Origin of the sequence: Paraburkholderia sp., assembly GCF_050742655.1 — a bacterium.
Classification (GTDB): Bacteria; Pseudomonadota; Gammaproteobacteria; order Burkholderiales; family Burkholderiaceae; genus Paraburkholderia.
Genome location: NZ_JBOIGG010000002.1, coordinates 1 through 113,102 on the forward strand (window position 1 = coordinate 1; position 113,102 = coordinate 113,102).

At 63.5% G+C, this 113,102-nt stretch carries 105 protein-coding genes and 3 pseudogenes; 59 read left to right on the plus strand and 49 right to left on the minus strand.

Annotated elements, in window-relative coordinates; translation table 11 throughout:
• The first annotated feature begins 129 nt into the window (after positions 1-129).
• The 4 genes from ACREXZ_RS02645 to ACREXZ_RS02660 all read left to right on the plus strand — a co-directional run bounded on the left by ACREXZ_RS02645 (position 130) and on the right by ACREXZ_RS02660 (position 5,902).
• Positions 130-1,074: a 3-hydroxyacyl-CoA dehydrogenase NAD-binding domain-containing protein gene (locus ACREXZ_RS02645; protein WP_431762480.1), complete on the plus strand. Its 945-nt coding sequence runs from the start codon at positions 130-132 to the stop codon at positions 1,072-1,074.
• A 72-nt stretch (positions 1,075-1,146) separates the two neighbouring features.
• Complete coding sequence (locus tag ACREXZ_RS02650; RefSeq protein ID WP_431762481.1) at positions 1,147-2,064, plus strand: 3-keto-5-aminohexanoate cleavage protein; 918 nt, start codon at positions 1,147-1,149, stop codon at positions 2,062-2,064.
• A 152-nt stretch (positions 2,065-2,216) separates the two neighbouring features.
• Entirely contained in the window at positions 2,217-4,070 is a 1,854-nt protein-coding gene (locus ACREXZ_RS02655) for a feruloyl-CoA synthase (protein ID WP_431762482.1), read from the plus strand.
• Between the two features lie 110 nt (positions 4,071-4,180).
• A complete protein-coding gene (locus tag ACREXZ_RS02660) occupies positions 4,181-5,902 on the plus strand; it encodes a tannase/feruloyl esterase family alpha/beta hydrolase (RefSeq protein WP_431762483.1) in 1,722 nt (573 codons plus the stop codon).
• 51 nt (positions 5,903-5,953) lie between these two features.
• On the opposite strand, the gene ACREXZ_RS02665 is transcribed toward ACREXZ_RS02660, so the two are convergent.
• Positions 5,954-6,883, minus strand: coding sequence for a helix-turn-helix transcriptional regulator (locus ACREXZ_RS02665; RefSeq protein ID WP_431762484.1), 930 nt, complete (start codon positions 6,881-6,883; stop codon positions 5,954-5,956).
• Between the two features lie 414 nt (positions 6,884-7,297).
• On the opposite strand from ACREXZ_RS02665, the gene ACREXZ_RS02670 reads away from it, so the two are divergent.
• The 4 genes from ACREXZ_RS02670 (at position 7,298) to ACREXZ_RS02685 (ending at position 12,647) form a co-directional block, all read left to right on the plus strand.
• Positions 7,298-8,431: a porin gene (locus ACREXZ_RS02670; protein ID WP_431762485.1), complete on the plus strand. Its 1,134-nt coding sequence runs from the start codon at positions 7,298-7,300 to the stop codon at positions 8,429-8,431.
• A 201-nt stretch (positions 8,432-8,632) separates the two neighbouring features.
• Entirely contained in the window at positions 8,633-10,510 is a 1,878-nt protein-coding gene (locus tag ACREXZ_RS02675; RefSeq protein ID WP_431762486.1) for a tannase/feruloyl esterase family alpha/beta hydrolase, read from the plus strand.
• A gap of 565 nt (positions 10,511-11,075) precedes the next feature.
• Positions 11,076-11,684, plus strand: coding sequence for a TetR/AcrR family transcriptional regulator (locus ACREXZ_RS02680; protein WP_431762487.1), 609 nt, complete (start codon positions 11,076-11,078; stop codon positions 11,682-11,684).
• 39 nt (positions 11,685-11,723) lie between these two features.
• Positions 11,724-12,647, plus strand: coding sequence for an SDR family NAD(P)-dependent oxidoreductase (locus ACREXZ_RS02685; RefSeq protein WP_431762488.1), 924 nt, complete (start codon positions 11,724-11,726; stop codon positions 12,645-12,647).
• Positions 12,648-12,953: 306 nt separating this feature from the next.
• Here ACREXZ_RS02685 and ACREXZ_RS02690 read toward each other — a convergent pair whose 3' ends face one another.
• The 4 genes from ACREXZ_RS02690 to ACREXZ_RS02705 all read right to left on the minus strand — a co-directional run bounded on the left by ACREXZ_RS02690 (position 12,954) and on the right by ACREXZ_RS02705 (position 18,082).
• Entirely contained in the window at positions 12,954-14,081 is a 1,128-nt protein-coding gene (locus ACREXZ_RS02690; protein WP_431762489.1) for a branched-chain amino acid ABC transporter substrate-binding protein, read from the minus strand.
• Between the two features lie 78 nt (positions 14,082-14,159).
• Positions 14,160-15,143 (minus strand): aminotransferase class IV, encoded by a 984-nt coding sequence (locus tag ACREXZ_RS02695; RefSeq protein ID WP_431762490.1) that lies wholly within the window; start codon positions 15,141-15,143, stop codon positions 14,160-14,162.
• Positions 15,144-15,377: 234 nt separating this feature from the next.
• On the minus strand, positions 15,378-15,893 hold the full coding sequence (locus tag ACREXZ_RS02700; RefSeq protein ID WP_431762491.1) for an Lrp/AsnC ligand binding domain-containing protein: 516 nt from the start codon (positions 15,891-15,893) through the stop codon (positions 15,378-15,380).
• A 797-nt stretch (positions 15,894-16,690) separates the two neighbouring features.
• Positions 16,691-18,082, minus strand: a complete 1,392-nt coding sequence (locus tag ACREXZ_RS02705) for an amidohydrolase family protein (protein WP_431762492.1) — start codon at positions 18,080-18,082, stop codon at positions 16,691-16,693.
• Positions 18,083-18,241: 159 nt separating this feature from the next.
• On the opposite strand from ACREXZ_RS02705, the gene ACREXZ_RS02710 reads away from it, so the two are divergent.
• The 3 genes from ACREXZ_RS02710 to ACREXZ_RS02720 are packed head-to-tail and all read left to right on the plus strand — an operon-like array spanning position 18,242 to position 19,986.
• The gene (locus ACREXZ_RS02710; RefSeq protein ID WP_431762493.1) at positions 18,242-19,141 is read left to right on the plus strand and encodes a LysR substrate-binding domain-containing protein; all 900 of its coding nucleotides are present in this window, start codon (positions 18,242-18,244) and stop codon (positions 19,139-19,141) included.
• Positions 19,142-19,540: an epoxide hydrolase N-terminal domain-containing protein gene (locus tag ACREXZ_RS02715; RefSeq protein ID WP_431762494.1), complete on the plus strand. Its 399-nt coding sequence runs from the start codon at positions 19,142-19,144 to the stop codon at positions 19,538-19,540.
• Between the two features lie 38 nt (positions 19,541-19,578).
• Entirely contained in the window at positions 19,579-19,986 is a 408-nt protein-coding gene (locus ACREXZ_RS02720) for a nuclear transport factor 2 family protein (RefSeq protein WP_431762495.1), read from the plus strand.
• 254 nt (positions 19,987-20,240) lie between these two features.
• Here the strand turns inward: ACREXZ_RS02720 and ACREXZ_RS02725 are convergent, their stop codons facing one another.
• On the minus strand, positions 20,241-21,119 hold the full coding sequence (locus ACREXZ_RS02725) for an AraC family transcriptional regulator N-terminal domain-containing protein (protein WP_431762496.1): 879 nt from the start codon (positions 21,117-21,119) through the stop codon (positions 20,241-20,243).
• Between the two features lie 225 nt (positions 21,120-21,344).
• Here ACREXZ_RS02725 and ACREXZ_RS02730 point away from each other — a divergent pair, with 225 nt between their 5' ends.
• Both ACREXZ_RS02730 and ACREXZ_RS02735 read left to right on the plus strand, forming a co-directional pair.
• A complete protein-coding gene (locus ACREXZ_RS02730) occupies positions 21,345-22,091 on the plus strand; it encodes an SDR family oxidoreductase (protein ID WP_431762497.1) in 747 nt (248 codons plus the stop codon).
• Positions 22,088-22,423 carry a hypothetical protein gene (locus ACREXZ_RS02735; RefSeq protein ID WP_431762498.1) on the plus strand — a complete coding sequence of 112 codons (336 nt, stop codon included), beginning with the start codon at positions 22,088-22,090 and terminating at the stop codon, positions 22,421-22,423. Before ACREXZ_RS02730 ends, ACREXZ_RS02735 begins: the two co-directional genes overlap by 4 nt.
• Positions 22,424-22,541: 118 nt before the next feature.
• Here ACREXZ_RS02735 and ACREXZ_RS02740 read toward each other — a convergent pair whose 3' ends face one another.
• On the minus strand, positions 22,542-23,843 hold the full coding sequence (locus ACREXZ_RS02740; RefSeq protein ID WP_431762499.1) for an epoxide hydrolase family protein: 1,302 nt from the start codon (positions 23,841-23,843) through the stop codon (positions 22,542-22,544).
• A 136-nt stretch (positions 23,844-23,979) separates the two neighbouring features.
• Between ACREXZ_RS02740 and ACREXZ_RS02745 the strand changes: the two genes are divergently transcribed.
• The 7 genes and pseudogenes from ACREXZ_RS02745 to ACREXZ_RS02775 all read left to right on the plus strand — a co-directional run bounded on the left by ACREXZ_RS02745 (position 23,980) and on the right by ACREXZ_RS02775 (position 28,085).
• Entirely contained in the window at positions 23,980-24,264 is a 285-nt protein-coding gene (locus tag ACREXZ_RS02745) for a LysR family transcriptional regulator (protein ID WP_431762500.1), read from the plus strand.
• Positions 24,265-24,599: 335 nt separating this feature from the next.
• Positions 24,600-24,731, plus strand: a pseudogene (locus tag ACREXZ_RS02750) (helix-turn-helix domain-containing protein); the annotation flags it as partial.
• 12 nt (positions 24,732-24,743) lie between these two features.
• Positions 24,744-25,475 (plus strand): annotated as a pseudogene (locus ACREXZ_RS02755) (ISNCY family transposase); the annotation flags it as partial.
• Between the two features lie 279 nt (positions 25,476-25,754).
• The gene (locus tag ACREXZ_RS02760; protein ID WP_431762501.1) at positions 25,755-26,114 is read left to right on the plus strand and encodes a hypothetical protein; all 360 of its coding nucleotides are present in this window, start codon (positions 25,755-25,757) and stop codon (positions 26,112-26,114) included.
• Positions 26,115-26,166: 52 nt separating this feature from the next.
• Entirely contained in the window at positions 26,167-26,436 is a 270-nt protein-coding gene (locus ACREXZ_RS02765; protein WP_431762502.1) for a BrnT family toxin, read from the plus strand.
• Positions 26,420-26,707: a BrnA antitoxin family protein gene (locus ACREXZ_RS02770; protein ID WP_431762503.1), complete on the plus strand. Its 288-nt coding sequence runs from the start codon at positions 26,420-26,422 to the stop codon at positions 26,705-26,707. Before ACREXZ_RS02765 ends, ACREXZ_RS02770 begins: the two co-directional genes overlap by 17 nt.
• Positions 26,708-27,242: 535 nt before the next feature.
• Positions 27,243-28,085 carry a hypothetical protein gene (locus tag ACREXZ_RS02775; protein ID WP_431762504.1) on the plus strand — a complete coding sequence of 281 codons (843 nt, stop codon included), beginning with the start codon at positions 27,243-27,245 and terminating at the stop codon, positions 28,083-28,085.
• Positions 28,086-28,130: 45 nt separating this feature from the next.
• Here the strand turns inward: ACREXZ_RS02775 and ACREXZ_RS02780 are convergent, their stop codons facing one another.
• The 15 genes from ACREXZ_RS02780 to ACREXZ_RS02850 all read right to left on the minus strand — a co-directional run bounded on the left by ACREXZ_RS02780 (position 28,131) and on the right by ACREXZ_RS02850 (position 42,294).
• Positions 28,131-29,399: a hypothetical protein gene (locus ACREXZ_RS02780; protein WP_431762505.1), complete on the minus strand. Its 1,269-nt coding sequence runs from the start codon at positions 29,397-29,399 to the stop codon at positions 28,131-28,133.
• Between the two features lie 125 nt (positions 29,400-29,524).
• Positions 29,525-30,184 (minus strand): rolling circle replication-associated protein, encoded by a 660-nt coding sequence (locus ACREXZ_RS02785; protein WP_431762506.1) that lies wholly within the window; start codon positions 30,182-30,184, stop codon positions 29,525-29,527.
• Positions 30,185-30,229: 45 nt separating this feature from the next.
• Complete coding sequence (locus tag ACREXZ_RS02790) at positions 30,230-31,165, minus strand: MxaL protein (RefSeq protein WP_431762507.1); 936 nt, start codon at positions 31,163-31,165, stop codon at positions 30,230-30,232.
• Positions 31,162-31,710, minus strand: a complete 549-nt coding sequence (locus ACREXZ_RS02795) for a tetratricopeptide repeat protein (RefSeq protein WP_431762508.1) — start codon at positions 31,708-31,710, stop codon at positions 31,162-31,164. Before ACREXZ_RS02795 ends, ACREXZ_RS02790 begins: the two co-directional genes overlap by 4 nt.
• The gene (locus tag ACREXZ_RS02800) at positions 31,707-32,690 is read right to left on the minus strand and encodes a vWA domain-containing protein (protein ID WP_431762509.1); all 984 of its coding nucleotides are present in this window, start codon (positions 32,688-32,690) and stop codon (positions 31,707-31,709) included. Before ACREXZ_RS02800 ends, ACREXZ_RS02795 begins: the two co-directional genes overlap by 4 nt.
• A complete protein-coding gene (locus ACREXZ_RS02805) occupies positions 32,687-33,580 on the minus strand; it encodes a calcium incorporation protein MxaA (RefSeq protein ID WP_431762510.1) in 894 nt (297 codons plus the stop codon). Before ACREXZ_RS02805 ends, ACREXZ_RS02800 begins: the two co-directional genes overlap by 4 nt.
• Positions 33,577-34,443: a DUF58 domain-containing protein gene (locus tag ACREXZ_RS02810; protein WP_431762511.1), complete on the minus strand. Its 867-nt coding sequence runs from the start codon at positions 34,441-34,443 to the stop codon at positions 33,577-33,579. The genes ACREXZ_RS02805 and ACREXZ_RS02810 overlap by 4 nt, the downstream gene beginning before the upstream one ends.
• A 3-nt stretch (positions 34,444-34,446) precedes the next feature.
• Positions 34,447-35,466, minus strand: a complete 1,020-nt coding sequence (locus tag ACREXZ_RS02815; protein ID WP_431762512.1) for an AAA family ATPase — start codon at positions 35,464-35,466, stop codon at positions 34,447-34,449.
• Positions 35,467-35,709: 243 nt separating this feature from the next.
• The gene (locus ACREXZ_RS02820) at positions 35,710-36,744 is read right to left on the minus strand and encodes a porin (protein WP_431762513.1); all 1,035 of its coding nucleotides are present in this window, start codon (positions 36,742-36,744) and stop codon (positions 35,710-35,712) included.
• Positions 36,741-37,703: a LysR substrate-binding domain-containing protein gene (locus ACREXZ_RS02825; RefSeq protein ID WP_431762514.1), complete on the minus strand. Its 963-nt coding sequence runs from the start codon at positions 37,701-37,703 to the stop codon at positions 36,741-36,743. Before ACREXZ_RS02825 ends, ACREXZ_RS02820 begins: the two co-directional genes overlap by 4 nt.
• Positions 37,704-37,766: 63 nt before the next feature.
• Complete coding sequence (locus ACREXZ_RS02830) at positions 37,767-38,072, minus strand: carboxymuconolactone decarboxylase family protein (protein ID WP_431762955.1); 306 nt, start codon at positions 38,070-38,072, stop codon at positions 37,767-37,769.
• A gap of 118 nt (positions 38,073-38,190) precedes the next feature.
• Positions 38,191-38,967: a hypothetical protein gene (locus ACREXZ_RS02835; RefSeq protein WP_431762515.1), complete on the minus strand. Its 777-nt coding sequence runs from the start codon at positions 38,965-38,967 to the stop codon at positions 38,191-38,193.
• Positions 38,964-39,866, minus strand: coding sequence for a substrate-binding domain-containing protein (locus ACREXZ_RS02840; protein WP_431762956.1), 903 nt, complete (start codon positions 39,864-39,866; stop codon positions 38,964-38,966). Before ACREXZ_RS02840 ends, ACREXZ_RS02835 begins: the two co-directional genes overlap by 4 nt.
• Positions 39,867-39,924: 58 nt before the next feature.
• Complete coding sequence (locus ACREXZ_RS02845; protein ID WP_431762516.1) at positions 39,925-40,356, minus strand: c-type cytochrome; 432 nt, start codon at positions 40,354-40,356, stop codon at positions 39,925-39,927.
• 120 nt (positions 40,357-40,476) lie between these two features.
• Positions 40,477-42,294 carry a methanol/ethanol family PQQ-dependent dehydrogenase gene (locus ACREXZ_RS02850; protein WP_431762517.1) on the minus strand — a complete coding sequence of 606 codons (1,818 nt, stop codon included), beginning with the start codon at positions 42,292-42,294 and terminating at the stop codon, positions 40,477-40,479.
• 455 nt (positions 42,295-42,749) lie between these two features.
• Here ACREXZ_RS02850 and ACREXZ_RS02855 point away from each other — a divergent pair, with 455 nt between their 5' ends.
• From ACREXZ_RS02855 to ACREXZ_RS02895, 9 genes are all read left to right on the plus strand, one after another.
• Positions 42,750-43,139: a 4a-hydroxytetrahydrobiopterin dehydratase gene (locus ACREXZ_RS02855; RefSeq protein ID WP_431762518.1), complete on the plus strand. Its 390-nt coding sequence runs from the start codon at positions 42,750-42,752 to the stop codon at positions 43,137-43,139.
• 354 nt (positions 43,140-43,493) lie between these two features.
• Positions 43,494-44,519 carry a beta-ribofuranosylaminobenzene 5'-phosphate synthase family protein gene (locus ACREXZ_RS02860; RefSeq protein WP_431762519.1) on the plus strand — a complete coding sequence of 342 codons (1,026 nt, stop codon included), beginning with the start codon at positions 43,494-43,496 and terminating at the stop codon, positions 44,517-44,519.
• Positions 44,520-44,608: 89 nt separating this feature from the next.
• Complete coding sequence (locus tag ACREXZ_RS02865; protein WP_431762520.1) at positions 44,609-45,535, plus strand: NAD(P)-dependent methylenetetrahydromethanopterin dehydrogenase; 927 nt, start codon at positions 44,609-44,611, stop codon at positions 45,533-45,535.
• A 15-nt stretch (positions 45,536-45,550) separates the two neighbouring features.
• Positions 45,551-46,759: an ATP-grasp domain-containing protein gene (locus tag ACREXZ_RS02870; RefSeq protein WP_431762521.1), complete on the plus strand. Its 1,209-nt coding sequence runs from the start codon at positions 45,551-45,553 to the stop codon at positions 46,757-46,759.
• On the plus strand, positions 46,734-47,771 hold the full coding sequence (gene mch, locus ACREXZ_RS02875; protein WP_431762522.1) for a methenyltetrahydromethanopterin cyclohydrolase: 1,038 nt from the start codon (positions 46,734-46,736) through the stop codon (positions 47,769-47,771). The genes ACREXZ_RS02870 and mch overlap by 26 nt, the downstream gene beginning before the upstream one ends.
• A gap of 2 nt (positions 47,772-47,773) precedes the next feature.
• Complete coding sequence (locus tag ACREXZ_RS02880; RefSeq protein ID WP_431762523.1) at positions 47,774-48,769, plus strand: ATP-grasp domain-containing protein; 996 nt, start codon at positions 47,774-47,776, stop codon at positions 48,767-48,769.
• Positions 48,762-49,697, plus strand: coding sequence for a triphosphoribosyl-dephospho-CoA synthase (locus tag ACREXZ_RS02885; RefSeq protein WP_431762524.1), 936 nt, complete (start codon positions 48,762-48,764; stop codon positions 49,695-49,697). The genes ACREXZ_RS02880 and ACREXZ_RS02885 overlap by 8 nt, the downstream gene beginning before the upstream one ends.
• A 109-nt stretch (positions 49,698-49,806) precedes the next feature.
• On the plus strand, positions 49,807-50,316 hold the full coding sequence (fae, locus tag ACREXZ_RS02890) for a formaldehyde-activating enzyme (RefSeq protein WP_431762525.1): 510 nt from the start codon (positions 49,807-49,809) through the stop codon (positions 50,314-50,316).
• 128 nt (positions 50,317-50,444) lie between these two features.
• Complete coding sequence (locus tag ACREXZ_RS02895; RefSeq protein WP_431762526.1) at positions 50,445-50,864, plus strand: hypothetical protein; 420 nt, start codon at positions 50,445-50,447, stop codon at positions 50,862-50,864.
• A gap of 54 nt (positions 50,865-50,918) precedes the next feature.
• Here the strand turns inward: ACREXZ_RS02895 and ACREXZ_RS02900 are convergent, their stop codons facing one another.
• On the minus strand, positions 50,919-51,431 hold the full coding sequence (locus tag ACREXZ_RS02900) for a dihydroneopterin aldolase (protein WP_431762527.1): 513 nt from the start codon (positions 51,429-51,431) through the stop codon (positions 50,919-50,921).
• Between the two features lie 416 nt (positions 51,432-51,847).
• On the opposite strand from ACREXZ_RS02900, the gene ACREXZ_RS02905 reads away from it, so the two are divergent.
• The 3 genes from ACREXZ_RS02905 to ACREXZ_RS02915 are packed head-to-tail and all read left to right on the plus strand — an operon-like array spanning position 51,848 to position 55,858.
• Positions 51,848-53,884, plus strand: a complete 2,037-nt coding sequence (locus tag ACREXZ_RS02905; RefSeq protein ID WP_431762528.1) for a sigma-54-dependent Fis family transcriptional regulator — start codon at positions 51,848-51,850, stop codon at positions 53,882-53,884.
• Positions 53,885-53,900: 16 nt separating this feature from the next.
• Complete coding sequence (locus ACREXZ_RS02910; protein WP_431762529.1) at positions 53,901-54,497, plus strand: flavoprotein; 597 nt, start codon at positions 53,901-53,903, stop codon at positions 54,495-54,497.
• Positions 54,476-55,858: a DUF6513 domain-containing protein gene (locus tag ACREXZ_RS02915; RefSeq protein WP_431762530.1), complete on the plus strand. Its 1,383-nt coding sequence runs from the start codon at positions 54,476-54,478 to the stop codon at positions 55,856-55,858. Before ACREXZ_RS02910 ends, ACREXZ_RS02915 begins: the two co-directional genes overlap by 22 nt.
• A gap of 34 nt (positions 55,859-55,892) precedes the next feature.
• On the opposite strand, the pseudogene rpe reads toward ACREXZ_RS02915, so the two are convergent.
• From rpe to ACREXZ_RS02955, 8 genes and pseudogenes are all read right to left on the minus strand, one after another.
• Positions 55,893-56,585 (minus strand): annotated as a pseudogene (gene rpe, locus ACREXZ_RS02920) (ribulose-phosphate 3-epimerase); the annotation flags it as partial.
• 40 nt (positions 56,586-56,625) lie between these two features.
• Positions 56,626-57,663: a class II fructose-bisphosphate aldolase gene (gene fba, locus ACREXZ_RS02925; RefSeq protein WP_431762531.1), complete on the minus strand. Its 1,038-nt coding sequence runs from the start codon at positions 57,661-57,663 to the stop codon at positions 56,626-56,628.
• A 31-nt stretch (positions 57,664-57,694) separates the two neighbouring features.
• On the minus strand, positions 57,695-59,785 hold the full coding sequence (gene tkt, locus ACREXZ_RS02930; protein ID WP_431762532.1) for a transketolase: 2,091 nt from the start codon (positions 59,783-59,785) through the stop codon (positions 57,695-57,697).
• A gap of 36 nt (positions 59,786-59,821) precedes the next feature.
• Positions 59,822-60,694, minus strand: a complete 873-nt coding sequence (locus ACREXZ_RS02935) for a phosphoribulokinase (protein ID WP_431762533.1) — start codon at positions 60,692-60,694, stop codon at positions 59,822-59,824.
• Between the two features lie 60 nt (positions 60,695-60,754).
• Positions 60,755-61,870, minus strand: a complete 1,116-nt coding sequence (locus ACREXZ_RS02940) for a class 1 fructose-bisphosphatase (RefSeq protein ID WP_431762957.1) — start codon at positions 61,868-61,870, stop codon at positions 60,755-60,757.
• A 27-nt stretch (positions 61,871-61,897) separates the two neighbouring features.
• A complete protein-coding gene (cbbX, locus tag ACREXZ_RS02945; RefSeq protein ID WP_431762534.1) occupies positions 61,898-62,833 on the minus strand; it encodes a CbbX protein in 936 nt (311 codons plus the stop codon).
• Between the two features lie 64 nt (positions 62,834-62,897).
• Positions 62,898-63,326, minus strand: coding sequence for a ribulose bisphosphate carboxylase small subunit (locus ACREXZ_RS02950; RefSeq protein WP_431762535.1), 429 nt, complete (start codon positions 63,324-63,326; stop codon positions 62,898-62,900).
• A gap of 67 nt (positions 63,327-63,393) precedes the next feature.
• Positions 63,394-64,875: a form I ribulose bisphosphate carboxylase large subunit gene (locus tag ACREXZ_RS02955; RefSeq protein WP_431762536.1), complete on the minus strand. Its 1,482-nt coding sequence runs from the start codon at positions 64,873-64,875 to the stop codon at positions 63,394-63,396.
• 368 nt (positions 64,876-65,243) lie between these two features.
• On the opposite strand from ACREXZ_RS02955, the gene pqqA reads away from it, so the two are divergent.
• The 3 genes from pqqA to ACREXZ_RS02970 all read left to right on the plus strand — a co-directional run bounded on the left by pqqA (position 65,244) and on the right by ACREXZ_RS02970 (position 66,829).
• Positions 65,244-65,318 carry a pyrroloquinoline quinone precursor peptide PqqA gene (gene pqqA / locus ACREXZ_RS02960; RefSeq protein WP_133649438.1) on the plus strand — a complete coding sequence of 25 codons (75 nt, stop codon included), beginning with the start codon at positions 65,244-65,246 and terminating at the stop codon, positions 65,316-65,318.
• Positions 65,319-65,415: 97 nt separating this feature from the next.
• A complete protein-coding gene (locus tag ACREXZ_RS02965; protein WP_431762537.1) occupies positions 65,416-66,021 on the plus strand; it encodes a DUF447 domain-containing protein in 606 nt (201 codons plus the stop codon).
• A gap of 34 nt (positions 66,022-66,055) precedes the next feature.
• Positions 66,056-66,829, plus strand: a complete 774-nt coding sequence (locus ACREXZ_RS02970) for a (5-formylfuran-3-yl)methyl phosphate synthase (RefSeq protein ID WP_431762538.1) — start codon at positions 66,056-66,058, stop codon at positions 66,827-66,829.
• Between the two features lie 21 nt (positions 66,830-66,850).
• Here the strand turns inward: ACREXZ_RS02970 and ACREXZ_RS02975 are convergent, their stop codons facing one another.
• The 3 genes from ACREXZ_RS02975 to ACREXZ_RS02985 are packed head-to-tail and all read right to left on the minus strand — an operon-like array spanning position 66,851 to position 69,695.
• A complete protein-coding gene (locus tag ACREXZ_RS02975; protein WP_431762539.1) occupies positions 66,851-67,441 on the minus strand; it encodes an aspartate kinase in 591 nt (196 codons plus the stop codon).
• Positions 67,442-67,497: 56 nt separating this feature from the next.
• Positions 67,498-68,637, minus strand: coding sequence for a hydantoinase/oxoprolinase family protein (locus tag ACREXZ_RS02980; protein ID WP_431762540.1), 1,140 nt, complete (start codon positions 68,635-68,637; stop codon positions 67,498-67,500).
• Positions 68,634-69,695, minus strand: coding sequence for an ATP-grasp domain-containing protein (locus ACREXZ_RS02985; RefSeq protein ID WP_431762541.1), 1,062 nt, complete (start codon positions 69,693-69,695; stop codon positions 68,634-68,636). The genes ACREXZ_RS02980 and ACREXZ_RS02985 overlap by 4 nt, the downstream gene beginning before the upstream one ends.
• 14 nt (positions 69,696-69,709) lie before the next feature.
• Here ACREXZ_RS02985 and ACREXZ_RS02990 point away from each other — a divergent pair, with 14 nt between their 5' ends.
• From ACREXZ_RS02990 to ACREXZ_RS03040, 11 genes are all read left to right on the plus strand, one after another.
• Positions 69,710-70,465: a HisA/HisF-related TIM barrel protein gene (locus ACREXZ_RS02990; protein WP_431762542.1), complete on the plus strand. Its 756-nt coding sequence runs from the start codon at positions 69,710-69,712 to the stop codon at positions 70,463-70,465.
• A 274-nt stretch (positions 70,466-70,739) separates the two neighbouring features.
• Entirely contained in the window at positions 70,740-72,146 is a 1,407-nt protein-coding gene (locus ACREXZ_RS02995; protein ID WP_431762543.1) for a formylmethanofuran dehydrogenase, read from the plus strand.
• The gene (locus ACREXZ_RS03000) at positions 72,143-73,843 is read left to right on the plus strand and encodes a formylmethanofuran dehydrogenase subunit A (RefSeq protein ID WP_431762544.1); all 1,701 of its coding nucleotides are present in this window, start codon (positions 72,143-72,145) and stop codon (positions 73,841-73,843) included. Before ACREXZ_RS02995 ends, ACREXZ_RS03000 begins: the two co-directional genes overlap by 4 nt.
• Before the next feature lie 23 nt (positions 73,844-73,866).
• Positions 73,867-74,826 (plus strand): formylmethanofuran--tetrahydromethanopterin N-formyltransferase, encoded by a 960-nt coding sequence (gene fhcD / locus ACREXZ_RS03005; protein WP_431762545.1) that lies wholly within the window; start codon positions 73,867-73,869, stop codon positions 74,824-74,826.
• Positions 74,823-75,647: a formylmethanofuran dehydrogenase subunit C gene (locus ACREXZ_RS03010; protein ID WP_431762546.1), complete on the plus strand. Its 825-nt coding sequence runs from the start codon at positions 74,823-74,825 to the stop codon at positions 75,645-75,647. The genes fhcD and ACREXZ_RS03010 overlap by 4 nt, the downstream gene beginning before the upstream one ends.
• Before the next feature lie 89 nt (positions 75,648-75,736).
• Positions 75,737-76,303 (plus strand): cytochrome b, encoded by a 567-nt coding sequence (locus ACREXZ_RS03015; RefSeq protein WP_431762547.1) that lies wholly within the window; start codon positions 75,737-75,739, stop codon positions 76,301-76,303.
• A gap of 106 nt (positions 76,304-76,409) precedes the next feature.
• Positions 76,410-77,363, plus strand: coding sequence for a pyrroloquinoline quinone biosynthesis protein PqqB (pqqB, locus tag ACREXZ_RS03020; RefSeq protein ID WP_431762548.1), 954 nt, complete (start codon positions 76,410-76,412; stop codon positions 77,361-77,363).
• Between the two features lie 69 nt (positions 77,364-77,432).
• A complete protein-coding gene (gene pqqC, locus ACREXZ_RS03025) occupies positions 77,433-78,185 on the plus strand; it encodes a pyrroloquinoline-quinone synthase PqqC (protein WP_431762549.1) in 753 nt (250 codons plus the stop codon).
• On the plus strand, positions 78,182-78,475 hold the full coding sequence (gene pqqD / locus ACREXZ_RS03030) for a pyrroloquinoline quinone biosynthesis peptide chaperone PqqD (protein WP_431762550.1): 294 nt from the start codon (positions 78,182-78,184) through the stop codon (positions 78,473-78,475). The genes pqqC and pqqD overlap by 4 nt, the downstream gene beginning before the upstream one ends.
• 4 nt (positions 78,476-78,479) lie before the next feature.
• Complete coding sequence (pqqE, locus tag ACREXZ_RS03035) at positions 78,480-79,706, plus strand: pyrroloquinoline quinone biosynthesis protein PqqE (protein ID WP_431762551.1); 1,227 nt, start codon at positions 78,480-78,482, stop codon at positions 79,704-79,706.
• Positions 79,703-80,365: a response regulator gene (locus ACREXZ_RS03040; protein ID WP_431762552.1), complete on the plus strand. Its 663-nt coding sequence runs from the start codon at positions 79,703-79,705 to the stop codon at positions 80,363-80,365. Before pqqE ends, ACREXZ_RS03040 begins: the two co-directional genes overlap by 4 nt.
• Here the strand turns inward: ACREXZ_RS03040 and ACREXZ_RS03045 are convergent.
• Positions 80,335-81,348 (minus strand): ATP-binding protein, encoded by a 1,014-nt coding sequence (locus tag ACREXZ_RS03045; RefSeq protein WP_431762553.1) that lies wholly within the window; start codon positions 81,346-81,348, stop codon positions 80,335-80,337. The two genes, ACREXZ_RS03040 and ACREXZ_RS03045, sit on opposite strands and share 31 nt — an antisense overlap.
• A 184-nt stretch (positions 81,349-81,532) precedes the next feature.
• On the opposite strand from ACREXZ_RS03045, the gene ACREXZ_RS03050 reads away from it, so the two are divergent.
• Entirely contained in the window at positions 81,533-83,869 is a 2,337-nt protein-coding gene (locus tag ACREXZ_RS03050; protein ID WP_431762554.1) for a TonB-dependent receptor, read from the plus strand.
• Positions 83,870-83,948: 79 nt separating this feature from the next.
• Here ACREXZ_RS03050 and ACREXZ_RS03055 read toward each other — a convergent pair whose 3' ends face one another.
• A complete protein-coding gene (locus ACREXZ_RS03055; RefSeq protein ID WP_431762555.1) occupies positions 83,949-85,043 on the minus strand; it encodes a beta-propeller fold lactonase family protein in 1,095 nt (364 codons plus the stop codon).
• A 310-nt stretch (positions 85,044-85,353) separates the two neighbouring features.
• Between ACREXZ_RS03055 and ACREXZ_RS03060 the strand changes: the two genes are divergently transcribed.
• Positions 85,354-86,118 (plus strand): HAD family hydrolase, encoded by a 765-nt coding sequence (locus ACREXZ_RS03060; RefSeq protein WP_431762556.1) that lies wholly within the window; start codon positions 85,354-85,356, stop codon positions 86,116-86,118.
• Positions 86,119-86,130: 12 nt separating this feature from the next.
• A complete protein-coding gene (gene gph / locus ACREXZ_RS03065; RefSeq protein ID WP_431762557.1) occupies positions 86,131-86,853 on the plus strand; it encodes a phosphoglycolate phosphatase in 723 nt (240 codons plus the stop codon).
• Between the two features lie 185 nt (positions 86,854-87,038).
• Here the strand turns inward: gph and ACREXZ_RS03070 are convergent, their stop codons facing one another.
• The gene (locus tag ACREXZ_RS03070) at positions 87,039-88,127 is read right to left on the minus strand and encodes a hypothetical protein (protein ID WP_431762558.1); all 1,089 of its coding nucleotides are present in this window, start codon (positions 88,125-88,127) and stop codon (positions 87,039-87,041) included.
• Positions 88,128-88,589: 462 nt separating this feature from the next.
• Here ACREXZ_RS03070 and ACREXZ_RS03075 point away from each other — a divergent pair, with 462 nt between their 5' ends.
• Positions 88,590-88,877: a hypothetical protein gene (locus tag ACREXZ_RS03075; protein WP_431762559.1), complete on the plus strand. Its 288-nt coding sequence runs from the start codon at positions 88,590-88,592 to the stop codon at positions 88,875-88,877.
• 101 nt (positions 88,878-88,978) lie between these two features.
• Here the strand turns inward: ACREXZ_RS03075 and ACREXZ_RS03080 are convergent, their stop codons facing one another.
• Both ACREXZ_RS03080 and ACREXZ_RS03085 read right to left on the minus strand, forming a co-directional pair.
• Positions 88,979-90,355, minus strand: coding sequence for a sensor histidine kinase (locus tag ACREXZ_RS03080; protein WP_431762560.1), 1,377 nt, complete (start codon positions 90,353-90,355; stop codon positions 88,979-88,981).
• Positions 90,342-91,025, minus strand: a complete 684-nt coding sequence (locus ACREXZ_RS03085; RefSeq protein ID WP_431762561.1) for a response regulator transcription factor — start codon at positions 91,023-91,025, stop codon at positions 90,342-90,344. The genes ACREXZ_RS03080 and ACREXZ_RS03085 overlap by 14 nt, the downstream gene beginning before the upstream one ends.
• Before the next feature lie 169 nt (positions 91,026-91,194).
• Here ACREXZ_RS03085 and ACREXZ_RS03090 point away from each other — a divergent pair, with 169 nt between their 5' ends.
• From ACREXZ_RS03090 to ACREXZ_RS03105, 4 genes are all read left to right on the plus strand, one after another.
• On the plus strand, positions 91,195-91,893 hold the full coding sequence (locus tag ACREXZ_RS03090) for a response regulator transcription factor (protein ID WP_431762562.1): 699 nt from the start codon (positions 91,195-91,197) through the stop codon (positions 91,891-91,893).
• Positions 91,894-92,019: 126 nt separating this feature from the next.
• Positions 92,020-93,489 carry an efflux transporter outer membrane subunit gene (locus ACREXZ_RS03095; protein ID WP_431762563.1) on the plus strand — a complete coding sequence of 490 codons (1,470 nt, stop codon included), beginning with the start codon at positions 92,020-92,022 and terminating at the stop codon, positions 93,487-93,489.
• A 47-nt stretch (positions 93,490-93,536) separates the two neighbouring features.
• A complete protein-coding gene (locus ACREXZ_RS03100) occupies positions 93,537-94,697 on the plus strand; it encodes an efflux RND transporter periplasmic adaptor subunit (protein WP_431762564.1) in 1,161 nt (386 codons plus the stop codon).
• Positions 94,694-97,807: an efflux RND transporter permease subunit gene (locus ACREXZ_RS03105; protein WP_431762565.1), complete on the plus strand. Its 3,114-nt coding sequence runs from the start codon at positions 94,694-94,696 to the stop codon at positions 97,805-97,807. Before ACREXZ_RS03100 ends, ACREXZ_RS03105 begins: the two co-directional genes overlap by 4 nt.
• A 38-nt stretch (positions 97,808-97,845) precedes the next feature.
• On the opposite strand, the gene ACREXZ_RS03110 is transcribed toward ACREXZ_RS03105, so the two are convergent.
• The 4 genes from ACREXZ_RS03110 to ACREXZ_RS03125 are packed head-to-tail and all read right to left on the minus strand — an operon-like array spanning position 97,846 to position 101,642.
• The gene (locus ACREXZ_RS03110; protein WP_431762566.1) at positions 97,846-99,255 is read right to left on the minus strand and encodes a sensor histidine kinase; all 1,410 of its coding nucleotides are present in this window, start codon (positions 99,253-99,255) and stop codon (positions 97,846-97,848) included.
• Positions 99,256-99,302: 47 nt separating this feature from the next.
• Positions 99,303-100,091 (minus strand): response regulator transcription factor, encoded by a 789-nt coding sequence (locus ACREXZ_RS03115; protein ID WP_431762567.1) that lies wholly within the window; start codon positions 100,089-100,091, stop codon positions 99,303-99,305.
• Positions 100,088-100,813, minus strand: a complete 726-nt coding sequence (locus ACREXZ_RS03120; protein WP_431762568.1) for a response regulator transcription factor — start codon at positions 100,811-100,813, stop codon at positions 100,088-100,090. Before ACREXZ_RS03120 ends, ACREXZ_RS03115 begins: the two co-directional genes overlap by 4 nt.
• A gap of 10 nt (positions 100,814-100,823) precedes the next feature.
• The gene (locus tag ACREXZ_RS03125; RefSeq protein WP_431762569.1) at positions 100,824-101,642 is read right to left on the minus strand and encodes a MipA/OmpV family protein; all 819 of its coding nucleotides are present in this window, start codon (positions 101,640-101,642) and stop codon (positions 100,824-100,826) included.
• A 314-nt stretch (positions 101,643-101,956) separates the two neighbouring features.
• On the opposite strand from ACREXZ_RS03125, the gene ACREXZ_RS03130 reads away from it, so the two are divergent.
• From ACREXZ_RS03130 to ACREXZ_RS03145, 4 genes are all read left to right on the plus strand, one after another.
• On the plus strand, positions 101,957-102,700 hold the full coding sequence (locus ACREXZ_RS03130; protein ID WP_431762570.1) for a hypothetical protein: 744 nt from the start codon (positions 101,957-101,959) through the stop codon (positions 102,698-102,700).
• A 107-nt stretch (positions 102,701-102,807) separates the two neighbouring features.
• Positions 102,808-103,149 (plus strand): hypothetical protein, encoded by a 342-nt coding sequence (locus tag ACREXZ_RS03135; RefSeq protein WP_431762571.1) that lies wholly within the window; start codon positions 102,808-102,810, stop codon positions 103,147-103,149.
• A 101-nt stretch (positions 103,150-103,250) separates the two neighbouring features.
• Entirely contained in the window at positions 103,251-104,126 is an 876-nt protein-coding gene (locus ACREXZ_RS03140; protein WP_431762572.1) for a lipid A biosynthesis lauroyl acyltransferase, read from the plus strand.
• A gap of 140 nt (positions 104,127-104,266) precedes the next feature.
• A complete protein-coding gene (locus ACREXZ_RS03145) occupies positions 104,267-105,388 on the plus strand; it encodes a glycosyltransferase family 9 protein (protein WP_431762573.1) in 1,122 nt (373 codons plus the stop codon).
• Between the two features lie 33 nt (positions 105,389-105,421).
• On the opposite strand, the gene ACREXZ_RS03150 is transcribed toward ACREXZ_RS03145, so the two are convergent.
• Complete coding sequence (locus ACREXZ_RS03150) at positions 105,422-106,366, minus strand: AEC family transporter (RefSeq protein ID WP_431762574.1); 945 nt, start codon at positions 106,364-106,366, stop codon at positions 105,422-105,424.
• Positions 106,367-106,393: 27 nt separating this feature from the next.
• Positions 106,394-108,112, minus strand: coding sequence for an NAD-dependent malic enzyme (locus ACREXZ_RS03155; RefSeq protein ID WP_431762575.1), 1,719 nt, complete (start codon positions 108,110-108,112; stop codon positions 106,394-106,396).
• Positions 108,113-108,368: 256 nt separating this feature from the next.
• Here ACREXZ_RS03155 and ACREXZ_RS03160 point away from each other — a divergent pair, with 256 nt between their 5' ends.
• Complete coding sequence (locus ACREXZ_RS03160; RefSeq protein ID WP_431762576.1) at positions 108,369-109,478, plus strand: agmatine deiminase family protein; 1,110 nt, start codon at positions 108,369-108,371, stop codon at positions 109,476-109,478.
• A gap of 8 nt (positions 109,479-109,486) precedes the next feature.
• Here the strand turns inward: ACREXZ_RS03160 and kduD are convergent, their stop codons facing one another.
• From kduD to kdgT, 4 genes are all read right to left on the minus strand, one after another.
• Complete coding sequence (kduD, locus tag ACREXZ_RS03165; RefSeq protein WP_431762577.1) at positions 109,487-110,266, minus strand: 2-dehydro-3-deoxy-D-gluconate 5-dehydrogenase KduD; 780 nt, start codon at positions 110,264-110,266, stop codon at positions 109,487-109,489.
• A gap of 7 nt (positions 110,267-110,273) precedes the next feature.
• Entirely contained in the window at positions 110,274-111,110 is an 837-nt protein-coding gene (gene kduI, locus ACREXZ_RS03170; protein WP_431762578.1) for a 5-dehydro-4-deoxy-D-glucuronate isomerase, read from the minus strand.
• A 48-nt stretch (positions 111,111-111,158) separates the two neighbouring features.
• Positions 111,159-111,584 (minus strand): nuclear transport factor 2 family protein, encoded by a 426-nt coding sequence (locus ACREXZ_RS03175; protein WP_431762579.1) that lies wholly within the window; start codon positions 111,582-111,584, stop codon positions 111,159-111,161.
• Between the two features lie 320 nt (positions 111,585-111,904).
• A complete protein-coding gene (kdgT, locus tag ACREXZ_RS03180) occupies positions 111,905-112,927 on the minus strand; it encodes a 2-keto-3-deoxygluconate transporter (protein ID WP_431762580.1) in 1,023 nt (340 codons plus the stop codon).
• Positions 112,928-113,102 lie beyond the last annotated feature (175 nt).

Here is a 113,102-nt window from a genome sequence, read left to right on the forward strand (position 1 = left end):
TCGACGGAGCTTGAAACTCGCAGGAGACACAAGCTGCGCCACGGCTGCCAACCGGCTTGGTGGCAAACCATTAATGGCTTGCTACCCACTGAATTCTGAATCAAAAGCAAGATATAAGGAGACAGCTGTATGCCAATGTCCCATATTCGTCGCGTCGCCGTGGTCGGAACCGGCGTGATCGGCGCAAGCTGGGCCGCGTATTTTCTTGCGCAGGGCCTCACGGTCCGCGCGACGGACCCCGATCCCGGCGCCCGCGACCGGCTCACTGCAGCGGTCGAACAGCACTGGCCGACGCTCGTCAGGTGCGGCCTCGCCGAGAACGCATCGCCCGACAACCTGAGCTTCCACGATGCACTCGAAGCTGCACTGGTCGGCGCACAGTTCGTGCAGGAGAGCGGCCCGGAGCGGCTCGACCTGAAGCAGGCGCTGTTCGCGCGCATCGATGCTGCGCTTGCGCCGGACGTCATCATTGCGTCGAGCTCGTCGGGCCTGTTGATGAGCGACGTGCAGGCCGCGTGTGTGCATCCGCAACGCGTCGTGCTCGGGCATCCATTTAACCCGCCACATCTGGTCCCGCTGGTCGAAGTAATCGGCGGTCGACTCACATCACCCGATACGATTCGTCGCGCGCTCGATTTCTATCGCACGATCGGCAAGCGTCCGATCAATCCGCATAAGGAAATCAAAGGTCATATCGCGAACCGCCTGCAGGCGGCGTTATGGCGCGAGGCATTTCATCTCGTGTCGACAGGTACGGCGAGCGTGCGCGATATCGATGACGCGATTGCTTACGGGCCCGGCCTGCGGTGGGCAGTGATGGGGCCGTTCGCGAACCTGCATCTGTCGGGTGGCGCGGGTGGCATGCGGCATCTGCTGGAGCACCTGGGCGGCCCGATCGAAAGCTGGTGGGCGGACCTTGGCACGCCGGTGCTCACCGCCGAGCTCAAGCAGGTAGTGATCGAAGGCACCGATGCTGCCCTGGCCGGTCGCAGCGCGAACGATCTCGCCGCGCAGCGCGACGAACTGATTCTCGCGATGCTGCGCGATAAGGCGGGGGCACCGGCGATCCCCTGACGAATCGCAGCGGTCGCCGGCACATCGACGGACAGCGGAACAAACAGAACAACGCAATCTACGGAGACACGCATGAGCAAGCCGAGAATCATCGTAACCATCGCGCCGACCGGCGGCATGGCGAGCAAGCACCAGAATCCGAACCTGCCGACGCAGCCTGACGAAATCGCCCGCGACGTGTACGACTGCTACAACGCCGGCGCGAGTGTCGTCGCCGTACACGCGCGTTTGCCGGACGATGGGGCAACCTGTAACCCCGTCATCTACCGCGACATCAACACGCGCATCCGTGCGAAGTGCGACATCGTGATCAACAACTCGACGGGCGGTGGCGTGCACGGCGAGATGATCGCGCAGGCGCCGAACGGTTACTGGGAAATTCTCTGGGAAGAGCGGTTAAAGGGCATGGAGGCGGGTGCCGAAATGTGCACGCTGGATGCCACGACGATCATCGCGAGCTTCGGTGACCGCGAACTGCTGATGCATACGTCGCCGCAGCGCTCGATGCATCTCGCGCAGGAGATGAAAAAGCGCGGCATCAAGCCCGAGTGGGAAGTGTTCAGCCCAACCCATATCGTGCAGGACGTCGCGACCCTCACAGCGGCCGGGTTCGACGAGGAACCGTTCTTCATCAACCTCGTGCTCGGCGCGCATCGCGGCTTCCAGAACGCGATGCCATACACACCGCGCGTGCTGCAGTCGATGGTCGATCTGTTGCCGAAAGGCAGCATCTTCTGCGTGAGCGGCATCGGTCCCGCGCAACTGCCGTCGGCGATGAATTCGCTGTTGCTGGGTGGCCACGTGCGCGTCGGTCTCGAAGACAACCTGTACTACGGCCCTGGCGAACTCGCGACCAATGTGCAACTGGTCGAACGGATGGTGCGCCTCGTGCGGGAGATGGGCTACGAACCGGCGACGCCTTCGGAAGCTCGCCAGATCATGGGGCTGCCGAGGGGCAACGGTCCGCGTCCGGATTTCGCGGCGCACTGACGCGAGTGTCGAACCTCGCATAAAAACAACCAGGAGGCACACGATGTTCGAGTCACGTCGATGGCTGCGCACGGCGTCATCAATACCCGCGCGAACGACCATTGCGCGTACGGCACGGCGGGACGAGTCGTGGTCATGGTCGGGGGTGGCCAATGGGTTCTGAATTGAACGCGTCCGCCGGCGAGCTGTTGCTCGCACAGCCCGACATCGAGCGCGAGTGCCGCGCGGACGGCAGCTTCGTGCTGCGCTCGCGCACGCCGCTCGGGCCTTACGGTCGCAGCATGATCGACTGGCTTGCGCATTGGGTCGCGCTCACCCCGCATACGCCGTTTCTGGCGGAACGGGTGCGCGGAGGCGGGACGGCATGCTGGCGCGCTATCACCTACGCCGACACATTGCGTATGGTGCGCGCCATCGGCCAGACCCTGCTCGATCTCGATGCGGCGCCAGCGCAGCCGGTTGCGATTCTTTCCGACAACAGCGTGAATCACGCGTTGATGGCACTCGCATCGATGTATATCGGACGGCCCGTGGCAACCGTATCGTCGGCGTATGCGCGGGTCGCGAAAGACATGTCGAGGTTGCACGGCATTCTGCACCAGCTCGACCCCGCACTGGTCTATGTCGAAGACGGCAACGCGTACGGACCGGCGCTCGAGGCCGCGCCGTTGCGCTGCCCGGTCGTCTCGACTCATGCGCCACACTCCGGCTGGCTGCACTTCGATGCGCTCGCCGCATGTGTGCCAGGCGATGCTGTAGATGCCGCGCATGCCCGTATCGCGCCGGGCGATATTGCGAAGCTGCTGCTGACCTCCGGCTCGACCGGCCGCCCGAAACTCGTCGTCAACACGCACGCGATGCTGGCTGCGAACCAGCAGATGATTGCCCAGTGCTGGCCCTTTCTCTACCGTACGGCGCCCGTCGTTGTGGACTGGCTTCCCTGGAGTCACACGTTCGGCGCGAATCACAACTTCAATCTGGTGTTGCGCCACGGCGGTACGCTGTATATCGACGACGGCCGCCCGACGCCGGAACTGATCGGGCGCACGGTCGAGAACCTGCGCGACGTGATGCCGACACTGCACTTCAACGTGCCGCGGGGCTTCGACGCGCTTGCGCCGTTTCTCGACGATGCAGCGTTCGCCGGGCGCTTCTTCTCGCGGCTCCAGCTGCTGTTCTACGCGGCGGCGAGCTTGCCGCCGCAACTGCGTGAGCGCTTCAGGCAGGCCTCGACCCGGCATCGCGCGTCAGATGCGAGCCCACTTCTATTCACGTGTGCGTGGGGTTCGACCGAGACTGCGCCGCTCGTCACAAGCATGCATTTTCAAAATGGCGTCGCGTGCAATATCGGTGTGCCGGTGCCGGGCAACGAGCTTAAGTTCGTACCGGGCGGTGGCAAGCTTGAAATGCGCGTACGCGGACCCTCAGTGTTTCCCGGTTATCTGAACGACCCCGACGCGACTGCTGCCGTCTTCGATGAGGAAGGGTTCTACCGGATCGGCGATGCTGGCCGGCTGTGCGATCCCGCTGACCCGAATGCAGGCGTGCTGTTCGATGGGCGTGTCGCGGAAGACTTCAAGCTGTCGAGCGGCACGTGGGTGTCGGTCGGTACGCTGCGACTCAAGGCCGTTGGCGCGCTTGCGCCATACGCATCGGACATCGTTGTTGCCGGGCACGATCGCGACGAGATCGGCGTGCTGATCTTTGCGACTGCGGCCTTGCATGCACTCGCTCCCGAACTCGACGCAGTTTCGAACGACGGTGAACAACTGGGACGCCACCCCGTGGTGCGTGCTGCGGTGCTCGCCGGATTGCGCGAACTCGCCCGCGACGCTGGCACCTCACAACGCGCGGCGCGCGCAGCGATTCTCTCCGGTGCGCCATCGCTCGAAGCAGGCGAAATCACCGACAAGGGCTACGTCAATCAGCGCGCCGTGCTCAGCCGGCGTGCCACCGACGTGCAACGGCTCTTTTCCTCTGGGGACTCGGTCATCGTACTCGATTGACGCTGCAGCGCGGATACACGCATCAAAACGAGGAGATCAATCAGGACGACGATAGCCGGAGACACATCCGGCATCGCGCGATGAAGCGTAACAAAACCAGGAGACAGCCGATGAAGCACCTTTCCCCATTCCCTGAAAGAACGCCAGTGCGCATCGGTCCGAATCCGCTGCCGCTCGCTGCCGCTATCGTTCTCACGACGGTGACTGCGCTCGCAGGCTGTGGCAGTAGCACCAGCAGTGTGTCGGCGGTGCCAGTCGCGAAGCCGCTCGCATGCAGCGACGTCACGAGCGCGAAGCTCGGCATCCCCGGTCTCACTGTGACCGCGGCGACCGATCTACCTGCCAGTGCACCCAACGACCCCGCCGGCTATCCCGAGCACTGCCAGGTGACCGGTAACATCAATCCGCACATCGGCATCGACGGCAATTCATATGCGATCGGTTTCGACGTGCGTCTGCCGGTGGCGAACTGGAACGGCAAGTTTGTGTATTCAGGCGACGGAGGCCTTGACGGCGCGATCCTGAGTCCGCTCGGCAACGTGTCACTGGCGAGCCCGATGCAGGGCAATGCACTGTCGCGCGGTTACGCGGTGGTGAGCAGTGACGGCGGCCATATCGCCGCGCCGGGTGTCCTGTACGACGGCACGTTCGGGCGCGATCCGCAGGCCCGCGCCGACTACGCGTATAACGCGCTCGGCACGATGACGGTAGCGGGCAAGAGCCTTGTGACGACGTTCTACGGCAGAGCGCCAACGCGTTCGTACTACATGGGTTGCTCGAAGGGCGGGCAGTCGGGAATCATGGCAGCTGGCCGCTTCGCCGACCAGTACGACGGCATCATCGCCGGCGCGCCAGGGATCGACATGCCACGCCTGAGCATCGCGCAGATATTCGATACGCAGCAGGCGCTGAGCGTGTCCGCTAATCCGGCCAGCGCATTCGCGCCGCAGGACCTGCAGCTTGTTTCACAGAAGATTCTTGCGCGCTGCGACGCACTCGACGGTGCGACCGACGGTATCGTGAGCGATACGGCCGCCTGCCAGGCCGCATTTAATTTCGACACCGACGTGCCGCAGTGCGCAAGTGGAATGTCACCGGACGGTACCTGTCTTTCGGCTTCGCAAAAGGCCGCGTTGAAGGCGATTTTCGCTGGCCCTAGAAACAGTGTGGGCGACGTGCTGTATGCGAACTGGCCGTGGGACGCAGGCGTGGGCAGCAGTGCGTGGAGCTCGGTCAAGTTCGGCGTCACGCCGCAGCTGGGGACGATCGCGATGGGCAACGTATGGGCGACTCCACCTACGGCCGTCGATGCGACCAATGCACTCGCGTATGCGCGCGGCTTCAGCCTCGATAACGCGTTCAATCTGATCTACGGGACCAACGCGACGTTTCCGGTGTCATCGATGGACCTGATGATGCCACCCGATCCGACCCATCTGTCGACGCTGAAGAGCCACGGCAAGCTGCTTGTCTATCACGGCACGGCCGATCCGCTGATGAACGTCAATGCGACAATCGGCTGGTACAACCAGGTGCGCGCCGGAGACCCACAGGCGCCGGACTACGTGCGTCTCTTCCTCGTACCCGGCATGAACCACTGCCTTGGCGGTATGTCGACCGATGCGTTCGACATGCTTACTACGCTCTCGGACTGGGTCGAGAAAGGTATCGCACCGGACAGCGTGCCCGCGACCGTCACGGCCAGCAACCCCGATCTGCCGGCGTCGTGGTCCAGGACGCGCAGCCGTCCGCTCTGTCCGTATCCGCAGAAAGCCGTGCTTAAATCTGGCGCGACGGATCTCGAAGCGGCAGGCAGTTTTGCTTGCCAGTAGCATGCCGTCGCGATGTCGGCACGTGCATGACGGCTTGCAGGGAGCCCAGCGTCAAGAGTTCGTGGGGGGCGCTGTGCTGCCGACTGCGCCCACGCTGGCCGTGATCAGGTCGCGCAGACCGAGATAGCACTGTGCGAGCGTCTTGCCGCTCGTCTCGTACGCAATGTCTGCGCGCGCATAGAAATCGGAGCGTCCCGCGAGAATACGGCGCAGGTCGTCCATCGCTTCGCTCCTGCCTTCCATGGGGCGCAGGTCGCCCTGGTCGATCACGCGCTTCATATGGTCTTCTGGCGTGGCGCGTAGCCACACGGTGAAGCAGTGCGTCAGCAACAGGTTGAGCGTGCGGGTCTCCGAGACGAGGCCACCCGGCGACGCGATGATCACCGTTGATTCGCGTTTGAGCACTTCTTCGAGCGCACGATATTCGTAGCGCCGGTAAGCGGTCGCGCCGTAGAGCGCATGTATCTCCGATGGCCGGCAACCGGCGATCCGTTCGATCTCGCGCGTGATCTCGATGAACGGTACCGAGAGTTCGTCTGCGAGCATCTTGCCGAGCGTCGATTTGCCGGCACCGCGCAGACCGATCAACGCGATGCGCCTGCGCCGGTTCGGGTCCGCCGGCACTTCGCTTAGCACCTGTCTGAGCGCGTCGAGTGCGAGTCGCAGCGCGGCCGGCGTCCTGTCGCGCAGCAGTTCGCGAATCTGTGCGCCTTCCGTGGAGGACGAGAGCGGATCGCCGAGCAGTTCAGCAAGCGGGCAGCCGAGCGCCTGTGCGAGCTGCTCGAGAACGAGGATCGATGCGTTGCCCGTACCCATCTCGAGGTTCGCCAGATGCCGCTCGGACACGTTCGCCTGACGTGCCAGATCGCGTCGTGTCATGCCGCGGCGCGCGCGCAGCAGTCGAACCTGATTGCCGAGTGCGACCAGTACGGGTTCTTTCGTGACGACTTCAGCGACCGCATCGGTCGGCGATGGATTCATGGAATTCCTGAGGAGCGCTGCAAACGTGGACGGGGTGCGCGCCGGGCACGGGTTGCGCACATACGAACGACCGGCGCGTTGTCGACACGCAGTATACCGCCGACGTTTTAGCCGGCTCCTGCCCACCTCCAATGCCATCCGGTCTCGGGCATGCGTGTCTGAAGGGGCACTGGTGCTGCATGGAGGATGCATTGTCTCGCACACGACGAAAGTGAATTACATTGCACTCTCAAAAGAGTGCTCCATAGGTTTACGCGTTAACACGCACTTTAAGTCAGTTAAAACATGACATAAACTGCATTTTGTGTTGGCGCCGTCAATGGACCAGATGTCCACGCTCCACGGTTGTCTGCACGGCTCCCCGACGCACCCCCTGGTCAATAAAAAACATCAATACAAGTCTGGAGACGGCACATGAAATGGCAGCATGTCGCAGCGGCGAGCTGTTGCGCGTTGAGCGCATCGGCATACGCCCAGAGCAGCGTGACCTTGTACGGCATTCTCGATACCGGCGTCGAATATGTGTCGCATGCGAACGCGGCCGGTAACGGGGTCGTGCGCATGCCGGGCATCACCGGCGAGCTGCCATCGCGCTGGGGCCTGCGCGGAAGCGAGGACCTTGGCGGCGGCTACAAGGCGGTGTTCAACCTGGAAAGCGGCTTCAACACGCGCGGCGGCGACTCGGGCCAGGGCGGCCGGCTGTTCGGCCGCCAGGCGTGGGTCGGTATCGCGAGCCCGTATGGGCAACTGTCACTCGGCCGCGTGTACACGATGACCTACTGGGCGATGATCGATTCCGACGTGCTCGGTCCGGACATCTACGGCAGCGGCTCGCTCGATTCCTATCTGCCGAACGCGCGTAGCGACAACACGGTTGCATACAAAGGCACGTTTCATGGCCTGACGGTGGGCGCGACCTGGTCGTTCGGTCGCGACAGCGCGGGCACCGGCAACTCGCCGGGCCAGGGGACCTGCGCAGGGCAGGTGCCGGGGCAGTCCAACAACTGTCGTCAATGGTCGGCGATGCTGAAGTACGACGCCGCGTCGTTCGGCGTGGCCGCGGCCTATGACGAACAGCGCGGCGGCGCTTCGGCGGCGGCGAACTTCTTCGACGGCGTGACGCCGTTCCCGCTGACGAGCGGAGCCGACAAGGACGTGCGCATGCAGCTGAACGGCTGGGCCAACGTGTTTGGCGTGCACCTTGGCGGCGGCTGGCTCGGACGCATGGTCGAAGCCGACGCATCAGGTGGACCTGACGTGCGCTCGAATATGTTCTACCTCGGCGCGTCGTACCCAATCACGCCGGCATTCACGCTCGACGGCGAGGTCTACCGGATCACTAACCGCGAACAGGATGCGCGCGCGACGATGACCACGCTGCGCGGCACGTACTCGCTGTCGAAGGCGACGGCAGTGTATCTGCAGGCGGCGTATCTGTCGAACAGTGCGCACGGCCGCTATACGGTGAGCTCCGGTGGCGGCGGCACCACGCCGAATGCAGGCGAAGGGCAGACCGGCGTGATGGCCGGTATCCGGCACCTGTTTTGACCTGGCGACGACGGCATGTTCGGGCAGTGACGCTGTCCGCTCCGTTATTGAAACTCTCTGCTATTACCGGGCTGCCAGAACGACCCGGGAGAGTTCGTAGTCTCGATCGATTTCGCTGGCCGCTATTGGACACGGTTGATCAACGTGGCAGCCAGCGCACTTTATGACAAAAGCCAGCGAGACTGGCAAGGAGACGATGCGATGAAATCACTCCGTCCATCCCGGACAATATCCCGCCTTTTGATGGCACGTGGTCCAGTATTGCTTGCGACGTCTGCAAGCATGGTGCTGGTGGCTGCGTGCGGAGGGCATGTCGACTCGTCTGTGCCTGTGGCTTCTGCAAAGGCGTTGACCTGCGACGATTCGATGAAGACGGCGTTCAAGCCCGATGCCAATACGACGGTGACGCTCGTTCGCTCGTTCAGCAAGGGTGCGGACATCAACCTGAACGGGACACCATCAGGCGTGAAGGCACCCAACGACTTGTGCGTGGTCAAACTGAATGTTGGCCCAGGCAACCCGGGACCGGCTAGTGCGCCGTCGACTTCCGCGGGGATCGGCATTGAGATCTGGATGCCGTCGCCAGCAAACTGGAACAACCGCATTCACGTGCTGGGCGGAGGTGGCTTTGTGGGCGATCCGACGATCAGCTCCTTAACCCAGGTGTCAGGGATCACGCCGATCGGCACCGCCGCGCCCGTGCAGGTCGCCGGCATGGAAGGTGCGGTTAGTGCGGTGACTGATACAGGCCACGTCGGCAGCGCACTGGACGGCGCGTTCGCGATGAATCCAGATGGCAGCATCAACACGACTTTGTGGACTGACTTTGCGAGCCGCGGAATTCACGAGATGGCTGTCGAAACCAAGGCGTTAGCCGCTGCCTATTACGCGAAGTCCGCCAAATATTCGTATTGGGACGGTTGCTCGACGGGAGGGCGTCAGGGCAATGAGGAAGCGCAAACGAATCCCTCCGATTTCGACGGCATTCTTGCGGGCGACGCAGCGATCAACTGGACCTCGTTCATCACAAGCGAACTCTATCCTCAGATTGTCATGCAGCGCGATCTGGGGGCCGTGCCACTGACCGGCGCGCAACTGGATGGAGTGTCGGCTGCGGCGGTGAGTGCGTGCGACACCACGCTTACCGGTCAGCATGACGGTTTTATTAGCGATCCTGCGTCGTGTAAATATGACCCGACGCAGGATAAGGCGGTGTTGTGCCCATCAAGCGGAGGGGCGAACACGACGAGCGCTTGCGTGAGTACCGCGCAGGCCGAGGCAATCAACAAGATGTGGTATGGACAGACCGTGGACGGCAGCGTGCCTTCGCCGTCGCAAGGTAACGGATATACGTCTCAGCTTCAGACGAACCAGTTATGGTTCGGTATTACGCGAGGCACCCAGATGAGCACATTATCCGCGCTCGGTGTCCCAGGGCTTGCTGGATCGACAAATGGTACGCCGGTGCCGTTTGCCATTGCTACGAGTCAGATCGCTCTCGAACTGCAGAATTCAGCTCTGGCGACACCGGACTTTATCAATGCGACAAGCAACGGGAAGAACGGCTGGATGTCTTTGTCGTACGCGGAAATGGCGCATGCGTCGGCACAAGGCGTAGCGTTGCAGTCGATGTTCGGCAACATCGACACCGACAACCCAGACCTGACGGGTTTCAAGGCGCGTAACGGCAAGTTGCTCGCGTACCACGGCATGGCGGACCAATTAATCACGATTCAGGGAATGACAAATTACTATGAGAAAGTCGCGGCCGGGATGGGCGGAATTCCCACGATACAGTCCTTCTACCGGTATTTTCAGATTCCTGGCATGGGGCACTGCTCGGGAGCCGGCTCAGTAAATGGCGTAGCGGGCACAAGTCCCGCCGCAAATCCACCTCTCCCCGCGCAGGGGCAGTTGTACAGTACGCTGGTGAATTGGGTCGAAAACGATGTACCGCCGGACAAGATTGTCGTGCAGAACTCAGACTCGTCGATCAGTCGTCCGCTGTGCATGTACCCGTCTAAACTAACCTATAACGGGGGCAACACCGGATCGGCTTCAAGCTATACCTGTAGTTGACACATCAGGCTGCTTCCCCCAGGAGTCGGTGCAAGCCCATTATGGTGCCGACTCCCCAACTTCAATCGCGTCTTCGTCCGTGATCTCGCGACCTGCCGCTTCATTGATGAGCCGATCAGCGTGTGTTGTCACGACGCCTGGTGGTTTCGATGAGTTCATCGCACGCGTAGGCATAGCGGTTAACGCTGACACGCCGCCAGTGCTTGCACTACCAACCCCGGAGCAAGTCGCGCAATTGCTCATGCTCGCCGGGGAATCTGGAATCGAGATCATCGCGCCGCCAGAAATTGGCTCGACCGGAACACCAGGCATAGTGGCCAATTCCGGGGAACATGCCACGTGGGATCGGACTTGAACTTTCCGGGATTGTTAGTGCCGTTGGCGAAGCAGTATTCGGCGCATCGGATTGCGCTGGCTACCCCAGCGCAGGCGTTGCCGATCAGGCGATCATGATGTCGTTACGTAGAATTTCTGCCTTTTCTTTGGTTCGAAAAGAGGTCTGGGCGGGTCGAATCAATGTCTTTACGTACTTGACATATTTAGTCATTGTGTCAAGATGTGACTCATGAGTCATGTGAATAGCCCTCCGGGTCAGCCGAATGCTCGTCGCTCAGCCATCCTGGCCGCGGCGATCGGGGTGTTTGCCCGGTTCGGATACCGAAAGACGTCCATGGATGACGTCGCCACAGCCGTGAATATCTCCCGGCAGGCGCTTTACCTGCACTTTTCGAGCAAGGAAGTGCTTTTCCGTGCGACCGTCGAGTTCGCATTGGAGCAGCATGTGGAAGCGGCCACCGACGTATTGGACAAACGAAACGCTTCGGTAAAAGCGCGATTGGTAGCCGCGATTGATGCCTGGGTCGGTCAGTACATCGGTCAACTCGGACCCGATGCCTTGGACCTGCAGGCATCAAGCAGCTCGATGGCCGCCGATGTCCTCACGTCATATGGCGGTAAATTTGAAGCTGCCTTGGCAGAGGTCATTTCTACGGAAGGAATCGCCCGGTCTTATGCGGTAGCCAAGCTATCCGCGCGGGATCTGGCACGAAGCCTCCATTTGACTGCTCAGGGCGCCAAGCAGGCGAGTCGATCGCACGAAGAGTTCGTGGAGGCTGTCGAAATCGCCGTACTGATCCTTCTCAATCCTTCGGCTGGCGGCAAAAAGGCCCGCTGACGAATAAGCACCACGTTCTACATGGATAACGAGGCACCTATGGAAAGCTTCCAGGCTAGAGGGCCCTTTGGCGCAAAGTCGACGGCTCACGATGTCGTCGCCGACCTGGATCTCAAGGGCAAAACAATCGTCTTGACTGGCTGCAACTCCGGCCTCGGGCTTGAGACGATGAAGGCGCTGACTGGAAGAGGCGCGCACGTCATTGGCATGGCACGGTCGTTGAGATCGGCCCAGGCAGCATGCTCGTTGGCAGGCGGTTCAACCACGGCGATGGCTTGCGATCTCACCGACTTGAATGCCGTGGCCCGGGCAGCGAATGAAATCCTGGCCACGGGCAAACCACTTGATGCCATCGTCGCCAACGCGGGTATCGCGGCTACGCCAAAGCTCGAAGCAAAGTACGGTGTTGAGCTTCAGTTCCTGGTCAATCATGTCGCGCACTTCCTGCTCATCACGCGCCTTGAGAGCGCTATGCGAGCGCGCACGGGGCGCATCGTGATGGTCAGCAGTGATGCCGCCATCAAACAAGCGCCGAAAGTGGGCATCATGTTCGATAACCTGGATGGGCACCAGATGTACAAGCCGTTCCTGTTCTATGGGCAATCCAAGCTTGCCGTGGCTTTGTGTGCCAGGGAACTCGCCAGGCGCTTCACATCGCGGGGCATCACTGTGAATTTCCTGCACCCGGGAGCCACAGGCGGAACCGGGTTGAACCGCACACTCGGATTTCCCTTGAATCTGGTTTTGAAGGTTGCAAGGCTGTTCATGAAGACGGCGGAGCAGGGCGCGGCGACACAAACGTTTCTTGCCGCAAGTCCGATGGCAAGCGATGTCACGGGAGAGTATTGGGTTGATTGCCAGATTGCACCTGAAAACGACAAGTTCAGAGATGATGCCCTGGCCGCCCGCTTATGGCGCGTCACACAAGATATCGTCGACGAGAACGTGACTGTTGCGCTTTAGCATGAAGGGTCCCTGCTTGCTTCCCTGTCCAAAGAAATAAGGCTTTCGCCTTAGCGTGCGCCGTCGGTCGTGTGCGCCGATGAACTCTGGATGCTTCCAGATATCTGCGTCACCCAGTCTGCGAATACGCGAACCAGGTTCCTCGATGCTGTCGCACGTAGCGTGGCCATTACGAAGCAACATCGGTTGAAACCAGATACTACGCCAGGATCTTCGTCGAAACTCCAGGCGTAGTCGATGCAATATTAGTGCGCACCAGAATTGTTTGGGAAAAAGGGCGTCTGGGCCGACGGGTCGTGATTCCCCCTACATTTTTACGACGTCCAGGAGGGACTTCTGCCCCGACTTATAGTCGTAAAGAGAAATCGTCGGATGGGCGAGATCTCCTTTCGAGTCGAACTCGATCTTGCCGATAATGCCGTTGTAGTCTGTCTTTGGCATCGCGGCCAGGATGGCCGATGCCTTGACCGAGTTAGCGCGCTTCATGGCATCGACAATCACGTATACCGCATCGTAGCTGTACGGCGCATAAAGCTCGATTGGTCGCTTGAATCGCGCTTCGTACTTTTTCGCGAACTCCTGGCCTCGGGGCATTCTTTCGAGCGCCAGGCCGGCCTCAGAACACACCACGCTGTCGGTTGCAGCACCTGCGAGGTCGACAAGGTTGCCCGTGCACGCACCGTCGCCTAACAGAACCTTGGCGTTGATACCCAGTGCCCTGGCTTGCCTGGCGAACGGCCCTCCCGTCGCGTCCATACCGCCATACATGATCGCGTCAGGACGCTCCCCTTTGATTTTTGTCAGAACTGCCTTGAAATCAGTTGCTTTGTCATTCGTCGCATCGTGCGAAACGACCTTGATACCCAAGGTAGCGGCGGTCTTCTCGAACTCGTTAGCGAGCCCTTGCCCATACGCCGTAGAGTCGTCAACGACAGCAACCGTTTTGATGGCCATTGACGAGTGTGCGTATCGCGCGAGTGCGGGCCCCTGCTGTGCATCTGTCCCGACGACCCGGTACGTTACCTTGAATCCCTGAAGCGTCAGTTGCGGATTCGTTGCTGCAGGCGTGATGTTCGTGATGCCCGCATCGTTATAGAGGCGAGAGGCGGGAATGTTGACGCCCGAGTTCAGGTGACCGACAACGGCGACCACACCATCATCGATCATTTTTTGCGCCACCTGTGTGCCTTGTCGTGGATCGCCACCATCGTCCTGATTGTCCAGAACGAGCGTGATTCGCTCCCCACCCACAAACAGACCCTTAGCGTTTATTTCCTCCACTGCGAGCTGTGCACCGTTTTCAAGTTCCTTGCCTAGATGCGCCAAACCTCCAGTCAACGGAGCAACGTGTCCTATCTTTACGATCTGGTCAGCCTGGCACGAAATGCTCATGCTGGCGATGATCACGGGAACGTAGAATTTGAGGTGTTTCATATATTGTCAATCCTGACGTAATGTTAGACGACTCGGAAAATTAGCTTCTCGGGACACGTTCGATTCGTTCGTATCGCTTCAAATATCCACTCGCGTAAGTGCAGGCCGGCCAGGCACCAGGTCAACCACCGCGACGCTGCAGGATGGATCTGTATGCATCTCCCAGTACCTGTCGCGAATCCTTGAAGTGACAGAATCCGCGGTGCCGACGCTCACTGATTTTCCATTGATCCAGCCGACTGGCATCACGCCTCCAGCCGTGCTCGTTACGAAGATTTCTTGAGCCTGCATGAGCTCGCCGATCGGAAGATCTCGCTGCTGGAGGTTCAGGCCCATGCCTGTTGCAATCTCAATCGTGGTTTTGCGTGTGATGCCTTCCAGCACACCCGAACCAGGCGTTATCAGCACATCGTTGACGAACGCGAAGATATTGAAGCCCGGACCCTCAACCACATTGCCTCGGCCGTCCGTCAGGGCGGTCGTTTCGTCGCCGTGATCATATGCTTCGAAAAGACCCCGGATTAGATCGAGCCAGTGGTAGTTTTTAACGGTGGGATCGACGGCTTCCGGTGCGATGCGGTGCACGGTGCTAACGTGCATGCGTAAGCCCCTTTCTTGCTGTTGGCGAGTCGCGATCCATGTGAATGGCATTACGAACGCATAGAATCGATTGGTGCATTGTCGGGGGTCACGCGAACCCGGCGGGGGAACGCCTCGCGTACACACGACCTCGACATATGCATTGTCAAGGCCCGCCGAGATTACGCATTCCTTGAGGATAGATTCAATCTGCGATCGATCGTAGGGGATCTTCATTCGAAGCTGCTTCATTCCGTGCTCGAAGCGATCAAGGTGATCCTGCAAACGAAAAAACCGTCCACTCCATACATGCATCACGTCGTACGTCGCATCCGAATGCAGGAAACCCCAGTCGAGCATCGAAATCTTCGCTTCACTCAAGGGAACGACCTTTCCGTCAACGTATGCGGTGCCACCAGTCAGAGCCTCGACGCTATCTTCCTTTGCATTTGTAGCCAATGACTTGCTGTTTCTCTCACTCATCTTTCACGTCTCCAGTCTGAAATTGACCGCCCGGTCGCAGCAACGTTGTGACGTGGTAAGCAGATCAATATGCGCAAATCTTTTCTCACACGAAACTGCATTGCAATGGTCGCTTGATTGATCACCATTCAAACAGACATCTAAATGGCAATAATTAAAAATCGATAAAATATGCAGGATTGCAAAATATATGTGGCTAACGTTGTCACGAATTTTTTATGTACTGGCGATTTTTCAGATAGTTATAGGAATAGAGGTTCCCGCCTTAGTCTCGTCCATCGCGACATAAGAGTGGGTAATTCGCACACCTGGAAGCTTCAGAATCCGGTCCTCCAGCAATACCCGGAACCGGGCTATGTCTGGCACCCTGATCTTCATGACGAAATCAACGTCGCCTGTAATCATGTGGCATTCGACGATCTCATCGATTGCCGCGATACCTGCGCGAAACTTTTCATAAGCACCATCAACGGCACGATCAAACAGCACAAATGCAAAGATCAGCATTGGAAAGCCAACCTGATCTGCCCGTACGATCGCCTGATAACCCTGGATATAACCTTCGCGCTCAAGGCGACGCACTCTGTCGAGACATGGTGTCGGGCTGAGGTGAATCTGATTCGCGAGCCACTGATTGGTCGCGCGACCATGCTTCTGCAGTAACTTGAGAATCTGGACGTCCGTCGCATCGAGCTGCCGAGTAGAGACATCGCCTACCGTCTTTTCCGTCACACCAAACCGATTGGGCATCTGAACTCTCCGCAGGACCTACATTGCAATCGTCGTGTGCGCGGTTGCGTTCGATCTCGCGGCAAACGTACAAGCGGTACGAGCGGAAATCGGACACAACGTGCTCGAATGAACCGTGCCCGGCAACACGTCCGATAGTCTCCGGATACCTGTAGTTGCGTTATTCTTGCGTTGTCGAAACGACATGTCAAAGTTGAAATGACTGTATTCGTATTACATTGCAGCAGATCATGCTGTCACGTTGATGCGATCGGTGAGGCCACTTCCGGTGGAAGCGGGGTTGAACCCATAAGAATTGCTTTCAAAATGCGAATGACGGCTACGACTACGCCGTGGAAGAGCGACGTTTTCTTCCGGATGTACGCCCCATCTCGCAACCGTTTCAACCGGGAGAAACGGGAGCAATCACAAGGGTAGTGAAGCGGGCGGGGCTTTCTTTATACGTCTAACGAACCGGCGACTGCGCGGGTATGCGGACCGTCATCCGTTGATGAATGCGGCAGCTCCAGAACCTTTCCGTTGCGCGTCACTTCCACATCAATGCCCGTCACAGCCGTCCGATTGTCTTCAGGTCCGTATCCCCATGCGAGAGGTTCGACTCAGTGTATGACCTGAGCAGAACCGCGCTGAACAAAGTCAAAACCGGGATCTTGTCCGTCACGCGTAACCCCGGTCTATCGCATCGAGGCCGAAGGAACCGCCGGGCGGATCGACGAAGACCCTGCAGCTGCAAGGCGGTTCCCACACGCAACGTTCCCTTGCTGCTACGACGAACAGGATCAGACTCTTCTGTGAAATCATCTTCTAGAGAGAGGAGTCGCTTGATTGGAGGCGGGGTGGATATCGTCCATCCCGATCCCCATTTCACTGATAATTCGCTTCCCCGCCTCATTCAACGTCTCCATCAGTTCCGGCAAGCCTTCATGCAACAGTCTGCCGTGACGTTTCTTCCAGTTGCCGGCAATCATCACAGAGTCGACGTTGGACGGATTGGCATGCATGACGACCGCCGACACCGGATCATGTATGGGCTGCATGTTTAATGCGCGCGAAGACAGCATGACTAGATCAGCTTGCTTGCCAACCGAAAGGGAGCCGATTCGCGCTGCCTGCCTTGTCATCCGGGCACCATTCGTTGTAACCCATTCAAGCGCTTCCCGGGTGCCGATGCTGCTCTTGCCGCTCACGCCGCCTGCGTGTTTCGCTTCCATATTGTCAAGGGAGCGCTGGTGCGACAGTGCCATTCGCGCGGCCGTCAGCATGTCGCCTGAAACGGCAGACTCGATGTCACTGCCCAGTGAAGGCGAGTGGCCCCGCGCCCGCAATCTCCCGATAATCGGATGCCCGTGCCCACAGATCATCTCGCTTTCCGCTGTTGTCGTGAACGTGGCAGACGCGTCCATCAAAAGCTCCAGCTCCGTATCAGACAGATCGTTCCCGTGGACGATATTCACCCGATCATCCAGCAATCCGGCTGCGTGCAGGCTTAACCAGCCGCCAGGACTTCTGGCTGGGCCGCCGCCCTGGTGCATCGAGGCGACGAGTCCAAACTCGCGGGCCAGTTCGAAGTCGTGAAAGGCGACATCTATTGTCGAGTAATGAGGGCCGAGGATTGCCATGCCTAACGACAGCAGACCTTCTTCCATTTTGCACACGTTTGACAGTCGCTCGATCTCGCTGCGTGGGTGCGGCGTTTCCCAGAACGGACGACGCCCACTCTTCGGGTCCGGCTTCGGGGAACCGTGCAAGAACAGTGTTCGCAGGCCAGCCACCTTCAGCGCATCGATCGCCGCGTCCGTATGTTCGGGCGTTGGGTTGTTATGACACCAGTCAACCAGCGTGGTGGTGCCGCAGTCAATCTGATTGAGTGCTCCCACAAGCGTCGAAATATAGATGTCTGCTGGCGAGAATTTCTCGGCGAGCCCTGCATGAATCCAGCGCAGATATTCCGGTAAGGTCCAGTTAGACGCGATTCCTCGCATACATGTCTGCCAGGTATGCAGATGCGCGTTGACGAAACCTGGCACGACAATAGAGTCGCGACCGTCAATCACGTCCGCACCTGCGTCAGGAAGCTCCTGACCGAGCGCGGCGATCACGGACCCATCGATGAGAATGTCGCCGTGCAGATCGCCGAGCGATGGGTCCATCGTGATGATCGTCGCGTTTCTTATCAGAGTCTTTTGCATAGCCAACCTTTTCCTTTGCCAACTCTAAATATTCGAGACGCCCTCAGCCACCCTCGCCGTTGCCCTCAAACGGCGAGCATATTAAAAACGTAATAGAATAAATAGTGCGGGTTTGTGGAAACTCTGTTCACATCGGTGAATAATTTCTGAGGTAAGTCAATGGACCATTTGCAAGCTATTCGCATTTTTTCACGGGTCGTTGAAACAGGGGGGTTCAGCCGGGCAGCGCTCTCGCTGAAAATGCCTAATGCGACGGTAAGCAAGTGGATCAAATCGCTGGAAGTGCATCTTGGCGTGAAGTTGCTGGAACGCAGCACGAGGAGCGTCAGCGTGACGACCGATGGCGCCGCTTACTATGAACGTACTCGCCATCTGCTCATGGAACTGGATGACATAGAAGCCACGCTTGGCCGGGCCCAGACAAGCCCGCGCGGCGCGCTGAGGGTCGACTCCGGCGGGTCGACCGCGAGCGGCATACTAATCCCCGCCTTACCAGCCTTTTGTGCGCGCTACCCCGATATTCAGGTGCAACTAAGCGTCACCGACCGTACCGCAGATCTCATCGCCGAAAACATCGACTGTGCGATTCGGAGCACGTCCGATGATCCCAATCTTGTGACGCATCCGATCGGCGCGCTCGCGTGGACCACATGCGCGAGTCCCGCGTATCTGGCGAAGTACGGCACGCCGAAGCATCCGCGCGACATCGTCGATAAAGACATGCCTGTTGTCGGATACTTCTCCGCGAGTACCGGTCTTACCCAGCCACTTAAATTTTGTCGCGGTGTCGAGGAAATTACGCTCGACCGACCACGCAACGTCGTGCTCGTGAGCGAGAGCAATGCTCACCTTGCAACGGCGCTAGCGGGTCTGGGCATAGTTCACACGCTGGACTTCATGGTGCGCCCGTTCATCGACCAGAAGAAGCTCGTGCCCATTCTCGTTAAATGGCGCCCTGGTCCTCTTGAAGTCTATATTGCGTATCCTCCTAGCCGGAGATACAGCACCAAGGTGAGGGTGTTTGTCGACTGGGTGAGTGCGCTATTCGCGTCGGTGTGAATGAAGCTGGATGGGCCACGCGGTACGAAAGGGAAGATTACCCCCGGCCCGGTTCGTGGCCGCGCCTTCTGGGTACGCGGCAGGGCATGCGTGGTCGGGATATATGACGACTTTGGGAAACGGAATCGTGAAGATTGGCATCATTGGCGCCGCATAGCCGACACCGCGATCGAGGATGTAAGGCGCCGTGTTGCCGCGACCCGTTGGCCTGACGATCCCGGCAACGAGGATTGGAGCTATGGCGTCAACGCCACCTATCTGCGAGGCCTTGCGGATACCACAGTCACCGATTTTCATGGGCCAGACAAATGCGTCGATGGTTTGGGACGGTCAATTATCCACCCACGTGAAAGGAGAAACCACACCTCGCTAGTTTATCTGCTAAGCGAAACGCAATAGACTCAGCAGCGTCAATCATCCACCGAATCAACATCCAAATGAGCGCACACGACAACCTGGTTCTAGCCCAGGCCTTTCTCGCCAAACTGGGCTCTGGTGCCAGCCCGGAAGAACTTGCCGAGCTGTTTACCCCGGACCTTATCTGGGACATCCCTGGTGACGTAGGGGCGCTTCCATGGATCGGACGAAAGGTTGGGCGTAGCGCCGCGACCGACTTCTTCCGCGACACCGCGACCATGGTCGAGCGGGTGAGCCTGGACATTCAGGATGTCCTCGCCAGCGAGGAGCGCGCTGTGATCGTCGGTGAACTGAAGACTCTTATTAACCATACGGGAAAGCTGATCGAGACGGCATTCGCGATCATACTCACTTTCGCAGGTGACAAGGTCGCGACGTATGTGATGCTCGAGGACAGTTTCGCTGTATCTCGAGCCGCCCGGAAATAAGACATGAATGCGGGCGCCAATTGGATCAGGTGTCTGCCGGGAGGATAGGGGAGTTGTGACGCGGTCAGCTTGACCGCCCGCTCGCATGAGCGCAGATCAGCTTTCTGGGTGTTGCTCACGGCAATGTCACGTCATATGCGGGAGGCGCTCTCAATGTGAAAAGGATAACTGGCATGCGACGCAATTGAGCCACGAGTCGTCAGTAGCAATCGGCCAGTTTCCGGAAGACGGTTCGTCGGTGCAACGCTTACAGGCTATTGGGCCGACATGGTCTGCTGCATTGCTCGCACGTCGCGCAGTGGCGAGAGCCCATACATCCGGTTGTATTCCCTGCTGAACTGTGACGGACTCTGGTATCCGACGCGGTAGCCCGCAGTTCCAACATCAAGGCACTCCGTCAGCATCAGACGGCGAGCCTCATGGAGACGAAGTTGCTTCTGGTATTGCATTGGCGTCATTGCTGTAACCGCCTTGAAGTGATGATGCAGCGAAGAGATACTCATCCCAACCCGGTCGGCGAGTTCTGAGATAGAGAGGGGCGCGGTGAAATGTTCCCGGAGCCAGCCGATAGCCTGAGCAACCTTGTTACCCGGGGTCTCGCCCATCGCGATCTGCATCATTCGCGGACCGAATGGTCCGGTCAGAAGTCGATAAATAATCTCCTGCTCGAACAGAGGTGCCATCACCGGAATGTCGTCAGGTCGATCGAGAAGTCGCAACAGTCTGACAGAGGCATCGAGGAGATCTGCCTGTGCCGCGTTAACGGCCACGCCTCGCATTTCATGGGTGGCGAAGGCCTGTTTCGTCGGAGCAACCAGGTCGAGAACCTGTTTCAGGCGATCTGGTTTTATGGCCATGCCGAAACCCAATTGCGGCGTCTGGGCGCTCGCCCTGGTCACACGAGATGCGACGGGAAGATCTATCGAGGTCACCAGATAATCCCCGACCCCGTAACTGAGCAATTCCTCCCCGAGTCGCAGGCTCTTGGCTCCTTGAACCACGAGTGCAAGGCAAGGCCACTGGGCAATGTGAAGAGGCTGCGTCGGTGAGGAACGCCTGGCGAAAAAAAGACCATCGATAGCGGTTGCATACTCGCCATCGCTGCTGGCGAATCGAGCAATGATCGATGCCATTTCCGCACTGTGGGAGTTTGGGATGGTTGTCATTGATATCCGCAATGGGCAAGTCGATACAGTGCGGCGATGATATCTAATTCTGCGATCCGCTGAATCTTTTCCTGAGAGATTTGCAGGATCGTAGATAAATTTTGCAGAATCGAGATAACGTCGAGCCAGTACTTCATCGGATAGTAAGGGCCGCGGGCCCCCCCTCGAAGTCAACCAGAACAGGAGCATTCAATGACGAGTTCAGCGCCGCCCATGTCGAGCAAGGTCGTTCTGGTCACCGGTGCAAGCAGTGGTATTGGCGAGGCTACAGGTCGTTATCTGGCAGCGATCGGCCATACGGTGGTTCTTGGTGCGCGACGTACAGATCGGATTGGCTTGCTTGCGCAGGAGATCCGGGAAGCCGGTGGCAAGGCGTTTCATTGGCATCTGGATGTAACGGACCTGGAGAGCGTCAGATCCTTCGCCGCATCGGCTTACGACCAATGTGGCCGTATCGATGTACTAATCAACAACGCTGGTGTGATGCCACTTTCGCTGATGGAGGATCTAAGGATCGACGAGTGGGATCGGATGATCGACGTCAACCTCCGAGGAGTCCTTTACGGCATTGCTGCGGTTATGCCGATCATGCGCAAACAGGGCGTTGGACACATTGTTAACGTGGCATCGGTGTCCGCCCACCGCGTGGACCCGACCGCAGCGGTCTATAGCGCGACCAAGTTCGCGGTACGGGCACTGTCCGAGGGGCTTCGGCAAGAAAGCAAGGATGTCCGCGTGACAGTGGTCAGCCCTGGCTTCACACGCAGCGAGCTGTTTGATGGAATCGGCGTCGCACCGTTGAAGACAGCGGTTCGCGCGATGATGGACCAGGCGTCTATTCCAGCGTCCGCTGTAGCGGAGGCTATCGGCTATGCGATCGGCCAGCCAGAGAACGTCGATGTCGGCGAGGTAATCGTTCGCGCGACTGCCCAGGGATGATCGAGATGACGAGGAATCGGGAGAGGGAGGCTATAGAGATCACGACCTTCAAGCTTGCTGGAGGTCTTACGGTGAAGGATTTTATTGCTGCCAATGTCGACATCGATGAGTGGCTAGATCGTCAACCGGGTTTTCGGTCCCGGCGCATTGCGGAGCTGGAGGATGGTTCGATCATAGACGTGCTGATTTGGGATTCGGTCGCGATGGGAACCGACGCGGCAGAGCGGATCATGGTCGAGATGGCAGATTCACCTGTGCATGCAGCAATTGATCAACGCTCTGTGGTGTGGCGCATTGCGCAGGTACGGCATCAAACGGTTCGAGCGGCTTAGATTCCCAACCTTCAGATACGAAACGGGAGAGAGTCGCTGTTCGAGACGGTTTAGTGACTGTTCTTGGGGAAGGCGTTCCGGGCAGAGGGCAAAGGCTGGCGCCCGCGCTGACTCTCGTTCAGCGCTGCTGGCTAAAGCAGGCGCGCAGTTCAGCGACGAAGAGGTCCGGTTGCTCGAAGGCGGCGAAATGCCCGCCTTTCGCAACCTCATTCCAATAGAAGAGCTTTGAGTAGGTACGCTCGCCCCAAACTCTGGGTGGTCGCGAGATCTCGCCGTGAAAAACGGACACGCCGACGGGGATATCAAGTTGCTGCCGCGAAAAGTCCGTCGCAAAGCTCTCAAAGTAAAGGCGCGCGGAAGAGGCCCCCGTATTAGCCAGCCAATAGAGCGTGATGTTATCGAGCATCTCGTCGCGCGACAGTTCTCGTTCTGGCTCATTGTTGGTGTCGGTCCATTGGGCAAATTTCTCATATATCCACGCGGCTTGACCGGCCGGCGAATCCGAAAGACTGTAGCCAATCGTCTGCGGTCTCGTGGACTGGAGCTTCGAATATCCCATACCGTTATTGGCGAATGCCGTGAGTTGAGCGATGGCGGCCCTTTCTTCGGCGGTAGGCTCTCCTTCAACCGGTGGTGGGAACAGAATGGGAAGGTTCAGGTGAATAGCCTTCAGTCCGTCCACATGCTGCTTAGCCATCCATGTCGTAACGCCTGCGCCCCAGTCTCCACCTTGCGCAACCCAGCTTGAATAGCCCAGGCGCTTCATTAGCACGGCCCAGGCTTTCGCAATATGAGGCAAGCCCCATCCGCGCTCAGTCGGCTTGTCAGAAAACCCGTATCCCGGCAGCGACGGTACGACGACATGAAAAGCGTCATCAGGTGTGCCGCCGTACGCTGTTGGATCTGTTAGCGGTCCGATAACCTTGAGGAACTCGACAACCGAGCCTGGCCACCCATGGGTAAGGATGATCGGCAACGCGTTCTGGTGTTTCGATCGCACATGCAAGAAATGAATGCCAAGACCGTCAATCTGGGTCCGGTATTGAGGAACGCTATTCAGCCGTCGTTCGATACGGCGCATGTCGTAGTCGGATCGCCAATACACCACAAGTGCTTTCATCTTTGCTAGCGGCACGCCTTGGGACCAGTCACTGACGGTCTCCTTCTCGGGAAAACGCGTTGCAGCAAGTCGCGCCTTCAGATCCTGGAGCGCAGCAGTTGGAATGGCGACACGGAAGGGCGTTACGGCTTCTGAGGTGAACGGAAGCGCAATAGCCGTCGCTTTCGCTTCTGCTTTTCGTACCGCCGTCAAGCCGCTTCCAAGGCTCAACGTGCCAAGCCACGCAGCGGCTCGAAGCGCTTTGCGACGCATGAAGTCCACGCTAAGTGACGTCGAAGCGTCGGACGAAGTTGATGTCATGAGAAACCTCTATACGTTTGATGGGGCGAAATTCCTGTTCCGACTCAATGCGGGATGACGACGACTATAGAAGCCCAAAGATTGTTGATAAAGTGGCCAGGCGCGATATCTTTATCCACACACATAGATAATCGACATGGACCAGCTGCATGCCGTCCGGGTGCTCGCTCGCGTTGTCGAAACGGGCGCATTCACGCGTGCCGCCGACTCGCTCGACATGCCGCCTGCCACAGTGAGCAAACTCGTGCGATCACTGGAGCGACATCTCGGCATCAGGCTGCTCCAGCGAACCACGCGACGGGTCACAGTCACTCCAGAGGGGGCGGCTTACGAGAAGCGCGCTGCGCGCGTGCTGAAGGAACTCGAGGACATGGACGGCTACGCATCCACATCGGCTCGCCGAGCGCAAGTTGCGTGTTGATCCCTTCATCGCGCGGTATCCCGACATACGTGTCGATCTCGGTGTGGGTGACCGGCAAATCTCCTGGGCAAGAACGTGGATGGTGTGGCCTGCGGCGGCAGCGCCGACGAGCTTTCGGTAATTGCACGTCAGCTTGGCCGCGCAACATGGGTGACATGTGCGACCGTTGTATATTTGACATAATATAAATTAGCGAACTTTTTGATGTAGTAGCTTTATAGAGATGTCGTGTTCTAGCCATTTAGAAATGTCGTGTTTGGGCCTCGGTATGTTGGCCGGTTCCTCGTGGGACTACGGAGCCAGCCATGCATCCAGCCACCCTGGTGACATTGAACATGCGAGAACTCGACCGTCTGAAGGTAATCCAGGCTGTTGTGGACACGGGCCTGAAGCCCGGACGTGCGGCTGAGAAACTGGGCGTGACGGTCCGGCAGATCGAACGGCTGGTACTCAGGTACCGGGAATCGGGTGCAGCAGGCGCGATGTATGAACTCAACATTGACACGTTCTGCGCGAACAGCAGCCCGGCCAAGGGGCGCGTCGAGCGTGCGCATCTGACGCTGCAGGACCGGCTCGTGAAGGAGTTGCGGCTGCGCGGCATCAGCACGATCGTTGAAGCCAATGCCTATGCGCCCTCCTTCATCGCGTCGTACAACGCACGCTTCGCGAAGCCGCCGAGGAGCGATTTCGACGCACACCGGCCGCTGCGGGCCGACGAGAATCTCGATCTGCTGATGACGTGGCGCGAAACCCGGCGCGTGACCAAATCGCTGACGGTGCAGTACGACCGGGTGATGTACCTGCTGGACGACACACCGGAGAATCGCAAGCTGATTCATCGCTATATCGATGTGTGGGAGTACCCGGACGGGCGCATCGAGATCCGTGCCGATGAGCGGGTGCTGCCGTGCCGGCAGTACGACAGGCTGGCAGAACTCGATCGCGGCACGGTGGTGGAACACAAGCGCCTGAGCCACGTCCTGCAGGTCGCTCAGGTCATTCAGGCGCAGCGCGATAACCGGCGCATCTCCGGTTCCCCTTCGCGTACGAATCAGGGACAACCGGTTCGCGCAAAGGAGCGCACGCAGGCCACGAAGAAGCAGCGCGAATTTACGCAGGACGACATCAACGAAGTGGTCGTGGAACTGGCACAACGCAGACAGCCAAAATCACCCGGCAAACCCGGCCGTCGGCCTGCAGGTGCTGGCTGAGTGGACGCAAGCGCCCTGCTGTTTCAGGCGCCGTCCTTCAACAATGCGTGAGCGGCAACCCTTTATAAACGAACCCTTTAGCCCTTGAAAACACGACATTTCTAAATAGCTGCCGCTACGACATCTTGAAATGGCTACGACAGCTGGTCGTAATTTATCAACAGTCAAGTGGATAGTTAAATCAGAGTTCAGACCTCACAGATTCCAGCCGTAGAAACAGGACTGGACACCTCATCCGGTCTTTTTTTTCGCCTTCAACAACCAGCCTGAGAGACCCGCATGGCCATCCGAAAACATCACTTCCTCACACGTCACAACGCCGCCTCGCTGAACGAGTTCCAGTACTACGCGCGCGGCATCCCCACCAACTACCTGTGCCGGATGCTGCAACGTCACCCGCGCACCATCCGTCGATGGACGAGCGGCCAGGCCGTCATCCCGCCCTGGGCCATCGCCACGCTGCGCCTGCAAACGCTCGAGCACCAGCTAATACGCGACCAGATGGGCTACACGGCCATCGAGCGTGATGCACAGCGGCCGCCGGCCATCCCGCTGAAGCACACGATGCCTGCCGCGAACGAAGCCGTCTATGAACCGCGAACGCGACACCAACTCCCGTTACCCGGTTTCGCACACTGACAGCCGCGTGCCCTTCCATTGCAGTCCACACTTTTTGTATATACAATAAATCATGGAAATTGAATTCGATCCTGCCAAGGACGAGAGCAACATCCGCAAACACGGCATCTCACTGGCCCGTGCCGCTGAACTGGACTGGAACGAGTGCTGGGAACGGCGCGACGACCGTGCCGACTATGGTGAGGCGCGTTATGTCGGTCTCGCACCACTCGAAAATCGCCTGTACGTCATCGTGTACACCGAGCGCGGCAACGTAACGCGGGTCATCAGCCTGCGCAAGGCAAACCAACGGGAGTACGACGACTATGTCCGACAAGCGTAGATTGATCCGTCCAGGCGACGACGAAAATGCAGCGATCAATCGCGGCATCGAGAATGATCCCGATAGCCCCGAAATCACCCGGGAGCAGATCGCCGAAATGAAACCGCGCCATGCACGCATGGGACGACCTCCGGTCGACGTCACGAAAGTCGCGACCAGCATTCGTTACGACCGTGACGTCCTCGAAGCGTTTCGTTCTACTGGCGATGGCTGGCAAACGCGCATAAATGAAGTGCTGCGCGAGTACGCCAAATCTCACCACATGATCTAGATAGCGGATCTCTGGACTCAACCCTGCCCCGACTGTGCCGACCTTCATGGTCGGCCAGCGACGACTGATGCACACGAACATCTCACGAATGCGGGCAGGGACATGAACAACCATGTCGTCCTTGAAGAACACTACACCTGCAAGCGTTGCGACGCAGCGTTCGCCCGCATCATGGCGGGCGAACTCCGAAAGCAGATACAGATACTTCTGAACGCCGGTCAGCATTGATTCGCATCGGGCCATCGTTGCCTAACCGCCAATGAAAAAGCCCCGCCATGTAGGGCTTTCATCACATTCACGTGCTGAACCAGCATCGCGGCGGCCGGACACGACCGCTGCATCATTCCGATCAAGCCCGAACACATCGACGCGTGGCTCAATCCTGGCCCTTCGAATCTAGACGCGTAGTATGCGATCCTTCACGACCGCATCCAGCCGTTCTATGAGCACAAACTCGCTGCGTGATAATCCAGGATTGATCAAAATCGCTTCCAATGCCATTCTCTGTATCGTGCGGGCACAGGAGAATTAAAAGATGGCTACAGATCAGACGGATACAGCTCAAAAAGTTACATCGCAAACGAAGGCAATCAGGGGCGCTATGGGAGCCGCCTGTCTTTCAATTGTTAAATTCACTGCGGGAAAATATATCACAGCTGGTTTCGCCGCCATGATTGGATTCGGAATCGGAAGTCTTTGCTACATCATAGTGGGTGCTGTAGTTGCTGAGCATTTCGCTGAGGATTACGCAGATAATGGAAAAACAAAACGCAGCGCGTTCATCGCGGGTATTGTTGCACCGGGTTTAGTAGTTGCTCTTTTCGCAAACCCTCAACTCGCACGCGAATCATCAATCCCCGATATTCCAACCTTATCCACCAACATTTCGATGATACCCTTCCCTGTTCCCTTCATTTCGGACAGCTTCGCGGAATCTCCAACTGACGATCAAGGTGCACTATTGAACGCCAATGGAAAACCGTTTGTTCTTGGAAGGGATTACGCCGCTCCAGGTATTGCGGATGGTTTTAAGGCGGCACTAGGAATCGCATCGGAACAGCCCACTTTTTACGTCGTTGGAAAATCTAACGATCAGCAAACGGCATCGAAAACTGCCGATTTTCTGAATAAATCATTCGGATCGACGGTATTGGGTGGCAATAATGCCATGGTTGTCCGACCTTATAACGGGCATACTTTTTACGTCACAGTTGGCTCGGCATTGACGTCTTCTGCGGCGGTTGAGAGGCAAAGACAGATCAAGGCGTGGGCAACTGAAAAGCTTACCGATGGAGCATCTACTGATGATAAGACCGCTGCGGCGATTCTTTTAAAAGGACAAACAGTCCCCAGCGACTCACTGTTCACACCACGGTAGCGCGAGATTTTGCCACCATGCCGAATGCGATCATTGTTACCGACCTTACTGCGAATCGGGTTCTTCATCGTCGGTCTTGAGATCTTTCGGGAGAACCCACCAACTTCCTTTCCTCTTTTTCACTATCCGCTCTACCGCAACGTGATCCGGATCAACAAACTCCGGACTTTCCGAACCCGATTCGACAGTCGGTGCATCAGTAAAATTCCGTAGGCTCTCCACGATCTTCCTATCGCCCTCTGGACTACTTTCCGCCTTCCACTGTTGGCTCTCTCGCCAGCCAGGGGCATGCTTGTCCCACAACCGAATTATCAGCGCGTCGTCGCTTCCGACCGGCGATGGCGCAAACCGCATAATGCCGCGCTCCAATTCCTCTTGGGGAAAACTCGCGAAGTGTCCATTCAGTCGCCCAAGCTCCTTTTTTAGATCTTGTCCCCAAACAAAGCTCTGGTCCGAACGAAGGAACGGTACGGAACATCGTTTATGAAGCTTATCCGACGACACGAAAATCATGCAGAACGGCAGATATAACAGGTAACCAATGTCTACTCGATTCGACGCACGCTCAGCCGAAATGAGACTGGCGGCCATGCAAATCTGAAAGAACAGTTCGACCGCCAACACGTGCGCGGCATACGGGGCGTACTCGTAAAGGGGACGATACAACTCAATCGCCCAACGTTGGAGTATGGGGTGATGCAACTCACGAGGTATATCGACAAAAGCGAAGAGCAGCGCCATCTGTTCAAACGACTGCGTCTTAGACCGAACCAAATCCATTGCAATTTGGTGTGCGTCTTCGACAGACTTACAGTCCTTCGAGTCGATACCGACCTTCCGCATGCGCTCCGCCGTGCGGGGCAAATCAAGCGTCGACAACATGTCTCGCCAACCTCTCGCGAAAAGATGCTCGACCTCCTTAAACTCGCCACGCTGCCAACGACTAAATGCTTGGGCCTCAGGGGCCGGCTCAAACACCACGCCCGCCTTTCCATCAGCAGACCGGACAGCACGGCCTCCGGCGAGAGGTATTCGCCCACTCATGGGCAGCCGCATTCCCATCAGATTAGAAACGCAAAGTTCACGGTGATGAGCGCACGGCACACCAGTCAAGCCCGGTGTTTTATCGGCGATCATCCTGACCAACTGCTCACTCGTACGCCCCGATGAACTGGTGGCCTTCGTCAGATCAGCTAGCGTTTCGACGTAAAACAGCGGGCAAATATTCGGATAGAAAAAATGATCAAACCAGACCGATTCATCAACGGTCAGCGATTGAAGGAACGACTTATCAAACAGCGCGACTGGACCCATGTGATCTTCAAAGCCGTTAGCGAACGTAATTCGACTCGATCATGGTGCCATGTCAAGCTTATCAGGACAAGAACCGAGCAGCATCAGCGACAAAATTAGCAAAGTCAACAATCGTTGACTTATAGCTATCTGGTTGAAAGCCAAAAACACCCCAACTCCTGCTGCCAATACACCTGACATCGATTCAGCGTCGCCCCCGCCCATTTGGCGGCAGCAAATACACGTTTGATCACGCGCATCGGATCGTCCGACAGAATGTGATCGATCGACTCAGCGGCAGGCACCAAAATGCCCCTGCTCGTCCAGTAGCGCTTTTCGTTCAACTTGTGCGACTCGAAACCCTTCACGATGTACTTCGACAGGTAGCCCGCCAGCATGTGACGCGGGCCCTTCTCCCTGTACGGACTGCGCGCATGGATGTTGCCCATCGCCCGACCAACGATGCTCCACCAGATGCGCCGCATCAACTCCACACGCACACGCCCGTGCACTGCGATATGCAGATGCCAACCGCCGCTCTTGTGCCGCTCAGGCACCGCGACGTACTCAAACCCTTCAATCCTCGCCACGCGCCTGCGGAACTGGTCAAGACACGCCTTCAACCGTTCCGTATCCATCATCGCGCCACGAAACGTCAGCGTCACCAAGTGATCGGCCTGAATGGCCTTGCAGCGCTGCCGCACCTGCTGTTTTGCACGTTTCGCCGCATTGAGCAAATTGTCTTCGCTGTTCTCAGACTTGCCCCGCTTCGCCCGAGGTAACAAACTCAACCGTTGAGCGCCCATGTAGCGATCAGTCAGAGTCACAACCGTCTGGCCGACGAACTCGCATTAGCCCCCCGCATCCCGCCGCATCCAACGAAACCACCCGCTCTCCGGCATAAACCGCACAACCAGCAACAGCAGCGCAAGCAACGCCGGATACGCACGCACATCGGTCGCAACCGGCTCGCGATGTACAAGCCGCGCATCGCGCATCGCATCACTCAGCGAAACCGGCGTCAGCAGACGTCGATAGCCGAAGCCGATCCGCCCTGCCACTGCCGCCAGGTACTGCCCGCGCAACGCCGAACGTTCTTCGTGGCTATCCGGCGACGCCGCTCCCTGCGGCGTCGGCACCTGGATCACGTCGTTCGCCTGCCAGTAGCCGATGCGCTCGCCGTTCGCATCGGTCTTCGGAATCGGCGCTGGCTGATCGCCGCCGACGCCGATCAGCCAGCCGCCGACCTGCTCTGGATTAATGTCGCGCACCAGCGCATCGGACGGTAGCACAGGCGGTGCTTCCTGACCGTCGGTAACGAAAATCACCGCGACACCGCGTCCGATCTCGCGCGCGACCCGCACCGCCGAATACACACCGCCCTCCGCGATGCGGCTCCAGTTGGTCCAGCGCATGCGTCCGTCGATCGCGTCGAGCGACGCAAGCAGCGCATCGTAATGGCTGCACACCTCGATCGGCCCCAGCAACAGCAGCGTGCGCTCGCCGGTAAACACACTCCATCCGATCTTCGATCCGCACGGCAGCTGCGCGAGCGCATCGCGCATCGCGGCGCGCGCGAATGCGAGCCGGCTCACCGGTTCGCCGTTCAGACTTTCGTCCTCGACGTCCATGCTCTGCGTGATGTCGAACGTCACGACGTAGCTGTACGTGTCACGCGGTAACGTCACACGCGGCAGCACGACCGCAGCCACGAGCAGCACGCACGCCGCCGCGGTGAACCCATGGCGCCAGCTTCTCAAACCTCGCACGATCGCGCCGGTGTTCACGGCAGATCCTTGCTCTGCGGATCGTGGACCTTGATGTTGCTTTGCGACTGCACGTCGCGTGGCCCCGGCGGCTCGCGTGTCTCCGGCGCGAGCCATAGCGCCCGTTCGAGGTTGTAGCGCGCATCCCAGTCGTCGGGCGCCGCGCGCAGCAGCGTGCGGTAGCGGGCCTTCGCCTCGTCGATCATAGCGACCGAAGGAACCGCACCGGGCACGGCATTGCCAATGCCTTCGCGCAGGTACAGGTTGCCGAGATCGAAGAGCGCGGTGCGGGCGACGTCGTCGGGTGCGCGCGTGTGAATCAGTTCATCGTAGAGCTTGCCCGCCGCGTCGTAGGCACCCGCTTTCGACAACGCCACCGCGCGCGCAAGCCGCGCCTCGGGCACACCGCTATCGTTGGGGGTACCGCTGCGCGGCGACGCGCTCGCCGCATCGATCGCACGATTCACGTGCTGCGCGCGCAGCAGACACGCAGCGTTGTAGCCGATCGCGGCGACACAGCACAGCGCGATCGCGCCAAACACGAGATGGACCCGGTTGCGCATCATGGCCACGCCCTCACCCGGACTTGCTGCAGCACCAGCAGCAGCGCACAGCAGAGCAGCGCGACCGCGAAGCAGTACGGGCTCGCATCCTGTCTTGGCAACTGTTCGACGAACGACGTCAGCGCGTTCTGCTGCCGGTCGATCTCGGTCATCGCTGCGGTCATCGCGCGTGCGTCGCCGGCCTGGAACAACCGGTACGGTGTCTTCAGCGTGAGGAAATAGCGATGCAGATCTGCTTCAGGCGACCCCGCATTCGTCGTCACGGTCGCGTTCAGATCGGGGCTGTAGACGCTGCTGCGCAGATAGATGAAGTACAGCGCGATCCGGCTTCGCGCGAGGCCCGCTTCGATCAGCGCGCGTGCGTGCTCGTCGAGGCGCGCGCCGCCGTCGGACACGAGGACGATCGCGCGCCGTCCCGCCCACGTCGCGCTGTCGAATTCGCCGATCGCCCGCAACAGTCCGCGATCGAGCTGCGTATCAGGCATCCCGCGGCCGATCGCGGTGCCGTCTATCGCACCGTCAATCGCGCGATGATCGTAGGTGAACGGCATCGCGAGTACCGGGCTGATGCCGAACATCATGAGCCCGACGCGGTCGTTCGGCCGCTTCGCGACGAAACCGGTCAGCGACGCGCGCGCGACCTTGCTCTTCGAATCGCCGGTCGACTCGATGCCCTTGCTTTCCATCATCTCGTCCATGCTTGCGCTGCGGTCCATCAGGATCAGGATTTCGGCGCCGCTGCCGATGTGCACGGTCTGCAGATGCGAGCGTCCCGGCCCGGCGAGGCCGGCGACGATGCCGAGCATCGTCAGCACCGCGCCCGTGCGAGCAAGCCATTCGAGCCAGCGACCCGTTCGGTCTACCGGCAACCACGCGACCGACGGGAACGGCAGCGTGTCGCTACGTCGCGGCAGCAGCGGCAACACCGCAAGCGGCAGCAGGACCAGCATCCACGGTCGCGCGAAATCGAAAACCCCGGTCATCGGTGGCGACGCCTTTCGGCGAGATAGAGTGCGCGGCACAGATCGCGCAGCGCATGCGGATCAGCGGACGCCGCAGACGAAGCGGACACGAAGTACCGCTGCGCCGACTGCCGGTAGAAGCGCTCGATCCGTTCGTGCAACGGCTGCAGATGCGGCGCCCGGTCGAACAGCGTCGCCAGCGCGCCCGCGTGCACGACCTGCCCCGCGGTTTCGTTCAGCGCATGGTGCAGGCCGAGCCATGCGTCGACGGACGTATCGGCATCGCGCGGATCGACACGCCGCATTCGTTGCCACAACCGTGCGAACGGCAGCCGCCCTGCTTCGCGATGATTGCGCCACAGCCACCAGCCAGCCCACACGAGCAGCGTCGCGATCAACAGGCCCGCTGCTATCTCGAGCCGCTGCCGCAACGGCGCGATGGCGACACGCGGTGCGTCGCGGTCGGGCCGCATCGGCTGCAGATTGCCTGCGCCGAACGCATCCGCGGGCGTCAACGGGCCGACGCTCGCGGGCCACTCGGCGACCTGCAATGCAGCGCCCGCAGCCGTGCCGAGCGTCATCGCCGGCAGCGCGATGCGCGTGAGCGTCTGCGGCGCGTTAACGATCTGGTAGCCGACGACCATCCAGCGGCGACCGTCGCGATCCGTTTCGACACGCGATGGCCGGCGCTCGAGCCACAGCCCCGTGCGCCCCACCGACGGCGCGGCGACCGTCCCGAGATCCTTGCCGCCTGCCTGCAGCAGAATGCGCTGTTCGAGCACGTCGCCGATCGTGTAGCCGAACGCGCGCGGCTGCTGCACGGTCGCTGAAACGGATTGCGCAGCCGCACCGACGGTCGCGCACGCGAGTGCCGCAACCATCGCAAAACGACACAGCGCGCGAACGCTCATACGACCGCCTCGAGGAAGTAGCGCGACAGCGCCTGCGGATCGAACCCGCGCTCGACGTAAAACGGCCGCACGCCGCGCTTGCCGAACACGCGGCCAATCTCGTCGCGACGCCGCGCGACCGCATCGCGCCAGCGCTCTCTCGCGCGCCGGTCGAGCCACAGCGTGCGCCGCTCGCGCGATTCCGTATCGCGTACCGCGAGCAGCGGACCGCCATCGGGCGGCTCGATCTCGGCCGCGTCCCACACCACCATCGGTACGACGCATGCATGCGCGAGCAGATCGAGTACGGCGGACACCCCCGCGAGCGGCCAGTGAAAATCCGACACGATGAACACGAGCGCCTGCCGTCCCGCAAGTTTCGCCGCGGACCGCTGCAATCCTTCGATCCCTCCGCGCTCCGCGACTGCGCCGTTCGAACGGTCGCGCAGCATCCCGGCGAGCGCAGCGCCGATGCCGCGTCCATAACGCGCCGGCATGAACAGCTCGTCAAGGTCGCGCGCGTCGAAACCGGACAGGCCGACCGGATCGCCCGCGCGAAACGCGCTGTAGCCAAGCGCTTCGACGAAGTCCGCGGCGACCTGCAGCTTCGTGCGGTGCGCGCCAAACAGCATCGACGCCGACACGTCGACGAGCGCATACGCCGGCACTGCGACCCGCTGCAGATGCACGCGCACGAGCCACTCGTCACGGGCCGCGCGCACGCTCGCGCGCAGATCGAGCCGACGCGGATCGGGGTAGTCGAACAGACGGCCGTGCATCGCGAACTCCTGGCCGAAGCCGAAGCTCGCGCCGCGATGCGAGCCGGGTCGCACGCCAGCTGCGCGCATCGGCAGCCGGTAGTCGAATTCAGCGGGTCCGTTCATCGCTCACGGCACCGCGACCCGCGCCATGATCTGCGCGGCGAGCGCTTCGGCCAGCTCATGGCGGCGCAGTTCGTAGACCGGCGTGAAGAACACGCGATGACCGAGCGCGGGCATCAGCACCGCGTGTATGTCCTCCGGCTCGAGATGCGAGCGTCCCGCGAGCCACGCGACGACCCGCGCCGCGCGCAGCAGTGCGCTCATGCCGCGCGGACTCGCGCCGGCGAGCACGAGCCGCGACATGTCGACGTCGTCGAGCGCGATGCCGAACTGCTGCGGCGTTTCGGTGGCTTGCCAGATGTCGAGCACGTAGCGCTCGATCGTTTCGCTCGCGTGCACGTCGCGCTGGATCGCGGCACCGACCGCGTTCAATTGTTCCCAAGGCACGATCGCCGGCGCGAGCCGCTCGAGCAGCGCATCGACGTCGTGGTACGCCGGGTCGAACACCAGCGCGCGGCGCACGTCGGGTTCGGCCGGCGTCGGCATGTTCAACTCGAACAGAAAGCGGTCGCGCGCGGCCGACGCGAGTTCGAAGGTCTCTTCGCGCTCGACCTTGTTGCGATCGGCGAAGACCGTCATGTGCGGAAAGCGGTGCTCGCGGTCGAACGCCCACACCGAGCGCTCGGCCATCGCGCGCAGCAACAGCGACTGCACCTGCGGTCGCGCGCGGTTGATCTCGTTGAAGAAGAACGTCGACAGCCGTTCGCCGTGACGCAGCAGCGGACCGGGATCGATGCGCGGCTTGCCGTCCGCATCGACGTATGTGTGATAGACGAGGTCGCCCGGCATCAGGTCGATGGTTCCCTCGACGCGCTCGAACTCCCCGCCGACGACCCGCGCGAACGCGCGCAGCACGGTGGTCTTGCCGACCCCGACCCCGCCTTCGAGCAGCACGTGGCCGCGGGCGAACAGCGCGACGTTGATGAGACGGACGGTCTGGCGCTGGCCAATCATGGCCTTCGCGACTTCGTCCTCGATCTGCAGTGCACGGGCACGCCAGTCGTGAAGCTGTTCGCCAGCACCCATCGATTCGATTCCTTGTAGTCGTGTGCTTATCGTGCGGCCGTCGGAGACAGGCGACGCGAGCGCTACCCCGCGTACGCGTGCGCGAATGCATTCACCGGATGCATACTTTGTGCCGATCGTGCCGACAGCGCGAATCGCGCACCCAGCATCGCACCGGGCCCGTGCGCGCATGCGAACCGGTGGCACGGTGTCACGCCGCGCGGAGACACAGTGTGTCATCGCACGTCCGGTACGGAGCCGCGGCTAGAACCGCTCGATCATCCCGATCTGCACACCCCGCACCGGGGCGCCCGGATACGCGACCGGCAAGCCCGTCACGTTGACGCCGCGCAGCGTGAACGCCGCTTTGCCGCGGTTCTCGAGATCGGCGGCGGTGAAATAGACCAGCAGCGTGCGCGACATCGTGTATTCGAACGCGATGCTGAACTGGTCGGCATCGTTGCCCTCCCCGCTGCGGTCGCGCGCATGCGTGTAGCCCAGCGACGCGCGGGCCCGCGGCGAAATCGCCCACGACGCGGACAGCGACACGCCGTCGTCGTGATAGCGCGGGCTGCCGCCGTCGCCGTTGAAGTACGCCGCATACGCGCGCACCGGGCCGAACAGGTACGACGCCCCCGCGAAATTCGCGCGCAGGCCCGCTTCGCCGTGCGTCTGCTGGCGCGCATACGACAGCCGCAACGCGTCGTGCGTGTAGTTCGCGGTGACGAAGTAGCCGCCGAGACCGTTGCCGTCCCCGGGATCGCGCAACGCGATCATCGCGGTGACGTCGAAGCCGGCGAACTTCGGCGACAGCCAGGTCAGCGCGTTGTCGGTGTACGGCGTGATCTTCGACAGGTTGTTCAGCCCCGAGCCGATCGTGCCGGCGCCGAACGCGTCGAGGCCGCCCTTGAACGGAATGTAGAGCGGCGAATATTGCCGCCCGAAGCGCGTCTCGCCCCACGGGCCGTGCAGCCCGATCCACGCCTGCCGGTTGAATAGCGTGCCCGCGGTTTCGAGCATACCGTTCGCCGTATCGAAGCCGCTCTCCAGATCGAAGACGACACTCGTGTCGCCGTCGAGCGGCTCGCTGCCGCGCAGGCCGATGCGCGAGCCGCGATAGGCACCGGAATCCATACGCGGCGTCCAGCCGTTGCCGGCGTTGGTAACTTCGATGCTGGTGTCAAGCACGCCGTAGAGCGTGACCGAGCCCTGTGCGTGCGCCGTGCCTGTACCTATGAACGCGCAGGCCGCGAGCGGCAGCGCCGTCCTCGCCGCGAGCCGAAGCAGCAGACCAGTCATTTCACGATCGCCGCACGGGCAGACGGCTTCGCGTACGCCGCATACTCGTGCTCCAGATACACGGCCGCGTGTTCGAGCAAAAAATGGCGAAACGCCACGCAGGTGGGCGACAGCTGCTTCGAGCGCAGGTGCACGACCTGCCACGTGCGCTCGATCGGCGTGCCGGTCACGTCGAGCAGCGCGATCTCGCCGGTACGCAGTTCCAGCAGCAGCGTGTGCAGCGAAATCAGGCTGACGCCCATGCCGGCCATCACCGCCTGCTTGATCGTTTCGTTGCTGCCGAGCGTGACGACCCTCACTGGCGTGAACAGATGCTGGCGAAACATTTCCTCCGCGGCCGCGCGCGTACCGGAGCCGGGCTCGCGAAGCAGGAACGTATCGCCGCGCAGTTCCTGCAGGTCGAAGCGACGCGCGTCGCGCAACGGATGCGTCAACGGCGCGATCACCACCTGTGGATGAGAGGCGAGCGGCTCGGTCGTCGTGTCGAGTTCGGGCGGCGGGCGTCCCATGATCGCGAGATCGATCGCGTTATCCTGCAGCAGGCGCAGCAGCGCGTCGCGGTTGCCGACCGAAAAATGCACGTCCACTTTCGGGTACAGCCGCGAATACTGCGCGAGCAGCTTCGGCGCGAAGTACGTCGCGGAGCTCACGATGCCGACCGCGATCGAGCCGCTGTCCGCCTGCTTCAGCGACGTCATCGCGTCTTCGGTGTCCTTGATCTCGCCGAGAATACGGCTCGCGTGATGCGTGAGCTTCTCGCCGGCCTCGGTCAGCGCGAGCTTGCGCGCGATGCGCTCGAAAAGCCTCAGGCCGACCGCCTCCTCGAGCTGATGGATCTGCATCGACACCGCCGGCTGCGTCAGATGCAGTTCCTCCGCGGCGCGCGCGAAGCTCGTGTAGCGGCTCGCCACCACGAAAATCTGCAGCTGACGCAAGGTCAGCGATCGAATGAAATTCACGTCGCCGCGACGCGCGACGAGCCGCGCCATCCCGGCCGAAGTGCGATGGCGACGTTCATCACGCTAGGCGGGTTGCTGGCCGAACGCATCGAGAGCGCGCGCCGAATAGACCAGTGCCGCGCCCGCGTTCAGCGCAATCGCCACCGACAGCGCTTCGGCCACTTCTTCACGGCTTGCGCCCGCCTTCGCCGCAGCCGCGCTGTGTATCGCGATGCAGCCGTCGCAGCGGGTCGTCACCGCGACGGCGAGCGAGATCAGCTCGCGGGTCTTCGCGTCGAGCACGCCGCCGCGCGCGGCAGCCTCATCGAGCGCCTGAAAACCGGCGAGCGTCGCGGGCGCGGTAGCGCCGAGCGCGCCGATCGCCTGCATCAGCTTCGGCGTGTAGTCCTGCGTGTCGATCAACATGCTGACCTCCTTATCGATCAGTGACGCACCGCGCGCAGACGTGTGCGGCTCGTCGCGAACCGCGGCGGCGAACCGGCAGCGATTAGCGGCTCGCCCGCGGCGCGTCGGACGGTTTCGCTGGCGTACCGGGCCGCCCGTTCGGCGGCGGCAATTTGCGCAGCGCGGCCTGGAACGTCAGCGTCTCGGTGTGCAGCGGATGCCCGAAGTCGCCATTCGCGCCGGGTATCTCGGCGCGAATCTGCGCGACCTGGCCCGGCACGCCGTCCGCGAGCAGGAACGTATAGCGCTTGCCAGTGTACTGCGCGAAGCGCTCCGCGTTCGGGTCGTCGCGATACGGCTCGACGACGATCTGCTGCGCCTTCACCGGCTTGCCGCCGATCTGGCTCGTCACGGTCTCGATTTTCGGTCCCGCGGCGAGCGCAAGACGCAGCCGCTGCTGGAAGTAGCGCCGCTGGCCGCCGGTCAGCTGCTGCATTTCGGTGATGTCGTGTTCGAGAAAATAGATGATCACCGGATTGCATTGCAGGTTGCCGACCGGCAGCGTGACGCTGCCGGTGCGGTCCGACACCTGCGCATCGCCCTTCGCGTTGCCCGGACTCACGATCAGCACCTTGACGAATTCCGCCTTGCGACTCGGCCCGTCCGAATTGAGCACGCTGTAGTCGAGTTCGGTTTGCGGCGCGATGCCGTGCAGATGATCGGTCGTGAAGATGAGCCGTTCGGCGGGCGTGATCTCATCGCTCGCCGCGGCGGGCGTGGCGAACGGCAGCGCGCCCAGCGCCCAGACCACGCACGCGGCCCGCGCAGCCGTGAACGCCTGCCCTGCACCGCGGCGCGCAAGCGCGCGCGCATCCGTCATGGCGACGCGTCCGCGGGTTTCGCGGGTTGCATGGGCGGTGCATCGACCGGTTTGAGCTGCGGCACCTCGTAGCTTGCAAGGATCTGGTCGATCTTGTTGTGATTCGCGCCGATCCATTGATCGACCTTGTCCTTCCACGCCTTCTCGCCGTAGCGCACGCCCATCGAGATCGTGTAGTCGAAGCGGATGCCCGGCCCGGCCGGGAACGGTACGAGCTTCACTGTGTCGCCGGCGCGCTTCGCGAAGTAGCCGGCAATCGGCCCCCACAGGAACACGACGTCGACGTTGCCGGCGCTCAGATCGTGTTCGATCATCTGGCCGGGATACTCCTGCGGGTCGCCGCTCTGTACCTGGTACGACACCGCCTGGTCGATCAGGTTGTGAGCGAGCAGCCAGTCCACCGCAGGCGTCTGCGAAAACATGCCGAAGCGCAGCTTGTGCAGCTGGTCGGGCGGCAACTTGAGCAGATCGTCGGGCGTATTGATGCCGGCGAGTTCGGGACGCTTCGCGAACACCATCGCGTACGTGGAGCGCAGGTACGGCTGCGTCGTCGACGTCATGTCATAGCCTTTCGGCACGCCGATGATCAGGTCGCATTTGTAGCGTCCGCTGTCCGCTTCCTTCTCGCGCAGCGTGTGGCGCACGAAGCCCATGCGCTGCGGAAAATACGTGTATTCGAGCTTGTAGCCGAAGTCGCTTGCCATCTGGCTCGCGATCCGGTTCTCGTAGCCCTCGCCCTTGTTGTTCGACAACGGCATGTTGTTCGGATCGGCGCACACTCTCAGCACGCCGTCGGCGCCGTCGTTGTTCGGCAGCGCCGGGCCGTCCGCGCGGACGGCCGCGCTCACGAATGCCGCGCAGCACAGCGTGGCCGCCGTGAGCGTGGCATGCAGCAACATTGCTTTGCGATAACGCATCGGGAACCTCCGGCTGGATAGCATCGCGGGCATCAGTGCGTTACTTCGCGTCGATGGCCTGCAGATCGCCCGGCTTGATCTGTCCATCGGAGCGTCCTTTCAGGTACGCGTAAAGGTTTTCCCAGTTCTTCTGCATCATCTGGCTGGAGCTGAAATCGGGCATGCCCTTGTCGACCCGACCACCGAATACCGTACGGTGGAATTCGGTCTGGTCGAGCGTCTTGAACGCGTCGACAAGCGACGGTCCGACGAGCCCCTGCTGTTGCGCACCGTGGCAGCGCTCACAGTCGAGCGCGCGCCAGGTCTTCCACCCAAGCAGCGTATTGCCGTCGACCTTGTTACCGTCGACCACCTTGTACGCGACCTTCGACATCTGCGGACTGTTCTGCGCATGCACGGCGGTTAGTACGACGGAAGCGAGGACGAGGGCTGCGGGCAACGCCCCCAGCAACACGATGGATCGGCCTTTCATGCACATGTCTCCTTCTGGTGAGGCGCGGCTCCGTTACGCGCGGCGGACGTACCGGCGTAACGGATGCGCGTGTCGATGCTTCGTTGCGTTCAATGTTCCTGGTCGTGGGTATCGTCGATATCAGCTCGCGCCGCCGGGAATCGCGAACACGAACAGCGTGCCGCCAAGAGCGGTGTACTTCGCGAGTTCACGATAGCCGCCCACTGCGCCAAGGCCTTCGGTCGACTTCTGCAGACCCGCGGCCATGCCGATGCCTGCCCAGCCACCAATGCCCGAATAGACGCCGACGAACTGCTTGCCCTGATACTCGTACGTGAAGACGTTGCCGATGATTCCGGACGGCGTCTTGAAGCGCCACAGTTCCTTGCCGTCCTTGATGCGCACGGCCTTGATGTAGCCTTCGAGCGTGCCGTAGAACGCCACGCCGCCCGCGGTTGCGAGCACGCCGGACCACACCGAGAAACGTTCGGGCTTCGACCAGACGATCTTGCCCTTCGCCGCGTCCCACGCGATGAAGTTGCCCATCGCGTTGTTCTCGCCCGGTCCCGGGTACATCGACAGCGTCGCGCCGACATACGGCTGGCCCGACACGTAATCGACGTCGAATGGCTCGTAGTCCATGCACACGTGATTGGTCGGCACGAGGAAGAGGTTCGTCGACGGATCGTAGGCCGCCGGCTGCTCGTCTTTCGAACCAAGCGCAGCCGGGCAGATGCCCTTCACGTTGTGATCGGAACCGGCCGCCTGCGTGGAGTACGCGGCGTTGCGGATCGGCAGGCCGCTCTTCATGTCGACGCGGTCGGCCCAGTTCACCGCCGGGTCGAACTTCTGGGCGACGAGCAACTGACCGGTCACGCGGTTCAGCGTATAGCCGAAGCCGTTGCGGTCGAAGTGAACGATCGCCGGGACCTTCTTGCCGTCGATCGTCAGGTCGGACAGGATCATCTCGTTGACGCCGTCATAGTCCCATTCGTCGTGCGGCGTCATCTGGTAGACCCACTTCGCTTCGCCGGTGTTCAGGTCGCGCGCGAAGATCGACATCGACCACCTGTTGTCACCCGGACGTTGCGTCGGGTTCCACGTGCCCGGATTGCCCGTGCCGTAGTAGACAAGATTCAGCTTCGGGTCCCACGCATACCAGCCCCAGGTGGTGCCGCCGCCGAGCTTCCACTGATCCCCCTTCCACGTCTTCAGCGACGAGTCCGCGCCGACCGGCACCATCTTGCCGTCGGTGTACGTCATCGTCTTGTCGGGGTTCATCAGCATGTCCTTGTCCGGACCCGTGCTGTACGCGGTCCAGGCAGGCTTGCCCGTCTTGATGTCGTACGCGATCAGACGGCCGCGCACGCCGAACTCGCCGCCCGAGATCCCGGTCAGCACCTTGTCGCCGAACACGTGCGGCGCGTTGGTGTTGGTTTCGCCGGCCTTCGGGTTGCCGTTCTGCGCGGTCCATATGACGTCGCCGGTCTTCGCGTTCAGCGCGACGAGCTTCGTGTCGGCCTGCTGCAGGAAGATCTTGCCGTCGCCGTACGCGAGGCCGCGGTTAACCGTGTCGCAGCACATCACCGACACGACCTGGTCGTCCTGCTTCGGCTGGTATTGCCAGATGAACGTCTGATCCTTCAGGTTGATCGCGATGACCTTGTTCGGAAACGGCGAGTGGATGTACATCGTGTCGCCGACCACCAGCGGAGAACCTTCGTGGCCGCGCAGCACACCGGTCGACATGGTCCATGCGACCTGTAGCTTGCCGACGTTGTTTTCGTTGATCTGCTTCAGCGGGCTGTAACGGTGATTCGCATAATCGCCGGCCTGCGTCGCCCAGTTCGCAGGATTCTTGATGAGCCCGTCCAGTTGCGGATCGGCCTGTGCGACGATAGTACTGAAGGCTGCCGATGCGAGGATCGCGAGCCCAAGAACCATGGTGCGTAAGTTCATGTCTCCTCCAGAATTGTCTTGCTGTTCAACTCACGAATGACCCACGCTACCTCGTTGCATCGTGCGCGCCATCTCGAATGCAGGTAACGATCAACGCCCTTCCCGATTCGACGTCGGGCTTTGTGGCGCATGGAGGGCAAACGCATATTCCATGCCGGAATCGAAACGCCGCGCCGCGTGGACCAGCACAGGCGTGTCCGCGCACACCGCGGCCGTCGCGCGGCACGGCCCGGACGTGACAGCCGGTGCCGCCTGCTTCGGATGACGCGAGACATACTGTGTCACCCGCGCGATACGAAGCGTGCCCACTGTGGCGGCCGATCGATGCGAGATACGTAGCCGGTCGTGACGAGGCATGACGACCGCGTGTTGATCGATAGGCCCCGCACGACTGGCTCGCCACTTGCTGCGTTCTTTCCTTTTCATGCGGCATTCGCGCGCGAGGAGCAACGGTCATGGCACAGGAAGAACACGTGTATTCCGACGACGAGGTCCGGCAGCGTCTCGCCGGCCCGCTGCAGCACTGGTATCTGGAAGACGGCTGGCTGCGGCGCAAATACCGCACCGAAGGATGGAAAGGCACGCTGATGGTGGTCAATACCGTCGGCCATCTCGCGGAGGCCGCGTGGCATCACCCGGACCTGACGGTCTCGTACGCGTTCGTGATCGTGAAGCTGAAGACGCACACGGCGAAGGGCATCACGGACAAGGACTTCGCGCTCGCCACGAAAATCGAAGACGTCGTTCAATGGCAGCCGGGCCACGAAGACGGCCCGCTCGAAGGCACGCCGACCGGCGATCCGCGCTTTCGCTATATCAAGTACGACGCACCCGATCCGGCCTGACACGGCGCGCGGCGCGCACCGTTCCACACGGTTCGACGCCGCGATACACGTGACACAGTGCACCTCCGGCGGCACATAACGCTTACCCGAACGCCCGCCCGAACATCTCCCCGATGCACATCGCGGTCCGGACGCGAGAAACCCATGCACGCGCACGTCGTACCGCGGCAATCGCCTGAGCGCGCGGCTGGTATGGCTTCTGCTTGAACTAACCCGGCGCGCCGTTTCCCTGCATTGCAAACTGCACTGCAAACCGCACTGCAACGCGCGCCGCAAGCCGCTTTCACGGCGACCTTCTGCCCCGCCGGGTCCGCCTCGAAGGGCGACTCGAAAGACCACTCAAGGACACCTGCGATGTCGCTCCAGTTTCGCCGCCACCCACCTCGTGCCGTCGTGACCGTCGACGCACCCGCGCGTCTGCATCTGGGTTTTCTCGATCCGAACGCGTCGCTTGGCCGCGCGTTCGGCAGCCTCGGTCTCGTGATCGACGGGCCGTCGACGCGCATCGACGCGCGGCTCGCCGAGAATGAGCAGATCGGCGGCGCGGCGAACGATGCTGAGCGCGAGCGCATCGCGATCTGTCTCGCGCGGCTGCAGGCAGCGTACGGCCCCGCGACGCTCGCGATCGACGTGCATCATGCGCCGCGCGCACATACCGGCCTCGGCTCGGGCACGCAGCTCGCGCTGGCCGTCGGCACGGCGTTCGTGCAGCTGCTCGGCCGCACGGCAACGGGTGCCGAACTCGCGAGCCTGCTCGGTCGCGGCGTGCGCTCGGGCATCGGCGTGCTCGGCTTCGAGGCGGGCGGCCTGCTGGTGGACGGCGGGCCGTCCGGCGGTCTGCATCCCGACGTGCCGCCGCTGCTCGCGCGTCAGCCGTTCCCGGACGCGTGGCGCATCCTGCTCGTCAGCGATCATTCGCGCGAAGGACTGCACGGCGCCGAGGAGCGCCGCGGACTCGCCGCGCTCGCACCGTTTCCGCAGAGCCTCGCCGCGCATCTGTGTCACCTCGTACTGATGCGCATTCTGCCCGGCGCCGCCGAACGCAACATCGTGCCGTTCGCGCACGGCCTCACCGAACTGCAGCAGACCATCGGCGAATATTTCGCGCCCGTGCAGGGCGGCGTGTTCGCGAGCCCCGACGTCGAGCGCGCGCTGCGCGCGGTCGCGGCGGAACGCATCGCGGGCATCGGCCAGACCTCGTGGGGGCCGACGGGCTTCGCGATCGTCGCGGGCGCGCGCGAAGCGGAAAGCGCACTCGCGACCGCACGCGAAGCAACGCGCGGGCTGCCCCACATCGAATGCACGATCGTCGCGGGACGCAACCGCGGCGCGACGATCAGCGCCGCGGAATCGCGTCAGCCGCGCATCGACGCCGCGTGACGCAGCGTGATGCCGTTTGACCCCGCGCCGCTTTCCGCCGGCGAATTGCCGCACCGCCATGAGACCGCCACTGAAACGAGCCTCCTGCCATGTCCGAAACCACTGAAAGGCCCTACATCCTGCACATGTTCACTGCTACGCCGCAGATGAGCCCGTTCGACGTCAACATGGCCGCCGACGCCGGCTACCAGGTGATCGTTCCGTACTGCAACGTCGATGCGGGGATGGTCGCGAACCTCACGCAGGACGCGATCTTTTCGCGCGGACCAAAGGGCGTGTCGCGCACCGGCATCTTCATCGGCGGACGTGACGTGATGCTCGCCGCGGACATGCTCGACATTGCGCGCAAGGCGATGGTCCCGCCGTTCGAAGTCTCGGTGTTCGCCGATCCGAGCGGCTCGTACACGACGGCGGCCGCACTCGTCGCGCTGGTCGAGCGGCATCTCGTCAAGGAGCATGGCGTCGAGCTCGGCGGCAAGCGCGTACTGATACTCGGCGGCACCGGCGCAGTGGGACGCGTCGCGGCGGCGATGGCCGCGTCGCGCGGCGCCGACGTCGCGATCGCGAGCCACACGGATCTCGGCCGCGCGCAGCACGTCAGCGACGACGTCAACCGGCGCTTCGGCATCGTCACGCACGCGGTCGCCACATCGACGCCCGACGAATTGCGGCACGCGCTCGGCGAAGCGGAGATCGTCCTCGCGACCGCGATCGCGGGTATCCAGGTGGTCGGCGCGGCCGACCTCGCGTATGCGAAGCACCTGCTGATCGCCGCGGACGTCAACGCCGTGCCGCCGGAAGGTATCGCGGGCGTCAACGTGATGAACGACGGCAAGCCGATCGAAGGCGTGCCGAACGCAGGCGCGATCGGCATCGGCGCGCTCGCGATCGGCAACGTCAAGTACCAGGTCGAGCACCGGCTGTTCATGCGGATGCGCACCGGCGGCAAGCCGGTCTACCTCGGTTTTCCGCAGGCGTTCGACGAGGCCCGCGACGTCGCCGCGGGTCTGGGCTGAGCCATCTCTGACGCCATGATCGCGCGCCCTTCGCTCCCGCATGCACCGTTCGTCGCGGTCGCCGGACTGTCTGCGCGGATGCTCGCGCAGTCGGCCGTGCGCGCGGGCCTGCGTGTCGCCGCGCTCGATCTGTTCGGCGACCGCGACACGCGCGCGGCATCCGACGTGTGGTTCGACATCGGCGGCGAAGGACTGACGATCGATCCGACGAAGCTCGCCGGTGCGCTCGAACGCGTCGCGCGGCTGCCGCGTCTTATCGGCTGGATCGGCGGCAGCGGGCTCGAGCCGTGCGTCGCGGCGCTGCGTGGCGCGCAGGGACTGCCCCCGTTCATCGGCAACGATGCCGCTGCGGAAGCCGCGGTGCGCGACCCGCGGCGCTTCTTCGCGTTGCTCGACACGCTCGGCGTGCCACATCCGGAGGTATCGTTCACTTGCCCAGCCGAACCGGATGGCTGGTTGCAAAAACGCGCGAACGGCTGCGGTGGAATGCAGGTTGAAGATGCCCGTGAGCCCGATGGCCCAGCGCCGCCAGCCGACACCTATTTCCAGCGATTGAGCCGCGGTCGTCCGCTGTCCGCGCTGTTCGTCGGCGCGCGCGGTCATGCACGCGTGATCGGTTTCGCCGAACAGCTTACGTGCACGCTCGGCGATCTGCGCTTCGTGCACGCGGGGTCGATCGGGCCGATCGACGTGCCTCCACGGGTCGACGCGCGCATGCGCGATGCGATCGACGCGCTGTGCGCGAACACCGGCTTGACCGGTATCAACAGTTGCGACTTCCTGCTCGACGGCGACGCGTTCGAGTTGCTCGAAATCAACGCGCGCCCGTCGGCGACGATGGCGCTGTACGAAGCCGCGTCGCCCCGTGCGTGGCCGCGCGGCCTGCTCGCGTGTCATCTCGACGCGTGCCGGCTGGGTCGCCTGCCTCCACCCGAAACGCGCACCGCGCGAAGCGCGTGCGCGGGCCAGCAGGTGCTGTTCGCCCCCGTGTCGTTCACCGCATCGCAGGCATTCAGCGACGCGTGCCTGCGCGACCCGCGTTGTCGCGACGTGCCGATGCCCGGCACACACATCGTCGCGGGACAACCGGTCTGCACGCTGTTCGTCGACGCCGCGTCGCCCGACACGGTACGGCACGCGCTCGAGCGGCAGCGTGCGCTCGTCCTGCAACGCATCGAAACCTGCCACGAAACCGACCATGCCCCCCACTCCTGCCCCGCCTGATGCCTCCGGGCCACTTTCGTCCGCCACACTGAGCGTCAACGCGCTCAGCGAGCGGCTCGTCGCGCGACTCGTCGACGACGCCGCGCGTCTGCGCGTCGCGGTCAGCCGCACCGATGCCGGCACGGTACTCGTCGACGCCGGCATCGACGCGCCGGGCAGCCTCGACGCCGGCGTGCTGATCGCGCGCATCTGCATGGGCGGCTTCGGCCGCGTCGCGCTGCGGATGAACTTCGACGCCGCGCCGCTGTGGCCCACGATGCTCGACGTGCACACGTCGTCGCCGGTGCTCGCGTGCCTCGGCAGCCAGTACGCCGGCTGGAGCCTGTCCGCGACGAAGGAGCAGACGGGCGGCAAGAAGTTTTTCTCGCTCGGTTCCGGGCCCGCGCGCGCGCTCGCGGTCAAAGAGCCGCTGTTCGCGGAACTCGGCTATCGCGATCGCCACGATCGCGGCGTGCTGGTGCTCGAAGTGGACCGGCTGCCGCCGCAGATCGTGATCGACAAGGTGCTGCGCGACTGCGGCCTCGCGCCGGAACGGCTGACGCTCATCGTCACACCGACACACGCTGTCGCGGGAACGGCACAGGTGGTCGCGCGCGTCGTCGAGGTCGCACTGCACAAGACGCACGTGCTTGGCGTCGAACTCGACGAAGTGGTCGAAGGATCGGGCTGTGCGCCGCTGCCGCCGCCCGCGCCCGACGGCATTCAGGCAATGGGCCGCACCAACGACGCGATCCTCTACGGTGGCCGCGTCCACCTCGTCGTGAAACACGACGCCGTTGCACGGCGGCTCGCGGCCGAGCTGCCCGCGTCGGGTTCGCGCGATTACGGGCGCCCGTTCGCGGACATCTTCACGTCGTTCAACTACGACTTCTACCAGATCGATCCCGCGCTGTTCGCGCCCGCCGAAGTGTGGGTCGCCAGCCTCGAAAGCGGCGCGACGTATCACGGCGGCCGTGTCGATGCGGCGCTGCTGCAGGATCAATGGGGCGGCGGCCCCGCCGCCGCATCATGAGCATGACGCCCCTTCCGTCCGGCGGCAGTCATGCGGGGCTGCGCATCGCGATCATGACCGACGAAACGGGCTGGCATACCGGGCGTCTGAAGAAGGCCTTCCGCGCGCGCGGCGCGGACGCGCGCTGCATCGATCTCGCCGACTGCCGGATCGACACGACATGGCAGCCGCACGGGCTCGTGCTGCCCGGCTTCGGCCACACGCTGCCGGATGCGGTGTTCGTGCGCGGCATCGCGGGTGGCACGTTCGAGCAGGTGACGCTGCGCCTTGGCATCCTGCACGCGCTGCGCGAATCCAGCGTGCCGGTATACAACGACGCGCGCGCGATCGAGCGCAGCGTCGACAAGTCGATGACCAGTTTTCTGCTGCATCGCCACGGCGTACCGACCCCCGCGACATGGGCCGGCGAATCGGCCGCGTTCGCACAACGCGTACTGATGCGCGAAGCCGCCGCCGGGCGCCAGGTCGTGCTGAAGCCGCTGTTCGGCTCGCAGGGCCACGGGCTCAAACGACTCGGCGCTAGCCGCGCGCGCGGCGGCTCGCTGACGCCGTTGCCGTCGCTCGCGCCGTATAGCCGGGTCGCCTATCTGCAGCGCTACGTCGACGGCACGCGGCCGGGATTCGACTGGCGCGTGCTGGTGATCGGCGGCCGCGCGGTCGCCGCGATGCGGCGCGTCGGCGGCAAGGGCTGGATTCACAACTTTGCGCAAGGAGCCGTCTGCGAAGCAGCCGAACTCGACGCGCCGCTCGCGCAGACCGCGGTGCGCGCGACGCAGGCGCTTGGTCTCGACTACGCGGGTGTCGACCTGATCCCCGATCCTGACGACGCAGCACGGCCGCTGGTGCTCGAAGTCAACGGCGTCGCGGCGTGGCGTGGGCTGCAGTCGGTCGTGTCGCTCGATATCGCCACGGCACTCGCCGACGACCTGCTGGACCGCCGGCTTGCCGCGCGGGCCATTGAACCGGCCGTCGTCGCGCTGCCCGGCCGCCATGCGTGAAGTGCGCGAGCCGCGCGGCGCGTTATTGCAGGCAGCGATCCGCGCGGCCTTCGTCGACGCGTGCCGGCTCGACGTCGATACGCCGAAGCCCGGCAACGTCAGCGTGCAAAGCGCGGGGCACGGGATGTTCGCCGCGCAGTTCGTCGCGAGTGCGCAGGCGGCCGCCGATGCGCTGGTTGCGTGCGGCGTACCGGTCGGCGCGCGCATCCTCGATGCGGTGACGCGCACGCACGAAGCGGTCGGTTGCAATACAAACCTCGGCATCGTGCTGCTGATCGCGCCGCTTGCCGCCGCGCTCGAAAACATCGCCCCACCGCTCACCGCCGACCACTGGCGCGCGGCGACTGGACACGTGCTCGCGCGGCTTTCACTCGACGATACGCGTCTTGCGTACCGCGCGATCGCGCTCGCCAATCCAGGCGGCCTCGGCGATGCGCCGGAGCAATCCGTCCATGCGGCACCCAGCATCGGTCTGCGCGACGCGATGACGCTCGCCGCCGCGCGCGACAGCATCGCGCGGCAATACGCGAACGGCTTCGCGGACGTGTTCGACACCGGGCTTGCTGCGGTGCGCGATGCGCCGTCGAACGCGCCGTCGGTCGTCACGCTGCATGTGTTCCTGACGTTTCTCGGCGGCCGGCCCGATTCTCACATTGTGCGCAAGCACGGCGAGGCGCTGGCGCAGAGTGTCACGCTTGCGGCACGCGAGCACCACGCCCAATGGCTGCACGCATTCCCGACCGGACAGCACAAAACGGCCGCCGCGCCGCTCGATGCGTGGGACGCCGATCTGAAGGCACGCGCGATCAACCCCGGCACCAGCGCGGACCTGACGGTCGCGACGCTGTTCGTCGCGCGTTGCCTCGAGGCCGCGCGGCACACCACCGGCGCTGGCGATAACGCAACTGGCACGGAACCTGTTAGTTAATGCCACCGCAGCCACCGCGCGTCGATGCGCCGCCGCGGCGATCGCGGACCAGGATCGTCGCGGGCAATGGCGAGTCAGCAAGCCCCTACCCACTCATCGGAGGAACAGCATGGCCAAGATCAATCGCGTCCTGATAGGAGAGTCGCTTGTCGGCGACGGCAACGAAGTCGCACACATCGACTTGCTGATCGGACCGCGAGGTTCGGCTGCAGAAATCGCGTTCTGCAACGCGCTTACCAACAACAAGGATGGCTTCACGTCGCTGCTCGCAGTCGTCGCGCCGAATCTGCTGACCAAGCCGAACACGATCCTCTTCAACAAGGTGACGATCAAGGGCGCGAAACAGGCGGTGCAGATGTTCGGTCCCGCGCAGCACGCGGTCGCGCTCGCGGTTGCCGACAGCGTCGAGGACGGGACGATTCCGAAGGACGAGGCAGACGATCTGTTCCTGTGCGTCGGCGTCTTCATCCACTGGCAGGCGGACGACGACAAGAAGATCCAGCAGTTCAACTACGAGGCGACGCGCGAAGCGATCAAGCGCGCCGTCAATGGCGAACCCAGCGCGGCGGAGGTGGTCGCGAAAAAGGGCAGCGTCGCGCATCCGTTCGCGCCGAACTGACGGCGCGCCGGTTCGCGCGACGACGGGCGGGCCGCGGCATGGGCTCGCCCGTTCGCGCACGCGCTGCGCCCTTAAACATTTGGACGGCATGCCGGGCAACCTGAACGCTATATCGAGAGAGGCCTGAAATGAGCATACGATGTCGCGCGCTGCTGGCCTGCGCCTGCATGGCGTTCGCCGTGCCGCTCGCATGGGCGGACGGCCAGACGCCACAAGCGCCACAAGCGCCGCAAGCCCCGGCCGGCGGATACAACTATCCGACGCAGGGTCGTGTCGAATACGTGCTGGGCTGTATGGACGACAACGGACACGACTTCGTGAACGTCTACAAATGCTCGTGCGTGATCGACAGGATGGCGGCCGCGCTACCGTACGACGATTTCGTCGACCAGTCGACGTTCTCGAAGTACGCGTCGCTCGGCGGCGAAGGCGGCGCGGAGTTTCGCGTCGACCATGCGAAAGCGCAGGCGAAGAAGTTCGTCGCGCTGCGAACCGCCGCGTATCACGCGTGCGGACTCGGTCCGCAGAAGACGGCCGCGGCGAAGTGACGTGAGATGAAGTGGCATGAAGCGCACGCGATGCGCTTCATGCAGTAAGGAGAATCAGTTCGGCACGAGCCCTTCGCCGAGCGACGCATAGCTGGCCATGTACGCGTCCGACGCGAGCGCATCGCCGCGCTGCCGTTCGATCTGCACGCCAACCGCGCCGACGTCGTCGAACTTGGCGGGTTTCGCGAGTGACACGCGCACCCAGTGCGCGCCAAAATCGGCGATCAGCAGTTGCGCGACCGCTTCGGCGAGCGCTTCGAGCAGCTGCACGCGATGCGACGCGAGCAGCGCATGCAGCGCGTCGCGCACGGCGACGTAATCGATCGTGTCTTCGATGCGGTCGGTGGTGCATGCGCGCAGCGACGGCACGCCGATCGTGAGATTCATTCGCACCGGCTGCGGCACGAGCAGTTCGCTCGTGTCGATGCCGATCACCGTCTGGCCCGTGAAGTCCTCGATGAACACGATGTCCATCCTGTCACGCGGTGCGGCGGTCAACGAAGCGGCGGACGCATCGTCGCGCTGGCTGAAGGAACGGGTCAGACGAACGGTATCGATACGGTCCATGGTGGGCTCCGCCGCAGCGCGGCAAGGGACAGGTGACGGGACAGTACAGACGGTACGCAACAACCTGTACCGACACGGCAACAATTCCTGCGCCATGGCCCGCGAAAACCGCGCAGGAGAACGCATTAAGAAGAGAAAAGCAAAAATCGGGCGCAGCACCAGACAGAATGCGACTTTTTCTTGAACCAAACCGACATCGGGCGTAGAGTTTTAAATGGTCATGTAGCTGCAGCACGTTGTATCAGGTGGATGGAAATACGGCACGCGGGTCGAGTGCCGGATGCGCATGCGGGGCCGAGAACGTCGCAGCGCGCGCGGGGAAACATTATCGATAAAGCGGTGCTCGTCACGCGAGTCATGCGAAGCAGATCACGCATGTCGTGCGCGTCCGAGGTGCCGCAACGGAGACGAACCCCATGTCGTTGCTCGCTGATTCCAGTATGCACGTCCGAGAGGTGTTGAACGTCGTCAACCACCAGTTGGCGACGCGCCCTACCAGCGATTCCGTCGCCCAGTCGTGGGTTCGCTGCATGAACGAGTTCCAGCTCGACCCATCACGCTTCGTCGTTCCGCCCATCCTCACCGAATACGAACTCAATGCGCGCCGCGAGGCGCTAGGCGATCTGATCGCGTGCTCGAAGCTCGAGATGACCACGCTCTATCAACAGCTGGCCGACCCCGAACTCGCGGTGGTGCTCGTCGATTCGGGCGGCGCGATCGTGCATCAGGTGTCGTCGGTGCCGTTCGCCGAAGCGGTCGCCGCCGACGGTTTTCGCGTCGGCGCGCTGTGGAGCGAGCGCGAAGCGGGCACGAACGGGATGGGCACGTGTCTCGCCGAACGCGACTGCATCGCCGTTTGCCAGCACGAGCATTTCTATCCGCGCTATACGTCGCTCACCTGCTCCGCCGCGCCGATCTTCGACGACAGCGGCGAGATCGCCGGCGTGCTCGACGTAACGAGCCGCTCGAAGCTGCTGCAGCAGCACTCGCTCGTGCTCGTCGGCATGTCGCGGCAGATGATCGAAAACCGTCTGCTGGACTCGCGCTACCGGCACGCGAACATGATCCACTTTCACAGCCGCCCCGAATTCGTCGGCACGCTGCACGGCGGCAAGCTCGCGGTCGCCGACGACAGCACCGTGCTCGCCGCGAACCGCAGCGCGCTGTTCCAGCTCGGCTTCCGTACGCTCGGCGAATTGCGCGGCAAACGCATCGAGGAAGCGTTCAACGCGTCGCTCGAAGACATGATCGCGCGCAGCATCCGCGGCTCGTTTCATCCGGTCACCGTGTACAGCGCGAACGCGACCAACCGCTTCTTCCTCGTCGCGCAGACGCCGCAGAACAGCGCCGGCCGCGCGACGCGCATGCTCGTCACCGACCCCACCGTGCGCCACAGCAACCCGCCTCCCGAGCGCCGCACACCGACGCCGCGGCTCGACGAAATCGCGCACCTCGAATTCGGCGACCCGCGCATGGCCTCGCAGATCCAGCTCGGCGCGCGCGTGATCCAGCGCAGGATTCCGATCGTGCTGCGCGGGCAAACCGGCACCGGCAAGGAAGTTTTCGCGCAGGCGCTGCACAGCATCAGTCCGCATGCGAGCGGTCCGTTCGTGCCGGTGAACTGCGCGTCGCTGCCGGAGAACCTGATCGAAAGCGAGCTGTTCGGCTATCGCGCGGGTGCGTTCACCGGCGCGCAGCGCGAAGGCCGGCGCGGCAAGATCGTGCAGGCGAACAGCGGCACGCTGTTTCTCGACGAAATCGGCGACATGCCGCTCGCGCTGCAGGCGCGGCTGCTGCGCGTGATCGAGGAACACGAGGTCACACCGCTCGGCGCGGAAACCACCGTCAAGGTGAACTTCCAGCTGATCAGCGCGAGCCACCGCAACCTGCTCGAACTCGTGCACGGCGGCCAGTTCCGCGAGGATCTGTACTACCGGCTCAAGGGTGTCGAACTGAATCTGCCGCCGCTTAGCGAACGGGTCGACAAGCTCGCCTTGATCCATCATCTGCTGGAGAGCGAGACCGACGATCCGCCTGCGCTGTCGCCTGAAGCCGAACACGCGCTGCTCACCTATTCATGGCCCGGCAACATCCGTCAGTTGCGCCACGTGCTGCAGATGGTGATCGCGCTGTCCGACGGCGAGCCGATCCGTCGCGAAGATCTGCCCGCCGAAATCACGCAGCGCACGCAGCACATCGACATGCCGACCGCGTTGCGCCTCGCGACGGCCGATCTCGACCCGCATCCCGCCGACGAAGCCGACATCTCGATGCTCAACGCAATCCAGCTGAACGAGCGCGAGACCGTGCTGTCGCTGCTCGCCGAGCACCGCTGGAACGTCAGCAACGTCGCGAAGGCGCTCGGCATCAGCCGCAACACGCTGTACCGGAAGATGCGCCGGCTGCACATCCGGCTGTCGCACGACGGCTCGGCGCCCGGCGTCGACGCATGACCCCTGCATAAACCGCATGCCCCACGCACCCGCGCGCCGTCTCGACGACTTCAGGCCGGACGCGCGCTTCGCGTGGTGCGTGACCGGCTCCGGCCATCTGCTCGAAGAATCGATCGCACTCGCGCGGCAGTTGCCGCGCGCCGACCTGTTCCTGTCCGCGGCCGCGGAGGAAGTGCTGCCGCTCTACGGCTGGCCGCTCGAGGAACTGCGTAAGCACTTTCGCGTGTTCCGCGACAACAGCGCGAGCGGCGTGCCGGTCGGCATGCTGTACCAGGGCATCTATCACACGGTCGTGATCGCGCCGGCCACGAGCAACACCGTCGCCAAATGCGCATTCGGCATCTCCGATACGCTGCCGACCAACATGTTCGCGCAGGCGGGCAAGCAGTGCATCCCGGGCATCGTCTTTGCATGCGACACGGAACCGACCGTGATCACGCAAAGCCCCGACGAATGGGTCGAGCTGCGTCCGCGGGCGATCGAACTCGACAACGTCGAACGCCTCGCGCGTTTCGACCATACGACGCTCGCGCGCTCGCTGGACGGACTGAAAGCGGCGCTCGATCAACGGTTGTCGACGCTCGATCTCGCATGGACCACATCCTCTTCCTGACGGGCCGGCTCGCCGAAAAGAGTCTGACACGCGTGCTGGAAAGCATGGCGCCCACGCCGTTCAGCTGGGAAGTGCGCGAGATCGGCCTGCAAGTCGCCGCCTTGATGACCGCCGACATGATCGGCCGCCGCGTGAGCGCGCCGCTCGCCGCGCAGCGGATGATCGTGCCGGGCCGCTGCCGCGGCGACCTCGATGCGTTGAGCCGCCACTACGGCGTGCCGGTCGAACGCGGCCCCGAAGAAGTGAAGGACCTGCCGCAGTTCTTTGGCCGTGAGGCGCATCCAGTCGACCTTTCGCGCTACGACACGGAGATCTTCGCGGAGATCGTCGACGCGCCGCGTCTCGATGTCGACGGCATCGTCGCCCGTGCGCGCGAACATGCGGCGCAAGGCGCGGACGTGATCGACGTCGGCTGTTTGCCGGAGACGCCATTCCCGCATCTCGAAGACGCCGTGCGTGCGCTGAAAGCCGAGGGCTTTCGCGTCAGCGTCGATTCGATGCTGACCGACGAACTGCTGCGCGGTGGCCGCGCGGGCGCCGACTACCTGATGAGCCTGAACCTCGACACGCTGTGGATCGCCGACGAGGTGCCGGCCACGCCGATTCTCGTCGCGCGCGAACCGGGCGACCCCGCCTCGCTCGACGCCGCGATCGAACGGCTCGCCGCGCGCGGCCGCGCGTTCTACGCAGACCCGATTCTCGACCCGATTCCGTTCGGCCTTGCCGCATCGATCGCGCGCTACGTGCGGCTGCGCGAACGCTACCCGGACATCGCGATCATGATGGGCATCGGCAACGTCACCGAACTGACCGAGGCCGACACCAGCGGCATCAACGCGGTGCTGCTCGGCATCGCGGCCGAACTGCGCATCGGCGCGGTGCTGACCACGTCGGTGAGCCTGCATGCGCGGCGCGCGGTGCGCGAAGCCGACGTCGCGCGGCGCATGATGCACGCCGCACGCGAAGCGCAGGTGCTGCCGAAGGGCATTACCGGTGCGCTCGCGACGGTCCACGCGAAGCGGCCATTTCCTTACAACGCCGCGGAGATCGACGAATTCGCCCGCGACGTGCGCGACCCGAACTTCCGCGTGCAGGTCGGCGCCGACGGCATCCACGTGTACAACCGCGACGGCCATCATCGTTCGGACGATCCGTTCGCACTCTACCCTGCGCTGAAGCTCGACACCGACGGCGGCCACGCGTTCTACATGGGCGTGCAACTCGCGCGCGCGGAGATTGCGTGGCGCCTCGGCAAGCGCTTCGATCAGGACCAGCCGCTCGACTGGGGCTGCGCGGTCGAGCGGCCGGAGGAAGACCTAACCGCCTGGCGCGCGCCCGGCGAGACGATGAAAAAACGCTGACGCCGGCCGTTCGTCGCGCGGTCGCCGCGATGAACACACCGTTCAGTTCCTCGCGCAGGCTGCCGATTGCCTGCGTGTAGCGATCGACGCCGCCTCCGCCGCCCGCCCCAAATACCGCCGACCCGGCAACGAACACGTCGGCGCCCGCCTCTGCGATCTGCGCGATGTTCGACGTCTTCACACCGCCGTCGACTTCGATCAGCAACCGCCGGCCGGTGCGCTGGATCGCCGCGTCGACGCGCCGGCGCAACGCACGCAGCTTGTCGAGCGTCTCGGGAATAAACGCCTGTCCGCCGAAGCCCGGATTCACCGACATCACGAGCACCACGTCGAGCTGATCCAGCACGTGATCGAGCACCGCGAGCGGCGTCGCCGGATTGAGCGCGAGCCCTACCCGCGCGCCGCTCGACCGGATCAGTTCGATCGTGCGATGCACGTGCAGTGACGCTTCCGGATGGAAGCTGATCGTGTGCGCGCCGGCGTCGGCGAACGCGGGGACGAGTGGATCGACGGGCATCGTCATCAGATGCACGTCGAGCGGAATCGTCGCGTGCGGCCGCAGCGCCGCGCACACCAGTGGCCCGATGGTCAGGTTCGGCACGTAGTGGTTGTCCATCACGTCCAGATGGATCCAGTCCGCGCCGGCCGTGGTGACATCGCGGATCTCGTCGGCAAGACGCGCGAAATCCGCCGACAGCAGTGACGGAGCAATCAGAAAGTCGCGCATGGGGGTCTCCTCGCGAGCGGTTCGTGCTCAGTGGTACCGTTCAGTGGTAGCGACGCGCCATCGCGTCGAGCGGCAGCGGTTTGATCCGCGACGCGTGCCCCGCGCAACCGAATGCCTCGAAGCGCTCGATGCAGATCGCACTCGCGGCCGCCGTCGCCGCTTTCAACGCGGCGCGCGGATCGAACTCCGAGCGCGCGGTCGCGAGCGACCGGCGCATCGCACCGCTCATCGCGAGCCGGATGTCGGTATCGATGTTGACCTTGCGCACGCCGTGCGCGATGCCGCGGCGAATCTCGTCGACCGGCACGCCGAACGTCGTCGGAATCTCGCCGCCGTATTCGCGGATCACCGCGAGCCATTCCTGCGGCACCGACGACGAGCCGTGCATCACCAGATGCGTGTCCGGAATCCGCGCATGAATCTCGACGATGCGGTCGATCGCGAGAATGTCGCCGGTCGGTTCACGGCTGAACTTGTACGCACCGTGCGACGTGCCGATCGCAATCGCCAGCGCGTCGACGCCGGTCGCTTCGACGAAGATCTGTGCCTCGTGCGGATCGGTGAGCAACTCGTCGCGCGATAGCGTGCCCGCCGCGCCGACACCGTCCTCCTCGCCCGCCGTGCCGGTTTCGAGCGACCCGAGACAGCCCAGCTCGCCTTCGACCGACACGCCCACCGCATGCGCGGCCTCGACCACGCGCCGGCTCACGTCGACGTTGTAGTCGTACGCGGCGGGCGTCTTCTGATCGGGTAGCAGCGAGCCGTCCATCATCACCGACGTGAAACCCGAGCGGATCGCCTGCTGACAGACGGCCGGGCTCGCGCCGTGGTCCTGGTGCAGCACGAGCGGAATATCCGGATGCGCCTCGGCCGCGGCGAGCACGAGGTGTCGCAGATACGGCTCGCCCGCATACTTGCGCGCGCCCGCCGACGCCTGCAGGATCACCGGGCTGTCGGTCGCCTCGGCGGCCCGCATGATCGCGTGAATCTGTTCCATGTTGTTGACGTTGAACGCCGGCACGCCGTAGCCGTGTTCGGCCGCGTGATCGAGCAACTGCCGCAGTGCGATGAAGGCCATCTCGAACTCCTCGTGATCGAATCGAAACCGGTCAGCGGGCGCTGTGCGCTGCTTCGTGCACGACGCGCCGTGCTTCGTCCGCGAGCGCTTGCGCGGTCAGCCCGAAATGAGCGAACAACGCAGCGGCGGGCGCCGATTCGCCGAACGAATCGATGCCCAGCACACCGCCGTCGAGCCCCACGTACTGTCGCCAGAACGCTGTCACGCCCGCCTCGACGGCGACCCGCGGCACGCCCGGCGGCAGCACCGCGTCCCGCCACGCGCGCGGCTGGCGGTCGAACACGTTCGTCGACGGCATCGACACGACACGCACGGCGATGCCGTCCTGTTCGAGCGGCGCGACTGCCGCGAGCGCGAGCGCGACTTCGGAGCCGGTCGCGAGCAGTACGACGCGCGCGGGCGCGTTCTGTCCATCCTGTGCATTCGACCAGTCGCGCAGCACATAACCGCCCCGCGCGATCGCGTCGATCGTCGCACCGTCGCGAGCGACGAACGGCAGGTTCTGTCGACTCAGCAGCAAGCACGACGGCCCGTCGCGTTCGATTGCGCCGACCCATGCCTGCGCGGTCTCGACCGTGTCGCACGGCCGCCAGACGTCGAGCCCCGGAATCAGTCGCAGGCTCGCCGCATGCTCGACCGCCTGGTGCGTCGGTCCGTCTTCGCCGAGGCCGATCGAGTCGTGCGTGAACACGAAGATCGAGCGCGTTTTCATCAGCGCGGCCATCCGCAGCGCGTTGCGCGCGTAGTCGGAGAACGTGAGAAACGTGCCGCCGAACGGAATGTACCCGCGATGCAGCGCGATGCCGTTCATCACCGCGCTCATGCCGAACTCGCGCACGCCATAGTGCAGATAGTTGCCACCCTGCAGCCCGGCGGCATCGGTGCGCACGTCGACTGCGGCCTTCCAGTCGGTGAGATTCGAGCCGGTCAGATCGGCCGAGCCGCCCAGCAGTTCGGGCAATGCGCGCGCGAGCGCGCCGATCGCCTGTTGCGACGCCTTGCGCGTCGCAATCGATTCGGCCGCGAGGTCTGCGTCGCGTACCAGTGCGCGCACCGCGTCGCGCCATTGCACCGGCAACACGCCACGCACACGGCGTTCGAATTCGGCGGCCTCGTCCGGATGGCGCGCGCGATACGCGTCGAAGCGCGCGGTCCAGTCCGCTTCCGCGGACGCGCCGCGTGCGGTCGCGTCCCAGCGCTCGCGTACCGAGTCGGACACCGCGAACGGCGGCTCGGTCCAGCCGAGCGCGCGACGTGTGCGTTCGACCTCGTCGGCGCCGAGCGGTGCGCCGTGCACGTCGTGCGTGCCGGCCTTCGACGGCGAACCCTTGCCGATCACCGTGCGACAGCAGATCAGCGTCGGCCGGTCCGACGCGCGCGCGTCCTGCAACGCGCGGTCGACCGCGTCGACGTCATGCCCGTCGACGTCGCGCACGACGTGCCAGCCATATGCGGCGAAACGCGCGGGTGTGTCGTCGGCGAACCACTGCGCGACGTGGCCGTCGATCGAGATGCCGTTGTCGTCGTAGAGCACCGTCAGCTTGCCGAGCTTCAGTGTGCCGGCCAGCGACGCGGCTTCGTGCGAGATGCCTTCCATCAGGCAGCCGTCGCCAACGAACACATAGGTGCGGTGATCGACGACCGTATGGCCCGGCCGGTTAAATTCCTTCGCGAGCAGCGCTTCCGCGAGCGCCATGCCGACCGCGTTCGCGAGCCCCTGACCGAGCGGTCCGGTCGTCGTTTCGACGCCGGGCGTGACGCCGACTTCAGGGTGCCCCGGCGTGCGGCTGTGCAGCTGGCGAAAGCGCTTCAGCTCGTCGACCGGCAGATCGTAGCCGGTCAGATGCAGCAGCCCGTACAGCAGCATCGAGCCATGTCCGTTCGACAGCACGAAGCGGTCGCGATCCGGCCACGCGGGATTGCGCGGGTTATGTTTCAGATGCCGGTCCCACAGCGCGACGGCGATCTCCGCCATGCCGAGCGGCATGCCCGGATGACCGGACTTCGCCGCCTCGACCGCATCGATGGCGAGCATGCGCAGCGCGTCGGCCATCGGGCCGGTTATAGCCAGATCTGTCGACAGGCCGGTAGACAGCGCAGCGGATTCAGCAACGGCACTCATTAAAGCTCTCCTTGCACAGATTCAATCGAGACCGCCTCATGCCCGCGCGCGCCGGTCGAGCAGCTGCAGGATCATCGGCGTGAAGATCAGCTGCATCGCGAGACCCATCTTGCCGCCCGGCACGACGATCACGTTCGGGCGCGACATGAACGAGTCGTGCAGCATCGTCAGCAGATACTGGAAGTCGATGCCTTTCGGCCGCGCGAAGCGGATCACGACAAAGCTCTCGTCGGGCTGCGGAATCTCACGCGCGATGAACGGGTTCGATGTGTCCACCGTCGGCACGCGCTGAAAATTCACGTGCGTGCGCGAGAACTGTGGACAGATGTAGTTCACGTAGTCCGGCATCCGCCGCAGGATCGTGTCGACTACCGCTTCGTGCGAATAACCGCGCATCGTCTGGTCACGATGCAGTTTCTGGATCCACTCGAGGTTGATGATCGGCACGACGCCGATCAGCAGATCCGCATGCCGCGCGATGTCGACGCGATCGGTCACCGCGGCGCCGTGCAGCCCTTCGTAGAACATCAGGTCGGTGCCGGGCGTCACGTCCTCCCACGGCGTGAAGGTGCCCGCATCCTGCTTGTAGAGACGCGTTTCCGCTTCGTCGTGCACATAGTGACGCAGTTGCCCGGTGCCGCTGTCGCCATAACCGACGAACAGCGCTTGTAGCTCCTCGAGCAGATTCGCCTGCGGCCCGAAGTGACTGAAGTTCGGCGCGCCGTCGCGCTCATGCTGCTTCATCGCTTCGCGCATGCCGTTGCGGTCGTAGCGATGGAACGCGTCACCCTCGACGATCTGCGCATTGATATGCTCGCGCCGGAAGATGTGGGTGAAGCTCTTCATCACCGTGGTCGTGCCGGCTCCGCTCGAACCGGTTACCGCAATGATCGGATGTTTGACTGACATGCGCGTCTCCGGAGTGTGATGATCTGGTCGGTCTGGACGAACGTTTTCGCTACGCTTCGTCTACGCCGTGAAATCCGGCAGGAACAGCGAGCGGCGGCCGAACAGCGGCGACGTGTACGGCTTGTCCTCGCCGCGGTCGTATTCGCCGTGATAGCGGCCGATGCGCTCCACCTCGTTCTTCGAGCCGAGAATCACCGGCACGCGGCCATGCAGCGTGCGCGGCGCGACGTCGAGAATGCGTTCGCGCCCGGTGATCGACGCGCCGCCCGCCTGCTCGACGAGAAAACTCATCGGGTTTGCCTCGTACAGCAGGCGCAGGCGGCCTTCCATCGTTGGCGTCTTCGAGTCGCGCGGATACATGAACACGCCGCCGCGCATCAGGATGCGATGCACCTCCGCAACCATCGACGCGATCCAGCGCATGTTGAAATCCTCCGTGCGGCAGCCGCTGCGACCGTCCTTGCACTCCTGCACATAGCGGCGCACGGGCGGCTCCCAGAAGCGTTCGTTCGACGCGTTGATCGCGAATTCGACGGTGTCCTCCGGAATGCGGATGTTCGAGTGCGTAAGCACGAAATTGCCGATGTCGCGCTCCAGCGTGAAACCGTGCGTGCCGTTACCGACCGACAGCACCAGCATCGTCGACGGACCGTAGACTGCGTAGCCCGCCGCGACCTGTTCGTGGCCGGGCCGCAGGAACGCGTCGTCGCTGACGGAGTCACCCGGTTCGCCATCCACCGTGCCGCGATGCCGCAGCACCGAAAAGATCGACCCGACCACGCCGTTGATGTCGATGTTCGACGACCCATCGAGCGGATCGAACGCGAGCAGATAGTCGCCGCGCGGATAGCCACGCGGAATCGGATAGACGTTCTCCATTTCCTCGGACACCATCGCGGCGAGCAAACCGTCCCACTCGCATTGCTGGACGAAGATCTCGTTGGTCGCGACGTCGAGCTTCTTCTGCTCCTCGCCGTGCGTGTTGACGGTCTGCGCGGAGCCGTAATTGCCGCCGAGCGCGCCCTTCGTGAGCATCGCCGAAATCGACTTGATCGCCGCGGCGACGTCGATCAGCAGCGCCGACAGCCCGGCCGTTTCCGGCGCCGCCCCGCCGGCGGGCTGACGGTCTAGCGTGTCGATCAGGAACTTCGAAAGCGTCGTGCGTCCGTCTTGCATCGCGTTCTCCTCGGAGACAGTCGTCATTCAGTGCTGCGGCGTGTCGAACACGCGGCTCGCGCGGATGTCGTCGGCGGCGATCAGCGTGAGCGTGGCGGCATCGGCGGGCGCACCGCCGCGCATCGCGGCTGCAAATAGCCGGTTCGCCTGGCGCAATCGCGCGCGGTCGAGCGCATTGCGCACCGAGCGCGCGTTCGCGAAATTCGGCTGACGGATGCGCAGCGCGAGGTAGTCCGCGAATGCGTGCCGCGAGTCGGCGTCGAAGCGGTAGTGCATCGTGTCGAGCATCCGCGCGGCGATTTCTAGCAATTCCGTTTCGTCGTAATCGGGAAACGTGATGTGATGCGCGATCCGCGACCGAAAACCCGGGTTGCTTTCGAAAAACACGTCCATCCGCGACGCGTAGCCGGCCAGAATCACGACCAGGTCGTCGCGCTGGTTCTCCATCGTCTGCAGCAGGATCTCGATCGCTTCCTGCCCGTAGTCGCGCTCGTTTTCCGGGCGGTACAGGTAGTACGCCTCGTCGATGAACAGCACACCGCCCATCGCACGCTTCAGCACGTCGCGGGTCTTTGGTGCGGTATGGCCGATGTACTGGCCGACCAGATCGTCACGCGTCACCGACACCAGATGATTGCGGCGGATATAGCCGAGCCGGTGCAGCACCTCGGCCATCCGCAGCGCGACCGTCGTCTTGCCGGTGCCGGGATTGCCCGAGAAGCACATGTGCAGCGTCGGCGCGCTGCCGGCGAGGCCTAGCGCGTCGCGCGCCCGTTCGACCAGCAGATGCGCGGCGATCTCGCGGATGCGCGTCTTCACCGGTACCAGGCCGACCAGATCGCGATCGAGTTCGGCGAGCACGTCGCCGATGCCCGAGTCGCGATACAGCGCGGACAGATCGACCTGCGGCGTGGCGTCTTCGGTACTGGCCTGCGCGGCTTGTGCATCGGCAACGTCCGTCATTTAGCCTCCCTGTTCGTAGCCTGACCGATCGATAGCGGCACATCGCATGCAACAGTCGTGCGCATCAGCGTACGGGGCCGTAGCGTTCGCCCGCCGGCCGGTCGCCCGCATAGCTCACGAGCCCGTAGCGCTGCACGCGCCCCACGCTGTCCTGACGCGTCAGACGGAAGCCCGGCTCGTCGTCCGGCCGCCCGACGATGAACGACAGCCGCATCGTCTCGAAGCCGCGCACCGAATCGAACGCGTTGATCTTGATGTAGTGCTGCGGACGCGCGGCGCGGCACGCGTTCAGTTCCTGCAGCACGCCGGCCGCGTCGCGCAGGTCGAACATCGGCATCCCCCACATCTCCCAGTAGGTGTTGCGCGGATGCGGGTCGTCGGTGAATTCGATCGAGCAGGCCCAGCCCTGACCCAGCGCGTAGTCGATCTGCAAGCCGATCTCCTCGTCGGTCAGGTCCGGCAGGAAGGAGAACGTTCCTTGTGTAATGCGCATGACGTACCTCGTTTCGTTGATGGATGTCGCGGTTTTTCGCACGCTTTGCGTCGGGTCACGCAACGCGTCACGCGGCGGTCGGCGTCGCCGCGAAATCGGGCGTATCGGTGGACGCGTAGTTGAAGGTCACGTCGCGCCACGTGTCGAGTGCCTGCTTGAGCGGCGTACAACCGCGCGCGGCCGTTTCGAGAATCTCGGGCCCTTCGTGCAGGATGTCGCGCCCTTCGTTGCGCGCCTTCACCATCGCTTCGAGCGCGACGCGGTTCGCGATCGCGCCCGCCTGGATGCCGGCGGGATGGCCGATCGTGCCGCCGCCGAACTGCAGGATCGCGTCGTCGCCAAACAGGTCGAGCAGCTGATGCATCTGCCCCGCGTGAATCCCGCCCGACGCGACCGGCATCACCTTGCGCAACCCCGCCCACGGTTGCTCGAAGAACAGCCCGCGTGACAGATCGACCGCGTTGTGCGCGTCGCGGCACACGTTGTAATAGCCCTGCACCGACAGCGGATCGCCTTCGAGCTTGCCGACCGCGGTACCCGCGTGCGCATGATCGACGCCTGCCATCCGCAGCCACTTCGCGATCACGCGAAACGAAATGCCGTGATTGCGCTGCCGCGTGTACGTGCCGTGTCCCGCGCGGTGCAGGTGCAGGATCATGTCGTTGCGGCGGGCCCAGCGTCCCATCGACTGGATCGCGGTCCAGCCGATCACGAGATCGATCATCACGATGCACGAGCCGAGCTGCTTCGCGAATTCGGCGCGCTCGTACATGTCCTCCATCGTGCCGGCCGTGACGTTCAGGTAATGGCCCTTCACCTCGCCGGTTTCCGCCTGCGCGCGGTTCACCGCTTCCATCGAGAACAGGAAGCGGTCACGCCAGTGCATGAACGCCTGCGAATTGATGTTCTCGTCGTCCTTCAGAAAATCGAGCCCGCCGCGCAGCCCTTCGTACACGACGCGTCCGTAGTTCTTGCCTGAGAGTCCCAGCTTCGGCTTCACCGTCGCGCCGAGCAGCGGACGTCCGTACTTGTCGAGCCGCTCGCGCTCGACGACGATGCCGGTCGGTGGCCCCTGGAAGGTCTTCAGATACGCGACCGGAATGCGCATGTCTTCCAGCCGCAGCGCCTTCAGCGGCTTGAAGCCGAATACGTTGCCGATGATCGACGCGGTGAGGTTCGCGACCGACCCTTCCTCGAACAGGTCGAGGTCGTACGCGATGTACGCGAAGTACTGCGGCTCGTCGGCGCGCGCGCCGGGCACCGGGTCGATCCGGTACGCCTTCGCGCGGTACATGTCGCACGCGGTGAGCCGGTCGGTCCACACGACCGTCCACGTCGCCGTTGACGATTCGCCGGCCACTGCGGCCGCTGCTTCCTCGGGCTCGACGCCGGGCTGCGGCGTGATGCGGAACAGCGCGATGACGTCGGTGTCCTTCGGCGTGTAGTCCGGCTGCCAGTAACCCATCTCGCGGTATTTCATGACGCCTGCTGCGTATCGTTCGCGCGGAGAGCGGGCCGGCTCGATCACCGGTTGACTGAAATCGTTCATGACGTGTCCTCGAAGGTGAGCAGCGCATCGCCGGAAACGGAGCAGCGCCTGAGTTGCACTGTAGGTACAGCCGCAGCTATTGGGAATTCACGATTTCATTCGCCAGTCTTAAGCGATCCGTTATCGATCGCGCATCGCGAAGCGGGATTTCGTCAGGTGCGCCACAGCGTCACCTGCTGTCGGCGGAACACTTTGCTGCGTTTTCGCGACACTCGCCCCGCGACGGCTCACCGGTACGGGCAGCTTGCGCGGCGCGGGATAGCAATGCGCGATGGGCATGGAGCTTGCGTGATGCCGAAGGCCAATGAAGCCCGGCATCGCGCCGGGTCGACGGCGCAATGCTGTGTCAACCCCATGGAGGAATGACGATGCAATGGACGACACCGAGCTACACCGATATCCGTCTAGGCTTTGAAGTCACGATGTATATCGCTACGCGTTAGGCCCGCACGGGCCGCGTGACGCGGCCCTGTCGCGGTAGTTTTTTTCTGACCGGAGCGGCCTGTTTTGTCCGCGTTGCCGGGACATGCGTTCCCAACCATGATCCACGAAACGATCGTCACCACGGCAGCGCGCGACGGCCGCCCTCACGTGGCGCCGATGGGCGCCCGTTACGAAGGCGACTTCGTCGTGCTTGCCCCGTTCCGCCCGTCGACGACGCTCGACAACATCGTCGCGTCGCACGCGGCGGTACTGAATTTCACGACCGACGTGCGCATCTTCGCCGGCTGCATCACGCATCGCGCAACCGACTGGCCGACCGTCGCGGCAAGCCGCGTCGCGAGCGTGCGGCTCGCGGCATCGCTCGCGCACGCCGAGCTCGAACTCGACCACATCGACGGCACCGATAACAACGCCGAGCGTCCCGTGCTGTGGATGAAATGCGTGCACCGCGAAAATCACGCGCCGTTCGCGGGCTTCAACCGTGCGCAGGCGGCTGTCGTCGAGGGCGCGATTCTGGTGAGCCGGCTTTTCATGTTGCCGGCCGACAAGGTCGACCGCGAAATGGCCTACCTGCAGATCGCGATCGACAAGACCGCCGGCGACCACGAGCGCACCGCATGGAGCTGGCTCGTCGCCGCGGTCGAACGACATCGTGCCGGCAGCGCCGTCGACGGTCCGACCGCCGCTCGCGCGCCGCATTGAGCTTTCCTGCTTACCCGCTTTTCGGAGAACAACGATGGCCGCATTGCTCGCGAGCGTCCGCTCGGACGACGAAGCGCTCGACGCCGCCCAGGCGGGCGCCGAGCTGATCGACCTGAAGGAGCCGGATGCCGGCGCGCTCGGCGGCCTGTCGATCGACAACATCGTGCATATCGCCCGGCAGTTGCGCGCGCGCTATCCGGTGAAGCCGATCAGCGCGACGATCGGCGACGTGCCGACCGACGCGCTCGACGAAATCGCCACGCGCGTGATCGAAGTCAGCGACGCGGGCATCGACTACGTGAAGGTCGGCGTGACGCCTGGCCCGGCCGCGCGCCGCTGCCTCGACCAGCTCGCGACACTGCCGGCCACGGTCGTGCCGGTGTTTCTGTGCGACGTGGGCACCGGCGCGGATGAGAAAAACGCCGCCGTCGACGATGCGCTCGTGCTGCATGCAGCCGCGCTGCGATTTGTCGGTGTGATGTTCGATACGTCGGCGAAGGATGGCAGCACGCTGTTCGATCACGTGAGCGTCGATACGCTCGCGCGTTGGCTGCGGCTCACGCGGGAGCGCGGTTCGATGTGCGGGATCGCCGGTGCGCTCGGCTGGGCGCAGCTCGAGCAGATCCGCGCGGTCGCGCCGGACGTCGCCGGCTTTCGCACCGCGCTGTGCACGGATGGCCGCCGCTCGCGGCTCGACCCACAGCGCGTCGCGCAATGGGTCAGCGCGTTGCATCGGTCGGGCGGCGCAGTCTCCGTTGGCGCCGCTGCGCAAGCGGGAGACGGCGGGAGCACCGCGCGACGGCTGTAATCACACAACAGCACGTCAGCGTCAGATCGTCTGCGTGTTCAGCAGCCGGTCGCGCATCAACTCGACGTTGTCCTTGTTGAACAGCTCGACGACGTAGTTCGCGTCATTCACGTAGTCGGCGAAGCGGCGATCGACCACGCCCGCCGCCGCGAGCGTGTCGAGCCCGTCGTCCGCGCCGATCGGACAGGACTTCACGACGATCAGCCGCTCCGCGTTGAGCATCGTCGACAGCCATGCGGCGAGACTGTCCGACGTCGTGTCCCAGTTGCTCATCGCATCGGGCGTGTCGCGCATCAGCGCGGTCGGCATCCATACCGCGACGTGACCGTCGCGCAGCGCGCGGCGGATCTTCGCCTCGCTCGACGCAAGCACGAGTTCGGGCAGTACGCCCTGCATCAGGATCGCGTACTGCGTCATCGCGAGTAGACACATGTTGTGCGCGGCGAGATCGTCGAAACACCACTCGCTCTGGTACTGCCGCACCTTGTCCGCGAAATCGCCGCCGCCGGGCACGATGACGACGCGCCCGCCCCCCAGTTCGCACAGCTCGGTGAGCCAGCGGCGCAGCATCGGCTCGTGACTCAGGCTGCCCCCGATCTTGACCACCCACATGAGCGTTGTCCTCGCTTGCTGTTAACTGCCTTCCTGCGTTGCGTCCGTACCATCCGTCATGCGACCCGTGGCGCGGAGCGTTCGTCGCGCCGGTAGGGCGATTCGCGCGATCCGTCCTGCCCGTCCTGCGCGGCGAGCAGCGCGACCGCGACACTCGGCGCACAGGTCGCCGCGCGGTCCGCGCAATCGCCGGGCAGGTTTGCCAGCGTACCGAAATCGACATAGCCGCGCGCTTCTTCGCGAGCAAGCGCCGCGACCAGAAACCGGCCACAGCCCGCGCCCACCAGCGGCGCCGCAGCAAGTTCCGGATGCGCGGCCGTCACGCGCGCGAGATTGATGCCGATCTCGCGCAGTTGCAGGCCGCGCCAGCGCTGCGCGAGCCGGCGCCAGTCGCCGGCCTCCGCCTCGTGCGCGTCGCGACCGATCATCCGCGCGATCCGCGCCGCGCTCGCAGCCTCGGTCTTCGGCCCCTGGTCGGCACTTGGGTACAGGTCGTGTGCGGGGTTCAGTTCGCCGGTCAGCCGGTACACGTCGGCGCTCGTGGCGAACCATTCGTTCATCACGTTGACGGCGGCGCCCGCGAAGTCGATCCGGTGCGCGATTCCGCACAGCGGCGTGCGCACGATGCCCTGATAGACGAGCTCGCCGCTTGCGAGCCGCCCCGCGTCGGTCGATGCCCTAGCGGCCACACAGCCTTTCGCGATCGGGATGATGTCGGTCGTCGTGCTGCCGATGTCGAGCAGCACCGCATCGGCGATGCGGGTCGCGACCCAGCTCGCGGTCGCGAGCCAGTTCACGGATGCTACGTTGCGCCAGCGCGCCGCGCATGCGGCCGTCGCGAGCCAGCCGACGTCACCTGCGTAGAAACGCAGCGAAGGCCCGAGCCGCGCGGCGAGTACCGCCGCGATCGCGCGCACGCCTTCCGCGCGATCCGCGAACAGGTCGACCATCTCGCCGGTCATCGTCACCGCGTGCCGCGACGCGGCCGCCCGCGCAGTAGGCCAGCGCTCGAACACGAGATCGATCGTGCGCTCCAGATGATCGAGGCCCTGCCACAACGGACACGCCCATTGCGCGACATCGAGCACGTTCCCCGACGCATCCGCAAGCGACACCTTCACGTGAGCGCCGCCGACATCCCAGCCGAACAGCGCGGCCGACCGGGCGAAGTCGAAGGTCGAATGGGCCGCGTTCACGGCTGGACTCCGTATGCGGACGACGGCTCGTGCCACTGTGGGACGCTGCTCGCCCCTCCTGTCCGCACGCCATGCGCGGCGAGCAGCGTGCGCGCGAGATTACCGTCGAGCGTCGTGGACAGCCCCGCATACGCTACCGTCAGACGCGGATTCACTTCGATCACGACAGGCCCGCGTTGCGGATGCCACACCACGTCGATGCCCGCGAAGCCGCGCAGCCCCGGTATCGCCGCCGCGACACGCTGCGCGAGCGCATCGAGCGTGCGGCCGCGGTCGCCGGAGCGCTCGATCTGATCGACCGCGACGCCGTCGAATTCGACGACCTGTGGTCGATGTTCCGACGTATCGGGCCCGCGCAGACCGATCTGCTGCCGGTTGATGCTGACGAGCCGCACCGCCTCGCCGGTGCACACCAGCGACAGGCTGAGCGGCTCGCCGTCGATCCACGCCTGCAGCACCGGATTGCGCGCCGCGAGCATGCGCGCATCGTACTCGGCGCACGCATCGGCGAAGCGGTCGAAGACGAAGGTGTCGAGGCCGCCTGCGCCGTCGTCCGGTTTCACGACCCAGCGTCCGGTGGATGTCATATCGTTCGATTCAGACTGAGAAGGATCGAGCGCAGGCGTCGCCGCGATGCCGTGCGCGGCGAGCCGCGTCGCAGTCGCGCGCTTGCTCGACGCGATGCGGATCGCGTCCTTCGTGCAGCCGAGCCAGCGTGCCTCGCCGACCGCGTCGTGCAGGTTCAGCAGCAGGTCGTCGCATTCCGGCGCGATGATCCACGCATAATCGTGTTCGCGTGCGGCCCGCGCGACGAAGTCGATCATCGATTCGCCCGGTGCGGCCCGGCAGTGCGCGAGCGCTGGATCGACGGTCTCGAAGCGCGAGCTCGCGAAGGTGACGTGCACGTCGTCGAGCGCGCGCAGCTCCGCGACGAGCGCATCGCGCATCACGCGGCCTTCGACGACGAGCGCGCTGAGATCGGCGAGACCGCTCGCGCCGGCCAGCGCCGGATCGATGCCGCCGCCGGTAAGATACTCGTAGACAAAGATCTTGGTCAAAGGAACGCGCCCCTATGCAGGTGATACCGGTTCTCGATCTGCTCGACGGTCACGTGGTGCGTGCGGTACGCGGCGAGCGGACGGCCTACCGGCCCATCCGTTCGTCGCTCGCGTCCACCAGCGAGCCGTTGCCCGTCGCGCGCGCACTGCTGGCCGCGAGCGGCGCGCGCACGCTGTATATCGCCGACCTCGGCGCCATCCTTGAAACCGGCGCACACGTCGACGTGCTTGCCGCGTTACGCACCGCACTCCCCGGCATCGAGATCTGGCTCGACGCGGGCTATGCGGACCATGCGTCGATGCGCGCGCTGTTCGAGCGTATCGATGCGGCCGGCCTCTTTCCCACAACCACCACAACCGCCGCGACGCTCGTGCCAGTGTTCGGCACCGAGTCGCTGCGCGACGTCGACGCGCTGCGTGCTGCCGCTCGCGACGGCCTCGCGCCGATCCTGTCGCTCGACCGTCGCTGCGGCGCGCTGCTAGAGGCCGCCGCGCTCGAACCTACGTCGTCGTGGTGGCCCGCGCGCGTGATCGCGATGACGCTCGATCAGGTGGGCAGCGACGCAGGCCCCGACCTCGCGACGTTCGAACGCCTGCGCGCGGACGCGCCGGCCGGCACGATGCTGATCGGCGCGGGCGGCATTCGCGATCGCGCCGACCTCGCGGCCGCGGAGCGCAGCGGCGCCAACGCTTGGCTCGTCGCATCCGCGTTGCACGATGGGCGGTTAGGTCCGTCTGGCTCGGGCCCGGCATCTGCCACGCACACATAGAGCAGCCATACACGTTTCATGCCAAACCACGAAAAACGGCAGCACGACGCTTACGTGTAAACCGGCGGCAAGCTCGTGCCACGACGTGTGACACTCTGCTCCGGCGTCTCACACAACCTGTGCGACGCGCGCGCCTCTTCGCCCAGGCATCCGCATGCGTGTGCTGCGGTGTCTCTCGCAACGCGCGATGCATCGCGCCGCATCGCGGGTTCGCGTGTCCGTGCATTTTCTGCGTGCGTTTATCGGTCGGCATGGACCTTGCTAAAAACGCGCCATGTCCCTTTCGTCCATCGATCCATCGAACGCGAACCCCTCGAGCGCGGCCGGCCTGCCGGTGCGGTCGACCGCGCGCGACTGGGTCTGTCCGTTCTGCCCGCTGCTGTGCGACGATCTCGTGGTCCACACGCACGCCGACGACACGCTCAGCGCGCCGGACACCGACTGCGCACGGCTCGCTCACGCACTGTCGACCTATCGCGCCACCGATGCGTCGTGCCGCTGTATCGTCGACGGCAGCGACATGGACCTCGACACCGCGCTTGCGCGCGGCGCACAGATCGTGTCGGATGCGCACCGTCCGCTGTTCGGCGGGCTCGCTACCGACGTCGCCGGCACACGTGCGCTGTATACGCTCGCGGCCGGCTGCGGCGCGATCCTCGATCACCTGCACGGCGACGCATTGAGCGCAGCCACGCTCGCATTGCAGGATCGCGGATCGTTCTTCACGACGCTCTCCGAAGTGCGCGATCGCGCCGACCTGCTGGTGTTTTTCCACTGCCGGCCGTCGCTGCGCTATCCGCGGTTCTTTGCGCGCGTCGACGGCGACGAGGCTTCCGCACGCGAACTGATCTTTGTCGGCACTGAGCCTGATCCGGCCGCATCGATGCACGCGCATGCGCGCATCGGCACCGTGTTGCCGGACACCGATCCGTACGACTCGCTCGCGCTGTGGTCCGCGTTGAGCGAAGGCCGTCGCGCCGACACGTTACCGCACGCGGACGCGGACATCGTCGCGGCGCTCGCGGCGCTGCATACGCGCATCGTCGCCGCCCCCTACGCGGTGATCGTCTACGAACCCGCCGCGCTGCCGGGTCCGCATGCGGCACTGCTGATCGAAGCGCTGAACCGCATCGTCAAGGCGGAGAACCGTACGAGCCGCGCCGCGTGCTTCGCGCTCGGCGGCGACGACGGCGCGCTGACCGTCAACCAGACGACGACGTGGCTGTCGGGCCTGCCGCTGCGCACGCGCGTCGCGATGCCGTCGCGGCTCGCCGGCACCGCGCCGCTCGATCACGACCCATACCGCTATCGCACCGACACGTTGATCGCACGCGGCGAGATCGACGCATTGCTGTGGGTCGCGAGCTTCGCGCCCGACGCATGGCCCGAAGCGCTCGATCGACGGGTGCCCATCGTCGTGCTGGGTCATCCCGCACTCGCCGACGCCGCGAAAGCGCGCGGCGCGGGCACCGTGTTCATTCCCGTCGCGACGCCGGGCATCGACAGCGGTGGGCATCTGTTTCGCGTCGACAGCTCGGTCGTGATGCCGCTCGCGGCCGCGCGCGGTGTCTCGCTGCCTTCGGTGGCGACGATCGCCGCGCAGCTGTCCGCACGTCTGCCCGCCACGTTCGCTGCATCCGGTACTGACGCAAACGAAGCCACCGGCGAGGCCACCCGATGAGCACGATCCGGCTCAAAGGCGGCACGCTCTACGACCCCGCCAACGGCGTGAACGGCGAACGGCGCGACCTTGTGTTCCGCGACGGCCGCATCGTCGACGTACCGGCCGGCCTGCCCGCCGATCGCGAGTACGACGCGACCGGCATGATCGTGATGGCGGGCGGCATCGACCTGCATTCGCACATCGGCGGCGGCAAGACCAACCTGTCGCGCCTGCTGCTGCCGGAGGACCATCGCGACGACCCGGTCCGCGATGCCGCGTACGAAGCGGCGCGCGACGCGGGCGGCCGTTACCTGCGGCTGCCGTCGTGCGGTGTCTGCGCGCCTGGCACGCTCGCGACCGGTTACCGCTACGCCGAAATGGGCTACACGGCCGCGTTCGAGCCCGCGATGATGCCGTCGAACGCACGCCACGCGCACCTCGAAATGGGCGACACGCCGATCATCGATCACGGCGCGTACGTGATGCTCGGCAACGACGAACTGTTCCTGCGGATGCTCGCCGCGCGCGACGATTTCGAACGACTCCGGGACTACGTCGGCTGGACCATTCACGCGAGCAAGGCGCTCGGCGTGAAAGTGGTAAATCCGGGCGGCATCTCGGCGTTCAAGTTCAACCAGCGCTCGCTCGACGTCGACGAAGCGCACACGCATTACGGCATCACGCCGCGCGACGTGCTGCGCACGCTGTCGCACGCGTTGACCGAGCTGCGCGTGCCGCATCCGCTGCACGTGCACGCGAGTAACCTGGGCGTGCCCGGCAACGTCGATTCGACGATCGCAACGATGGACGCCGCCGAGGGCCTGCCGGTCCACCTGACGCACATCCAGTTTCACAGCTACGGCATCGAGGGCCCGCAGAAGTTTTCGTCGGGCGCGCGGCGCATCGCCGATGCGGTGAACGCACGGCCCAACGTGTCGATCGACGTGGGCCAGATCATCTTCGGACAGACGGTCACCGCGTCCGGTGACACGATGATGCAGTTCCGCAACGCGCCGCTCGCGCGGCCGCACAAGTGGGTCGCAGGCGACATCGAATGCGATGCGGGCTGCGGCGTCGTGCCGTTCCGCTATCGCGAGCAGAGCTTCGTGAATGCGCTGCAATGGATTATCGGTCTGGAAATCTTCCTGTTGGTCGACGACCCGTGGCGTGTCGCGATGACGACCGATCATCCGAACGGCGGCCCGTTCACGAGCTATCCGCATCTGATCCGCCTGCTGATGGACAAGTCGTTTCGCGACGAGCAGCTTGCGAAACTGCATCCCGACGCGCCGGTCGCGAGCACGCTGCCCGAACTGAAACGCGAGTTTTCGCTGTACGAGATCGCGATCATCACACGCGCCGGCCCCGCGCGTCTGCTCGGGCTGCGCGACCGCGGCCATCTCGGCGCGGGCGCGGCCGCCGACGTCGCCGTGTACCGCGACGAGCCGGATCGCGAGCGGATGTTCACGTCGCCCGCGTACGTGTTCAAGGACGGCGAACTGGTTGCGCGCGACGGCACGCTCGTCGCCACACCGACGGGTGGCATCCATTTCGTGTCGCCGGAATTCGACCGCGGCATCGAGAAGACCCTCCGCGCGTACAGCGACACGCATCTCGCGAGCAACTTCGCGCACGCGGCGATCAGCGACGACGAAGCGTGCAGCTGCTGCCGCGGCGGCCGGCTGCTGCCGGTCGCGTGCTTCGCCGACGACTGACCCATGCACAGCGAACCGCGACGATGAGCGACCCGGCGACCCTGCAGATCAACGGCACGACGATCGATGCGACGTTCGCGGAAGCGTTTCCGATGAAGGCGACGCGGCTCGTGATCACCGCGCACACGCCCGCGTGGGCGCTGAACGCCGCGCATTCGCTGACCGGCTTCGCGACGTCGGTGATTGGCTGCGGCTGCGAGGCCGGCATCGAGCGCACGCTTGCGCCCGGCGAAACGCCCGACAGGCGTCCGGGCGTTGCGGTGCTGCTATTTGCGGTGTCGTCGAAGGAACTGGCGAAGCAGATCGAGCGGCGCGTCGGGCAATGCGTGCTCACGTGCCCGACGACCGCGGTGTTCGGCGGCATCGATCCGGCGACGAGCCGCGCGCCGCTATCCGACCGCGCGTCGCTCGGCAGCGGCCTGCGTTTTTTCGGCGACGGCTGGCAGATTTCGAAAATGCTCGGCGACACGCGCTACTGGCGCGTGCCGGTGATGGACGGCGAATTCGTCTGCGAGGACACGGCGCTCACCGTGAAGGCGGTTGGCGGCGGCAACCTGCTGCTGCTCGCGCGCGACGTCGACGCCGCGCTGGCGGCGGCCGAAGCCGCGGTCGATGCGATGCGCGCGCTACCGAACGTGATCATGCCGTTTCCGGGCGGCGTCGTGCGTTCGGGCTCGAAGGTCGGTTCGAAGTATCGCGGCGCGAGCGCGTCGACCAACGACGCGTTCTGTCCGACGCTCGTGGGATTGTCGCCGCGCAGCGAGTTGAGCGCGGACGTCCGCTGCGTGCTGGAGATCGTGATCGACGGGCTGACCGACGCCGACGTCGGCGCGGCGATGACGGCCGGTATCGCCGCGGCCACCGCGCGCGGCCGCGCGGCGGGCATGCTGCGGATCTCGGCGGGCAACTACGGCGGCAAGCTTGGGCCCTATCACTTCCATCTGCATGCGCTCGCGGCGGGTGTCGACGGGAGTCGCGCATGAGCACGACGACGCTGCGCGTGAAGATCGCGCCCGCCTTCCGCATCGACGCATCGGTGCTGCTGCCGGTGCCGCTCGCGGAATTGTCGATCGCCGACATCGAACGCATCGTGCTGCCGGCCGGCAACGAACGCTGCGCGGTTGGCGATCTGTTCGCGGTGTCGCGTGACCAGTCAGTCGATGCGGGTCCCGCTTTGGTAATCGACGGCGCCGGGCCGTGGCTCGACCGCGTCGGCGCGCAGATGGACGGTGGGCACCTCGCCGTGCACGGTTCGACGGGCGACTACAGCGGCTGGCGGATGACGGGCGGCACGCTGCATGTCGACGGCCACGCGGGACATTTCACCGGCTGCGAAATGCGCGGCGGCAGGTTGACGGTAACGGGCGACAGCGGCGACTTCGCTGCCGGCGCACTGACCGGCGACATGGAAGGGATGACCGGCGGCACGCTGACGATCCATGGCAACGCGGGCGCGCGGCTCGCAGACCGGATGCGTCGCGGGCTCGTGCTGGTCGGCGGCGACGCGGGCGCGTTTGCCGCCGCGCGGCTCGTCGCTGGCACGGTCGGCATCGCAGGCAGCGTGGGCCCGCGTTATGCATACGGTATGCGGCGTGGCACGTTGCTGCTCGCGCATGCACCGGCCCCGCTGCCATCGACTTTCACCACCGGCGGCGTCGGTTTCGACGTGTTCTGGGCGCTGCTCGTGCACAGTCTCGCGCACGAGATTACGCCGTTTTCGCAATGGCGCGCCGACCATCTGCCGATCCGCTATGCGGGCGATCTCGCGGTCGACGGCCGGGGAGAAATTTTGATCGCCGGATGATGTGGGACATACGTCCGGGGATGACGATGCAGCAGGTTCGACGAAACGGCCCGAGGCAAAACACGAAACACATGGACAAGACAACAGCCATGACGACAACGCATTCTCCCTCCGCGACGTTGCACGCCGACGCGCCTCCAGCGCGTTATACGGGCTCGCTGATCGCGCTGCACTGGCTGATCGCGCTCGGCGTCATCGCGCTGCTCGCGCTCGGGCTCTACATGGTCGGGTTGCCGAAGGGGTTGCCTGTCAAGGCAACGCTGATCAACCTTCACAAGTCGCTCGGCCTGACGGTTTTCCTGCTGGTGCTTCTGCGCATCCTGGCACGTGCGGCCTCCACCCGGCCGCCGCTGCCGCCGATGCGTCCGTGGCAACGCGCCGCCGCGCGCATCACGCAGGGTCTTTTATACGTTGCGATGGTCGCGATGCCGCTCGCCGGTTATCTCGGCTCGTCGTTCAACCACTACGGCACGCGCTTCTGGGGTCTGCCGCTGCCGAAGTGGGGCTGGGACGATGCCGGCCTGCGTGCGCTCTTCTTCGGCCTCCACCAGGCGATCGCGTATGGGCTGATCGCGCTGATCGTGCTGCACGTCGCGGGCGCGATCAAGCATCAGTGGATCGACCGCGACAACCTGCTCGCGAGGATGCTGCCATGACGATGCCCCGAGTGCACGCAGGCCATCTCGCGAGCGACCCGGCACTCGCGGCGTGTTTCGAATTCGATCCACGCGTCCACGAGGGGCGCGCGATGCGCTGCGCGGCATGAAGATCAAGGTACTCGGTTCGTCGGCAGGCGGTGGCTTCCCGCAATGGAACTGCAACTGCCGCAATTGCGACGGCGTGCGTCGCGGCACGCTGAAGGCGACGCGCCGCACGCAGTCGTCGATCGCGGTCAGCGCGAACGGCGAGGACTGGCTGCTCGTCAATGCGTCGCCGGATCTGCTCACGCAGATCGCCGCGCATCCGGAACTGCAGCCGGCACGCCGCGCGCGCGATACGGGTATCGCCGCGGTGCTCGTCATCGATGCGCAGATCGATCACGTCACCGGGCTGCTGATGCTGCGCGAACACAGTGCGCCGCTGCCGCTCTACGCGACCGACGCGGTATGGCAGGACCTGTGCAGCGGTTTTCCGGTCGGCCCGATCCTTTCGCACTATTGCGGCGTCGAGCATCGCCGGATCGCACTCGACGGCACGCCGCTCGAACTCGGCGCGCTGGCCAGCGTGCAGATCGACGCGCTACCGCTGTCGAGCAAGGCGCCGCCCTACTCGCCGCATCGCGACGCGCCCGCGCGCGGCGACAACCTCGGGCTCGTGTTCACGAACCGGCAGACCGGCAAGCGCGTGTTCTACGCACCGGGCCTCGGCGCGATCGAGCCGCACGTGCTCGACGCGATGCGCGGCGCGGACCTGCTGCTCGTCGACGGCACGCTGTGGACCGGCGACGAGATGATCCGCCTCGGCCTGTCGAAGAAGACTGCCGCTGACATGGGTCATCTGCCTCAGTGCGGCCCAGGCGGAATGATCGACACGCTCGATTCGCTGGGCACGACGAATTCGATGAACGTGAGCAACTCAACGCAGCGAAACGTACGCAAGGTGCTGATCCACATCAACAACACCAACCCGATACTCGTCGAGGACGGTCCCGAGCGCCGGACGCTTGCCGAACACGGCATCGAAGTGGCATACGACGGAATGACGTTCGACCTGTAGTGGAAGACCTTGATGCAACGCGTTGCAGCGGCATTGCGACGCGACGAAACCAGAACCATCGGAGACGGCATGAACGCGAAAGACCCTTTCGGCACGGCGCCGGCGCGCACGACTCACGCGCCGCACGAGTCCCGCGGACCCGCATGGACCCGCGACGAATTCGAAGCGCAACTGCGCGCGAAGAGCACGTCTTATCACATCCATCATCCGTTCAACGTGAAGATGAACAGCGGCGGATGCTCGCGCGACCAGATCCGCGGCTGGGTCGCGAACCGCTTCTACTATCAGATCAACATCCCGCTCAAGGATGCGGCCGTGCTGTCGAACTGCACCGACCGCGACACGCGGCGCCGCTGGGTACTGCGCATTCTCGATCACGACGGCTACGGCGACGAGGAAGGCGGCATAGAAACGTGGGCGCGACTCGCGGATGCGGTCGGACTGTCGCGCGACGAACTGTGGTCGCTGCGGCTCGTCACGCCAGGTGTGCGCTTCGCGGTCGATGCCTACGTGAACTTCGCGCGCCGTGCGCCATGGCAGGAAGCGGTGTGCTCGTCGCTGACCGAGATGTTCGCGCCGCAAGTGCATCGCGACCGGCTCGCGAGCTGGCCCGAACACTATGCGTGGATCGAGCCGGACGGCCTCGCGTACTTCCGTTCGCGGATCGCGCTCGCGCAGCGCGACGTACTGCACGGACTCGCAGTGACGCTCGATCACTTCACGCGGCGCGACCAGCAGGAACGCGCGCTCGACATCCTGCAGTTCAAGCTCGACATCCTGTGGTCGATGCTGGACTCGATCGAAAAGGCGTTTCCGCAATGAACGACATCGCACATCACGTCAGTCCCAATGCTTCGTCCACCAATCGACTCGCGATCGCGAAACAGTTTCGCCTGCAATGGGAGCCCGCGCAGAACGCACACGTGCTGCTCTATCCGGAGGGCATGGTGAAGCTCAACCAGAGCGCGGGGGAAATCCTCAAGCGCTGCGACGGCACGCGCGATCTCGATGCGCTGATCGCCGAGCTGGAGCATGCGTTCAACACGACCGGACTCGGTTCTGAAGTGCGGGCGTTCGTCGCCGACGCGCGTGGACGCGGCTGGCTGGAGTAGCCCGATGACCGATCTCTCCCATCCCGTCGCCAACGCACAAACCAGCTCCACCGCCGGCATCGCGCCGCCGCTATGGCTGCTCGCGGAACTGACGTACCGCTGCCCGCTGCACTGCGCGTTCTGCTACAACCCGGTCGATTACACGGATCACAACCGCGAACTGAGCACCGCGCAATGGGTCGACGTGCTGCGCGAAGCGCGTGCGCTTGGCGCAGCGCAGCTCGGTTTTTCGGGCGGCGAACCGCTGTTGCGCGACGACCTCGAGGAACTGGTCGGGGAAGCGCGCAAGCTCGGCTTCTATACGAACCTGATCACGTCCGGCATCGGCCTGACCGATACGCGGCTCGGCAATCTGAAGGCTGCGGGCCTCGATCACATCCAGCTGTCGTTCCAGGATTCGACGCAGCAGCTGAACGACTTCCTCAGCAGCACGCGCACGTTCGACCTGAAGCAGCGTGTCGCTGCATCGATCAAACGACACGGCTTTCCGATCGTGCTCAACTGCGTGCTGCATCGCTATAACCTGCCGCATGTCGACAGGATCATCGAGATGGCGCTCGCGATGGGCGCCGAGTATCTGGAACTCGCGAACACGCAGTACTACGGCTGGGCGCATACGAATGAAGCACAGCTGATGCCCACGCGCGAGCAGCTCGACGAGGCCGAGGCGGTCGTGCAGCGCTATCGCGCGGTTCACGGCGATCGCTGCAAGATCTTCTTCGTCGTGCCCGACTACTTCGAGCGCCGGCCGAAGCGTTGCATGAACGGCTGGGGTGCCGTGTTCCTCGGCATCGCGCCGGACGGCACCGCGCTGCCGTGTCACGCGGCGCGCAGCCTGCCGGGCCTCGCGCTGCCGAAGGTGACCGACATGCCGCTGCGCGAGATCTGGTACGACAGCGCCGCGTTCAACCGCTTTCGCGGCCTCGACTGGCTGAAGGAGCCGTGCCGCAGCTGCGAGGAGAAAGAGCAGGACCTCGGTGGCTGCCGCTGTCAGGCGTACCTGCTCACCGGCGATGCGGCGCAAGCCGATCCGGTGTGCGACAAGTCGCCGTTCCACGAGACCGTCGTGAACGTGGTCCGTCGCGCGGCCGATGCAGCCGCTACGCCCGCGGCTCCGCGCGAACAGCCAATCGTGTTCCGCAACGATGCGAACTCGCGCCGGCTCGCCGCAGCGGCGCGCGGCGATGCGAACGGACCCGGCGAACCCGGCGAACAAGGAGCACGATCATGAGCGTAGCGGACATCTCCGTGCTGCTCGTCGACGACCACGCGGTGGTGCGCGAAGGCTACCGGCGTCTGCTCGAACTGAACGACGACGTGCATGTCTGCGGCGAAGCAGCCGATGCGGGCGACGCGTACCAGCGCTTCTGCGCGCTGCGGCCGGACGTCGTCGTGATGGACGTCGCGCTGCCGGGCGCGAGCGGCATCGAAGCGATGCGACGGATGCTCGCGCGCGCGCCCGAAGCGCGCGTGCTGATCTTCAGCGTCCACGAGGAGGCAATCTTCGTGCGCCGCGCGCTCGACGCGGGCGCGCTCGGCTACGTGACCAAGGCGAGCGCGCCCGACGTGCTCGTCGAAGCGGTGCGCACGATCGCACGGCGAGCCGGCTATCTGAGCCCCGACATTTCGCAGGCGCTCGCGATGCGCAACGCGTTCAGCGAGGGGCCGCCGGGACGCCAGTTGTCGGCGCGCGAATTCGAGGTGTTGCGGCTGCTCGTGCAGGGCTACACGTTGCCGAGCATCGCGGAAAAGCTGGGCTTGAGCCAGAAGACGGTGGCCAATCATCAGTCGGTGATTCGCCAGAAATTCGGCGCGGACAACGGCGTGCAGCTCGCGCAGATGGCAAGCCGGCTCGGGCTTCAGTTCACGGGTTCAGCCAGCCCCGCTTGAGCGGGCACGCGCGCGCAGAACAGGAAGCCGCCGCCGGGCTGGCTCGCGACGTGAAACTCGCCGCCGAGCGCCTCGACGCGCTCGCGCATGCCGATCAGTCCGAGGCCGCTGCGCGGCTTCGCGAGATCGACGCCGGGACCGTCGTCGGCCATCGTCACGACGATCTCGTCGATCGGCTCGCCGTGCTGCCCCGCCGCTGTCTCGCGCGGCGCACGCACCATGAACACCTCGACGCGCGCCGCGCGCGCGAACTTCGACACGTTGGTCAGCCCTTCCTGTACGAGCCGGTATAGCGTGATCGTCAGCGGGTCGGCGAGACCGCTGAAGTCGCCTTCGATCGTCAGCGAGAACGACGCGGCGGGCAACCGCTCGCGCCAGCCATCGACGCAATGTTCGAGCGCGCTCGGCAGACCGAATTCGTCGAGACCGATCGGCCGCAGCCGGCGAATCATCCCGCCGATCTGACGGTAAACGTGGCTCGCGCTCTGGATCAACCCAAGCGCCACACGATGGATCTCGGGCTCGCGCGCAGTCGACAGGTCGCGGATGCGCGCGGCGTCGAGCGCGATCGCATTCAGATACTGGCCGAGTTCATCGTGCAGTTCGCGCGCGAGATGACGGCGCTCGATCTCCTGCGCATCCAGCGCCTGACTCGCGAGCCGGCGGTTGTCCGCGAGCAGCCGTTCGGCTTCTTCCTCCAGCGCGCAGCGGCGGCGCAGTTCGTGGCGCGCGTCGCGATAACGGCGCCACGCGAACCACGCGAGGCAGATCGCGAGCACGCACAGCGTGCCCGGCAGTTCGTCGAGCTGGAAGCGCTCGAGCCCGCGGGTCCAGCGATACGCATGCTCGCTCACGTCGAACGTCGCACCGAGCACCCAGGCCAGCACGGTCACCGCGAGCACCCACGCGAGATCGCGCCGCACCGTCGGAGGCGGCGGCGCGGGGCGTGTCGAAGAGAGGTTGGAAGGATCGCTTGACGTCACGTCTGCATTCTACTCAGCCCGACCCGCAACGGCGATTTCTGGCTGTGCTTTTGGGAACGCTTCCCCGTCACAACGGGAAAAGCTCCCGGGTCATCGGCGGCTCGAGCATGCGAAGCTTTCATTACACCGGCATGCGCGCGTTAGGTTGGGTTGCGACGGCGCCGGGATGACATGAGACAAAACAATGAGCATGCGATACCGTGCCGTCCTCACCCTTCGTTTGCGGCAGCGAGCAAGCCTAACGCTGTGCTTCGGCAGTGCGCTTGCGGGCCTGTCCGCCACCGCGTGGGCGCAGAACGCACCCACTGCCGCAGCGGCGACCGCAGAGACACAGCCTGCGCCCCCCACCGCCGAAACGACACTCGCGCCGATTATCGTCGTAGGCACCACACCGCTTGTCGGCATCGGTACGCCGCTCACACAGGTGCCCGCGAACGTACAGACGGTGCACGCGGCCGATCTCGAGCGGCAGCATCGCAGCACGCTCACCGACTACTTCGCGAAGAACCTGCCGAGCGTCGACATCTCGGATGCACAGGGCAATCCGTATCAGATGAACCTCACGTATCGCGGCTTCACCGCGTCGCCGTTGCTTGGCACGCCGCAGGGGCTGTCGGTGTTCGTCGACGGCGTGCGCGTGAACGAGCCGTTCGGCGACGTCGTGAACTGGGACCTGATTCCGCAGCAGGCGATCGACACGATCCAGCTGATTCCCGGCTCGAATCCGACCTACGGGCTCAACACACTCGGCGGCGCGATCGCGATCACGACGAAGAACGGCAAGACGAGCCCCGGCGGCGAGGCCGAGGTGACGGCCGGTTCGTGGGGCCGCAAAACCGCGCAGATCGAACAGGGTGGCACGATCGGCGACCATCTCGACTACTACTTCACCGGCAGCATGGCGAACGACGACGGCTGGGCCGAGCAGAACGCGAGCCGCGTGCGGCAGGCGTTCGGCAAGCTGCGCTACACCGACGCCGATACCACACTGACGTTCTCGGCGGGCGGTGCCGACAACGATCTGCACGGCGTGCAGACCATTCCGCGTTCGTTCCTCGACAACCGGAAGCAGCCGTACACGTATCCCGACCAGAACGAGAACAGCCTCGGCTATGTCACGCTATCGGGCGACCACTATTTCAACGATCACGTCGAACTGAGCGGCAACGCCTACTACCGGCGCTTTCTGAACACCAACATCAGCAGCAACAACAACACGAACTTCGGCTCGGTCGACAGCAGCGGCAACGTTGATACGACGCAGGCGACCAACCAGAAATCGTCGGTCGCGACCAGCAGCTACGGTGCGAGCCTGCAGCTCACGCTGCTCGGCAAACTCGGTGGTATGCAGAACCAGCTCGTCGCGGGCGTGTCCGCCGACATCGCCAACTCGCACTACACGGAGTCGTCGCAGGATGCGGTTTTCACCGATTCGCGCGCGACCATCGGCATCGGCGACTTCGCGCAGCAGACCGACGCGCGCACGCACAATGGCAGCTATGGCATCTATCTGGAGGACACATTGTCGATCACGCCGCAGTGGTCGGTGACGCTCGCCGGACGCTACAACTGGGCCGACGCGTCGATCGGCGACGTCAGCGGCATGCAACCGCAGCTCGATGGTCACCATACGTTCTCGCGCTTCAATCCGGCGTTCGGCATCAACTGGAACCCGGTGCCCGGCTTCACCGCATACGCGACGTACAACGAGGGCATGCGCTCGCCGACCGCGATCGAACTCGCGTGCGCGGACCCGAGCGCACCGTGCTCGCTGCCGAACGACTTCGTCTCCGATCCCGCGCTGAAGCCGGTGATCTCGAAGACCTTCGAAGTGGGCGCGCGCGGCCGCATCGGCCATTCGACGACGTGGAGCGCGAGCGCCTACAGCACGACGCTCGACAACGACATCGAGTTCATCAGCGCCAACGGCGCATCGAGCTCGCAGGGCTTCTTCCAGAACGTCGGTCGCACACGCCGGCAAGGGCTCGAACTCGCGGGGCACAGCCGCTTCGGACCGGTCGCGGTGACCGCCAGCTACAGCTACGTCGACGCGACCTACCGGTCCACGTGGACCGAGAGCAGCCAGAGCAATTCGAGCGCCGGCGCCAACGGCAACATCACCGTCAAGCCGGGCAATCACATCCCGGGCATTCCGGCGAGCACCGTCAAGCTGCGGCTCGACTACGACGCGACATCGAAGTGGACCATCGGCACGAACCTGACGTGGCGCGGCAGCGTCTACGCGCAGGGCGACGAGAACAACCAGGACGCGAACGGCAAGATCTCGGGCTACCTGCTGGTCGATCTCGACACCACGTATCAGGTCACGAAGCAACTGCAGGTCTTCGCATCGGTGACGAACCTGTTCGACAAGCAGTATGCGAGCTTCGGCGTGCTCGGCGAGAATTTCTTCAACGGACCGAATCACACGTTCGATGGCGCGAATCCGACGAACGAACAGTTCATCGGGCCAGGTGCGCCGCGTGGAGTGTGGGTGGGATTGCGCTACGCGTGGAAGTAGCGGCAAGTAATGGCAGATAAGGAAAACGGGCGGCCAGTGTGAACCGGCCGCCCGACGCGATGATGCAATTCGATCTGCTTCAATGCGACTCGATCGAGCCGTCGCTATGCGGATAGGTGACGATGCCCCACGCGAGTGGCAACGAACCGATCTGACCGATCGGCTGATAGCTCTTCGCGTCGAGCACGTAGACGGCATCGGAGCGGCCGCATGCGACCATCAGCTTCGAACCGTCCGGCGTAAAGCTGAAGTGCCAGCAGCGCTGGCCAACCGGCACGTCGGCGACGTGGTCGTAGGTGCGGCCGTCGAACACCTGGATCGTCTTGTCGCGCGACGCCGCGACGAAAAGCCGCTTGCCTCCGGGACCGAACGCGACGCCGTACGGTCCGAGCTTCGTGTCGACGGTCTTGACGACCTTGAACGTGTGCGCGTCGATCACGACGAACTTGCTTAGCGATTCGAGCGTGACCACGTAGTCCTTGCCGTCCGGCGACAGCCGGATGCCGCGCGGCCGGCCGCCCGCGGCGAGCTTCACGGTGCGCAGCGGCGCACCGGTGCGCGCGTGGTAGACCGATACCGTGTCGTCGCCCTCGTTGGTGACGAGCATCGTGCTGCCGTCGCGCGAGAACTCGATGCCCTCGGTTTCGTGGCCACTTGTCACCGAGCGGATCACGTGCCACGTCTTCATGTCGACGATCGCGATTTCGGCGGGCGGCTTGTTCGCGTCGTCGTCGCCGCCAGCCGTGCCGGGCTTGCCGGGAGGTGACGCGGACGGCGGACCGCCCACCTCGCCGGGCTCGTAGGTCACGTACGCATAGCCGCCGCGCACGCGCACGTATTCAGGGTTCTTGCCGATCTTCACGCGCTCGACGACGTTGCCCGACGCGGTGTCGATCACCGCGAGATCGCTTGTATTCTTGTTCGCGACGAGAAGCCGCGTGCCGTCCGCATTCAGGCTCAGGCCGCGCGGGCCGTCGGCGCCGTCGGTGAAGGTCTTCGCGAGCGTCATGCTGTCGAGATCGATGACGCCGACGCCGGCTGTCTCGCTCGTCACATAGGCGAGCGGCGCGGCGGCCTGGGCCGCGCCCGCCGCGAGCGTCAACGCGGCCAGTGCGAACGCGCGCAAGGGGGACGTGAAGCGAGGGGAAGTGAAACGAAACCGTGTCTCCAGCATATCTGGACTCCGTCATGTGATCGGGTTGTCCAGTCAAAGTATCCCATCGGACGATGGTTTGACAACGGACAACGGGCAGGAGAATTTCCCGAATTGCGGCTGCGCGGGTCGCTTCGCGAGGGAAACCGTTCTGTGACTGCTCTTCTTACGAAGCGATAACGCACCGCATGCACTCAAAGCAGCACTTATCGCAGCCGAAACAAACTCTGAATTCAAATCGGCGGGACGCTCCGCTATCGTGATGTCATGACTTCTTCCGGCGCGCGGCGCAACGGCATCGTTGCGCGGACGCCGGACAAGGACCGGGATCATGCAAGCCCTCATCTTCGACGTCGACGGCACACTCGCCGATACCGAGACCGCGCATCTGCGGGCCTTCAACGCCGCGTTCGCCGAGGTCGGCCTCGGCTGGTTCTGGGACGAGGCGCTGTACACGCGCCTGCTGAAAGTGGCGGGCGGCAAGGAGCGATTGCGGCACTACTGGCGCGTCGCCGATCTGGAAGAAGCCGACGGCGCGAAGGTGCAGGACGTGATCGACGCCGTGCACGCGATCAAGACCCGCCACTACACCGAACAGATACGCGGCGGCGGTTTGCCGCTGCGTCCGGGCATCGCGCGGCTGATCGACGAGGCGCACGCGGCCGACATTCCCGTCGCAATCGCGACGACCACGACGCCCGCCAATCTCGACGCGTTGCTTGGCACGCCGTTCGGCAGCGCGTGGCGCACGCGCTTCGCCGCGGTCTGCGATGCCGGTACGACGCATACGAAGAAGCCTGCCCCCGACGTTTACCACGACGTGTTGCGGCAACTCGGCCTGCGCGGCGCCGACTGTATCGCGTTCGAAGATTCCGCAAACGGCCTGCTCGCGGCACGCGCCGCCGGTGTGCCGACCGTCGTGACGCCGACCGCGTTCACGTCGCAGGACTGTTTCGACGGCGCGCTGGCGGTACTGCCGCATCTCGGTGAGCCGGATGCGCCGGTTGCATCGCCGATGCAGGATGAACGCGCGGGCTGGATCGACGTCGCCACGTTGCGGCGCTGGCATCGGCTCACGCAGCACGAGGCAGCGTGAGATGAACGCCGCATGCATTCACTGCATTCACCCCACGCACCGATGACGGAGCCGCGGAACAAGGCCGTGCTGGTGGATCTCGACGGCACGCTGATCGACACGGCGCCGGACATCGTGGAGGCAGTCAGCCGGATGCTGCGCCAGTTCGATGCCGCCGCGCTACCGTTCGAAACCGTCAGCGGTTTCATCGGCAAAGGCGTGCCGAATCTCGTACGACGCACGCTCGAAGCGACTGGTCTCGATCAGCGAATCGATTTCGCGCACGCATTGCATGCGTTCAACCATCACTATGCGCAGACCAACGGCCGCATCGGCCGCGTGTTCCCCGGCGCGGCCCCCGGACTCGAGTCGTTACGTCGCCACGGCTACCGGCTCGCATGCGTGACCAACAAGCCGGAAGCGCTCGCGGCACCGCTGCTGCTGATGACGGGGCTTGCCGGCTATCTGGACGTGCTGGTCGCCGGCGACTCGCCTGCCGGCATGAAGCCGGAGCCAGGACCGCTGTGGCATGCGTGCACGCTGCTCGATGTCGAACCGGCACACAGCACGCTGGTCGGCGATTCGCCGGTCGACGTCGCGGCCGCGCGCGCGGCGGGTGTGCCGGTGTTGATCGTCCGCTATGGTTATGCGGGGCCGACCGGTGCTGCGATGCTGGATTGTGATGGGTTCGTCGATTCGCTCGAGGAGGTGGCAGGCGTGATCGAGGGGCGACGGGGGGTGAACGCGTTGGGTTGAGCGGGCGGGCGGGAACGGAAAGGGCTGACGACGCATCTGGTTCTGCTGATTGTCAACGGGCCCTGGCGCCCTTTCGTCGAGTGCCCCAGAACCGCCTCGACGAATTCCGTCATTGCATGCGCGACAGGCCCGCCTCCGTTGAAACTGGGGAGAGCGGGCCCCGGATCGCGGCCTGGGGTGCGAGACTACAGCGCGACGAACAGCATACCGTGGGGATCCTGCAGCGCCGAGGCGTTGCCAATACCCGCGACGACCGGCGTCAGATGCCCGGTCTTGGTGTCCAGCTGCATCACCTGTCCCTGGCCGGCGCTATAGGAGTCGCCCTGCTTGAACGGTGCATCCACGCGATAAGTGTTGTTGGTTGCATCGGTGAACAGCATGAAGGTCTTGCCGGTCGAGCCCGGCGCGGGCACCCAGCGCGTATCGTCCACCGGATAAACCGGGCCGTCCTTGTCGTTGTAGAGCGTCAGCGTCAGCACGCTCACGGATTGGCTCGCACCCGGGTTGTGAATGAATATGAGCTTGCCGTCGGCCTGACTGTCGAGCACCAGGTCACCCGCCGAATCGATGGCTTCGGAGTCCGGATCGGTGAGGCTCAGTGTGACCGCCTGATTGAACGTGGGATTGGTCGCGCCGCCGACCGAAGGCGTGAGGTCGGTCGCCTGTGCGTTGCCCGCCAGCACCGGCGCGACGTCGAACGTGCTGCCGTTCGCATTGAGCGTGAGCGAGACGACGGTGGGAGCGGCACCCGGCGTGGTCGGTGCAGACGCGCTGACATACACGACGCCGTTGATAAGCTGCATGTCGTCGTAGCCCCCGCCATGCGCCGTCGGATTGACCGTTGCCTGATAGGTTTTTTGCGCACCGGACCCGAGGTCGATGATGGTGAGCTCAGGATTGCCGTCTTCATTCGACATCGCCCACAACGCATTCGTGTCGGTGCGCGCCATCAACCCGTCGACGTGCCCAGGCACCGTATAACTCTTCAGCGCGTTTCCACTCAGATCGTACTGGACCACCGTATTCGTCAGACCTGGGACCGAACCATCCTTCACGTCGCCGGCCATCTGATAACCGATAAAAACGGTGTTGTTGTATTGAACGATCGAGTCCGGTTTAGCCGACGAGGACGGTGCTTTCGCAAACAGCGACAGCGAGTAGCCGGTTGCCGTCGCGGTGTTCGGAATCTGCGCCGTACTGACAGGAGCCGCTCCCGGCGACGACGTCACGTTGTTGCTGCCGCCGCATGCCGCGAGCGTCAACGCCGAAAACATTACAGAAAATAGACACTTGCTTTTCATATCCCCACCAATATTAAGTTATCCTTAAGAGGTAAGACCGACAGGTAGAATTTATTGAGCGAGACAAGCCTTTCCGGGGAGTGCGCATCAGTAGAATCGATCTGCGGACTGGTGACGAGCGTATGCAGTGAATATGTCCATGTAATGAAATGAAATATATTCCGTACTCCAGATTTGTTTATAAAAAACGGATGAAACCACTCCTTATGAGAGCCTTAAGAACAAAATAAATCACACCATTTTTCCCGCCGTATTGCAGGTCGATCCGCTTGTTCCGGCTGCGCATGCAGATCGCGGATCAGGCGAAGCCGTAACGGTTACCGCTGGTTACAGGATTGACAATGCGGTCGTACCTGCCGGGGCCTGGCGCTCTTATCATCCGCGTCGTCGGTTATCAATTGGCACCCGCCAGAGCCGGACAGGATCGGAGAACCCGTGAAGCGCGCTACCCTCTTTCTCGCGGCAGGAATTTCCGCTGCCTGTGCATCCAGTGCGGCTCTTGCTCACGCGGATATCGGCATTTTTCTGGGTGCGCCGGGCCCCGTCTATGTGCAGCCGCCTCCGGTCGTGTATGAGGCACCGCCTCCGGTAATCTATGCGCCGCCGCCCCCTGCCTACGGTTACGGATACCGCTATGAAGGCGACGACGGCGACAGGCGGCGTTGGCGTGACGATGGGCATCGGGGATGGGAGCGCCATCATCGTGAGGATGACGACGACTAGGTCGTTGGTCGCGGCCCCCGACGGGGTTCGGGCGCTCGCCGGCGGTGTACGAACCGCCGGTCACACCGAAGCGGCGATTGGCGTATGCCGCTATGTTTCGATCAGGCGGTATCGGCCGGATGATAGTGTGCAGGTTTAATCAGACTGACCTCGCAACCGGCGTTCGTGTCGTGGAACGTCAGCATCATGCCGTGCATGCCGGCCACGGCGGCGGCAAGACTCAGGCCCAGGCCGCTGCCGGGCGTATGGCGGCTCGCCTCTCCACGATAGAAGCGGCGCAGCACCGCATCGCGCTCGGCTGGTGCGATGCCCGGTCCATTGTCTCGTACCGTCAAGCCGGCGCCCCGTGCGTCGCGCCACAGCACCATGCGCACGGCTCCGCCGTGCGGCGCGAACTTGATGGCGTTCTCCACGAGATTCGCCAGTGCCTCAAAGAGCAGATTCGGATCGCCCGTGATTGCCAGCGGGCCGGATGCTGTGCGCTGTAGTTCGAATGCAATGTGTTTGTCTTCGGCAGCCGGCTCGTAGAACTCGAACACGTCGTCGGCGAGAGCGGCCAGATCGACATGAGTGAAGCCCGCGCGGCGCACACCGCTTTCTATTTCAGAAATCCGCAGCAATGCATTGAAGGTGCGCAACAGGCCGCGGGTTTCAAGAATGGTTTCGTCGATCGCCGCGCGGTATTCCACGTCGGTTCTGGCACGCCGCTGTGCGCGTTCGAGTCCGCCGAGCATCCGTGTGAGCGGCGTGCGCAGGTCGTGCGCGATGGCGTCGCACACGCCTTTGACCTCGTGCATGAGCCGCTCGATTTCGTCGAGCATTCCGTTCACGACGCCTACCAGCCGATCCACGTCGTCCTGTTTCGAATGCACCGGCAAACGCCTGCTGAGATTGCCCGCGACGATTTCCTCGATCGAGGCAGTCACCGCATCGAGCCGCCGCATTGCCGAGATGCCGATCAGACTCGCTCCGATCAGGCCGATCACGAGCGTGATCATCGCCGTGGAGAGCAGCGCATGCAGCAGTTCTTCGTCGAAGTGATCGAGCTCGCGCGTGTTCTGGCATTGCAACGCAATGCGGTTATCCGGTACGCGCGCGGCAATGCATCGGCCGGGCGGATGTTTCGGCAGATTCGCGAGCCGCATCGAAAACGGCTTGTCGAACACGGGAATTGCAGGCAGATCGCCCAGAAAACCGCCGGCAAGGTGTTTGCCACTGGCGTCGAACAAACCAAACGGGCGCTGATGGCGCGGGTCGAACTGGTTTTGATGCTCGAAGCGGGCGACCAGTTCGTCCGGCTCTTCGCGGCTCAACTGTGCGTGCTCGCGCATCAGCCAGTCGTCGATGCGTTCCTGTTCGAAGCCCGTCACCTCGCGGTACAGGTAGCCGAACAGCAGTATCGCGATCACGCCGAACAGCGCCAGAAACAACGTGGCGAGGCGAAAGCCAGTGGTGCGGTGCAGTTCAGTCAGGCGCATGCAGCACGTATCCTGAACCGCGCACGGTATCGATCATCGGAGCCGTCCCGTCCGGGTCGAGCTTCTTTCGCAAACGGCTGATGTGCACGTCGATCACGTTGGTCCGCTCATCGAGCCGGTAGTCCCAGACGGCCTCGAACAGCATGGTGCGGCTCACTACCTGCCCCTCGTGCTGCATCAGGTATTCGAGCAGCCGGTATTCGCGCGGCAGGAGCGGTACCGGGCGGCCGGCGCAGGTCACTTCGCGTTTGAGCGGGTCGAGCCGCAGCGGGCCGACCTGATATTCCTGTACGCCGGGCGCGGCCTCGCGCCGACGCATCAGCGCGTCGAGCCGCGCGGTCAGCTCGATGAACTCGAACGGCTTGGTCAGGTAGTCGTCGCCGCCGGCTCGCAAGCCGCGCACGCGTTCGTCGACCGCGGACAGTGCGCTCAGGATCAGCACCGGCGTGAGCACACCGGCACTGCGCAACGCCGCCAGCATGCCGAGTCCTTCGAGCCCGCCCGGCAGCATGCGATCGAGCACGATGGCGTCGTAGCTGTTTGCGACGGCGAGCATCAAACCGTCGCGACCCGTGCTTGCGGCCTGCACCTTGCAGCCGTGATCGGTGAGCGCTTCGATGATCTCCGCGAGGGTCTGCTCGTCGTCCTCGACGACCAATACGTTCGACATGCCTTCTTCCAGAATCCAGAAACAGGCGGGCGGGCACGCCTGCGTGAGACGGCCGATTACGCTACGCTCGTACCTGCGAAAACCGCAGTATGCCGCGCGAAGCCGCACAGGCGTTTCGCGCGAACATGAAAAATTTTTAATGTAGGCCCCTCCGTCCGGGCCCGAGTGCATGCGAATCCTGTTGATCGAAGACGATGCGCGCGGCCGCCAGTTTCTCGCGCGCGGCTTGAGCGAGAGCGGTCTGATCGTCGACGCGGTGGCCGACGGTGCAACCGGGCTCGCGTATGCGCGCGAGGGCATTTACGACGTGATTCTGACCGACCGGCGCCTGCCCGCGCTCGATGGCATCGCCCTCGTGCAGCAGTTGCGTGCCGGCGGCGACATGACGCCGGTGCTGATGCTGTCGGCGATCGGCGGTTTGAACGACCGCGTCGAAGGTATTCGCGCCGGTTGCGACGACTATCTCGTGAAACCCTACGCGTTCGTCGAAGTGCTCGCGAGAATCGAGGCGCTCGCGCGGCGCGCGGACCGCAGCAGGATGAGCGAGCGGCTCGAATGCGCGGATCTCGTGCTTGACACCCGCGCCCGAACCGCGACGCGCGGCGGCCACAGCCTGCGCCTGCAGCGCCGCGAATTCCTGTTGCTTGAGTGCCTCGCGCGGCACGAAGGTCAGGTCGTGACGCGCAGCATGCTGCTCGAAGCGGCATGGAACTACGATTTCGAGCCACGCGGCAACATCATCGATATGCACATGCATCGACTGCGGGCGAAGGTGGACCGGGACTTTCCAGTCACCCTGATTCATACCGTGGTGGGCGCGGGCTACGTGCTGAACCCGACGCCCTGGAAGCACTTCGAGCCGCGTTGACGCTGTTGCGCAGGCCTCGTTGCCCCCTGCTGCCGCGCATTAAATTTTTTTAATCATTGGGCGAAAGCGCCGACAGGACCCGCTGACTATTCTGGCGACATGTCCATGTTGCCGGAGCGTTCTTCAATGTCAGGGCTGCTCCATCCGGCGCCGGCGGCGCGCGTCGTCAGCGCTCTGGCCCGCTGTCTGGCCGTGCGCGCCGCCGTTTGCGCGCTTGGCGCCGCAGTGCTGACAGGCTGCTCGCTCGTGCCCGGCTATCAGCGGCCGGGCGTGCCACTCGCACAAAGCTTCGACGGCGCGGCGGGAGCGTCGCTCGCCGATACGGTCCCCGTCAGAAGCGGATGGTGGCGCGAATATCACGACCCGGCGCTCGACGCGCTGGTCGAGCGCAGTCTGCACAATAACTTCACGCTGGCGTCCGCGATTGCGAGCGTCGAACAGGCGCGCGGCAACGCCCAGAAAGCCGGTGCGCCGCAGTATCCGTCGCTGTCGCTGGGCGCGACCTTCAGTCGCGCCCATCAAGGGCGCGGGTCGACGACGAAGTCTCAGAGTCTGTTTGCCGAAGCGAGCTACGAGGCGGATTTCTGGGGTTTCAACGCCGCCAACGCCAGCGCCGCCGACCTGCTCGCGCGTGCGTCCGGGTTCGACCGCGACACGGTGGCGCTGACGCTGACCGCATCGGTGGCGGACACCTACTTCCAGGTGCAAAGCCTGCGCCGCCGCCTCGCGATCGCGCGATCCGTTGCCGACGATGCCTCCCACATCCTGCAGTTGCTGCTCGCACAGCAGGAGGCGGGCGTCGCGACCGAGCTGCAGGTGCAGCAGCAGCGCAACGCGCTCGCCACCTTTCAGGCCGCGGTGCCGGCGCTGCAACAGCAACTCGACACCAATGTGCATGCACTCGCGGTGCTGGTGGGCACGGCGCCCGAACAGTTCACGGTCAACGATGCCGTGCTCGCCGACATCGTCGTTCCCCGCCCACGCCCGAATCTGCCTGCCAGTCTGCTGGAAACGCGTCCCGACATCCGCTCGAAAGAAGCGCAGTTGCAGTCGGCGAACGAGAGCGTCGGCGCGGCGCGCGCCGCTTTTTTGCCGAACATCGTGCTCACCGCCGACGGCGGCCTCAGCAGTAAATCGTTGTCGCACTTCCTGTCGAGCCCGTTCGCGAGTCTCGCGACCTCGCTCGCGGCACCGCTGTTCGACGGCGGCGCGCTGCGTGGCCAGTTGCACGCGAGTCAGGCGGCCGAGGCGAAGAGCGTCGCGGATTACCGGCAGACGGTAGTGACGGCGTTGCAGGACGTCGAGGATTCGCTGTCGGCCGCGCAACAGCAGCAGCTTGCGGAGGCCGCCGACCAGGACGCCGTCGACGCCGCGCGCAAAGCCGCCACGCTCGCGCAAGCGCAATACAGGCTCGGCACCGTCGACTTTCTGACCGTGCTCGATACCCAGCGCACGCTCTATCAAGCCGAAGACACCCTGGTACAGGCGCGGCTTGCGCGCCTGCAGGCATCAGTGAGCCTGTTTCGCGCGTTCGGCGGCGGCTTCGGCGTCACCGATGACAGCACCGCTTCCCCCTCTACGCCTTCCCGCTCATGAAATCTGCAGACCCTTCAAACCACGAGGTGCCCCGCGGGCGCCGTCGCGTGCCGCTTGCGCTGGCGGGCGGCGTCCTTGTCGTGCTTCTGGCGGCGTGGTTCTGGCCGAGGCATCCGGCTGCGAAGGCGGCAGCCCCGGTGCCGGTCAACGTCGGCCATCCGGTGAGCCGGGATTTTCCGATCCGCGTCGCCGCGGTGGGTACCGTGCAGGCGCTCAATACCGTGGACGTCAAAGTGCGCGTGGACGGGCAACTGCAGCGCATCGCCTTCACCGAAGGACAGGACGTGAAAGTGGGCCAGTTGCTCGCGCAGCTCGACCAGGGACCGCTCACCGCCCAGCTGCATCAGGCGGAAGCGGCGCAGCGCAAGGACCAGGCATCGCTCGACAACGCCCGCCTCGACCTCGCGCGGTATTCGAAGCTCGTCGGGATCGGTGCGGCCACCACTCAGGTCGTGGACACCGCAAAGGCGCAAGTGGAGGCGCTCTCCGCGAGCGTCGCCGCGGACGCCGCGCTGGTCCAGAGCGACCAGCTGCAGTTGAGCTTCACAACCTTGAGCGCGCCGTTCACCGGCCGGGTCGGCGCGCGCGAGGCTGATATCGGTTCGATCGTCCACCCCACCGACACGACCGGCATCGTCACTGTCACGCAAATGGAGCCGATTACCGTGCTGTTCTCCGTGCCGCAAGACGTGCTGCCCGACCTGCTTGCGAATCAGGCCAAAGCGCCGCTCGCGGTGAACGTCACCACGCGTTCGGGTAGTACCGCGCTCGCGGACGGTTCGCTCGTTTTCATCGACAGCACGGTCGATCCCACGACCGGCCAGATCAAACTGAAGGCCTCCTTCACCAACAGGAATCGCACGCTGTGGCCGGGCGAGCTGGTGAACGCCCGCGTCCTGGTGCGTACCGATGCGCAGCGGCTCGCGGTGCCGAGCCGCGCAGTGCTGAATACGCAGAACGGCACGCAGCTGTATGTGATCGCGGCAAACGGCACCGCGCAGATCCGGTCAGTGCAGACCGGTGTCACGGTCGACGGTATGACGGAAATCCGCAGCGGCGTCGCACCCGCGGAGCGGGTCGTGTTCGACGGACAAAGCCGGCTCAATCCCGGCGTACGCGTCGCAGCGACCCCGGTGGCGACGGTGGCCGAAGCGCCGGCGAACTCGAACGCGGCGGGCAGCCAGGCGAATCCGGGCGACCCGTCATGAGTCTCGCGGAGTGGTTCATCAGGCGGCGCATCGCGACCAGCTTTCTCGCGATCGCGGTGCTGCTGGTCGGCACGGTGGCGTATTTTCTGCTGCCCGTCGCGCCGTTGCCGCAAGTCGATTTTCCGACCATTCAGGTCGTGGCGAAATTGCCTGGCGCGAGTGCGGAGACCATGGCGACTTCGGTCGCGACACCGCTCGAGCGGCAGCTTTCGCTGATCGCGGGCGTGACGCAGATGACCTCGTCCAGCTCGCTCGGCACCACCAACATCGCCGTGCAGTTCGATCTGTCGCGCAACATCGACGGCGCAGCGCAGGATGTGCAGACCGCGATCAACGCGGCCGGTGGCACGCTGCCGAAGAATCTGCCGAATCCGCCGACATACGAGAAGGTCAACCCGGCCGACTTCACGTTGCTGTCGCTCGCGCTAACGTCGCCGTCGCTGACGCTCACCCAGCTCGACAGCTACGCCGAAGACTATCTCGCGCAACAGATCTCGCAGATGCCCGGCGTCGGTCTGGTGGACTTCCACGGCCAGCAACGGCCTGCCGTGCGTATTCAGCTCGATCCCGACAAGCTCACCGCGCGCGGCCTCACGCTCGAAGACGTCCGCTCGATCGTCGGCCTGCAGACCGTGAATGCGCCAAAGGGCAGCCTGAACGGCCCGGATCGTTCGGTGATTTTCAATGCGACCGACCAGATCACGACCGCGTCGCAATATCGCGATCTCGTGGTCGCGTACAGGAACGGCGCGCCGATTCGCCTCTCCGATCTGGGCACCGTGCTGGACGCGGCCGAAGATAACCAGCAGGCCGCATGGCTTCAGCACGAACGCACGATCATCCTCGACATTCACAAGCAGCCGGGCTACAACGTCGTGCAGACCATCGCCGGCATCACGGCGAAGCTGCCCGCGCTCGAAGCAACGCTGCCCGCCGCCGCGCATTTGCATGTCGTGGGCGATCGCACCCAGACCATCAAAGCGTCGGTGCACGACGTGCAGTTCACGCTGATGCTGACGGTCGCGCTCGTCGTAATGGTGATCTTCTCGTTTCTGCGCAACGTGTGGGCGACGATCATTCCAAGCCTGACGATTCCGCTCTCGCTGGTCGCCACGTTCGGCGTGATGTATCTGCTCGACTACAGCCTCGACAATCTGTCGCTGATGGGTTTGACGATCGCGGTGGGCTTCGTGGTGGACGATGCGATCGTCGTCATCGAGAACGTGATGCGGCATATCGAAGAGGGTGTGCCCCGAATGAAGGCCGCGCTGCTCGGCGCGATGGAGGTGCGCTTCACGATCATCTCGATGACCATTTCGCTGATCGCGGTATTTATTCCGATTCTGCTGATGGGCGGCATCGTCGGGCGGCTGTTCCGCGAATTCGCGGTGACCGTGAGCGCGGCGATCGTGATGTCGGCGCTGGTATCGCTGACCGTTACGCCGATGCTGTGCGGCTGGCTGATCCGCTTGCCCGAGCCGGATGGCAAGAGCCGGATGCGCAAGCTGGAAGCGTGGCTCGAACGGGGCTTTGTCGCCGTGGAGCGGCGCTACGAGCGCGGTCTCGACTGGGTGCTCGATCGTTCGAAGCTGATGCTGGGCGTGACCGTGGCAACCGTCGTCGCGACGGGTGCATTGTTCGTCATAATTCCGAAGGGCTTCTTCCCGCAGGCGGACTCCGGTTTGATCATGGGCGTCGCGCAGGCGGCACCCGACATCTCGCCGCGCGCGATGTCGCAGAAGATGCAGCAGTTAGGCCATATCATCGAGGCCGATCCCGCGGTCGATAACGTCTACTACTGGATGGGCGCGAATCCGACCGTGAGCCAGGGCCGCGTGATGATCAACCTGAAGCCGTTCGGCCAGCGCAAAGACGGTGCCGCGCAGGTGCTCAACCGGTTGAAACCGCAGTTGGCGAAGGTGATGGCGATCTCGCTGTCGATGCAGGTTCGCCAGGATATTCAGGTGGGTGGCCGCATCAGCGCCGCGCAGTACCAGTACACGCTGCAGGACCCCGATATCGGCGAACTCAACCACTGGGCAGACGTGCTGACCAACAGGCTGTCGAAGCTGCCGCAACTCGCCGACGTCACCTCCGACCAGCAGGCGGCTGCAACCAGCGCGACGCTCGTGATCGATCGCAGCACGGCCTCGCGCTTCGGCATTACTGCGCAAGCCATCGACGACACGCTCTACGATGCGTTCGGCCAGCGGCAGATCGCAACGCTGTTCACGCAGCTGAACCAGTACCACGTCGTAGAGGAAGTGGACCCGAGCTTCCAGTTGACCACCGATGCGCTCGCGCACCTGTACGTGCGCTCGCCGCTCACCAACGAACTCGTGCCCCTCAGTACGCTGGCCAGAGTGGAGAACAACGTGTCGCCGATTTCGGTGAATCACCAGGGGCTTTTCCCCGCCGTCACGATTTCGTTCAATCTGGCGCCGGGGCAGTCGCTGGGCAATGCGGTCACCGCCATCCGCCAGGCGGAGCTCGCCGCGGGCAAACCCGACAGCTTGACGGGTTCATTCCAGGGCACGGCACAGGCGTTCCAGGCGTCGCTTGCGAGCGAACCGTACCTGATCGCCGCGGCGCTGGTCGTCGTGTATCTGATTCTCGGCATCCTGTACGAGAGTGCGATCCATCCGCTCACCATCATTTCGACGCTGCCCTCGGCCGGTGTAGGCGCATTGCTCGCGCTGATGCTATCTGGCCAGGATCTCTCGATTATGGGAATGATCGGCATCATCCTGCTGATCGGCATCGTGAAGAAGAACGCGATCATGATGATCGACTTCGCGCTCGTCGCCGAACGTGAACAGGGCCTGTCACCGCGCGAGGCGATTCGCCAGGCCTGCGTGCTGCGCTTCCGGCCGATCATGATGACGACGCTCTCCGCGCTGTTCGGCGCATTGCCGCTCGCGCTCGGTCACGGTGCGGGCGCGGAGTTGCGCGTGCCGCTCGGCATCGCGATCGTCGGGGGGCTCATCCTTTCGCAGATGCTGACGCTATTCACGACGCCGGTAGTGCATCTATGGTTTGACCGTCTGTCGCACTGGCTTGCGAAGCAGCGCGCAAAAAGTAGTCTGATCGAACATGAACGTGCAGGCTGAGCATCGGCGAACATCCTGCCATTTCGCTCGCCTATCGGTCAGACCGCTACACTGTCTGAAGGCGACCGCTCAGCCGTCGCGTTGCCGTGATTGCCAAAGAGGACACTAAACTTCGTTCCCGAAAGCAGTCTACCCACGGTTAGCTTCCATTCGTGGGCAATCGCGATTTCCTTGCAAATGGCCAATCCCAGACCTGCTCCGTCGTGGGTTGCATCGGGCGCACGCCAGTACCGCTTGAAAAGAAACGGTATGTGCTCCTGTTTGATGCCCGGCCCCTCGTCCCGGACCTCGATGGAGACATCATCGACGATCAACCATACGACGCTATTGGGCGGCGAAACGTTGATCGCGTTTTCCACGAGGTTCTTGAGCAGGATGAACAACGCTCCGCGGTCCGCCCAGATCGGCGACGGCGTAACCGGTACTTCGAGCATCAGCTTTACCTGATTTCTGTCGGCCTTGCGCTCCAGGTAGTCGACGACGTCCTGTGCGACATCCACGCTGTTCACCTCGCCAAACGTAAAATTCTGCGATTCGCTGACTTCGGCCAGATGCAGGAGTTGCCGAACCTGTCGAGCCATCAGATCGATTTCGCGCAGCAGTGCCTCCTTGTCCTCGATATCCGGCTGCAGTTCGATCTGGCCTCGCATCAAGGTGAGCGGGGTCTGCAGCTCGTGGGCCGCCGAGGCAAGAAATTGCTGCTGAACGGCGAAACCTCGTTCCAGTCTGCGGAGCGCTTCGTTAAACGCACGGATGAGCGGCTTGATCTCGCTAGGAACGCCTTTCAGCGACAGGCGCGTGGCGAGATTGCGCGGCGTGATCAGCGCGGCGGCGCGCGATGCCTCCCTGAGCGGCTTGAGCAGACGATGAAGCGCCAAAGTCAGCGTCAGGCCAAAAATAATCGTCGTAATGATGAGTGTGGTTCTGACGATCGCGGGAATCTCCTGGACCTTCGTGCCGATCAGTGTCTCCATCAGGCGCGCACTGGTGATCGTTTGAACATAGAAGACGGCATGCCCGTGCGGGACCCGAATCGTCATGATCTGGAACGGCTTGCTGCCGATCGTCGTCGGCACTACCTTGTCGACGGCTTCGGAAAGGTCGCCAGTAATCCATGCGGCACCTTCCCTGGCGTTCGCCGACGCGAGCACCGTTCGTCCCTGCTCGTCGAGCACCCGGTACTGAAAATCGGCAGGCAGTGCGTCGAACACCCAGGCGGCCTTCCCCAAAAGCCGCGCCGAGACCGGCCGACCCGTGGCGTCGAAATCGATCCCGCTCGCGACGTCGGACGCTCGTTCCATCTCCTCGTGCCCGCCGAGCGTCCGATTCGGAAAATGATTGAACGCGTGGATGACAATGACGGCCAGCAGGGTCAGGCTGACCGCGAGCGCTGCAACGCTCGTCACCCAGAGCTGGGCGGAGAGACTCCGAATCCAATGGTTGAACATAGGGAACAGGTGCCGGTTAGCATTCGATGCATAAGTCGAGGAGCGGATCAACTAGCGATAGACTGAATTCGATGCTTCCCGCCCATCGAAACCGATGTCGCAACGTTACGGCCTTGCAATGAGTCAGTGCTTCGGTCGTCGCGCTCCGGACGGAACACATACCCTCTGGCACGCACGGTTTGAATCAGTTCCGGAGACGTTGCGTCGTGCTCGATCTTCTTGCGCACACGATGCACCCAGGTGCTCACGGACGCAAGCTGCCCTGCCGCATCGGGCCGCATGCGCTGCGCGATGGCTTCCCTCGAGAAAACCCGTCCGGGCGCAGTCGTGAACAGGTTAAGCACCGCATATTCCGTTTCGGAAAGCGGCACCGGTTCGCCGTTGAACGTCAGGCTGCGCGACGCAAAGTCCAGTTCGAAGCCACCGAACCGGAACGGCGGTCTGATCACCGGATACTGCAAGGAGCCGTGTGCCGCCCATTTAAGCACGCGACGGATTCTCAGCAGCGCTTCATGAACATTGAACGGCTTGGAGATGAAATCGTCGGCGCCGCATTCGAGTGCCACGATCCGCTGGATGACGTCATCCTCTTGCCCGAGCATGATGAGCGGCAGATCGTCACCGCTGCTGCGCAGCGCCGTCAACGCGGCAAGGCTGTTGCCGAAAGACGGTCCGCTGCTCAATACGATCAGCGCCGGCCTCTCATCCTCGACACGGGTCGCGACCTTACCCGGCTCGTACAGCACCGCCACATCGAATCCGTTCGACTGCAGGCAGGTGCGCAATGCATCGCGACAGACGGCATCACTGTCGACTACCAGAATCCGCTGTTTCATATATCGCCCTCTTGAGACCCGTGTCGATCGGGTGCATCAGCAGGCATTGACTGCACCTGTAGCGCGAAGCCAGCACCCCGGATGTTCACGATCCGCGTCTTTGCTTCGATCGCGGCCAGCTTCTTGCGCAGCCGGTACAACGTAACTTCCAGTGCATTCGGCGTGACCGCCTCTCCCCATCCCCACCCCGCATGTTCAAGCGCCGAATGCCGTACCGTCGCGCCCACCGCTTTCATGAGACAGAGCATGACCTGCAGTTCAGCAGGCGCGAGCAGCGCGGATTCCGCGCCGCAGCGCATCGCGCGCTGCTGAGGATCAACGGTAATATCGGCGAAAACCAGCACCAGCGCGGTCAGTGCCGCTGGCCGGCGCATCAGCGTGCGCACGCGGGCGACGAGCTCGCTCATCGCGAACGGCTTGGTCACGTAGTCGTCGGCACCGCTCTCGAGTCCGTCGAGACGGTCATGCAACGCATCGCGGGCAGTCAGCATCAGGCACGGTGTCATCCGCCCTGCCGAACGCACCGCCCGCAAGAACGCGAGTCCGTCTCCATCCGGCAAGCCGCGGTCGATAATCAGCACCGCATAGTCGGCCTGGCTCACCCCATAGTGGGCTTCTGAAATATTGCAGAAGAGATCGGCTTCGATTCCGGCCGCCGACAGGGCGCGGCGAATCATGCCGGCGAGGCGTACGTGGTCCTCGATCAGTGCGACTCTGGACATAACGCGGTGGTCAATTGAACCGATAGAGGTAGCCGATCCTGGCCTCGGGAACGAATCGCTTACCCACCAATGGGCTGTCGGTGATGCCGCTGCCAAGATGCGACACGCCTACGTCGAGAATCATGCTCTGATGAGCGGTGATTCTATAGTCGACACGGGTTCCGACCGACATGTTATAGGTTGACGTTCCGTTGTATTCCGGACGCCCGGATCGCACCTCGGACGGTCGCACGCCGTAGTAGTAATCGACATACTTTCTGCTCTGCCATTCGACACCCGCATGTGGTTCGAACGAAAAGTCGCCGTAGTCGAACGACTTCCCAAAATCGATGTGCGCCGTCAGACCTTTGTTGCCGCCCGCAAGAAAGTCAGCGGAGAGCGTACCGAATGCAGTCCGCCAGGCCACTGTCGGGCCATACCAGAACGCGCCGTTACGATTCTGCATACCGTTCAGGATGGGCGCATCCGACCCCTTGTATCCGTCGCCGATGGCGAATTTTCCGCGCAAGGCGACACTCACGTTACTCCATGTACCGACTTTCAGATCGAGCGTCGTGCCAAGCACGTGTACCCATTTGTCGTCGAAGTAGATAAGCGGAAGCGGCGAAAACTTGGCGCCATAGCCTTTGTAGGGAGCGGACTCCACGCCTGCTCCGACGCCGAGCCCCCAGTGGGTCACATTCGTGGCATTGCTGAGCACGGTGAAGCCGGTGCTGTCGGTGTCGACCGGCTCCTGGCTTGAACTCTGCGCCCTCACGACACCTGAATGCAGGCACACCGAAGCAACGGCTAACAACAGCGGACGATTGCGACAAAAGGCTCTTTTCACGGTCGATCCTATGAGTGGGGACAAGACAGCATCGACTCTAGGACCGACAGACTTACCTGGTACTTACTCAAAGAAACGTGCAGACACCCGACGTATTTCCACTGCATGCGCGCAATGACGGTAAGTGCCGGGTAAGCCCTCTCAATCGATGATGAGGTCATCGACGCCGCTTTGAGGAATCAATTGCCTCGACTCTCTTTGTTGAGCATGTCCTCATAGGGTGTTTTAAAGCCTGCGCATTCTGAAATCAGCTGACCGCCTTAGCGCATGGATCCCGGGGTTGGCTTCGCTAAACAAGGACAGGAGAGCTCCTTATGCAATTTAAGGTAACCCCGCGTGTAGGACCCCGATACTGGGTCGCCATTTCGATTGCAAGCCTGTGTGGAACGAACCTGGGCGACATCGTCCCGGACGCGCTAAAGATGAGCGCGGGCGCAGGCTTGATTATGCTAACGACCCTGTTCGCGCTGCTTGCGTTAGCCGAGCGGGCAACCGTGCAGGGAAGCGAAGCGTTCTACTGGGTAGCGATCCTCATTGTGCGGGCGGCCGCCACCAACATCGCCGACTACTCGATCAGCCACGCGAACTTCACGTACGCCGAAGTTTCGGCCGCGTTAGCGTTGATCCTCGCCTGTCTGATCCTGTTGAATCGCAAGTCGGGGCCTAAACCGACGAGCAGCGCGTTGCCGCCCGCAGACGGTCTCTACTGGTTCACGATGCTAACCGCGGGATCGCTCGGTACAGTGATCGCGGACGGCATCGGCCATTCCTTCAGGTCGGTCCAGACCGGCGTCCCTCTTTCGGCGTCGATGGCTACCGTCGCACTGTTCCTGATCCTCGGTATCAGGGCACGTACGGCATGGGTCAGCACCACCAGTTACTGGGCGACGGTGGTAGTGATTCGATGGTGGGGAACCAACGTTGGCGATATCCTGGCGTTCCTTCTATCGCTGCTCCTGAGCGCCGCGATTACCGGCCTCGCGCTCGCGATCCTTTTGCTGATATGGCGCGCGCAACGAGCCGCGTGTACAGACAAGGCACGACGAGTCGAGGTATAGCGGCTGTGCTGTCGACACATGAGCGTCTCGTCACCGGGCGGTAAGTATCCGGTAAGCCGTATTCGCTCAATATGGCCTTTACGTCTCCCAGCAGCAGGATCTCGTTGATGAAAGGCCCCACTTTGACAGCGCTGCGCGCGAGCATCGTGCTCTTTTCTATTTCGACCGGCGTAACACTCGCCCCTTGCATTGGTGTCGCCCTGATATTCGACCTGCTCGGAGACAATTTTCCTGCACTGGTCTTCCAGACCAGTTCCTTCCTGCTCGCATCGCTCGTCATGCTGCTGCTGCGCTGGCACGCCTGGCAGGCATACGGTTCGGCGTTAGCGATGCATAAGGTTCGGGCGGCCGAGGAAACCGGTTTCCTCGCGTCGATCGACATTGACTGCCCGCATGCATGGCTCGTCCAGTTGCACCTCGGATTGCATGGCTACCGCTGTCGCGATTGATTCTCGTCGACATAGCGTTGTTATATGGACTTCGGACACTAGCCGCTCCCGCTCTGCGGCTAGTCTGAGCAGCACCGGGCAGTCAATTGAACAGATCGACCATGAAAACCATCGCCTACTATCTTCTGCTCGGTTTGCTACGACTCCTGTCGGTCCTGCCGTATTCACTGGTTGCGATGCTCGGCAGCGCGCTCGGCCGGGTGCTGTACGAAGTACCGAGTCACCGCAAGCACGTGGTTCTCGTCAACCTGCGACTCTGTTTTCCCATGAAGACCGAACGCGAACGAGACGCGCTCGCGCAAGCACATTTCCGGCATGTCGTACGCAGCTACCTGGAACGAGGATTCCAGTGGTTCGGCAGCGCGCGCTCGATTAACCGGTTGGTCGAGCTGGACAGTCACATCGATCTGCATGATCCGGACGCGCCACCTACGATTTTCATGGGCTTTCATTTCGTTGGAATCGAGGTGGGTTGCATGCATTATTCCGCGCGCCTTCCGGTCGCGGCGGTGTACACGCGTATGTCGAATCTCCGTCTCTGCGATCTGGCAAGGCGTCAGCGGGGGCGGTTTGGCGCAAACATGATCGATCGCGGTGCGAACGCGAAGCACCTTGTCCGGCTTCTGCGCTCGGGGATACCGGTGATGCTCGCAGCGGACATGGACCATGGAACATCGGGCTCCGTGTTTGCCCCGTTTTTCGGCGTGCAGGCTTGCACGCTCACTTCGGTATCGCGGCTGGCCAGGCTAACCGGTGCGCGGGTCGTGCCCTTTGTAACCGAGGTACTACCCCGATTTCGCGGATACAAGCTGACGATCTTTGAGCCGCTCAAAAACTACCCGACAGACAGCGAGTCGCTCGACGCACGCACGATGAACGCCTTTCTCGAGCAGCAGATCCTGCGCTTTCCGGAACAGTATTACTGGGTACATCGACGGTTCAAGCATCGCCCGGCAGGCACACCGGGCGTCTATTGACTTCGTCTGTGTACGTGAGGACGCGGTACGCATCAACCTTTATGCCACATGAACAGTGCACGATTGAAGTTCCTTGCGGAAATGAACTCTGACCGCCCGCCAATCGATCCTCCGATGTAGATGGTCCAAACGAGTGCGCCATGCCTGCATTCTTCGCTGAAGCCGCCCCGCCTCGCACGATTCTCGTCATCTGCACGGGTCGTATCGGCGATGTATTGCTCGCTACACCGGTGTTGCGCTCGCTCAAGTCACACTGGCCCAACGCGCAGATCGATATGCTGGTCTTCGACGGCACCGGCGACGTACTTGAAAACAACCCTGACATCAGGCGTGTGTTATCGATCGCACGACATGCGAACCGGGTCAGACGCTTCGCGGATGCCAGGGCGATGTGGCGCAGGTACGATCTCGCATGCAGCTTGAGAACATCCGGTGTTGCGAGTTTTTATTGCTGGATTGCGGGACACAAGCGGATTGGCCTCGTTCCTCCTACCCGCAAAAGATGGCTCAGGCAGCCCGTCCTTAACCGGTTTGCAGTCGATTCCGACGATGCCAGGCATGTCGTCCAGAGCGGTGCGGTGCTGACCGCCCTGCTCGGCATCCCTCCCAGTTTCGAAGTCGTCCCACCCTCCATTGGCGCTCATCCGGAGCGGCTGCTTCGACTGGATCAGCTTCTGGCGCCAGCCGCGGGCAAACCGTTTGTGGTGATACATCTGTACCCGAGGTACGTTTACAAGATGTGGCATGCCGAAGGTTGGCATGCGCTTGTTGCATTCCTGCACGAACGCGGCTATGCGATCGTTCTGACCGGCGGTTCCGAGGAAGCCGAAGTCGCCTATTCGAGCGAATTCATCAAGCAGGCGGGAACGCACGTCATCGATCTGGTCGGAAAACTGAGTCTGGGCGCAACCGCCGAAGTCATTAGACGCGCCAGGCTCTTCGTCGGGCCCGATACCGCGACATCGCATGTTTCTGCCGCGACTGGCACCCCGACGATTGCACTGTTTGGACCGTCGAATCCGGTCCGCTGGGGTCCCTGGCCCAAGGACTGGACCGGCACGACCCCATGGCAAAAGCGTGGCTCGGGGCAACAAGGGAATGTTTATCTGCTTCAGGGCGTCGGCGCCTGCGTGCCGTGCAAACGGGAAGGCTGCGAAGGCCATATTTCCAGTAGAAGCCATTGCCTGTCAACGCTGGATGCAAACCGTGTGATTGATGCGGTGGCCGAATTACTGGGTGTGGAAACTTGCGCTCGAAACTGACTTCGGCACAAAGGAAGGCCGACGCGTCCAAAGTCAAAAGAAATACGCAATCAACAACGCTTCCGTAATAACACCCAGTATCGTACTGATCAGGATCGTCGCGGTAGCATCCGCCGTGTACGTGTTGGTCTTGAGTGCGAACATGGCGGCGGCGGTCGCAGTCGGCACGGCCCCGGTAATTACGGCCTGATGCGCGGACGCTCCCGTCACGCCGAACAGGAAGGCGCCAAGCACCATCAAGGCCGGTTGCAGGAAGTTCTTGATGCCGAGATTGGTCAGCACATTGGCATTGATCATGAAGCGCTCGCCATACAGCATGAGCCCAAGCGCGAACAACGACGTGCCCCCTGCCGCCTTTGCAATCAGGTCGACGGACGTCAGCACCGGACCCGGCAGCGTGACGTGGCAAAAACTCAGCACCATGCCGGAGATCGGCAGCCAGACGATCGGATTGATCACCGCGCGTGCAACGCTCTGCCCGAAGATACGCAGGACGTCGGGCTTGTTGCCCCCGCCCTCGCCCTTGTCGCCGAGATGGGTCAGGACAATCGTCAGCGGCAACATGAAGATGCTGGTGATGAGATTGCCCACCAGCACTGCCAGAAAACCCTCCGGCCCGAACACCGCAGCGAGAACCGGTGCGCCGAAGTAAGCCATATCGGGGAAAGCGCACACCAGCGCCTGCATGGTCGCCGTGCGCAGGTCATGCCTGAACACGAAACGGCCGATGCCCAACGCGAGCACATAGGTACCCATCAGCCCCAGCGTCAGGCATAGCGCGAAGCCCACGTTGTGCAACTTGTCGGGCGAGGTTTTGACCGCTCCCTCGAACAACGCGAAAGGCAGCGCAAAGCGGATGACCAATGTCGCCAGCACGCCCGCATCCTCATGCTTCAGCAGGCGGATGCGCCCCGCAAGCCAGCCGAGCACGATCACGAACGCAACCGGCAGCAATCCATTCAGAATGGTGTCGATCAAAACCAGGCTCCCGGTTGTCTTGACGATTTACGACGCGCGATGTTTCGTCCGTACGTAAGGCACGTAGTGAGGCGCCCACACCTTGCTGCGGATCAGGCCTTCGATCTGGTCCGTGCTCACCCCGGTCGTGAGACCTTCCTTATGCGCTTGCAACGCGACAGCAAGCGCGACTGTGATCGCGACTTCGCGCAAGGCAGTAACCGGCGGCAGCAGATTCTTGCTCGGGTCGCTGCGCGCCGGCGACGCCGCGGCGAGCGCTCGCGCAGCCGCCATGAACATCGTGTCGGTCACGCGTGTGGCCTTGACCGCGATCGCGCCGAGCCCCACACCGGGAAAAATATACGAGTTGTTGGTCTGATCGACCTTGAAGCGCGCGCCATTGCGCTCCAGCGGCGGGAACGGACTGCCGGTGCCGATCACCGCGCGGCCTTCGGTCCAGGCCTCGAGGTCGACAGGCGTCGCCTCCGCACGCGAGGTGGGATTGGAGAGCGGAAATATCACGGGTCGCTGGTTGTGCTGCGCCATTTCCCGCACCACGGCTTCGGAGAATGCGCCGGCCTGGCCCGACACCCCGATCAGCACAGTGGGCTTCGCGTTGCGCACGACATCGAGCAACGCCACCCGGTCGGGATGATCCAGCGTCCAGTTGTCGGTGATCGATTTCTCCTGCAGGAACGGTTGCTGGAACACGGCGATATCGCTCATGCCTTCGACCAGCAGTCCGTCGCGGTCGACCATGAAAAAGCGTCGCGCGGCCTCGCTCTCCGACAGTCCGGCATCGATCATCGCCCGGCGGATCAAACTCGCAATCCCGCAGCCCGCCGACCCCGCGCCCATCACAGCAATGCGCTGCTCGGTGAGCGGCACACCGGTCACGTTGATGGCCGACAGGAGCGTTCCGGTCGCCACCGCCGCAGTGCCCTGCACGTCGTCATTGAACGTACACAAACGATCGCGATAACGTTCGAGCAGGCGCGTCGCATTGTTCTTCGCGAAGTCCTCCCACTGCAGCAGAACATGCGGCCAGCGCTTCACGACGGCCGCGACAAAGGCCTCGATGAAATCGTCGTACTCTGCGCCACGCACGCGCTCATGACGCCAGCCGATGTAAAGCGGATCGCTCAGGCAATCCGGGTTGTCCGTGCCGACATCGAGCATGATGGGCAGCGTGGTCTCAGGATGAAGTCCGCCGCAGCCGGTATAGAGTTCGAGCTTGCCGATTGGAATGCCCATGCCGCCCGCGCCCTGGTCGCCGAGGCCAAGGATGCGTTCGCCGTCCGTCACGACGATCGCCTCGACCCGGTCGAAGCGCGGATGCGCGAGGATCGACTCGATCCGGTTCTTGTGCGGCAAGCTCAGAAACAGCCCGCGCGGCTTGCGGAACAGACGGCTAAACTGCTGGCAGCCGGCACCGACCGTCGGCGTATAGACCACGGGCAACAGTTCTTCGAGATTCTGCACGAGCAGCGCGAACAGCAGCGTCTCGTTGGTGTCCTGCAGGTCGCGTAGAAAGGCATATCGATCAAGGTCCGTCGCGAAGCTGCGCAGCACCTGCAGGCGCCGCGAGACCTGTTCTTCGAGCGTGCCGATGTTGGGCGGCAGGAGACCGTGCAGGTCGAACGTGTCGCGCTCGGTCTCGGTGAACGCGGTTCCTTTGTTCAGTAGCGAATCGGCCAGCAACTCGTAGCCGGACAGTGAAGTCTCGAGGGAGGCGGCAGCCGTGCCGGTCGTCGATACCTTTGGCATGAGAAATCTCCTTGAAAGCTGCGGGGCGATCCATGCTGCTGGAGCAGCGGGTTCTCGTGCGAATAGTAAAGGCGATTCGGCGAGCGTGCATCCTCGCCGACCTCGCCATCCGTACCATCCGCACGGTCGATCATAATGATCGACGCTCGGGAACACGATCTACGGCAAGCGTGTCCGAATGGTGTCAAAGCGGAGAGTTGCGATCGACGCAGCCTGGCCTTCAATTTTTTTAAGTAACGAAGCTCTGGATATCCCCATGAGAACGCGACGTGAATTTATCAAGCGAGCGCTGCTCGCCTCGGGAGGCTCTGCGATGGCAGGCATAACCGGTATCGGCTTCAACAGGACCGCTCGGGCGGACGACGACATCTGGCGCATGCCGGATGAAGGTGCCGCTCACGCAGCGACCTGGATGGCATTCGGCCCGAGTGAGGACATATGGGGCGGCAAACTGCTACCGGTAGCCCGGGAGAATCTCGCGAGCATCGCAAAGGCGATTGCGGCGCACGAGCCGCTCAACATGCTGGTGCGCGAAGAGGACCACGACATCGCCGCGCGTCTATGCGGTTCGTCGGTCACCCTCGTACCCCACCCCATCGACGACCTGTGGATGCGCGATACGGGGCCGGTCTTCGTCAAGGGACAGTCGGGCAAGCTCGGCGCCGTCGGTTTCAATTTCAATGGCTGGGGTAACAAGCAGGAGCATGAGCACGATGCCCAGATCGCCGGTTTCGTCGCCCAAAGCGCTCATGCGCAATTCATCGAAACGTCGCTGGTGCTCGAAGGCGGCGGCATCGAAGTGGATGGCGAAGGCACGGCCATCATCACCGAGAGCTGCGTGCTCAACGCCAATCGCAATCCCCACGTCAGCAAGGCTCAGTGCGAAGCGGAACTGCATCGTCTGCTGGGGACCCAGAAGGTCATCTGGTTACCCGGCATAGCGGGCAAGGACATCACCGACGGGCATACCGATTTTTACGCACGATTCACGAGCCCTGGTACCGTCGTCGCCGGACTCGATCAGGACACTTCGTCTTACGACCATGCGGTGACGAAGCGGCACCTGGACATTTTAAGAAAGTCCACTGACGCCAGCGGACGCAAGTTAAAGGTCGTGGTGCTGGAAGGCCCATCGACCGTACGGCCGAAGTATGAAAACAGCGAATTCGCGGCTGGTTACATCAATTTCTATGTGTGCAATGGGGCCGTCATCGCGCCGCAGTTCGGCGACGGCAAGACGGATCGCAATACGCGCGATGTGCTGAAAGACCTGTTCCCTGGACGAGAGATCATTCAGTTGAACATCGACGGCGTTGCTGCAGGCGGCGGTGGAATCCACTGCACGACACAGCAGCAACCAGGCTGATGCAAATACTAGCGTGCGAGCCATCCGCCATCGACGGCAAGCGTATGCCCATGCACATAATCCGCCGCTGACGACGCGAGAAATACCACCGGCCCCGCGAGATCATCCGGTGCGCCCCAGCGTCCCGCTGGAATGCGCGCGACGATCTCGTCGTTGCGCTGCGCATCCGCGCGCAGTTGCTCGGTGTTGCGCGTTGCCATGTAGCCCGGCGCGATCGCGTTGACGTTGATGCCGCGCGCGGCCCATTCGTTCGCGAGCAGCCGCGTGAGCCCGAGCACCCCGCTCTTCGCCGCGGTGTACGACGGCACGCGGATGCCGCCCTGGAACGACAGCATCGACGCGATGTTGATGATCTTGCCGCCGCCGCCCTGCGCGACGAACTGCCGCGCGACCGCCTGCGCGAGAAAGAACACCGTCTTCAGGTTCACGCCGATCACCGCGTCCCAGTCGGCCTCGGTGAAATCAAGCGCGTCGTTGCGGCGGATGGTCCCTGCGTTGTTCACGAGCACGTCGATATGACCGAACGCGTCGACGGCCTCGCGCACGATCCGCTCGACCGGCTCGATGCTCGACAGGTCCGCATGTACCTCCATGCAGCGCCGGCCGAGATCGCGCACGATGCCCGGCGTGTCGCCCGGCCCGCTGTGATGCACGCCGACGATATCGCAGCCCGCAGCCGCAAGCGCCTGCGCCATCGCGGCACCGAGCCCGGTGTTGCTGCCCGTGACGACCGCGACCTTGCCGGTCAGATCGAAGCAGCGCATAGCGCCTGGCATGTCGTGAGTCATGCTGTGCTCAGCGGAGATCGGCGACCGCGACATGATCCATATCCTTGAATACGAGGTTTTCGCCGACCATCCCCCAGATGAACGTATAGGCACGCGTGCCGACACCCGAGTGAATCGACCAGCTCGGCGAGATCACCGCCTGTTCGTTATGCACGAGGATGTGCCGCGTTTCGTGCGGCTCGCCCATCATGTGGAAGACGGCCGCGTCGTCGGCGAGATTGAAATAGAAATAGACCTCCATGCGACGCTCGTGCGTGTGGCACGGCATCGTGTTCCACAGGTTGCCTTCGTCGAGCTTCGTCATGCCCATCGACAGCTGGCAGGTCTGCAGCACCTCGGGCACGATGAACTTGTAGATCGTGCGGCGATTGCTGGTCTTCGGATCGCCGAGCGTTTCCGGCGATGCCTCGGCGAGCGTGATGCGGCGCGTCGGGTACGACGTGTGTGCCGGCGCGCAGTTCAGATAGAACTTCGCGGGCCGCGTCGCGTCGACGCTGCCGAACGTCACCGACTGCGCACCCTGCCCGATATACAGCGCCTCTTCGTTGCCGACATCGTGACGCGTGCCGTCCACTTCGATCCAGCCCGCGCCGCCGATGTTGATCGCGCCTAGTTCGCGGCGCTCGAGCAGGGTGTTCACGCCGATCGCCTTGCCGAGCGCAGCCGACACTTCGACCGGCCGCGTCACCGGCAGCGCGCCGCCGACGATGATCCGGTCGATGTGGCTATAGGTCAGCTTCAGCGCGTTTTCCTCGAAGAGGTTTTCGACGAGGAACTGCTTGCGCAGCCCTTGCGTATCGAGCGTGCGCGCATGCTCGCTGTGGATGCTTTGCCGGACGTCCATGCGATATCTCCGTGGGGAAAGGGTGTGGCCTATGTGTGCGGATAATCCTCAGTGAAAGCCCTGCCGCGCAAGAAGCTTCCACGCACCGTGCTCCTTCTGCCAAACCATTAAAACCTTGAAGTTGACTTCGGTGACCTTGCCGTTCGAATCCACTGTGCCGGAAAAATGATCGCGAACGACAGCATCGTTGCCGGTGACGGCTGTGGTGCTATCCGTCAAATCGATCCGTCGATATTTCGTCTGTCCGCTTGCAATCGTCGTGACGAATTCCGACTGGGTTTGCACATGGCCGTCGGAATGCCCGTAGGACAGCGTCGTGGCGGTCAGATCGGTCATCTGCTGTCCGTTGCCTGCGATCATCGCGGCACTCAAATACTGGACCGCGTCGTTGACCGCGTTTTCATCCGCGGGACTCGCAAATGCATTCGAACTGAGCAGCACGCCGGCCGCGAGGGTCAACACGATTTTCTTCATGAGCCAACTCCTTGAGAATCAAAAGTACGTTCGATGGACGTGACCGCACCGGGCCCATGCTCCAGTCGCAGGCCCTTCACGGTCATTCCAGAGTGATGCGTGATCCGGTAACCACGGAGCACCTCGTTACACGCCGTGGTTTTCAGGCGCGAAGAGGTCGCTCCCGTGTCGATCGGAGTTCGCGCTTCAGCTGTCGATCAGAGTTCGCGCTTCAGCGCGCTACTCTGATCCCATGCAGAGCAACTACTCTGATCCCATGCAGGGCACCTACTCTGATCCCATGCAGAGCAACTACTCTGATCCCATGCAAGGCCGTTGCATCAGACGTGCACGTCCCGCTCGTTGAGCGGTTGCGGCTGCACTTTTGCTGCACCGAGATTCGCCGTCGTCCCATGACGCGCGTGATGTCGACGCACCCACAGCGCAGTGAGGATCGGCACGAGGATCGCCGTCACGAGACAGGCCGTTGCGACCATCGCCGTCGCGGCCGGCACCAGTGGCTTGAAGCGCGGAATCATCTCGCCGATGATCGCCGGATTCGCCACCGCGGCGCCGGCGGTCGACGACGCGGCCAGACCCGCTGCACCGTTTCCGCGACCGATCCAGCGGTCCACGAGAATCAGCGGAATACCCGTCACGACGATCACCGAGAGGCCGAGTACCAGACCCGGAATACCGCTCGTCACGATCACGTTCAGATCGATGCCGTTACCGAGCGCGAAGCCGAAGAACGGAATCAGCGGATGAACGCAACGGCCGAACAGCTCGCGCATGTCGCTGTCCACGTTGCCGAGCGTGAAACCGATCAGGAACGGCAGCACCGCACCGACGAAAAGCCGCGGCTCGAAGAACGCGACACCGGTCGCGCCGAGAATGATCATGCTGATAAGCGGACCCGATTCGACCGACATCAGCACGAACGCCCCCGCCTCCTCTCTGGTCCCGTACTGCTGCATCACCGCCGCATAGAGACCGCCGTTGGTCATGTCCATCGACGTCGTAATCGCAAGCACCGAGAGGCCGGCGAACAGCCCCGCCTTGATGCCGTCGACGGGTATGAAGTGCGACGCGACGATCGTCGCGATCCACGCCACCACCATCTTGGTCACGAGCAGCGTGCCCGATTTGCGCAGCACCACGCCAGTCGCGCGCAGATCGATCGTCGCGCCCATGCAGAAGAACCACACCGCGAGAATCGGCACCGTGCCGGTGATCAGCCCGTTCGTGAACGAACCGAAGTATTTCCCCGCGCCCGGCGCAAACGTATGAACACAGGCACCAAGCAGCAACGGCACCAGCATCAGACCGCCTGGAATGCGGTCGATGGCCTTCTTGAGCTTCATGTCTCCTCCATGGACTTGGCGTCCAGTTGCCAGGCGATGACCTGGGAATGGTTTGGCGTCTGTCGTCAGACGACTCCCTTTCGGCGCAATATAGCATCGACTTAGGAACGTCGTTCCATTTGTTTAAGCACAAACGGATCGTCGTTTACCCGAGTGTCACCGGAAAGCCTTTCCA

What these genes read in the sequence shown, in the direction of transcription:
- ACREXZ_RS03080 (WP_431762560.1), bottom strand. Translation starts at nt 90,355, where the DNA reads ATGCGCCTGACTGAACTGCACCGCACCACTGGCTTTCGCCTCGCCACG.
- ACREXZ_RS02975 (WP_431762539.1), bottom strand. Translation starts at nt 67,441, where the DNA reads ATGTGGGTGGTCAAGATCGGGGGCAGCCTGAGTCACGAGCCGATGCTG.
- ACREXZ_RS03015 (WP_431762547.1), top strand. Translation starts at nt 75,737, where the DNA reads ATGACGACAACGCATTCTCCCTCCGCGACGTTGCACGCCGACGCGCCT.
- ACREXZ_RS02835 (WP_431762515.1), bottom strand. Translation starts at nt 38,967, where the DNA reads ATGACGGATGCGCGCGCGCTTGCGCGCCGCGGTGCAGGGCAGGCGTTC.
- ACREXZ_RS03050 (WP_431762554.1), top strand. Translation starts at nt 81,533, where the DNA reads ATGAGCATGCGATACCGTGCCGTCCTCACCCTTCGTTTGCGGCAGCGA.
- ACREXZ_RS02990 (WP_431762542.1), top strand. Translation starts at nt 69,710, where the DNA reads ATGCAGGTGATACCGGTTCTCGATCTGCTCGACGGTCACGTGGTGCGT.
- pqqD (WP_431762550.1), top strand. Translation starts at nt 78,182, where the DNA reads ATGAACGACATCGCACATCACGTCAGTCCCAATGCTTCGTCCACCAAT.
- kduD (WP_431762577.1), bottom strand. Translation starts at nt 110,266, where the DNA reads ATGACTCACGACATGCCAGGCGCTATGCGCTGCTTCGATCTGACCGGC.
- ACREXZ_RS03145 (WP_431762573.1), top strand. Translation starts at nt 104,267, where the DNA reads ATGCCTGCATTCTTCGCTGAAGCCGCCCCGCCTCGCACGATTCTCGTC.
- gph (WP_431762557.1), top strand. Translation starts at nt 86,131, where the DNA reads ATGCATTCACTGCATTCACCCCACGCACCGATGACGGAGCCGCGGAAC.
- ACREXZ_RS02765 (WP_431762502.1), top strand. Translation starts at nt 26,167, where the DNA reads ATGGAAATTGAATTCGATCCTGCCAAGGACGAGAGCAACATCCGCAAA.
- ACREXZ_RS03000 (WP_431762544.1), top strand. Translation starts at nt 72,143, where the DNA reads ATGAGCACGATCCGGCTCAAAGGCGGCACGCTCTACGACCCCGCCAAC.
- ACREXZ_RS02775 (WP_431762504.1), top strand. Translation starts at nt 27,243, where the DNA reads ATGGCTACAGATCAGACGGATACAGCTCAAAAAGTTACATCGCAAACG.
- ACREXZ_RS02915 (WP_431762530.1), top strand. Translation starts at nt 54,476, where the DNA reads ATGGACCACATCCTCTTCCTGACGGGCCGGCTCGCCGAAAAGAGTCTG.
- ACREXZ_RS03085 (WP_431762561.1), bottom strand. Translation starts at nt 91,025, where the DNA reads ATGTCGAACGTATTGGTCGTCGAGGACGACGAGCAGACCCTCGCGGAG.
- fae (WP_431762525.1), top strand. Translation starts at nt 49,807, where the DNA reads ATGGCCAAGATCAATCGCGTCCTGATAGGAGAGTCGCTTGTCGGCGAC.
- fba (WP_431762531.1), bottom strand. Translation starts at nt 57,663, where the DNA reads ATGGCCTTCATCGCACTGCGGCAGTTGCTCGATCACGCGGCCGAACAC.
- tkt (WP_431762532.1), bottom strand. Translation starts at nt 59,785, where the DNA reads ATGAGTGCCGTTGCTGAATCCGCTGCGCTGTCTACCGGCCTGTCGACA.
- ACREXZ_RS02895 (WP_431762526.1), top strand. Translation starts at nt 50,445, where the DNA reads ATGAGCATACGATGTCGCGCGCTGCTGGCCTGCGCCTGCATGGCGTTC.
- ACREXZ_RS03095 (WP_431762563.1), top strand. Translation starts at nt 92,020, where the DNA reads ATGTCAGGGCTGCTCCATCCGGCGCCGGCGGCGCGCGTCGTCAGCGCT.
- ACREXZ_RS02795 (WP_431762508.1), bottom strand. Translation starts at nt 31,710, where the DNA reads ATGATGCGCAACCGGGTCCATCTCGTGTTTGGCGCGATCGCGCTGTGC.
- ACREXZ_RS02785 (WP_431762506.1), bottom strand. Translation starts at nt 30,184, where the DNA reads ATGGGCGCTCAACGGTTGAGTTTGTTACCTCGGGCGAAGCGGGGCAAG.
- ACREXZ_RS02815 (WP_431762512.1), bottom strand. Translation starts at nt 35,466, where the DNA reads ATGGGTGCTGGCGAACAGCTTCACGACTGGCGTGCCCGTGCACTGCAG.
- ACREXZ_RS03055 (WP_431762555.1), bottom strand. Translation starts at nt 85,043, where the DNA reads ATGCTGGAGACACGGTTTCGTTTCACTTCCCCTCGCTTCACGTCCCCC.
- cbbX (WP_431762534.1), bottom strand. Translation starts at nt 62,833, where the DNA reads ATGACGGACGTTGCCGATGCACAAGCCGCGCAGGCCAGTACCGAAGAC.
- ACREXZ_RS02725 (WP_431762496.1), bottom strand. Translation starts at nt 21,119, where the DNA reads ATGGCATCGATCATTGCTCGATTCGCCAGCAGCGATGGCGAGTATGCA.
- ACREXZ_RS02740 (WP_431762499.1), bottom strand. Translation starts at nt 23,843, where the DNA reads ATGACATCAACTTCGTCCGACGCTTCGACGTCACTTAGCGTGGACTTC.
- ACREXZ_RS02885 (WP_431762524.1), top strand. Translation starts at nt 48,762, where the DNA reads ATGCGTGAAGTGCGCGAGCCGCGCGGCGCGTTATTGCAGGCAGCGATC.
- ACREXZ_RS02910 (WP_431762529.1), top strand. Translation starts at nt 53,901, where the DNA reads ATGCCCCACGCACCCGCGCGCCGTCTCGACGACTTCAGGCCGGACGCG.
- ACREXZ_RS02870 (WP_431762521.1), top strand. Translation starts at nt 45,551, where the DNA reads ATGATCGCGCGCCCTTCGCTCCCGCATGCACCGTTCGTCGCGGTCGCC.
- ACREXZ_RS02770 (WP_431762503.1), top strand. Translation starts at nt 26,420, where the DNA reads ATGTCCGACAAGCGTAGATTGATCCGTCCAGGCGACGACGAAAATGCA.
- mch (WP_431762522.1), top strand. Translation starts at nt 46,734, where the DNA reads ATGCCCCCCACTCCTGCCCCGCCTGATGCCTCCGGGCCACTTTCGTCC.
- ACREXZ_RS03130 (WP_431762570.1), top strand. Translation starts at nt 101,957, where the DNA reads ATGCAATTTAAGGTAACCCCGCGTGTAGGACCCCGATACTGGGTCGCC.
- ACREXZ_RS02690 (WP_431762489.1), bottom strand. Translation starts at nt 14,081, where the DNA reads ATGAAACACCTCAAATTCTACGTTCCCGTGATCATCGCCAGCATGAGC.
- ACREXZ_RS03160 (WP_431762576.1), top strand. Translation starts at nt 108,369, where the DNA reads ATGAGAACGCGACGTGAATTTATCAAGCGAGCGCTGCTCGCCTCGGGA.
- ACREXZ_RS02955 (WP_431762536.1), bottom strand. Translation starts at nt 64,875, where the DNA reads ATGAACGATTTCAGTCAACCGGTGATCGAGCCGGCCCGCTCTCCGCGC.
- ACREXZ_RS02710 (WP_431762493.1), top strand. Translation starts at nt 18,242, where the DNA reads ATGGACCATTTGCAAGCTATTCGCATTTTTTCACGGGTCGTTGAAACA.
- ACREXZ_RS02905 (WP_431762528.1), top strand. Translation starts at nt 51,848, where the DNA reads ATGTCGTTGCTCGCTGATTCCAGTATGCACGTCCGAGAGGTGTTGAAC.
- ACREXZ_RS03120 (WP_431762568.1), bottom strand. Translation starts at nt 100,813, where the DNA reads ATGTCCAGAGTCGCACTGATCGAGGACCACGTACGCCTCGCCGGCATG.
- ACREXZ_RS03105 (WP_431762565.1), top strand. Translation starts at nt 94,694, where the DNA reads ATGAGTCTCGCGGAGTGGTTCATCAGGCGGCGCATCGCGACCAGCTTT.
- ACREXZ_RS02695 (WP_431762490.1), bottom strand. Translation starts at nt 15,143, where the DNA reads ATGAGTGAGAGAAACAGCAAGTCATTGGCTACAAATGCAAAGGAAGAT.
- fhcD (WP_431762545.1), top strand. Translation starts at nt 73,867, where the DNA reads ATGAGCGACCCGGCGACCCTGCAGATCAACGGCACGACGATCGATGCG.
- ACREXZ_RS03090 (WP_431762562.1), top strand. Translation starts at nt 91,195, where the DNA reads ATGCGAATCCTGTTGATCGAAGACGATGCGCGCGGCCGCCAGTTTCTC.
- ACREXZ_RS02665 (WP_431762484.1), bottom strand. Translation starts at nt 6,883, where the DNA reads ATGAATCCATCGCCGACCGATGCGGTCGCTGAAGTCGTCACGAAAGAA.
- ACREXZ_RS02830 (WP_431762955.1), bottom strand. Translation starts at nt 38,072, where the DNA reads ATGCAGGCGATCGGCGCGCTCGGCGCTACCGCGCCCGCGACGCTCGCC.
- ACREXZ_RS03115 (WP_431762567.1), bottom strand. Translation starts at nt 100,091, where the DNA reads ATGAAACAGCGGATTCTGGTAGTCGACAGTGATGCCGTCTGTCGCGAT.
- ACREXZ_RS02965 (WP_431762537.1), top strand. Translation starts at nt 65,416, where the DNA reads ATGATCCACGAAACGATCGTCACCACGGCAGCGCGCGACGGCCGCCCT.
- ACREXZ_RS02655 (WP_431762482.1), top strand. Translation starts at nt 2,217, where the DNA reads ATGGGTTCTGAATTGAACGCGTCCGCCGGCGAGCTGTTGCTCGCACAG.
- ACREXZ_RS02730 (WP_431762497.1), top strand. Translation starts at nt 21,345, where the DNA reads ATGACGAGTTCAGCGCCGCCCATGTCGAGCAAGGTCGTTCTGGTCACC.
- ACREXZ_RS02935 (WP_431762533.1), bottom strand. Translation starts at nt 60,694, where the DNA reads ATGTCAGTCAAACATCCGATCATTGCGGTAACCGGTTCGAGCGGAGCC.
- ACREXZ_RS02670 (WP_431762485.1), top strand. Translation starts at nt 7,298, where the DNA reads ATGAAATGGCAGCATGTCGCAGCGGCGAGCTGTTGCGCGTTGAGCGCA.
- pqqC (WP_431762549.1), top strand. Translation starts at nt 77,433, where the DNA reads ATGAACGCGAAAGACCCTTTCGGCACGGCGCCGGCGCGCACGACTCAC.
- ACREXZ_RS02705 (WP_431762492.1), bottom strand. Translation starts at nt 18,082, where the DNA reads ATGCAAAAGACTCTGATAAGAAACGCGACGATCATCACGATGGACCCA.
- ACREXZ_RS02745 (WP_431762500.1), top strand. Translation starts at nt 23,980, where the DNA reads ATGGACCAGCTGCATGCCGTCCGGGTGCTCGCTCGCGTTGTCGAAACG.
- ACREXZ_RS02805 (WP_431762510.1), bottom strand. Translation starts at nt 33,580, where the DNA reads ATGAGCGTTCGCGCGCTGTGTCGTTTTGCGATGGTTGCGGCACTCGCG.
- ACREXZ_RS03070 (WP_431762558.1), bottom strand. Translation starts at nt 88,127, where the DNA reads ATGTTTTCGGCGTTGACGCTCGCGGCATGCGGCGGCAGCAACAACGTG.
- ACREXZ_RS02940 (WP_431762957.1), bottom strand. Translation starts at nt 61,870, where the DNA reads ATGCAAGACGGACGCACGACGCTTTCGAAGTTCCTGATCGACACGCTA.
- ACREXZ_RS02780 (WP_431762505.1), bottom strand. Translation starts at nt 29,399, where the DNA reads ATGGGTCCAGTCGCGCTGTTTGATAAGTCGTTCCTTCAATCGCTGACC.
- ACREXZ_RS02760 (WP_431762501.1), top strand. Translation starts at nt 25,755, where the DNA reads ATGGCCATCCGAAAACATCACTTCCTCACACGTCACAACGCCGCCTCG.
- ACREXZ_RS02675 (WP_431762486.1), top strand. Translation starts at nt 8,633, where the DNA reads ATGAAATCACTCCGTCCATCCCGGACAATATCCCGCCTTTTGATGGCA.
- pqqB (WP_431762548.1), top strand. Translation starts at nt 76,410, where the DNA reads ATGAAGATCAAGGTACTCGGTTCGTCGGCAGGCGGTGGCTTCCCGCAA.
- ACREXZ_RS02950 (WP_431762535.1), bottom strand. Translation starts at nt 63,326, where the DNA reads ATGCGCATTACACAAGGAACGTTCTCCTTCCTGCCGGACCTGACCGAC.
- ACREXZ_RS02900 (WP_431762527.1), bottom strand. Translation starts at nt 51,431, where the DNA reads ATGGACCGTATCGATACCGTTCGTCTGACCCGTTCCTTCAGCCAGCGC.
- ACREXZ_RS02645 (WP_431762480.1), top strand. Translation starts at nt 130, where the DNA reads ATGCCAATGTCCCATATTCGTCGCGTCGCCGTGGTCGGAACCGGCGTG.
- ACREXZ_RS02680 (WP_431762487.1), top strand. Translation starts at nt 11,076, where the DNA reads ATGAGTCATGTGAATAGCCCTCCGGGTCAGCCGAATGCTCGTCGCTCA.
- ACREXZ_RS02970 (WP_431762538.1), top strand. Translation starts at nt 66,056, where the DNA reads ATGGCCGCATTGCTCGCGAGCGTCCGCTCGGACGACGAAGCGCTCGAC.
- ACREXZ_RS02995 (WP_431762543.1), top strand. Translation starts at nt 70,740, where the DNA reads ATGTCCCTTTCGTCCATCGATCCATCGAACGCGAACCCCTCGAGCGCG.
- ACREXZ_RS02685 (WP_431762488.1), top strand. Translation starts at nt 11,724, where the DNA reads ATGGAAAGCTTCCAGGCTAGAGGGCCCTTTGGCGCAAAGTCGACGGCT.
- ACREXZ_RS02700 (WP_431762491.1), bottom strand. Translation starts at nt 15,893, where the DNA reads ATGCCCAATCGGTTTGGTGTGACGGAAAAGACGGTAGGCGATGTCTCT.
- ACREXZ_RS03060 (WP_431762556.1), top strand. Translation starts at nt 85,354, where the DNA reads ATGCAAGCCCTCATCTTCGACGTCGACGGCACACTCGCCGATACCGAG.
- ACREXZ_RS02720 (WP_431762495.1), top strand. Translation starts at nt 19,579, where the DNA reads ATGAGCGCACACGACAACCTGGTTCTAGCCCAGGCCTTTCTCGCCAAA.
- ACREXZ_RS03175 (WP_431762579.1), bottom strand. Translation starts at nt 111,584, where the DNA reads ATGAAGAAAATCGTGTTGACCCTCGCGGCCGGCGTGCTGCTCAGTTCG.
- ACREXZ_RS02880 (WP_431762523.1), top strand. Translation starts at nt 47,774, where the DNA reads ATGACGCCCCTTCCGTCCGGCGGCAGTCATGCGGGGCTGCGCATCGCG.
- ACREXZ_RS03040 (WP_431762552.1), top strand. Translation starts at nt 79,703, where the DNA reads ATGAGCGTAGCGGACATCTCCGTGCTGCTCGTCGACGACCACGCGGTG.
- ACREXZ_RS03155 (WP_431762575.1), bottom strand. Translation starts at nt 108,112, where the DNA reads ATGCCAAAGGTATCGACGACCGGCACGGCTGCCGCCTCCCTCGAGACT.
- ACREXZ_RS02840 (WP_431762956.1), bottom strand. Translation starts at nt 39,866, where the DNA reads ATGTTGCTGCATGCCACGCTCACGGCGGCCACGCTGTGCTGCGCGGCA.
- kduI (WP_431762578.1), bottom strand. Translation starts at nt 111,110, where the DNA reads ATGGACGTCCGGCAAAGCATCCACAGCGAGCATGCGCGCACGCTCGAT.
- ACREXZ_RS03135 (WP_431762571.1), top strand. Translation starts at nt 102,808, where the DNA reads ATGAAAGGCCCCACTTTGACAGCGCTGCGCGCGAGCATCGTGCTCTTT.
- ACREXZ_RS02660 (WP_431762483.1), top strand. Translation starts at nt 4,181, where the DNA reads ATGAAGCACCTTTCCCCATTCCCTGAAAGAACGCCAGTGCGCATCGGT.
- ACREXZ_RS02820 (WP_431762513.1), bottom strand. Translation starts at nt 36,744, where the DNA reads ATGACTGGTCTGCTGCTTCGGCTCGCGGCGAGGACGGCGCTGCCGCTC.
- ACREXZ_RS03140 (WP_431762572.1), top strand. Translation starts at nt 103,251, where the DNA reads ATGAAAACCATCGCCTACTATCTTCTGCTCGGTTTGCTACGACTCCTG.
- ACREXZ_RS02850 (WP_431762517.1), bottom strand. Translation starts at nt 42,294, where the DNA reads ATGAACTTACGCACCATGGTTCTTGGGCTCGCGATCCTCGCATCGGCA.
- ACREXZ_RS02800 (WP_431762509.1), bottom strand. Translation starts at nt 32,690, where the DNA reads ATGACCGGGGTTTTCGATTTCGCGCGACCGTGGATGCTGGTCCTGCTG.
- ACREXZ_RS02845 (WP_431762516.1), bottom strand. Translation starts at nt 40,356, where the DNA reads ATGAAAGGCCGATCCATCGTGTTGCTGGGGGCGTTGCCCGCAGCCCTC.
- ACREXZ_RS02715 (WP_431762494.1), top strand. Translation starts at nt 19,142, where the DNA reads ATGAAGCTGGATGGGCCACGCGGTACGAAAGGGAAGATTACCCCCGGC.
- ACREXZ_RS02735 (WP_431762498.1), top strand. Translation starts at nt 22,088, where the DNA reads ATGATCGAGATGACGAGGAATCGGGAGAGGGAGGCTATAGAGATCACG.
- ACREXZ_RS03010 (WP_431762546.1), top strand. Translation starts at nt 74,823, where the DNA reads ATGAGCACGACGACGCTGCGCGTGAAGATCGCGCCCGCCTTCCGCATC.
- ACREXZ_RS03110 (WP_431762566.1), bottom strand. Translation starts at nt 99,255, where the DNA reads ATGTTCAACCATTGGATTCGGAGTCTCTCCGCCCAGCTCTGGGTGACG.
- ACREXZ_RS02865 (WP_431762520.1), top strand. Translation starts at nt 44,609, where the DNA reads ATGTCCGAAACCACTGAAAGGCCCTACATCCTGCACATGTTCACTGCT.
- ACREXZ_RS02650 (WP_431762481.1), top strand. Translation starts at nt 1,147, where the DNA reads ATGAGCAAGCCGAGAATCATCGTAACCATCGCGCCGACCGGCGGCATG.
- ACREXZ_RS02855 (WP_431762518.1), top strand. Translation starts at nt 42,750, where the DNA reads ATGGCACAGGAAGAACACGTGTATTCCGACGACGAGGTCCGGCAGCGT.
- pqqE (WP_431762551.1), top strand. Translation starts at nt 78,480, where the DNA reads ATGACCGATCTCTCCCATCCCGTCGCCAACGCACAAACCAGCTCCACC.
- kdgT (WP_431762580.1), bottom strand. Translation starts at nt 112,927, where the DNA reads ATGAAGCTCAAGAAGGCCATCGACCGCATTCCAGGCGGTCTGATGCTG.
- ACREXZ_RS02810 (WP_431762511.1), bottom strand. Translation starts at nt 34,443, where the DNA reads ATGAACGGACCCGCTGAATTCGACTACCGGCTGCCGATGCGCGCAGCT.
- ACREXZ_RS02860 (WP_431762519.1), top strand. Translation starts at nt 43,494, where the DNA reads ATGTCGCTCCAGTTTCGCCGCCACCCACCTCGTGCCGTCGTGACCGTC.